At 63.2% G+C, this 115,343-nt stretch carries 107 protein-coding genes and 1 tRNA gene (1 of these 108 cut by a window edge); 62 read left to right on the top strand and 46 right to left on the bottom strand.

The genetic code is table 11. The features are described from left to right. Nucleotides 1-628 carry the 3' portion of a HesA/MoeB/ThiF family protein gene (locus HMP06_RS17750; protein WP_176498289.1) on the top strand. 137 nt of this gene lie to the left of the window's left edge, so the window shows 628 of its 765 coding nt (coding positions 138-765); its start codon lies beyond the left edge, outside the window; its stop codon occupies nt 626-628. A gap of 34 nt (nt 629-662) precedes the next feature. Further along, on the top strand, nt 663-1,784 hold the full coding sequence (gene wecB / locus HMP06_RS17745; protein WP_176498288.1) for a non-hydrolyzing UDP-N-acetylglucosamine 2-epimerase: 1,122 nt from the start codon (nt 663-665) through the stop codon (nt 1,782-1,784). Nucleotides 1,785-1,796: 12 nt separating this feature from the next. Here the strand turns inward: wecB and HMP06_RS17740 are convergent, their stop codons facing one another. After that, entirely contained in the window at nt 1,797-2,471 is a 675-nt protein-coding gene (locus HMP06_RS17740; protein WP_176498287.1) for a class I SAM-dependent methyltransferase, read from the bottom strand. Nucleotides 2,472-2,828: 357 nt separating this feature from the next. Here HMP06_RS17740 and wecC point away from each other — a divergent pair, with 357 nt between their 5' ends. After that, nucleotides 2,829-4,127, top strand: a complete 1,299-nt coding sequence (wecC, locus tag HMP06_RS17735) for a UDP-N-acetyl-D-mannosamine dehydrogenase (protein ID WP_176498286.1) — start codon at nt 2,829-2,831, stop codon at nt 4,125-4,127. A 152-nt stretch (nt 4,128-4,279) separates the two neighbouring features. Here the strand turns inward: wecC and HMP06_RS17730 are convergent, their stop codons facing one another. Continuing rightward, complete coding sequence (locus HMP06_RS17730; RefSeq protein WP_176498285.1) at nt 4,280-5,956, bottom strand: GMC family oxidoreductase; 1,677 nt, start codon at nt 5,954-5,956, stop codon at nt 4,280-4,282. Next, on the bottom strand, nt 5,943-6,866 hold the full coding sequence (locus HMP06_RS17725) for an NAD-dependent epimerase/dehydratase family protein (RefSeq protein ID WP_232089774.1): 924 nt from the start codon (nt 6,864-6,866) through the stop codon (nt 5,943-5,945). The genes HMP06_RS17730 and HMP06_RS17725 overlap by 14 nt, the downstream gene beginning before the upstream one ends. On the opposite strand from HMP06_RS17725, the gene HMP06_RS17720 reads away from it, so the two are divergent. After that, nucleotides 6,852-7,151, top strand: coding sequence for a hypothetical protein (locus HMP06_RS17720; protein ID WP_176495226.1), 300 nt, complete (start codon nt 6,852-6,854; stop codon nt 7,149-7,151). The two genes, HMP06_RS17725 and HMP06_RS17720, sit on opposite strands and share 15 nt — an antisense overlap. A gap of 70 nt (nt 7,152-7,221) precedes the next feature. Here HMP06_RS17720 and HMP06_RS17715 read toward each other — a convergent pair whose 3' ends face one another. Then, complete coding sequence (locus HMP06_RS17715; protein WP_176498283.1) at nt 7,222-8,373, bottom strand: acyltransferase family protein; 1,152 nt, start codon at nt 8,371-8,373, stop codon at nt 7,222-7,224. A gap of 114 nt (nt 8,374-8,487) precedes the next feature. On the opposite strand from HMP06_RS17715, the gene HMP06_RS17710 reads away from it, so the two are divergent. The 21 genes from HMP06_RS17710 (at nt 8,488) to HMP06_RS17610 (ending at nt 30,984) form a co-directional block, all read left to right on the top strand. Next, entirely contained in the window at nt 8,488-9,651 is a 1,164-nt protein-coding gene (locus HMP06_RS17710; RefSeq protein WP_176498282.1) for an acyltransferase family protein, read from the top strand. Beyond that, on the top strand, nt 9,648-10,646 hold the full coding sequence (locus tag HMP06_RS17705; RefSeq protein ID WP_176498281.1) for an NAD-dependent epimerase/dehydratase family protein: 999 nt from the start codon (nt 9,648-9,650) through the stop codon (nt 10,644-10,646). The genes HMP06_RS17710 and HMP06_RS17705 overlap by 4 nt, the downstream gene beginning before the upstream one ends. An 81-nt stretch (nt 10,647-10,727) precedes the next feature. Then, on the top strand, nt 10,728-11,828 hold the full coding sequence (gene gmd, locus HMP06_RS17700) for a GDP-mannose 4,6-dehydratase (RefSeq protein WP_176498280.1): 1,101 nt from the start codon (nt 10,728-10,730) through the stop codon (nt 11,826-11,828). A gap of 18 nt (nt 11,829-11,846) precedes the next feature. Then, nucleotides 11,847-12,734: an FkbM family methyltransferase gene (locus HMP06_RS17695; protein WP_176498279.1), complete on the top strand. Its 888-nt coding sequence runs from the start codon at nt 11,847-11,849 to the stop codon at nt 12,732-12,734. A 4-nt stretch (nt 12,735-12,738) separates the two neighbouring features. Then, nucleotides 12,739-13,704: a GDP-L-fucose synthase family protein gene (locus tag HMP06_RS17690; protein WP_176498278.1), complete on the top strand. Its 966-nt coding sequence runs from the start codon at nt 12,739-12,741 to the stop codon at nt 13,702-13,704. A 25-nt stretch (nt 13,705-13,729) separates the two neighbouring features. Next, nucleotides 13,730-14,686, top strand: coding sequence for a UDP-glucuronic acid decarboxylase family protein (locus HMP06_RS17685; protein WP_176498277.1), 957 nt, complete (start codon nt 13,730-13,732; stop codon nt 14,684-14,686). 14 nt (nt 14,687-14,700) lie between these two features. After that, the gene (locus HMP06_RS17680) at nt 14,701-15,483 is read left to right on the top strand and encodes a hypothetical protein (RefSeq protein ID WP_176498276.1); all 783 of its coding nucleotides are present in this window, start codon (nt 14,701-14,703) and stop codon (nt 15,481-15,483) included. Between the two features lie 31 nt (nt 15,484-15,514). Then, nucleotides 15,515-16,984, top strand: a complete 1,470-nt coding sequence (locus HMP06_RS17675) for an oligosaccharide flippase family protein (protein WP_176498275.1) — start codon at nt 15,515-15,517, stop codon at nt 16,982-16,984. Next, on the top strand, nt 16,981-18,111 hold the full coding sequence (locus HMP06_RS17670; protein WP_176498274.1) for a glycosyltransferase family 4 protein: 1,131 nt from the start codon (nt 16,981-16,983) through the stop codon (nt 18,109-18,111). The genes HMP06_RS17675 and HMP06_RS17670 overlap by 4 nt, the downstream gene beginning before the upstream one ends. Continuing rightward, complete coding sequence (locus HMP06_RS17665; RefSeq protein ID WP_176498273.1) at nt 18,108-19,184, top strand: glycosyltransferase family 4 protein; 1,077 nt, start codon at nt 18,108-18,110, stop codon at nt 19,182-19,184. The genes HMP06_RS17670 and HMP06_RS17665 overlap by 4 nt, the downstream gene beginning before the upstream one ends. After that, entirely contained in the window at nt 19,181-20,164 is a 984-nt protein-coding gene (locus HMP06_RS17660) for a GDP-mannose 4,6-dehydratase (protein ID WP_176498272.1), read from the top strand. The genes HMP06_RS17665 and HMP06_RS17660 overlap by 4 nt, the downstream gene beginning before the upstream one ends. Before the next feature lie 58 nt (nt 20,165-20,222). After that, the gene (locus tag HMP06_RS17655; protein ID WP_176498271.1) at nt 20,223-21,521 is read left to right on the top strand and encodes a hypothetical protein; all 1,299 of its coding nucleotides are present in this window, start codon (nt 20,223-20,225) and stop codon (nt 21,519-21,521) included. Nucleotides 21,522-21,540: 19 nt separating this feature from the next. Further along, the gene (locus tag HMP06_RS17650; protein WP_176498270.1) at nt 21,541-22,593 is read left to right on the top strand and encodes a glycosyltransferase; all 1,053 of its coding nucleotides are present in this window, start codon (nt 21,541-21,543) and stop codon (nt 22,591-22,593) included. 85 nt (nt 22,594-22,678) lie between these two features. Beyond that, nucleotides 22,679-23,824, top strand: coding sequence for a glycosyltransferase family 4 protein (locus HMP06_RS17645; protein WP_176498269.1), 1,146 nt, complete (start codon nt 22,679-22,681; stop codon nt 23,822-23,824). Further along, on the top strand, nt 23,814-24,920 hold the full coding sequence (locus HMP06_RS17640) for a glycosyltransferase family 4 protein (protein ID WP_176498268.1): 1,107 nt from the start codon (nt 23,814-23,816) through the stop codon (nt 24,918-24,920). The genes HMP06_RS17645 and HMP06_RS17640 overlap by 11 nt, the downstream gene beginning before the upstream one ends. After that, nucleotides 24,917-26,086, top strand: a complete 1,170-nt coding sequence (locus HMP06_RS17635; protein ID WP_176498267.1) for a glycosyltransferase family 4 protein — start codon at nt 24,917-24,919, stop codon at nt 26,084-26,086. Before HMP06_RS17640 ends, HMP06_RS17635 begins: the two co-directional genes overlap by 4 nt. A 114-nt stretch (nt 26,087-26,200) precedes the next feature. Beyond that, on the top strand, nt 26,201-26,992 hold the full coding sequence (locus HMP06_RS17630) for a glucose-1-phosphate cytidylyltransferase (RefSeq protein ID WP_176498266.1): 792 nt from the start codon (nt 26,201-26,203) through the stop codon (nt 26,990-26,992). Nucleotides 26,993-26,994: 2 nt separating this feature from the next. Next, complete coding sequence (gene rfbG / locus HMP06_RS17625) at nt 26,995-28,095, top strand: CDP-glucose 4,6-dehydratase (RefSeq protein WP_176498265.1); 1,101 nt, start codon at nt 26,995-26,997, stop codon at nt 28,093-28,095. After that, the gene (locus HMP06_RS17620; protein ID WP_176498264.1) at nt 28,092-29,252 is read left to right on the top strand and encodes a glycosyltransferase; all 1,161 of its coding nucleotides are present in this window, start codon (nt 28,092-28,094) and stop codon (nt 29,250-29,252) included. Before rfbG ends, HMP06_RS17620 begins: the two co-directional genes overlap by 4 nt. After that, nucleotides 29,249-30,160, top strand: a complete 912-nt coding sequence (locus HMP06_RS17615; RefSeq protein WP_176498263.1) for an NAD-dependent epimerase/dehydratase family protein — start codon at nt 29,249-29,251, stop codon at nt 30,158-30,160. The genes HMP06_RS17620 and HMP06_RS17615 overlap by 4 nt, the downstream gene beginning before the upstream one ends. Beyond that, the gene (locus HMP06_RS17610) at nt 30,157-30,984 is read left to right on the top strand and encodes a glycosyltransferase family 2 protein (protein ID WP_176498262.1); all 828 of its coding nucleotides are present in this window, start codon (nt 30,157-30,159) and stop codon (nt 30,982-30,984) included. The genes HMP06_RS17615 and HMP06_RS17610 overlap by 4 nt, the downstream gene beginning before the upstream one ends. Before the next feature lie 45 nt (nt 30,985-31,029). Here the strand turns inward: HMP06_RS17610 and HMP06_RS17605 are convergent, their stop codons facing one another. The 5 genes from HMP06_RS17605 to HMP06_RS17585 all read right to left on the bottom strand — a co-directional run bounded on the left by HMP06_RS17605 (nt 31,030) and on the right by HMP06_RS17585 (nt 38,137). Beyond that, nucleotides 31,030-32,448, bottom strand: coding sequence for an O-antigen ligase family protein (locus HMP06_RS17605; protein WP_176498261.1), 1,419 nt, complete (start codon nt 32,446-32,448; stop codon nt 31,030-31,032). Further along, nucleotides 32,448-33,671 carry a hypothetical protein gene (locus HMP06_RS17600; protein ID WP_176498260.1) on the bottom strand — a complete coding sequence of 408 codons (1,224 nt, stop codon included), beginning with the start codon at nt 33,669-33,671 and terminating at the stop codon, nt 32,448-32,450. The genes HMP06_RS17605 and HMP06_RS17600 overlap by 1 nt, the downstream gene beginning before the upstream one ends. Beyond that, entirely contained in the window at nt 33,668-35,920 is a 2,253-nt protein-coding gene (locus HMP06_RS17595) for a GumC family protein (protein ID WP_176498259.1), read from the bottom strand. The genes HMP06_RS17600 and HMP06_RS17595 overlap by 4 nt, the downstream gene beginning before the upstream one ends. A 51-nt stretch (nt 35,921-35,971) precedes the next feature. Beyond that, nucleotides 35,972-36,529 carry a polysaccharide biosynthesis/export family protein gene (locus HMP06_RS17590; protein ID WP_232089772.1) on the bottom strand — a complete coding sequence of 186 codons (558 nt, stop codon included), beginning with the start codon at nt 36,527-36,529 and terminating at the stop codon, nt 35,972-35,974. A gap of 339 nt (nt 36,530-36,868) precedes the next feature. Further along, nucleotides 36,869-38,137, bottom strand: coding sequence for an exopolysaccharide biosynthesis polyprenyl glycosylphosphotransferase (locus HMP06_RS17585; RefSeq protein ID WP_197940715.1), 1,269 nt, complete (start codon nt 38,135-38,137; stop codon nt 36,869-36,871). A 322-nt stretch (nt 38,138-38,459) separates the two neighbouring features. Between HMP06_RS17585 and HMP06_RS17580 the strand changes: the two genes are divergently transcribed. The 3 genes from HMP06_RS17580 to HMP06_RS17570 all read left to right on the top strand — a co-directional run bounded on the left by HMP06_RS17580 (nt 38,460) and on the right by HMP06_RS17570 (nt 41,106). Next, entirely contained in the window at nt 38,460-39,695 is a 1,236-nt protein-coding gene (locus HMP06_RS17580) for a glycosyltransferase family 4 protein (RefSeq protein WP_176498256.1), read from the top strand. A gap of 44 nt (nt 39,696-39,739) precedes the next feature. Next, nucleotides 39,740-40,495: a metallophosphoesterase gene (locus HMP06_RS17575; protein ID WP_232089770.1), complete on the top strand. Its 756-nt coding sequence runs from the start codon at nt 39,740-39,742 to the stop codon at nt 40,493-40,495. Between the two features lie 170 nt (nt 40,496-40,665). Then, a complete protein-coding gene (locus HMP06_RS17570) occupies nt 40,666-41,106 on the top strand; it encodes a hypothetical protein (RefSeq protein WP_176498254.1) in 441 nt (146 codons plus the stop codon). 229 nt (nt 41,107-41,335) lie between these two features. On the opposite strand, the gene rfbB is transcribed toward HMP06_RS17570, so the two are convergent. The 9 genes from rfbB to rpsU form a co-directional block, all read right to left on the bottom strand. Further along, nucleotides 41,336-42,406, bottom strand: coding sequence for a dTDP-glucose 4,6-dehydratase (gene rfbB, locus HMP06_RS17565; RefSeq protein ID WP_176498253.1), 1,071 nt, complete (start codon nt 42,404-42,406; stop codon nt 41,336-41,338). Continuing rightward, a complete protein-coding gene (gene rfbA, locus HMP06_RS17560) occupies nt 42,403-43,284 on the bottom strand; it encodes a glucose-1-phosphate thymidylyltransferase RfbA (protein ID WP_176498252.1) in 882 nt (293 codons plus the stop codon). Before rfbA ends, rfbB begins: the two co-directional genes overlap by 4 nt. A 77-nt stretch (nt 43,285-43,361) precedes the next feature. After that, on the bottom strand, nt 43,362-44,231 hold the full coding sequence (gene galU, locus HMP06_RS17555; RefSeq protein WP_176498251.1) for a UTP--glucose-1-phosphate uridylyltransferase GalU: 870 nt from the start codon (nt 44,229-44,231) through the stop codon (nt 43,362-43,364). Between the two features lie 79 nt (nt 44,232-44,310). Then, on the bottom strand, nt 44,311-44,712 hold the full coding sequence (locus HMP06_RS17550; protein WP_176495225.1) for a hypothetical protein: 402 nt from the start codon (nt 44,710-44,712) through the stop codon (nt 44,311-44,313). Continuing rightward, nucleotides 44,657-44,779: a DUF2474 family protein gene (locus tag HMP06_RS17545; protein WP_176498250.1), complete on the bottom strand. Its 123-nt coding sequence runs from the start codon at nt 44,777-44,779 to the stop codon at nt 44,657-44,659. The genes HMP06_RS17550 and HMP06_RS17545 overlap by 56 nt, the downstream gene beginning before the upstream one ends. Then, nucleotides 44,779-45,780 carry a cytochrome d ubiquinol oxidase subunit II gene (gene cydB, locus HMP06_RS17540; protein WP_176498249.1) on the bottom strand — a complete coding sequence of 334 codons (1,002 nt, stop codon included), beginning with the start codon at nt 45,778-45,780 and terminating at the stop codon, nt 44,779-44,781. Before cydB ends, HMP06_RS17545 begins: the two co-directional genes overlap by 1 nt. Further along, nucleotides 45,777-47,186 carry a cytochrome ubiquinol oxidase subunit I gene (locus tag HMP06_RS17535; protein WP_176498248.1) on the bottom strand — a complete coding sequence of 470 codons (1,410 nt, stop codon included), beginning with the start codon at nt 47,184-47,186 and terminating at the stop codon, nt 45,777-45,779. Before HMP06_RS17535 ends, cydB begins: the two co-directional genes overlap by 4 nt. A gap of 157 nt (nt 47,187-47,343) precedes the next feature. Next, complete coding sequence (locus HMP06_RS17530; protein ID WP_176498247.1) at nt 47,344-47,979, bottom strand: FKBP-type peptidyl-prolyl cis-trans isomerase; 636 nt, start codon at nt 47,977-47,979, stop codon at nt 47,344-47,346. 79 nt (nt 47,980-48,058) lie between these two features. After that, nucleotides 48,059-48,265 (bottom strand): 30S ribosomal protein S21, encoded by a 207-nt coding sequence (rpsU, locus tag HMP06_RS17525; protein ID WP_106640311.1) that lies wholly within the window; start codon nt 48,263-48,265, stop codon nt 48,059-48,061. Between the two features lie 154 nt (nt 48,266-48,419). Between rpsU and cysS the strand changes: the two genes are divergently transcribed. The 3 genes from cysS (at nt 48,420) to HMP06_RS17510 (ending at nt 52,427) form a co-directional block, all read left to right on the top strand. Next, entirely contained in the window at nt 48,420-49,847 is a 1,428-nt protein-coding gene (cysS, locus tag HMP06_RS17520) for a cysteine--tRNA ligase (RefSeq protein ID WP_176498246.1), read from the top strand. Next, nucleotides 49,844-50,779, top strand: a complete 936-nt coding sequence (locus HMP06_RS17515; protein WP_176498245.1) for an NAD(P)-dependent oxidoreductase — start codon at nt 49,844-49,846, stop codon at nt 50,777-50,779. Before cysS ends, HMP06_RS17515 begins: the two co-directional genes overlap by 4 nt. A 61-nt stretch (nt 50,780-50,840) precedes the next feature. After that, nucleotides 50,841-52,427: a class II 3-deoxy-7-phosphoheptulonate synthase gene (locus HMP06_RS17510; RefSeq protein ID WP_176498623.1), complete on the top strand. Its 1,587-nt coding sequence runs from the start codon at nt 50,841-50,843 to the stop codon at nt 52,425-52,427. Nucleotides 52,428-52,447: 20 nt separating this feature from the next. On the opposite strand, the gene HMP06_RS17505 is transcribed toward HMP06_RS17510, so the two are convergent. Next, the gene (locus HMP06_RS17505) at nt 52,448-52,594 is read right to left on the bottom strand and encodes a lmo0937 family membrane protein (RefSeq protein ID WP_176498244.1); all 147 of its coding nucleotides are present in this window, start codon (nt 52,592-52,594) and stop codon (nt 52,448-52,450) included. A gap of 132 nt (nt 52,595-52,726) precedes the next feature. Between HMP06_RS17505 and HMP06_RS17500 the strand changes: the two genes are divergently transcribed. The 3 genes from HMP06_RS17500 (at nt 52,727) to HMP06_RS17490 (ending at nt 55,147) form a co-directional block, all read left to right on the top strand. Then, nucleotides 52,727-52,801, top strand: a tRNA-Glu gene (locus tag HMP06_RS17500). Between the two features lie 763 nt (nt 52,802-53,564). Beyond that, a complete protein-coding gene (locus HMP06_RS17495) occupies nt 53,565-54,494 on the top strand; it encodes a hypothetical protein (protein WP_176498243.1) in 930 nt (309 codons plus the stop codon). Continuing rightward, nucleotides 54,491-55,147, top strand: a complete 657-nt coding sequence (locus HMP06_RS17490) for a response regulator (protein WP_269473390.1) — start codon at nt 54,491-54,493, stop codon at nt 55,145-55,147. The genes HMP06_RS17495 and HMP06_RS17490 overlap by 4 nt, the downstream gene beginning before the upstream one ends. On the opposite strand, the gene HMP06_RS17485 is transcribed toward HMP06_RS17490, so the two are convergent. Beyond that, a complete protein-coding gene (locus HMP06_RS17485; protein WP_176498241.1) occupies nt 55,136-56,890 on the bottom strand; it encodes a sensor histidine kinase in 1,755 nt (584 codons plus the stop codon). The genes HMP06_RS17490 and HMP06_RS17485 overlap by 12 nt on opposite strands. Nucleotides 56,891-57,186: 296 nt before the next feature. Between HMP06_RS17485 and HMP06_RS17480 the strand changes: the two genes are divergently transcribed. The 4 genes from HMP06_RS17480 to HMP06_RS17465 all read left to right on the top strand — a co-directional run bounded on the left by HMP06_RS17480 (nt 57,187) and on the right by HMP06_RS17465 (nt 61,094). Beyond that, nucleotides 57,187-58,149 (top strand): hypothetical protein, encoded by a 963-nt coding sequence (locus HMP06_RS17480; protein WP_176498240.1) that lies wholly within the window; start codon nt 57,187-57,189, stop codon nt 58,147-58,149. Between the two features lie 106 nt (nt 58,150-58,255). Then, nucleotides 58,256-59,158, top strand: a complete 903-nt coding sequence (locus tag HMP06_RS17475) for a hypothetical protein (RefSeq protein WP_176498239.1) — start codon at nt 58,256-58,258, stop codon at nt 59,156-59,158. A 46-nt stretch (nt 59,159-59,204) separates the two neighbouring features. Then, a complete protein-coding gene (locus tag HMP06_RS17470; RefSeq protein ID WP_176498238.1) occupies nt 59,205-59,762 on the top strand; it encodes a DUF3617 family protein in 558 nt (185 codons plus the stop codon). An 831-nt stretch (nt 59,763-60,593) separates the two neighbouring features. Then, nucleotides 60,594-61,094: a MucR family transcriptional regulator gene (locus HMP06_RS17465; RefSeq protein ID WP_176498237.1), complete on the top strand. Its 501-nt coding sequence runs from the start codon at nt 60,594-60,596 to the stop codon at nt 61,092-61,094. 21 nt (nt 61,095-61,115) lie between these two features. On the opposite strand, the gene HMP06_RS17460 is transcribed toward HMP06_RS17465, so the two are convergent. Together HMP06_RS17460 and HMP06_RS17455 are read right to left on the bottom strand one after the other, a co-directional pair. Then, the gene (locus HMP06_RS17460) at nt 61,116-62,015 is read right to left on the bottom strand and encodes a HEPN domain-containing protein (RefSeq protein ID WP_176498622.1); all 900 of its coding nucleotides are present in this window, start codon (nt 62,013-62,015) and stop codon (nt 61,116-61,118) included. A 64-nt stretch (nt 62,016-62,079) separates the two neighbouring features. Continuing rightward, complete coding sequence (locus HMP06_RS17455; protein WP_176498236.1) at nt 62,080-62,310, bottom strand: sigma factor-like helix-turn-helix DNA-binding protein; 231 nt, start codon at nt 62,308-62,310, stop codon at nt 62,080-62,082. A 563-nt stretch (nt 62,311-62,873) separates the two neighbouring features. On the opposite strand from HMP06_RS17455, the gene HMP06_RS17450 reads away from it, so the two are divergent. From HMP06_RS17450 to HMP06_RS17440, 3 genes are all read left to right on the top strand, one after another. Next, complete coding sequence (locus HMP06_RS17450; protein WP_332103016.1) at nt 62,874-63,716, top strand: IS110 family transposase; 843 nt, start codon at nt 62,874-62,876, stop codon at nt 63,714-63,716. 558 nt (nt 63,717-64,274) lie between these two features. Continuing rightward, entirely contained in the window at nt 64,275-64,496 is a 222-nt protein-coding gene (locus HMP06_RS17445; protein ID WP_443026519.1) for a helix-turn-helix transcriptional regulator, read from the top strand. 116 nt (nt 64,497-64,612) lie between these two features. Then, nucleotides 64,613-64,825, top strand: coding sequence for a DUF6771 family protein (locus HMP06_RS17440; protein ID WP_176498234.1), 213 nt, complete (start codon nt 64,613-64,615; stop codon nt 64,823-64,825). Between the two features lie 353 nt (nt 64,826-65,178). On the opposite strand, the gene HMP06_RS17435 is transcribed toward HMP06_RS17440, so the two are convergent. The 3 genes from HMP06_RS17435 to HMP06_RS17425 are packed head-to-tail and all read right to left on the bottom strand — an operon-like array spanning nt 65,179 to nt 66,172. Beyond that, on the bottom strand, nt 65,179-65,643 hold the full coding sequence (locus HMP06_RS17435; protein WP_176498233.1) for a hypothetical protein: 465 nt from the start codon (nt 65,641-65,643) through the stop codon (nt 65,179-65,181). A 19-nt stretch (nt 65,644-65,662) separates the two neighbouring features. Continuing rightward, nucleotides 65,663-65,974, bottom strand: a complete 312-nt coding sequence (locus tag HMP06_RS17430) for a hypothetical protein (protein WP_176498232.1) — start codon at nt 65,972-65,974, stop codon at nt 65,663-65,665. Nucleotides 65,975-65,992: 18 nt separating this feature from the next. Next, nucleotides 65,993-66,172 (bottom strand): hypothetical protein, encoded by a 180-nt coding sequence (locus tag HMP06_RS17425; protein WP_176498231.1) that lies wholly within the window; start codon nt 66,170-66,172, stop codon nt 65,993-65,995. Nucleotides 66,173-66,287: 115 nt separating this feature from the next. On the opposite strand from HMP06_RS17425, the gene HMP06_RS17420 reads away from it, so the two are divergent. Then, nucleotides 66,288-67,453 (top strand): IS3 family transposase gene (locus tag HMP06_RS17420; protein ID WP_443026480.1). Its coding sequence is split into 2 segments (ribosomal slippage): nt 66,288-66,540 and nt 66,540-67,453, totalling 1,167 coding nucleotides; the frame shifts between segments, so codons are not numbered across the junction. 15 nt (nt 67,454-67,468) lie between these two features. On the opposite strand, the gene HMP06_RS17415 is transcribed toward HMP06_RS17420, so the two are convergent. After that, nucleotides 67,469-67,645: a hypothetical protein gene (locus HMP06_RS17415; protein WP_176498230.1), complete on the bottom strand. Its 177-nt coding sequence runs from the start codon at nt 67,643-67,645 to the stop codon at nt 67,469-67,471. Between the two features lie 759 nt (nt 67,646-68,404). Here HMP06_RS17415 and HMP06_RS17410 point away from each other — a divergent pair. From HMP06_RS17410 to HMP06_RS17395, 4 genes are all read left to right on the top strand, one after another. Beyond that, the gene (locus tag HMP06_RS17410; protein WP_176498229.1) at nt 68,405-68,689 is read left to right on the top strand and encodes a hypothetical protein; all 285 of its coding nucleotides are present in this window, start codon (nt 68,405-68,407) and stop codon (nt 68,687-68,689) included. A 119-nt stretch (nt 68,690-68,808) separates the two neighbouring features. Continuing rightward, a complete protein-coding gene (locus HMP06_RS17405; RefSeq protein ID WP_176498228.1) occupies nt 68,809-69,879 on the top strand; it encodes a hypothetical protein in 1,071 nt (356 codons plus the stop codon). 101 nt (nt 69,880-69,980) lie between these two features. Continuing rightward, nucleotides 69,981-71,537: an exonuclease domain-containing protein gene (locus tag HMP06_RS17400; RefSeq protein ID WP_176498227.1), complete on the top strand. Its 1,557-nt coding sequence runs from the start codon at nt 69,981-69,983 to the stop codon at nt 71,535-71,537. Between the two features lie 379 nt (nt 71,538-71,916). Further along, nucleotides 71,917-72,441 (top strand): hypothetical protein, encoded by a 525-nt coding sequence (locus HMP06_RS17395; protein WP_176498226.1) that lies wholly within the window; start codon nt 71,917-71,919, stop codon nt 72,439-72,441. Nucleotides 72,442-72,667: 226 nt separating this feature from the next. On the opposite strand, the gene HMP06_RS17390 is transcribed toward HMP06_RS17395, so the two are convergent. From HMP06_RS17390 to HMP06_RS17385, 3 genes are all read right to left on the bottom strand, one after another. After that, the gene (locus HMP06_RS17390; protein ID WP_232089991.1) at nt 72,668-73,852 is read right to left on the bottom strand and encodes a tyrosine-type recombinase/integrase; all 1,185 of its coding nucleotides are present in this window, start codon (nt 73,850-73,852) and stop codon (nt 72,668-72,670) included. Between the two features lie 192 nt (nt 73,853-74,044). Continuing rightward, nucleotides 74,045-74,173 (bottom strand): hypothetical protein, encoded by a 129-nt coding sequence (locus HMP06_RS18015; protein WP_269473389.1) that lies wholly within the window; start codon nt 74,171-74,173, stop codon nt 74,045-74,047. 203 nt (nt 74,174-74,376) lie between these two features. Continuing rightward, the gene (locus HMP06_RS17385; RefSeq protein WP_176498225.1) at nt 74,377-75,207 is read right to left on the bottom strand and encodes an aldo/keto reductase; all 831 of its coding nucleotides are present in this window, start codon (nt 75,205-75,207) and stop codon (nt 74,377-74,379) included. Between the two features lie 88 nt (nt 75,208-75,295). Here HMP06_RS17385 and HMP06_RS17380 point away from each other — a divergent pair, with 88 nt between their 5' ends. Further along, the gene (locus tag HMP06_RS17380; RefSeq protein ID WP_232089764.1) at nt 75,296-75,607 is read left to right on the top strand and encodes a hypothetical protein; all 312 of its coding nucleotides are present in this window, start codon (nt 75,296-75,298) and stop codon (nt 75,605-75,607) included. Between the two features lie 58 nt (nt 75,608-75,665). Here the strand turns inward: HMP06_RS17380 and HMP06_RS17375 are convergent, their stop codons facing one another. Beyond that, a complete protein-coding gene (locus HMP06_RS17375) occupies nt 75,666-77,189 on the bottom strand; it encodes an acetyl-CoA acetyltransferase (RefSeq protein WP_232089763.1) in 1,524 nt (507 codons plus the stop codon). Then, a complete protein-coding gene (locus tag HMP06_RS17370; RefSeq protein ID WP_176498224.1) occupies nt 77,179-78,372 on the bottom strand; it encodes a CaiB/BaiF CoA transferase family protein in 1,194 nt (397 codons plus the stop codon). Before HMP06_RS17370 ends, HMP06_RS17375 begins: the two co-directional genes overlap by 11 nt. A 287-nt stretch (nt 78,373-78,659) precedes the next feature. Between HMP06_RS17370 and HMP06_RS17365 the strand changes: the two genes are divergently transcribed. Beyond that, nucleotides 78,660-80,150: an ArnT family glycosyltransferase gene (locus HMP06_RS17365; protein ID WP_176498223.1), complete on the top strand. Its 1,491-nt coding sequence runs from the start codon at nt 78,660-78,662 to the stop codon at nt 80,148-80,150. A 10-nt stretch (nt 80,151-80,160) separates the two neighbouring features. On the opposite strand, the gene HMP06_RS17360 is transcribed toward HMP06_RS17365, so the two are convergent. Continuing rightward, on the bottom strand, nt 80,161-81,465 hold the full coding sequence (locus HMP06_RS17360; RefSeq protein ID WP_176498222.1) for a serine hydrolase domain-containing protein: 1,305 nt from the start codon (nt 81,463-81,465) through the stop codon (nt 80,161-80,163). A 264-nt stretch (nt 81,466-81,729) separates the two neighbouring features. Here HMP06_RS17360 and HMP06_RS17355 point away from each other — a divergent pair, with 264 nt between their 5' ends. The 12 genes from HMP06_RS17355 to speD all read left to right on the top strand — a co-directional run bounded on the left by HMP06_RS17355 (nt 81,730) and on the right by speD (nt 92,862). Further along, a complete protein-coding gene (locus HMP06_RS17355) occupies nt 81,730-82,269 on the top strand; it encodes an RNA polymerase sigma factor (RefSeq protein WP_176498221.1) in 540 nt (179 codons plus the stop codon). A gap of 96 nt (nt 82,270-82,365) precedes the next feature. Next, the gene (locus HMP06_RS17350; protein ID WP_176498220.1) at nt 82,366-84,096 is read left to right on the top strand and encodes a vWA domain-containing protein; all 1,731 of its coding nucleotides are present in this window, start codon (nt 82,366-82,368) and stop codon (nt 84,094-84,096) included. Between the two features lie 139 nt (nt 84,097-84,235). Then, the gene (locus tag HMP06_RS17345) at nt 84,236-85,249 is read left to right on the top strand and encodes a tetratricopeptide repeat protein (protein WP_176498219.1); all 1,014 of its coding nucleotides are present in this window, start codon (nt 84,236-84,238) and stop codon (nt 85,247-85,249) included. A gap of 164 nt (nt 85,250-85,413) precedes the next feature. Then, a complete protein-coding gene (locus HMP06_RS17340; RefSeq protein ID WP_269473430.1) occupies nt 85,414-85,809 on the top strand; it encodes a BLUF domain-containing protein in 396 nt (131 codons plus the stop codon). Between the two features lie 213 nt (nt 85,810-86,022). Continuing rightward, the gene (locus tag HMP06_RS17335; RefSeq protein ID WP_176498217.1) at nt 86,023-86,997 is read left to right on the top strand and encodes an SPFH domain-containing protein; all 975 of its coding nucleotides are present in this window, start codon (nt 86,023-86,025) and stop codon (nt 86,995-86,997) included. A 10-nt stretch (nt 86,998-87,007) separates the two neighbouring features. Continuing rightward, nucleotides 87,008-87,676 (top strand): DUF4178 domain-containing protein, encoded by a 669-nt coding sequence (locus HMP06_RS17330; protein ID WP_176498216.1) that lies wholly within the window; start codon nt 87,008-87,010, stop codon nt 87,674-87,676. Continuing rightward, nucleotides 87,673-88,965 (top strand): DUF4178 domain-containing protein, encoded by a 1,293-nt coding sequence (locus tag HMP06_RS17325; protein ID WP_176498215.1) that lies wholly within the window; start codon nt 87,673-87,675, stop codon nt 88,963-88,965. Before HMP06_RS17330 ends, HMP06_RS17325 begins: the two co-directional genes overlap by 4 nt. Next, nucleotides 88,962-89,108, top strand: a complete 147-nt coding sequence (locus HMP06_RS17320; protein WP_176498214.1) for a hypothetical protein — start codon at nt 88,962-88,964, stop codon at nt 89,106-89,108. Before HMP06_RS17325 ends, HMP06_RS17320 begins: the two co-directional genes overlap by 4 nt. Nucleotides 89,109-89,121: 13 nt before the next feature. Further along, nucleotides 89,122-89,331, top strand: a complete 210-nt coding sequence (locus HMP06_RS17315; protein ID WP_176498213.1) for a DUF350 domain-containing protein — start codon at nt 89,122-89,124, stop codon at nt 89,329-89,331. Then, nucleotides 89,324-90,868, top strand: coding sequence for a polyamine aminopropyltransferase (locus tag HMP06_RS17310; protein ID WP_176498212.1), 1,545 nt, complete (start codon nt 89,324-89,326; stop codon nt 90,866-90,868). The genes HMP06_RS17315 and HMP06_RS17310 overlap by 8 nt, the downstream gene beginning before the upstream one ends. Then, on the top strand, nt 90,868-92,487 hold the full coding sequence (locus HMP06_RS17305; RefSeq protein ID WP_176498211.1) for a flavin monoamine oxidase family protein: 1,620 nt from the start codon (nt 90,868-90,870) through the stop codon (nt 92,485-92,487). The genes HMP06_RS17310 and HMP06_RS17305 overlap by 1 nt, the downstream gene beginning before the upstream one ends. A 9-nt stretch (nt 92,488-92,496) precedes the next feature. After that, nucleotides 92,497-92,862: an adenosylmethionine decarboxylase gene (gene speD, locus HMP06_RS17300; RefSeq protein ID WP_332103015.1), complete on the top strand. Its 366-nt coding sequence runs from the start codon at nt 92,497-92,499 to the stop codon at nt 92,860-92,862. Here speD and HMP06_RS17295 read toward each other — a convergent pair. The 4 genes from HMP06_RS17295 to HMP06_RS17280 all read right to left on the bottom strand — a co-directional run bounded on the left by HMP06_RS17295 (nt 92,832) and on the right by HMP06_RS17280 (nt 104,068). Then, nucleotides 92,832-93,776, bottom strand: coding sequence for an acetyl-CoA carboxylase carboxyltransferase subunit alpha (locus HMP06_RS17295; RefSeq protein WP_232089761.1), 945 nt, complete (start codon nt 93,774-93,776; stop codon nt 92,832-92,834). The genes speD and HMP06_RS17295 overlap by 31 nt on opposite strands. Next, entirely contained in the window at nt 93,773-97,456 is a 3,684-nt protein-coding gene (locus HMP06_RS17290; RefSeq protein WP_176498209.1) for an SDR family oxidoreductase, read from the bottom strand. Before HMP06_RS17290 ends, HMP06_RS17295 begins: the two co-directional genes overlap by 4 nt. A 123-nt stretch (nt 97,457-97,579) precedes the next feature. Further along, the gene (locus HMP06_RS17285; RefSeq protein WP_176498208.1) at nt 97,580-103,078 is read right to left on the bottom strand and encodes an AMP-binding protein; all 5,499 of its coding nucleotides are present in this window, start codon (nt 103,076-103,078) and stop codon (nt 97,580-97,582) included. A 39-nt stretch (nt 103,079-103,117) separates the two neighbouring features. Then, nucleotides 103,118-104,068, bottom strand: a complete 951-nt coding sequence (locus HMP06_RS17280; RefSeq protein ID WP_176498207.1) for a LysR family transcriptional regulator — start codon at nt 104,066-104,068, stop codon at nt 103,118-103,120. 109 nt (nt 104,069-104,177) lie between these two features. On the opposite strand from HMP06_RS17280, the gene HMP06_RS17955 reads away from it, so the two are divergent. Both HMP06_RS17955 and HMP06_RS17265 read left to right on the top strand, forming a co-directional pair. Beyond that, nucleotides 104,178-108,188 carry a putative inorganic carbon transporter subunit DabA gene (locus HMP06_RS17955; protein WP_232089759.1) on the top strand — a complete coding sequence of 1,337 codons (4,011 nt, stop codon included), beginning with the start codon at nt 104,178-104,180 and terminating at the stop codon, nt 108,186-108,188. Continuing rightward, nucleotides 108,185-108,475: a hypothetical protein gene (locus HMP06_RS17265; protein ID WP_176498206.1), complete on the top strand. Its 291-nt coding sequence runs from the start codon at nt 108,185-108,187 to the stop codon at nt 108,473-108,475. Before HMP06_RS17955 ends, HMP06_RS17265 begins: the two co-directional genes overlap by 4 nt. A 13-nt stretch (nt 108,476-108,488) precedes the next feature. On the opposite strand, the gene HMP06_RS17260 is transcribed toward HMP06_RS17265, so the two are convergent. The 10 genes from HMP06_RS17260 to HMP06_RS17215 all read right to left on the bottom strand — a co-directional run bounded on the left by HMP06_RS17260 (nt 108,489) and on the right by HMP06_RS17215 (nt 115,244). Beyond that, nucleotides 108,489-108,941, bottom strand: coding sequence for a MaoC family dehydratase (locus HMP06_RS17260; RefSeq protein WP_176498205.1), 453 nt, complete (start codon nt 108,939-108,941; stop codon nt 108,489-108,491). A gap of 16 nt (nt 108,942-108,957) precedes the next feature. Then, a complete protein-coding gene (locus HMP06_RS17255; protein ID WP_176498204.1) occupies nt 108,958-109,314 on the bottom strand; it encodes a HesB/IscA family protein in 357 nt (118 codons plus the stop codon). Beyond that, the gene (locus HMP06_RS17250) at nt 109,311-109,769 is read right to left on the bottom strand and encodes an SUF system Fe-S cluster assembly protein (RefSeq protein WP_176498203.1); all 459 of its coding nucleotides are present in this window, start codon (nt 109,767-109,769) and stop codon (nt 109,311-109,313) included. The genes HMP06_RS17255 and HMP06_RS17250 overlap by 4 nt, the downstream gene beginning before the upstream one ends. Continuing rightward, the gene (locus HMP06_RS17245; RefSeq protein WP_176498202.1) at nt 109,766-110,968 is read right to left on the bottom strand and encodes an aminotransferase class V-fold PLP-dependent enzyme; all 1,203 of its coding nucleotides are present in this window, start codon (nt 110,966-110,968) and stop codon (nt 109,766-109,768) included. Before HMP06_RS17245 ends, HMP06_RS17250 begins: the two co-directional genes overlap by 4 nt. A gap of 5 nt (nt 110,969-110,973) precedes the next feature. Then, on the bottom strand, nt 110,974-111,723 hold the full coding sequence (locus HMP06_RS17240) for a SufD family Fe-S cluster assembly protein (protein ID WP_176498201.1): 750 nt from the start codon (nt 111,721-111,723) through the stop codon (nt 110,974-110,976). Further along, entirely contained in the window at nt 111,720-112,463 is a 744-nt protein-coding gene (gene sufC, locus HMP06_RS17235) for a Fe-S cluster assembly ATPase SufC (RefSeq protein ID WP_176498200.1), read from the bottom strand. Before sufC ends, HMP06_RS17240 begins: the two co-directional genes overlap by 4 nt. Further along, complete coding sequence (locus HMP06_RS17230) at nt 112,450-112,803, bottom strand: hypothetical protein (protein ID WP_176498199.1); 354 nt, start codon at nt 112,801-112,803, stop codon at nt 112,450-112,452. The genes sufC and HMP06_RS17230 overlap by 14 nt, the downstream gene beginning before the upstream one ends. A gap of 157 nt (nt 112,804-112,960) precedes the next feature. Further along, entirely contained in the window at nt 112,961-113,350 is a 390-nt protein-coding gene (locus tag HMP06_RS17225) for a hypothetical protein (protein WP_176498198.1), read from the bottom strand. Further along, the gene (sufB, locus tag HMP06_RS17220; RefSeq protein ID WP_176498197.1) at nt 113,347-114,831 is read right to left on the bottom strand and encodes a Fe-S cluster assembly protein SufB; all 1,485 of its coding nucleotides are present in this window, start codon (nt 114,829-114,831) and stop codon (nt 113,347-113,349) included. The genes HMP06_RS17225 and sufB overlap by 4 nt, the downstream gene beginning before the upstream one ends. Next, the gene (locus tag HMP06_RS17215; protein WP_176498196.1) at nt 114,831-115,244 is read right to left on the bottom strand and encodes an SUF system Fe-S cluster assembly regulator; all 414 of its coding nucleotides are present in this window, start codon (nt 115,242-115,244) and stop codon (nt 114,831-114,833) included. The genes sufB and HMP06_RS17215 overlap by 1 nt, the downstream gene beginning before the upstream one ends. Nucleotides 115,245-115,343: the final 99 nt, after the last annotated feature.

The raw sequence follows: 115,343 nt of genomic DNA, 5'->3' as shown, positions 1-115,343 counted from the left end.
CGGCTCGCCCGCGATCCAATATCTCGCCGCGGCGGGCGTTGGGCGGCTGATCCTGATCGACGACGATACGGTCGATCTGTCGAACTTGCAGCGCCAGACCTTGTTCGCCGACGTCGACGTCGGCGCGCGGAAAGTGGCGTCAGCCGGACTGGCGGCGGCGCGAATCAACCCGCATGTCGCGTTGGAATTGCGGGCCGAACGCCTGACCACGGAGAATGCCGCCGATCTGATCGCTGGCGCAGATGTCGTCCTCGACGGAACCGACAGCTTCGCGACCCGGCTCGCGGTGGCCGACGCGGCGCACGCGGCGCGCATCCCGCTTGTATCTTCTGCGGTCGGGCAGTTCGAAGGGCAACTCGGCGTCTTCCGCGGCTGGGAAGCCGACAAGCCGTGCTATCGCTGCTTCGTCGGCAATGCCGCCGATGCCGCAGGCGACAGTTGCGCCGATCTCGGCGTGCTCGGCGCGATGACCGGGGTGATGGGTAGCCTCGCCGCGCTGGAAGCGATGCGCGTAATCATCGGCTTCGGTGACGACAGCGCAGGCAAGCTGCTATTGGTCGACGCGCTAGCGTTCCGATTCCGCACCATCGCGCTGCCGAAGGACCCGGGGTGCAAGGGGTGCGGTTAGCGCGGCCTTAACCCGGACGCGATAGGGCAAACTCATGAAAACCGCGCGCATCCTCGTCATTTTCGGCACCCGTCCGGAGGCGATCAAGCTCTTTCCCGTGGTCGCCGCATTGAAGGCCATGCCCGGCCTCGACGTGCGCACCTGCGTCACGGCGCAACATCGCGGGCTGCTCGATCAAGTGCTGAGCATCGCCGGCCTCACGCCCGATATCGATCTCGATCTGATGGAGCCGGGCCAGTCGCTCGACCGCCTCACCGCGCGGCTGCTCACGGGTCTTGGCGACGTGATGGATGCCGAACGGCCCGACCGCGTGATCGTACAAGGCGATACCGCAACTGCGATGGTCGGGGCGCTCGCGGCGTATTACCGCAAGGTGCCGGTCAGCCATGTCGAGGCGGGTCTTCGCTCGGGTGATATCTATCAACCCTGGCCCGAGGAAGTGAACCGCCGCATCGTCGCGCCGATCGCCGACCAGCATTTCGCGCCGACCGAGACGGCGGCTGAGGCGCTGCGCCGCGAAAATATCGATCCCGCCACGATCCACGTCACCGGCAACACCGTGATCGACGCGCTGCACGCGACGCGCGCGAAGCTCGCGGCCGATCCGACCCTGGCAGCGGGGCTGGACGAGATCGCGGCGCGCTTTGCGGGCAAACGAATCGTGCTCGTCACCACGCATCGGCGCGAGAATTTCGGTGGCGGCATGGACAATATCGCCCATGCGCTCGGCCGGATCGCCGCGCGCGACGATGTCGCGATCCTGTTTCCGATGCACCCCAACCCCAATGTCGTGGCCGCGATGGAGCGCGTGCTCGGCGACCGGCCCAATATCGCACGGATCGATCCGCTCGATTACCCACACTTCATCCGCGCGCTGGAACTGTGCCACATTGCGCTCACCGATTCAGGCGGGGTGCAGGAGGAGGCACCTGCCCTCGCCAAGCCCGTTCTGGTGATGCGCGAGACGACCGAGCGGCCGGAAGGGGTGGTCGCGGGGACGGCGAAGCTGATCGGCACCGATCCCGACCGGATCGTCGCCGAGGTCACTCATTTGCTCGACGATGATGCCGCCTACGCCGCGATGGCACGCGCGCACAATCCGTTCGGCGACGGGCATGCGAGTGCGCGGATTGCCAGGATCGTGGCGGGCGGCTGAGCGGCGGCGTCGCTATTTGCTCAGGAGGACCAAGCCCGGCACATGCGCGACCAACGTCGCTTGCCGCGCCAATTCCCACACCGCGCGGCGCGTGCCGGCAAAGACGATATCGTCGACATCGTGAAAGGCGATCATGCCGCCCGGACGGAGCAGTTTGAACCACGAACCGCCGTCGAACCGCACGTTCACATAATCGTGGACCGCGTCGATGAAGATGAAGCTGATCGGCGTGCCCGCGAGATCCGCCAGGCCCGCACCCGAAGGCTTGCGGAGATGGGTGATGTTCGCGACACTCGCATTGCGCGCCTGGAATTTCGCAAGATCGACATCGCTGCCGCCATAACCGATATAGGGATCGATCGCGTAAACCTGCTGATCGGGCGCCACTTCGGCCATGCGGCGCGTGGTAACGCCGCGATAAGCGCCGATCTCGACAATGGCACCCGGCAAGCGCTGCTGAACGGCGGCGAGATGCTTCGACAAGACGTCCATTTGCCGCTGATTGACGTCGGTATCGTCGATTTCGCTTTCAACGACCTGGTTCAGCGCGCCCTCGTCGGTGAGGGGCAACGCATAGCGATCGAAGCGGCTTGTCGCGACGCGGTCGCTGAGGCGCGCAAAGGCGGTAAAGGCGACCCGTCGCGGATCGACTTTGGAATGCCGTTTGATGGCGAAGGGATCGATCATTCATCAGCTCCGTGGGTAAGCAGGCGCCTCTATTATCCGTGAGCTTCCGCGATTGCCAGCTTTACGCTGCGTTGCACCACGCAATGCGCGACGTTAACGGACGTCCAGCCGGGTGGTCCGAGCGCCGGTAGCAGCTCAGATCTTTTCAATGGACACGGCGTCACACAGTATGTTGGCCGCAATCCACGCGATTGCGCGACCCATTCCGCGCCCTTGCCAATCACGATTTTCTCGGTGTTCTGCGACCCCAAGGCAAAGCGCACTTCCGTTTCCGGAATTTTCACTCTCTGCTGACACAGTGAATCCTGAACGCGGTGCTCCAGCTCCGGGGCGCGGCGACAAGGGAATGGCTCGGCGATGGTTTCGGATTCTAACCTCAAGGTCGTCGTCGTCGGCCTCGGCTATATCGGGCTGCCGACCGCCGCCATCATCGCGCGGACGGGCGCACAAGTGCTCGGCATCGACGTGTCCGAACATGTCGTCGAGACGGTCAACTCGGGCAAGGTGCATATCGAGGAGGTCGATCTCGACGGGCTCGTCTCGGGCGTGGTCGCGCGCGGAAATTTGCGGGCCGCGACGTTGATCGAGCCAGCCGACGTCTTCGTCATCGCAGTCCCCACCCCCTTCGCCGACGATCATGCGCCCAACATCGGCTATGTCCTGCGCGCCGCGACGACGATCGCGGCCGTGCTGAAGGCAGGTGACGTGGTCATCCTCGAATCGACCTCGCCGGTCGGCACGACCGAGAAGGTGCGCGATCTCCTCGCGCAACTTCGTCCCGATTTGAAAATCCCCGGCAAGACCACAGAAAGCCCAGACGTCGCCATCGCCTATTGCCCCGAGCGCGTGCTGCCTGGCCGCATCCTGGTCGAGCTGATCGACAATGATCGCGTGATCGGCGGGATCACGCCACGCTGCGCGCGCAAAGCGCTGCAATTTTACCGCCGCTTCGTGCGCGGCGCGTGCGTCACGACGACCAGCCGCGCGGCCGAAATGACCAAGCTCACCGAAAACGCTTTCCGCGACGTCAACATCGCCTTCGCCAACGAGCTCAGCCGTGTCGCCGATACGATGGAGGTCGATGTGTGGGAGGTGATCCGCCTCGCCAACCGCCACCCGCGCGTGAATATCCTGTCGCCCGGCCCCGGCGTCGGCGGGCATTGCATCGCCGTCGACCCGTGGTTCCTGGTTCATGCCGACCGCGCCAACACGCCGCTGATCCGCACCGCGCGCGAAGTGAATGACGCCAAGATCGACTATGTCGTGGAACGCGCCGAAGCGATGGTCGCAGCGCATCCGGGCCTGCGCGTCGCTTGCCTCGGCCTCGCGTTCAAGGCGAACATCGACGATTTCCGCGAAAGCCCCGCGCTGAAGGTTGCGGCTGCGCTGGCGGCACGGTTCGGTGACCGCCTCGACGTGGTCGAACCCTATACCGACATGTTGCCCGCCGCGTTCGATGGCACCGGCGCAAAACTCAGCGACATCGATACCGCGATCGAGACGTGCGGCATCATGATCGTGCTGGTCGATCACGACGTCTTCAGATCGGTGCCGGTTGACGAGCGTGCCGATAAGATCGTGTACGACACGCGCGGTATTTGGCCCGATCAGCCGCGCGCGTCTGCGAAACCGGAGCCGTTGCGTCTGGTCGGGTGACACGCGATACGATCACCCGACCGGTGGGGCGGCATTGCATAATCTGGTCGGATCCGAGCGCCAGGCAGGGCAGCCTCGCAAGGATCCCGCTTCCAGTCAAATATTCAGTGCGACCAAGGTTTTGTGCGGGCCCATGGGATGAAACGACTCGATCAGACACTTCCCTTGGGGCTTCGCTCACAAGTCCCACCTCTCGCAATTTGCTCTAAATGGGCGGCCAGGCGCGCCGCCAACGCGACAATCGTCAAGGTCGGGTTGGCGTGACCTCCGGTGGCGAATACGGACGCGCCAGCGCAGTATAGATTTTCGACTCCATGTACGCGGCAGTTCGCGTCGACGACCCCTTTAGCCGGATCGGCATCCATCCGCGTCGTGCTGATCAGGTGATATATCCCAACAAGGTCATCGGGGTCCCGCGTGAAATCATCATCGAGCCATGAAGCACCCTCGAAGCGGCCAAGATCCATGCGCTGAAACTCGTCTTTCACGGCATCTGCGAAAAACCGTGCAGTTTGCCGTTCGATTGGCAAAATGCGCCAATCGGCCGATGCAAGTCGATTGCCGAAGCGATCGCGCCGGGGTGATAGCAAAATCCTGCTTTCTGCATTGGGGATTTGCTCCAAGTACAACTCGACATATATTTCCGGATTCTTGTACCAAAAATGTCTACCGAATAGCTGACGCCGCGCGACATTTCGGACAATGTCTGGGAGCCCCGTTATCAGGCCAGCGACATCGCGTGCAGTATCCCTAAAGGGCCTGCCGCGAAGCGAATTCGCGAGGCGCTTTGCAGCCCGCCAGGGCGCATCGGAATTGGCGCGATAGATGAGCGAGCCGCTTGCGTTCACCAATCCGTGATCACGTTGCGCCGCCTCCGTCAGAGCAAACCCGACCTGATATTGAACCGGAACTCGGTCCGGCACCATGAAGCAATTGAACGCGCGCTGGATCCGGCGTGCCTGCGCCGGGCTGGCTATGATCCTGCCGATGGTGCCTCGCGGATGCTGGCCGAAATAACGCCCGACATTCGAATGGGCATTAATGCGAGCGAGAAGTGCCGGGGGCGTGAGGAGAAGCTGTCGCGCGTTCTCGATTCCGCTCGTCGCAAGTACGAAATGGTTGGCGCGGATCGTCGCACGACGATTTTGAAGCGTAGCGACATTGATCTCGGTGACGCGCGAGCCATCCTCACTCGACCGCATCGCGACCAGATTGGCATGCAGCAACACTTGAGTAGTCGCGCTTTCCTTAAGCTTCGAGCGATACGCTGCGCCGTAATCGAAGAATTTCCGATGCCAGCGCTTCAGCAGCGTCTTTCGACCCGGCTGATTTTCGGAAGAAGCGACCCGCCACACCATCCGCTGCAGCTTCCCGCCGTTAAACGGACGTGGAGCGGCACCCAATCGCCGAACCGCGACGTCATCGTCTATCCAATGTCCCGCAAAATTGGAGAGTTCCTTGGCCCGCTCATACCACGGGGAGAAGTCGGCATAGCGGAAGGGCCAGCCCGAAAGCGGTATCCAGTCGCGTACTTCGAAATCAATCGGGTCCAGTGGCGCACATCGACCGTTCCACCGAGTCGCGGCTCCGCCGTAAACGCGGTGCCGTCCCTCCATCATTCTTACACGCTCGCCTATGGTATCTCCATCATAAAGAGCGTGCGTCTCGCTCTCCTCGGTCAGCCCCCCCGATTCCACGAGGATGACCGAAATGCCACTTCGTACCAATTCGGATGCGATGGTAACCCCGGCAGGTCCTGCCCCAACGATGCAGATTTCGGCATTATAATCCACGCTGCTGCGCGGGTTTTCCAGATCAAGAAATTTCATGGTTGCCCCGAAGCTGACTTATGGCTTGACGCACCCCTGCATCCACGCCGAAACGCGATACGAATCCCAATTCGCGGGCGCGATCAGTGGCAACGTGCAAACGCGTGGCGCAACTCTCGAACGGAGAGTCCGAAAGCCCTGCAGGGAACGACCCACGAACGGCACCGATCGGGACTTTACCGGCAAGTTTTCGAATCACACGACGCGCGAACCGGCGCGTCTCCCAAGCTGTGCGTCCTATGGACCGGCGAGGCAGCGTCGCGTTTCCCACGGCAGAACTGATCGCCGCAAAATAGGCATTCCAGCTCGGAACTTCATTGCCAACGACATTGGCGATCACAAGCTCCGGCAGCTCTGACTCTACTAACGATGCGCAAAACTCGGCGAGGTCTTCGACGTGAACGAGGTTCGCATCGCCCATTCCAAACTCGCCGAGATTGCGAAGTTGACGGTGCCGCCCGTGCGTTACGAAACAGTCGAAAAACTGGGGTTCGCCACCCCCGTAAACCAGAGCAGGGCGGAGTATCGCGACCCGCAATTCGGGACCCGCTGCTTGCCGAAGAATTTCCTCGGCAGCAACTTTTTCAGCTGCGTAGCCACTGGATTGGGCAGTGAGGGGCGAATCCTCCCGCACGGCGCCACTCACCGGCCCATAGACGGCAGTCGAACTCAGGTAGACGAGTTTGCCGACGCCGCACGAGGCCGCTGCCGCCGCAACATTGCGTGCCGCTGCACGGGCATTCTCCATTCCACCGGGTGAATGGGCGCAGTTCACGACGGCAGTAACGCCGTGCATTGCTGTACGAAGACCGTCAGCATCCATCAAATCGCAGTGCACGGCCCCTTCCGGCACAGCGCGACGATAGCCCGCCATGACGCTTCCTGGGAAACGCCGATGCAAAGCAGCCACAACCCGGCGCCCGACAAAGCCGCCCGCGCCAATCACAAGTATCTGCCCGCTCACCCGTGGACCCAACAATGCCGGCCCCAGCTAAGCTGGCCAGTGCCCCGGAAAGCACGAATTGTCGAACGGTTACTGCACCTTGCCGCGCTCACGATCGGCTTCCTTCAGTATGGGTATTACCTTGATGAAATGTCAGACCCGTCACGCGCCCACAAGCAGATTCGCGCGGTCTACGCAATAGAAACGGCATTAATTTTCGGCGCTCGGGCAGCGCATTTAATAAACCGCTGAAACATACCATGGTTTGGCGATGAGGGTAATATTCTCGCAATGGTCCTAGGCATTTTCGCGGTCGAGCCAGCTACCGCGACGCAGCGCGATTGAGGAAGCTATCGGCCATGAACTCGCCAATCCGTGCAGCCAAGTTTTCAATCGCGAGGAAAAGCCAAGCGCCGATGAGGCATAGCACGAAGCTGGTCACCATCACGATCGCACAATTCACCCCGCTTAGCGCCTGCACCGCACCGAGCCGGACCACCATATAGGACATGGCGGAGATCATGACGGGGAATTGTATCAAGTAGATCGAGAAGGAAATTTTTCCGAGAAACTGCGAGAGCGGCGCGCGAAAAAATGCGATTGCGCGCTCGTTTCCTAGGATGAGGAAGACGAGGATCGGCGCGAAGAGCTGCTCGATCCGATATGGCGCGACCCCGATATAATTGAGGAAGGGGATGCAGCCGAGCACGAGGAAAATTAGCAGGATCGGCACAATTCCCCTCGAAAGAAACCCGCGCGCGACCGTCGGTCTTACACTGCGCCGCCAAGCGAACATCATCCCGATGAAGAAAAGCGTGATATATGCGGTCGCCACAGTCACCTGGAGAAACAGGCCAGAGAGAAAGAACAACCAGAGCTTGTTCTTCACCCATTGCCACGACAGCAGCACGACGATGACGAGCACTGAGCCGATCAGTTCGACCCGCATCGTCCAGAGAAAAGGGTTGAACGTCTCAGAAAGCGGGACCTCGCTATAAACCTTTACGAATACAAAGCGGACGAAGCTCTTCACCGAGATATCTTCGGTTAGGAAGGTGCCGAGCCAACCATCGCGTTTCACCAACTGCCCCGCTACCACATTAAAGGTGAGGTGCGCCTCGTACAGCACCAGCACGATCAGGCAGGAGAAGAAGATCGGCACGGTAAGGCGTGTGTAGCGCTTCAGAAGGATCGACACCGCTTGTTGGCCGTTGCGCGACCGCATGAAGCCCATCGACAACGCATCGCCCGACAGGATGAAGAATACACACACCGCGAGATTGCCATTGATAAACATCGCGACCAACGGATGGCGCAGCGCCGGGAACAGTGCACCGAAACTTTCTGGGATAAGATGGAAGAGCACAACCGACAACGCCGCCCAGCCGCGAAGCCCGTCGAGTTCGATAGCGCGCGTCGGCGTCGATACGGTTGCTGCCGCAAGTTGTTCGGATTCATTTGTCTCGCCGATCAACGCGATCGACCCTGTACTCGCGGCTCCGCTGCATCACCCATAGTGAGCATGGAAGGATGGCGGCGGAGGCGAAACTTCATCTTCCGCTCCTGGCGCGTCGGTACCGACCCGTCAATGGCTACGCCGGATGATATCGGTGATGCAGATCTAAGAGCTAGGTGCCGTACGCACGCCGCAGCCGTTGCGTCTGGTCGGTTGATCCGATTAGGCCTTTCGCCGGACGCCGCGATGTGGTTTCAGGCCCTGGTGGGGATCGCAGCGACATCGCAGCCGGAACGTCGCGTGCAATCGGTGCACGATCTGCGCGGTCTCGCCGCGCTTGCCGTGTTATTTTATCATGTCGCGGCAAGCCCATATGTGGCACCGCCCCGCGCGATCGCCCGCGTGGCAGAACTCGGTCAGTACGGCGTTACCGCGTTCTTCGTCATCTCGGGATTCGTACTCCCATATTCGCTCCGCAAATCGGCGTATCGGGTCCACGATTTCGGCGGCTTCATCGCGCGCCGCTTTGTCCGTGTAGAACCACCCTATTTCGCAACCATCGTCGCGGTTCTGTTGCTCAATTTGCTGATCGCAACGATCAAACATGCGCCCTATCGGATCGATGCGGCACAGGTCGCGCTGCACATCGCCTATCTCGCGCCGCTGTTCGACAAGCCGTGGCTTTTGAGCGTGTTTTGGACGCTGTGCGTCGAGTTCCAGTTTTATGTCCTGATCGGCCTGCTTTACCCGGTCCTGCTTAGCCGTCCGCTGTTGATGACGCTCGGCTGCGCGGGCGCGATGATTCTTGCGATGCCGGGTTGGTTTCCGGCCGAGCAACTGCCGCTCGGCCAGCGCGAAAACATCCTTTTGCATCTGCCCGTTTTCATGGTCGGTATGGTGTTGTTCCTGCAGCGCGAGCAGCTGATCACTCCGCGGAGGTTCTGGGGGTGTATTGCGCTGTCGCTTGGCGCGATCGCGCTGAAGGGGCCGGTGGCAGCGCTCGGCGCCACGGTACTTGCGCTGCTCGTCATCCTGCTGGTTCGGCGGTCGAACAGCGTGCTCGCCTATTTCGGCGATATTTCCTATTCGCTATACCTCGTCCATCTCCTGGTTATCCTGGCCGTGCTGCCCTTGTTCAAGACCATGCCGCTGGGTTGGATCGCGATGGCGGCGATCGCGCTGGTCGGATCTGTTGCGGCCGCGACCGGCCTTTGGCTGACGGTCGAACGCCCGGCGATTGCTCTTTCGAAACGCCTGAAACAGCGCGCACGCGCCACACAAGGAGCCAGCGCATGACCATCCTCGTCACCGGCGCCGCCGGCTTTATCGGTGCGGCGGTCACGCGCGCGCTGCTTGCGCGCGGCGAAACCGTGGTGGGGATCGACAATTTCAACGAGTATTACCCGGTCAGCCTCAAGGAAGCGCGCGTAGCCGCAATCGAGGCCGAAGCGGATGGGCGCTTTACGATGCACCGTGTCGATTTTGCGGATCATGCCGCGCTGGATGCGGCGCTAGGGTCAACGGAGTTCGACCGCATCGTCCATCTCGGCGCGCAAGCCGGCGTGCGGTATTCGATCGAGAATCCCCGCGCCTATATCCATTCGAATGTGGCCGGGCATCTCAACCTGCTCGAACTGGGCCGGGCGCGCGGCGCTGCGCATCTGGTCTACGCGTCCTCCTCCTCGATCTATGGCGGCGATGCGACCCTCCCCTTCAAGGTCGACGATCGCGCTGACCGGCCGCTGTCGCTCTATGCCGCGACCAAGCGCGCCGACGAGTTGATGAGCGAGACCTACGCGCATCTCTATCGCTTACCGCAGACGGGCCTGCGCTTCTTCACCGTCTATGGTCCATGGGGTCGGCCCGACATGGCGATGTGGCTGTTCACCAGCGCGATCCTGGAAGGGCGACCCATCCAGGTGTTCAATCACGGCGATATGCGCCGCGATTTCACCTATATCGACGACATCGTTGCCGGGATCATCGCCTGTCTCGATACCCCCCCCGCCGACGACGGATCGGTCAAGGCCGGGGGCAGCCCCAATCCGCACCGGCTCTACAATATCGGCAATCACAAATCCGAGCGGCTCGACCGGCTGATCGACCTGGTCGAGGCGGCGTGCGGCAAGCCCGCGATTCGCATCAACGCCCCGATGCAGGCCGGCGACATGCCGGATACGTTCGCCGATATCAGCGCGATCCAGCACGATCTGGGTTTCGCGCCGCGCGTCGGGATCGATGTCGGCGTGCCGCGCTTCGTGGAATGGTATCGGGGCTATACCAAGGCGTAGCGACGAGCCTTCGCAAACGCAGCACTGGACGGAATGTGACAGGCTGCTATGGCATCCGCGCTGCACGCCGGGGATAGCTTAATGACCAAAACCGCGTTGATTACCGGAATTACCGGGCAGGACGGGGCGTATCTGGCCGAGCTGCTGCTTGCCAAGGGCTATGAAGTCCATGGGCTTAAGCGGCGGTCGTCGTCGTTCAATACGGGTCGGATCGACCATATTTACCAGGACCCGCACGAAATCGGCGCGCGGTTGCATCTGCATTATGGCGACATGACCGATTCGATGAATCTCACCCGCCTGGTGCAGGAAACGCAGCCCGACGAGATCTACAATCTCGCGGCGATGAGCCATGTCGCGGTCAGTTTCGAGACGCCCGAATATACCGCCAATGCCGATGGCATCGGCACGCTGCGGTTGCTGGAGGCGATCCGGCTGCTCGGCATGGTCGACAAGACGCGGATCTACCAGGCTTCGACCAGCGAGTTGTACGGCCTGGTGCAGGAAGTGCCGCAGTCGGAAACGACGCCGTTCTACCCGCGCTCGCCTTATGGCGCGGCCAAGATGTACGCCTATTGGATCACGGTGAATTACCGCGAGGCGTATGGCATGCATGCCTCCAACGGTATCCTGTTCAACCATGAAAGCCCGCGCCGCGGCGAGACGTTCGTCACGCGCAAGATCACGCGTGCCGTGGCGGCGATCCATCTCGGGCTGCAGGATACGCTGTACCTCGGCAATCTCGACGCCAAGCGCGATTGGGGCCATGCGCGCGATTACGTCGAGGGCATGTGGCGGATCGTGCAGCAGCCGCAGGGCGACGATTTCGTGCTGGCGACGGGCATCACGCAGACGGTGCGCTCCTTCGTCGAACTCGCCTTTGCCGAAGTCGACATGAAGATCGACTGGAGCGGTGAAGGTGTCGATGAAGTCGGCGTTTGCGCGAACACCGGCAAGACGCTCGTCAAGGTCGATCCGCGCTATTTCCGCCCGACCGAGGTCGATCTGCTGATCGGCAATCCGGCCAAGGCCAAGCGTTTGCTCGGCTGGGAAGCGACCACCACGCTCGCCGAATTGTGCGCCGAAATGGTCCGCGAAGACCTGAAGGTGATCGCACGCGAAGCGGAACAACGCCGTCCTGACGAAGAACGCCCCTCGGCGCTGTACGCGGTCAAGAGCTGACATGGAAACGGGCGCTGCATGATGAAACAGGCGGTCAATCGCTTGCTCGATTCTGTCGTCAAGCGCCGCAGGCGGGGTGCGTTCGCGTTCTTCGCGATGGCGCGTCGCGTGATGTGGGCGTATAATAATGAGGACGTCAACATCGCCACGAATGGCGAACGCTGGGTGCTGCGCCAGCTTGGAAGGCGCGGCCTCGTCACGGTCTTTGATGTCGGCGCTAACGTCGGCGACTGGGTCCGCGAAGTCCTCGACCACTCCCCTACCGCGACAGTCTATTGCTACGAGGCGATACCGTCCACCTTCGCGCTGTTGACGGCGGCGGTGGTCGATCCGCGCGCCCACCTGCGCAACAGGGCGCTCTCGGATAAGCCTGGGACGCTCGATTTCAACGCATCGGCACTAACTGCGGTTTCTTCGGTCTACGATGTTCACAAGTTCGACAGCAGCCTGGCGATCTCAAAGGTGGCGGTGTCGGCAGTTACCGGCGATGATGAGTGCGCAGAGATTGGCATAGATCGTATTGATTTGCTCAAAATCGATACCGAGGGGCATGATCTCGCGGTGCTATCGGGCTTTTCGGGGATGCTTGCGCGCGGCGCCGTCGATATCATTCAGTTCGAATATAACGTTTTCACGCTACTCGCGCGTCGCGGGCTGTTCGATTTTTACGATCTCTTGGAGGATCGCTTCTTCCTTTGTCGGCTACTGCCCAATGGGCTTGAGCTTATGGCGTACCAGCGCGAACTGGACAATTTCGCTCAGTCGAACTGGATTTGCTTGCGCAAGGACATCGTCGATGCGGATTTGATCAAACTCCTTGGCATCCGTCTGCCCGATGGGGACCGTCGCGCGGTGACGCTACGCAGTCTCGCCGATTCCCCCGCGGTCGCGAAACTGCTGGCTTGAGTGCATGACGGCGATATTCAATCTTACCGGTAAACGCGTCTGGGTTGCGGGGCATCGCGGCATGGTCGGCCGTGCGATCGTGCGGCGGCTGGCGGGTGAAGGCTGCACCATCGTGTCACCCGAGACGCGGATCGATCTGCGCGATCAGGCGGCAACCTTCGCGTGGATGGACGGAGCCAAGATCGATCTGGTTTTTCTAGCGGCAGCGAAGGTCGGCGGGATCGCCGCGAACAACGATTTCCCCGGCGAATTCCTCTACGACAACCTCATGATCGAGGCGAACGTGATCGAGGGCGCGCGCCGCGCTGGCGTGGCCAAGCTCGTTTTCCTCGGATCGTCGTGCATTTTCCCCAAGCTCGCGGCGCAACCGATGGCCGAGAGCGCGCTGCTGACCGGTGCGCTCGAGCCGACCAACGAATGGTATGCGATCGCCAAGATCGCCGGGCTGAAGCTGTGCGCCGCGTATCGCCGGCAATATGGCTGCGACTTCATCTCGGCGCAGCCGACCAATCTCTACGGCCCGTTCGACAATTTCGATCTGGAATCGAGCCATGTCCTGCCCGCACTAATGCGCAAGGCGCATGAGGCGAAGCTGGCCGGTGCGGCCGCGATGACGGTGTGGGGCAGCGGTACGCCGCTGCGCGAATTCCTGCATGTCGACGACCTTGCCGATGCGCTCGTCTATCTCGCGCAGACCTATTCGGACGAAGACTTCGTCAATATCGGTACCGGCGACGAAGTCAGCATCGCCGATCTGGCACGGCATGTGGCGGACGCTGTCGGCTTTGCCGGCGATCTCGTCTTCGACGCGACCCGACCCGACGGTACGCCGCGCAAATTGGTCGATACGACCAAGCTGAACGGCCTCGGCTGGCGCGCGTCGATCCCGCTCAACCAGGGCATTCCGGCGGTCTATCGCTGGTTTCTCGAACATCACATCCAAGGCGCGGCGCACAGCGCCGCCGCCTGATCCGCGACCATAAGGGGAAGTTCACGTGGCACGTCTTTACGAAAGCAGGAAGCGCATCCTCGTCACCGGCGGCGCCGGTTTCGTCGGCTCGCACCTGATCGACCGCTTGCTCGAACAGGGCCATGAAGTGCTGTGCGTCGACAATTTGTTCACCGGTGCAAAACGCAACATCGAACATCTGCACAACCATTCGCGCCTGGAATTCATGCGCCACGACGTATGCTTCCCGCTCTATGTCGAGGTTGACGAGATCTACAATCTCGCCTGCCCCGCCTCGCCGGTGCATTACCAGCACGATCCGGTGCAGACGACCAAGACGAGCGTCATCGGCGCGATCAATATGCTTGGCCTCGCCAAGCGTGTGAAGGCGAAGATCTTCCAAGCCTCGACCAGCGAAGTCTATGGTGACCCTTCGGTCCACCCGCAGCCCGAGAGCTATTGGGGCAACGTCAACCCGATCGGCATCCGCTCCTGCTATGACGAGGGCAAGCGCTGCGCCGAGACGCTGTTCTTCGACTATCACCGCCAGCACGCGGTCGAGATCAAGGTCGCGCGCATCTTCAACACCTACGGCCCGCGGATGCACCCGGCGGACGGGCGCGTCGTCTCGAACTTCATCGTCCAGGCGCTGAAGGGCGATCCGATCACGATTTACGGCGAAGGCAAGCAGACGCGTAGCTTCTGCTACGTCGATGATCTGGTCGAAGGCTTCCTGCGCCTGATGGACACCGGCCCCGACGTGACGGGTCCGATCAACATCGGCAACCCGGTCGAATTCACGATGATCGAGCTGGCGCAGGAAGTGCTGGCGCTGACCGGTTCGAAATCCGAGCTGGTCTATCTGCCGCTGCCTCAGGACGACCCGACCCAGCGCAAGCCCGACATCGCCAAGGCCAAGCAGTTCCTGAACAATTGGGAGCCGAACGTGCCGCTGCGCGAAGGCCTGAAGCACACGATCGATTATTTCCGCAACGTGCGTTGAACGAGGCTTTCGCCATGTCGCCCACCCCACCCACGATCTTCCCCGCCAGTTGGCAGCCCCGGTCAGCGGCGGGCCTCGTGCGCGTCGGGCCGGACGAGGATGGCGGTTATGTGATCGGCGCGGCGGCGTTGGCGCGAACCAAGCGGCTGGTGTCGGGCGGGCTGTTCGACGACTGGCGCTTCGAAGCCGATTTCCAGGCGCGAACCGGTAGCGAAATCGATTGCTATGACGCGTCCGTCACCGCAAAATTCTGGGCGAAGCGTTACTATGCCTATGCCAAGGCGATCCCGGCTGGCCGAACGAAGCCGCGAGATTTTGCACGGTATTTGGAATTCAAGCGCTTCTTCGACGGTCGACGCAATCGCCACCACCGCGCCTTTCTGACCTATGGGACTTGGGGTACCGACTTGCATACCGCAATCGGGACCGATGCCGGTGCCAGCACATTCCTGAAGATCGATATCGAGGTCAGCGAATATCGTGTGTTGCCGGACATCATCGCACGGCAAGAGGCGGTGTCCGGTTTCGTGATCGAATTCCACGATGTCGATTTACACGTCGATCGCATCTCGCGCTTCATCGCCGACGCAGCCCCGTGGTTCTATGTCGAGCATCTGCACATCAACAATTACGGACCGCTGGCCCCCAACGGGCTGCCGACCGCGATCGAGATGAGTTTCGGGCGCGTCGATCAGCTGTTGCCCACGGACGAAGCGGTCGTGCGATCCTATCCGCTGACGGGGCTCGACGTTCCGAACAACCCGGACGCGGCGGACATCGCCTTCACCTTCGCATGATGCGACGCGATTATCATACCGCCCGGCGCTGATGTCGACCGGACGTAATTTTGCGGTGAATCTGGGCGGCAATCTGCTCGGACTGGTGCTGTTCGCGGCGCTGACCCCAGTGTATTTGCACGCGATCGGGCCGGAACGGTACGGCGTCGTCGCGGTGATCCTGTCGCTCTCGACCTATGTCGCGACGTTCAATTTCGGGATGGGCCCGGCGCTCACCTATTTCGTGTCGGGCGAATTGAAAGACGACATCGCTGCGCAATCCGAAGCGTATTGGTCGGCAATGGCGCTGAGCATGCCGATCGGCCTGATCGCGAGCGTCCTGATCTTTGGATTGCTGCCACTCGGACTCGCCGAACTGATGCACCTCAGCCCGGAAATCCGCCACGAGATGCGCGGGGCGGTGTTGCCGCTGGTCGGGATCGGCCTGTGTATCGTGTTGGCCTCGAACGCGCGCGGCGTGTGGAACGGACGACACGCGTTCCTGACGCTGGCGATCTTTGCATCGATCGACACGGTGCTCACCATCTTGTTGCCGGTGCTGACGGCAGTGTTCGTATCGAACGAGATTTCCGCCTTGCTCTATGCCACGCTGACCGCCCGTGTCGTCATCCTGCTGTCTGCGATGACGGTATCCTCCTGGCGGATGTTTCAGCACCGCTTGCCGCGCGTCTCGCTGCTCCGCGTGCGGATGATGCTCGGCTATGGCGGCTGGGTTTCGCTCGGCACTTTGATGGAAACGATCGTGTCGTCGGCCGATCGTCTGATCCTGGGCACCATCGGCGGCGCATCGCAGATCGCGCTGTACAGTATTCCCTTGTCCGTCACGTCGCGATCTATGACGATTCCGCTCAGCTTGCTGTCCGTCATCTTCCCGAAGCTGGTCGGGGCGGCCGGCGAACGCGAGCAAGCGTTGCTGTCCAAGACGATCCGCTTCATACTGTTGCTCACGCCGGGTTACGTCCTGGTCGCGGCGGTCTCCGCCCCGCTGCTGCGCTACTGGATTTCGCCGGCGTTCGCGGACACCGCGACGTGGAGTCTGCAGATCCTGACGCTGGCGCTGTGGATCGAAGCGATTTCGGCGATCTACTTCTTCCAACTCAACGCCCGCGGTAATGCCCGCACGAATTTCCTGATCGTGCTGGTGGTCAGCGCGCCCTATGTCGCGATGCTGCTGGCCGGCGCATGGTGGTTCGGGGCGGCGGGTGTTGCGTTCGCCTATCTCGTCAGAAACATTCTCCTGTTGGTAGGGCGCAGCGCTTTTGCCAGTATCCGCCGCGACGATTCGCGTGTGATCGCCATCAACGTCGCGCCCTTGCTACTGGGCGTTCTGGTGGCGCCACATCATTGGGGCGGGATGACGATGTTCTCGACCGCGGCCGCAGCCATCTCGGTGCTGCTGTCGCTGATCGCCTGCCTGTGGACACGTCCGCATGATTTGAAGGACATGGCGCTGGGAATGATCCCGGGTCGTTTCCAGCGCAGCCCGGACGCCAGCCTGTGAGCGCAGCTGTTACCAGACCAGCCGTCGCGCTCTACGTCGGCGGCTTCGAAGCGATCGGCGGGATCGAGGCGTGTTTTCAGGATCTTGCGCTCGGCTTGGCGAAGCAACCGGTCGATCTCGCGCTGTTCGCCTGGGCGACCGATCTGCCGCAATTGCGGACGATCGCGCGCAGCGGGATATCCGTATGTCGTAGCGGCCTGCGCCGCGGGTCACAGTGGCGCTTGCCCGATCGTGCGTTATTCTGGCGGCATGGCGCGGCACTGAAGGACATGGACACGATCGTGCTCGGCAAGTTTCCGCCGCCCGCGACACTACGGCGCATGCACGCGATCGGCGGGCAAAACCGGGCGCGGCGGGCCGAAATGCAGTACATAACCGCCTATCGCCCTTCGGAAATGTGGGGTGCCACCCTCCCCCGCTACATTGCCGAATGCATCGACACGATGATCGTACAGAGTCCCGATTTCACCGCCGATTTGCGCGCGATGGGCTTTGCCGGGCGGATCGTCGAAGTGCCGTACCTGCCACCGATGGCGCCAATGACCCCGGCGCATGAGCCCGCTGCGGACCGCGTTTGTCGGCTCGGTTTCCTCGGGCGTTTCGTGCCGCAAAAGAACCTGTTCTATCTGCTCGACATCATTGCGGCGCTGTCGGACTCGCAGATTGAACTGCACCTGTTCGGTGAAGGCGAGCATGATGCGCTGCTGCGCTCGGATGCCGCGGCGCGCGGCTTGCCGGTGATCTTTCACGGGGCGGTGCCGCGCGAAGACGTTCCCGGCGCGATCGATTCGTGCGACATCTTCCTCAATCCGTCGGTCAGCGAGGGGCAATGCCTCGTCGCACTCGAAGTCCTGAGCCGCGGCCGCCCGTTTCTTGCCTCCGCCGTCGGCGCGATCCCGCAGATCCTGGCGCGTGGCCGGTTTGGCGCCGTGCTGCCACTTGATAATTCGGCTGCCGCTGCTGGCGTCATCCGCCAAACAATCGCCGAATGGCGCGCAGGCGCGTGGGCTCCTGCGGCGGTTGCCGACGATTATCGCCGCGCCTATCGCACCGACGACATCCTTAAAACCTATTTTGACCTCTTTACCGGCGTAGGCCGTGCCGACGGAGCGGCAAGCGCATCATGAAGCTTTTGCTGGTCGGGTATCTGCACAGCGAAGGCGGGGTGAAGAACCACACGCTGTGGCTCGCACGCGGGCTGGCCGCGCGCGGACATGCCGTGACCGTGGCGACGCCTGGGCCGATCGGGACCGAGCCGTACGATCTGCCAGAGGAAGACACGGTGCGGATCGTCAATGTCGAAACGATCGGCCAGATTCTGCGCGGTTATCCGACCGGAACGCCTGAAGCGTTCGACTGCGCGGTGGTGGTGGGCACGGGTTGGAAATCGATGCTCGGACCGCTGCTCAACCGCCGTATCAAAAAGCGCGTGTTTTTCGAGGTGATGAGCGGCGCGCGCAATGGCCGGATCGACCCGCGGATGTTGGTGCATCACGGCTATGATGCACTCGTCGGCCAGGGGCGGCCGGTCGAGGCGTTGTTCCGGCAAAGCTTCGGCTGGAGCGGGCCGAGCGTCACGATCCCGGCGCTGTCCGATCCGCTCGAACTCGTCGCAGATCTGACGCTGCCGTCAAAGCCTGCGCCCGCGCGTGGCACGCTGAAGGCGTGCTATTTCGGGCGGCTCGCCCCGCACAAGGGGGTCGGCTGGCTAATCGAGCGATGGGACACGGCCGGGCAGGACATCGCAATGCTCGATATCTGGGGCAGCGGGCCGCAGGAACCGGAACTGCGCGCGATGATCGCGGCGCGCGGACTGCATGCGCGGATCCGCTTGTGCGGGCGCTTCCCCGGCGGGGCGGACTATGCTGAACTGCTGCAGAAATACGACATTGAAGTCCTGCCGACCTATGGTGCCGAGGGAGCACCGCTGGTCTTGCTCGAGGCGATGGCATGCGGCGTGCCGTTTGTCGCCAATGGAGTGGGCGGGATACCGGATTACGGCAATCTGGATTGCCGGATCACCAGCGGCAATCTCGCTGAGTTCCTGCCCGCGCTGCAATCGTTGGCGAACGCGCTCTACGCCGGCGAAATCGACCATGCGCGATTGCAGCGCCACTATCTCGAACATTTCTCATACAAGGCGCTGTGCGACCGGTGGGAGGCATTCCTGCTGGATCTGGCCGGGGAGAAAAGCGCATGACCAAGGCCGTCATTACCGGCATTACCGGCCAGGATGGTTCGTATCTGGCCGAACTGTTGCTGCAGAAGGGCTATGAGGTCCACGGCATCGTGCGCCGCGCAAGCCTGATCCAGCGGCCGCGGCTCGACCATCTGACTGGCGATGTCGCGGTCTATAACCAACGGCTGTTCCTGCATTATTGCGATCTAGACGACGTGACGACGCTGCGCCGGCTGTTGCTGTCGATCCAGCCGACCGAACTCTACCACCTCGCCGGACAAAGCCATGTCGGCCTCAGTTTCGAAATCCCCGAATCGACCTGCCAGTTCACCGCGATGGGCACGTTGCAAATCCTGGAAATCGTGCGCGATCTGCCGACGCCGCCGCGCTTCCTGAATGTCGGGTCGAGCGAGTTGTTCGGCAATGCGGCGCACAGCCCGCAGGATGAGGATACGCCGTTCCGCCCGATCACACCGTACGGAGTCGCCAAGGCCTTCGCGGTCGACATGGTGCGCGTCTATCGCCAAGCCTTCGGGCTCTTTTGCGTCAACGCGATTTGCTACAATCACGAATCGCCGCGGCGTGGCGAAAGCTTCGTCACGCGCAAGATCACCAAGGCCGCCGCGCGGATCGCGCGCGAGGGCGGGCCGAAACTCCAGCTCGGCGCGATATCGGCGACGCGCGACTGGGGGTATGCACCCGAATATGTCGAAGCGATGTGGCGGATGATGAACGCCGACACGCCACAGGATTTGGTGCTTGCTACCGGGGTTTCCACCTCGGTCGGGGGTTTCCTGGCGCATGCCTTTGCGCATGTCGGGCTCGATTGGCAGGACCATGTCGAAGTGGATGAGCGGTTCCTGCGCCCCGCCGATGCGGCGGCGCTGGTCGGCAATGCAAGCCGCGCCGCGACAGCGATCGGATGGCGTGCGCAAACCGACGTGGCTGCGCTTGCCCGGCTGATGGTCGATGCCGATCTGGCAGCGTTGCGTATAAACTAGCGCTCGCCGCGGTTGCGATTGTTCGCTAAGCGATGACGCTCCTGAAGATCGGTGCTGCATGTCCGTCGAATTGACCATCCTCACAGGACTCATTGCGCTTCTGGCGCTGGTCGGCGTCATTCGTCCCGCGATGTTATTCGAATATCCCGTCGCCGGATCTATGCTGATGTGGTTCTTCCTGCTGCCCCAGGCGTGGCGCATCGAATCCGTGGGTGAGCTGAACGATTTCGAGCCGTCGCTGACCTGGGGATATATGATCCTGTGCATGGTGATGACGGCTGTCGGATTTTGGGCGGGGGGCATCCGGGCGACCGTTACCGGTCGCAATGATCTTGCCGAGCTTCGCAACAAATATGATCTCAACAAACTGCTAGTTGGTGCGGTTGTACTCGTCATCGTCGGCGGTATCGCGCAGATTTTGCTGTCTCGCGAAGTAGCGACTATGCAGGTAGGCGAAGCGTTCACCGGCGCGGTCGCATTTTATGTCATGATTTCGGCGCTGCTGATTTATGGAGCCAGTCTGGGCTGGCTTTTGTATCTCTACACTCGCGACAAGAGGGCTCTTGCCCTCGCGCTAATCGGATTAGCGGTGACAGTGCCGACGATCCTGTTTGCTGCCCGACGGGAGCTTAGTTTCACCGTCGTCTCTATCATATTTCTTGGCATCTGGCTTGTAAAAAAGAAATCGATCAGTCGATTTCTTTTGATCCCCCTGGTGTTTTTGGGCGCGGTGCTGATTAACGAGGCCGGCGCTATTCGCGGATACATCGCGCGAGAGAATTCGACACTGGTTGGCGCCCTGTCGGCGGACGAGCTTAATGACACGTCGCGCAGCAAGAATAATTATGATGAAATGGCGAGTGGTATTTCAGATATTGCTATTACATCTTGGTCCGATGAATATACTTTTTTTTCCCCATACTATAACACCTTGATACAACTTTATGTCCCCGCTTTTATTCTTGGTCATGACATAAAAGACGGTCTCAAAATTAAAGAAGATAATAACGACGAAGAATACTATAACAAATATTTTGCAAATGGAGCGACCCGAACAGGATTTTCCGATTCTTTTCAGGCATTTCACTATTTCGGATGTTTGGTTTTTTTCGGTATTTCGTATTTTATGGGCCGCCTTTGGAAACGGGCAAACTCCGGAGATATCTTGTCCCAGCTTTACTATATGATATTGCTGGCATCGGGTTTAAAAGTATTCACCGAGTCAACAAGTATTTTTGTGGGTGTGTTACCACTTCTTTTTGGGTCTACTTACGTCATATTTCGTTACGCCCGGCGGCCGAAGATAGCGACGGCCGGCAATGTGACACCGCATACGCCACGACGTCGCGTTTCCTGACCATAGGCGCGTTGGCGGGATGATCGCTTTTTTTGACGTCAATACGATTTGGCGCCGCAAATTCGCCGACGCGCTTCGTCGAACGGCGGGCGAGGTTCTTCTGGTCGCTCCATCGTCCGGTGTTAGCGATTTGATCGAGAGCGATACTCTTTCGATCCGCCTGATCCGGGGGTGGGCCGGGCCGATGGCATGGCTTGCCATGCCATGGTTGATTCAACTGATCGAACGGTCGCGCGGCGGAGTGGCGACGGTCGTGGTGACGACGCCCCATTACCTGCCGCTCGCGCGCCGGGCCGCCCGCCGCAGTACGGTGGTCTACTACTGCTCCGACGATTACCGCTCCTATGCCGGGTGGAACGCGGCACGGATGGCGCGTGACGAGGCGGCGCTGTGCCGGATCGCGACGCTGTCGATCTTCGTGAGCGAAGCGCTGCGGGCCCGCGCCGTTGCTGAATATAGCCTAGATGCGGCGAAAACGCAGGTCTCGGCCAATGCCACCGAACCGCGCTTCGCGGAGCCGCAGCCCCGGCCTGACGCGATTGCCGAGCTTGCAGCACTTGCAGGGCCAGTTTTCGGCGCGGCAGGCGTGCTCAACACGCGGATCGATCTCGAATTTCTTGCGGCGGTGGCCGCCGATCCGCGCGTTGGATCGCTGGCGCTCGTCGGTCCGGTCGAAGCGGCATTGGAGGGGGATCCCACGCTCGCGCGCCTTCGCGCCGACCCCAAGATTCATTTTCTGGGCGCGAAGCCGCATGCCGAGATGCCGCAGTGGATGGCGGCCTTCGACGTCGCCGTGATCCCCTATGCCGCCACGCCGTTCAATCACTTCTGCTCGCCGATGCGGCTCTATGATCATCTCGCGATCGGCCAGCCGATCATCGCGACGCCCTATTGCGATCAGGTCGCAAAACGCGGCGATGTGCTCACCGGCGATATCGTGGCCGTACCTGGACTGATCGCGGCCGCGCTGGACACCCACGCAAAGGGCCGCACCCCGCGGATCGAAACATGGGACGACCGTATTGATGCGCTGCAGAAAAGTCCGGTTGCCGCCTTCCTCTTTCCCCAATAGAAGCGCCAAAAGGCAGGTACGCCCGACGGGCGCGCGATGTCTCCATTCTGTCGTTTCAGGCATTCGACGAAGGAAACCTAGCTCCGTGCCACGCGTCATGCTCGTTCAGCCCGGTGCCCGGCATAATTATGCGCTCGCGCGATTCCTGAACCAGCACGACATGTTGCAGCGGCTCTACACCGATTTCGCGCTCGGCATGGGCCATCCTTTCCGCGGACTTTCGCACATACCGCTTCCGGCAGGCGTCAAGGCCAAGCTGAACCGCCGCGCGACCGATGCGCTGCCGGCGCGGCTGATCCGGTCCGGCGTGAATGTCGCCCTGCCCGGCTCCGGACGGCGCACGCTCCGCCAACCCAGCGCGCGCGATGTCGCGGAAAGCGACGGCTTCTATCTGCAATATTTTGCCGAAGGCGCAGAGCTTCGCGCGCGCGCGCCGCGCAAGCCGATCATTTCCGACGTGTTCATCGTGCCCGGTGCCTATCGCGCGGTCGACCGCGAGGTCGCTGCGTTTCCCGATTGGGGCGAAGCTGCGACCGCACCCGATTTGGCCCGCCGCTACGAAACGCATTCGCTGGCGATGTTCGAACAATCCGACGTACTGTTCTGCCCGTCGCAGGCGGTGATCGATGACGTCACGAGTTATGGCGCACAGTTCGCCCGCAAATGCCGACTGGTGCCATATGGTGCCAGTTTGCATGCGAGCGTCGGCACGCCGGAGCCGGGGCGCGTGCTGTTTTGCGGATCGCTTCACTTGCGCAAGGGGGTGCACTATATCCGCGCCGCCGCGGACATGTTGCGCGCGAGCCATCCGCACATCCGCTTCGTCTTTGCCGGCAGCGGCAGCCCAGTGATGCGTGCGAAGCTGGCCGCGCCGAACATCGAACTCCTCGGCCATCTCGGCAAGACCGATCTGATGCGCGAGTTCGCGCGCGCCGATCTCTTCCTCTTCCCCTCGCTGGCGGAAGGCGCGGCCGGCACCGTGCTGGAGGCAATGGCGAGCGGCCTGCCGATCGTCGCAACGCGCGAGGGCGGGGTCGATTTCACCGACGGGGAAAGTGGGATCGTGCTGCCGCCGCGCGATCCCCAGGCAATCGCGGACGCGGTCGTGCGGATCGTCGAGGACCGGGTGTTGCGCGCTGCGCTCTCGGCCGGTTCGACGCGCGACGCTGAGGTCTATTCGATGGCAGCATGGGAGACGCGTTTCATCGCTGCGGTGTCCGATGTCTTCTGATCGCCCGATCCTGCACATCGTGCCGTCGGAGCCGTGGGGCGGGATTCAGGCGCTCGTCCCGATGCTCGCGCGGGAGCAGGTTGCGCAGGGCAGACGGGTTACGATGCTGTGCCTGGGGCGCGGTGAGCGCGTTCGTGCGATAGCCAGAGACTATGGGTTGGGCGCCGTCACGCGGAGCATCGCCGGGCCGATCGCACCACTCCGTCTGTTGATCACTCTGTTCGGCGCGCGCGGCGCGATCGTCCACACCCATTGCGAGCCGATCTGGGCGGCGAGCCTGATCGCGCTCAGCGGCTCGCAGCGCTGGATCGCGCATGCCCATGTCTATTGCGACGATGAACTCACGTGGAAAAAGCGCTTGTCGCGTCGGCTGCAGGGCTGGTTTGCCAAGCGACACATCGCGATTTCGCATTCGATCGGCCGCGCCCTGATCGCGACCGGCACGGTCCGTGCCGAGACGCTCGACGTGGTTCACAACGGCGTGGTGATTGGCCCGGAAGCGCCACCGACCAATCTGCGCTCTGCAGCGCGTTTCACGGTCGGCTTCGCGGGCCGCGTCGTCGCGGAGAAGGGTATTTTCGACTTTCTCGATCTGGTCGAATTGCTCGCGGCGGACGAGCGGCTCGTTTTTGCGGTTTATGGCGACGGGGTCGATCTGGCCGAAGCGCGCACCCGCGCCGCTGCGCGCGGCATCGATCACCGCATCGTGTTCCACGGCTATGTCGTGGATATTGCTGCGGCGTGGGATACACTCGATATCGTCGCCATCTTCTCGCATCGCGAGCCGTTCGGCCTGGTGTTTCTTGAGGCGGTGCAGCGCGGCGTACCGTCGATCAGCTACGCCAACGATTCGGGCGGCAGCGAGGTGGCGGCGACCTTGCGCAGTGCGTACCGAGTGACGCCGGGCGACATGACGGCAGCGGCCGCGATCATTCGAGACTTGGCGACCAGCCGCACCGCGCCAACCGAGGCCCTGGCGCAGGACCGTGCGACCATTGCCGCGCGCTTTGACATCGCGACGATGGCGCGCGGCGTGGAGGCGGTCTATCGTCGGGTTGAGGGGACCACAGCCCCCGAAACGACGCTGCCGCGATGACCCGCGTCGCAATCCTGTTCGACAATTTCGGGCCGTACCATATCGCGCGTATGCTCGGCGCGAGCGCGCGGCTCGATATCGTGGCGGTCGAGGCGACGCCGGGCGGGACCGAATATGCCTGGGACAAGCCCGCCGTGCCTGCCCCGCTACACTATCTGCCGCTTGCCGGATCGGGCGGGTTGCGCGACGTCATCGCGGAACTGGACGCCAAGCTTGCGCCGCTCGAGGTCGATGCAATCGCGCTGCCCGGCTGGTCGTCGCGCGCGGCCTTTGCAAGCCTGATCTGGGCACGGGAAAGGTCCATTCCGGCGATCCTGATGTCGGAGACGAACGCGTGGGATTTCGCGCGTAAACCGGTCGCGGAATGGGTCAAGCGTCGAATCGTCGCGCATTATAGCGCGGGATTGGTGACGAGCGATTCGCAAGCGCGCTATCTCGTCGATCTGGGGCTCGACAAAGCGGCGATCTTCCGCGGCTATAACGCGGTCGACAATGCCTATTTCGCGCAGGCCGCCGCCGCCACGACCATGCCCGGTGGCTTGCCCGAGGCCATCCGCGGCCGCTACTTTCTCACCTCCAACCGCTTCATCGAAAAAAAGAACCTCGCGCGGCTGCTCGATGCTTATGCCGCCTTCCGGCGCGGACGCAGCGACGATCCGGCGGATTGGCCGCTGGTGCTGCTGGGCGATGGCGAGCTTCGCGGGGCGTTGGAGGCGCAGCGCACGGCACTGGGTCTCACCGCGCATGTGTTGATGCCAGGCTTCCGCCAGATCGACGAACTGCCACAGTTTTACGGCACCGCCGGCGCCTTCGTGCACGCCTCAACCACCGAGCAATGGGGGTTGGTTGTCAACGAGGCGATGGCGAGCGGTCTGCCGGTCGCGATATCCAAGCGTTGCGGATGCGCCGAGGTGCTGGTCGAGGACGGCGTGACCGGCCTGCTGTTCGATCCGCTCGACACCGCTGCGATCACGCGCGCGCTCGATCGCTTGACCGATCGAGCGCGCGCCACGGCGCTGGCGGTCGCGGGCTGCGCGCGCGTAAACGCTTGGGGCCCGGAACGTTTTGGCACCGGGATGGCGGAGGCGGTACACTTCGGTATGGCGCATTTGCGACGTCCGACGCCGATCGACCGGATCGTGCTTGCCGGCATGGCACGGCGTTGAATCACGCCGCAGAATCGCAACGGGAAATGTCACGATAGAGTTGTAACTCGACCGCGCAGACGTTAATCGCCCAGGCTATCGCGCGGGGGCCGTACCGCCTTTGGGGGAAGCCTGTTGAAAGTCGTCATTCTGTGCGGTGGCAAGGGAACGCGTCTGGGCGAGGTCACCGGCAACGCCGTTCCGAAACCGATGGCGCTGGTCGGCGGGGATCCGATCCTGCTCCACATCATGCGCAGCTATGCCCGGCATGGTTTCAAGGAATTCGTGCTGTGCGCCGGCCATCTTAGCTGGTCGATCAAGAGCTACTTCCTCAATTATCACGCGCAACGGTGCGACGTAACGGTGCGGCTCGGCGAACAACCGGTCACGCACTATCACCCGCATCAACTGGACGGTGACGATTGGACCGTCACCATTGCCGAAACGGGGGCGGAAACCGCGACCGCAGGCCGCTTGCGCCGCATCGCGCGGCACCTCACGCCGGGCGAGCCGTTCATGCTGACTTATGGCGACGGCGTGTCGGATGTCGATCTGACCGCGCTGGCGGCCTTCCATCGGGCGCATGGCAAGCTGGTCACGATGACCGGCGTCATCCCCCCGGGGCGCTTCGGTGAGCTGCAGCTGGAAGGCAATCAGGTCGTCGATTGGGCCGAGAAGCCGAATGTCACCGATCGCTTCATCAATGGCGGCTTTATGGTGATGAACCCCGAATTTCTCGACCGCTTCATCGCCGACAAGGATGATGACGTGATGCTGGAGCGCGAACCGCTGATCGAGGCGACGGCGGCCGGCGAGCTGATGCTCTATCGCCATGACGGCTTCTGGCAGTGCATGGATACCGCACGCGATTGGACCTACCTCAACGATCTGTGGTCCGCCGGCAAGGCGCCCTGGGCGGTCGGCTGAGCGTGTTTCAGGGCTATTATCGCGGACGCAAGGTCCTGATCACCGGCCATACCGGATTCAAGGGAAGCTGGCTGTCGCTCTGGCTGGACCGGCTGGGCGCGGAGGTCACCGGCTATTCGATCGATATCCCGACCGTGCCGTCGCTGTTTGAGATCGCGCGTGTCGAGGATGTGGTCGATCACCATATCGGCGACATTCTCGACGTGGCCCACCTCAACCGCGTGGTCGCGGAGAGCGAGGCCGAGATCGTCTTCCATCTCGCCGCACAACCCTTGGTGCGGCTGTCGTACGAACGCCCGGTCGAAACGCTCGCGACGAACGTCGTCGGGACCGCCAACGTGCTGGAGGCGGTGCGCGCGACCGGCCGTGCGACCACGGTGATCGTCGTCACCTCGGACAAATGCTACGCCAATACCGGGTCGATCTGGGGCTATCGCGAGATCGATCCGATGGGCGGGCACGATCCCTACAGCATGAGCAAAGGCGCCGCCGAACTGGTGGTCGATAGCTGGCGCAGCAGCTTCTTCTCCGGGCCGGAATCGCACGTCCGCTTGGCGAGCGGACGCGCCGGAAACGTGATCGGCGGGGGCGACTGGGCCGCCGACCGGCTGATGACCGATTGCATCGCCGCACTCGTCGCGGGGCATCCGGTGGAAATCCGCAATCCGCTGGCAACCCGGCCGTGGCAACATGTGCTGGAACCGCTGAGCGGCTATCTCTGGCTCGGCGCGCGTCTGGCAACCGCAGAGGATGCGAGCGCGTTCGCAAGCGGCTGGAACTTCGGACCGACGGTGGCAAGCGTGCAGCCGGTCGAAAACGTCGTCGCGCGCGCGCTATCCGCGTGGGGCAGCGGCACCTGGGACTTGGCCGACGCGCACGACGCGCCGCACGAAGCCTTCGCGCTCGCGCTCAATTGCGACAAGGCGCACCATGTGCTGAAATGGCGCCCGGCGTGGGATTTCGACCAGTCGATCGCGCAGACCGTATCCTGGTATCGCAAGTGGGCCGATGGCGACGTCGATCTTACCAAGCTGACACGCGATACCATTGCGGCGTATGAGAGCGCCGGAACAGCACAGGACATCGCCTGGGCGACGGCATGATTCGCCCGCTGCGTATCGCGCTGTTCACGCCCGACCTGCGCCCATTGGCAGGCGGCCCACCGCGCGTTGTCCTGGGGAGCGCGCAAGCGCTGGTGGCGCGCGGCCACGCGGTCACGATCTTTACCTTGGCGGCGGGGGCGGTCGACACGCCGGGCGTGGAGATTTGCCGCTTCCCGGTCGACCGCCCCGCCCAGTTCGGCCGTAGCCGCGCGATGCAGCGCGCGGCGCGGCAACGCATTGCCGAGTTTGACGCGCTCCATGTCCACGCGGTCTGGGAAGCAGGCGCCGCCGATCTCGCCGCAGTTTTCCGCGCCGCGGGAAAGCCCGTGATCGTCTCGGCACACGGCATGCTCGATCACTGGTCGATGGCGCAATCCCGTCTCAAGAAGCTGGTCGCCTTGCGGCTGTGGACGGGACGCCTGTTATCCCAGGCCGCCGCCATCGTGTTTGCGACGGGGGAGGAAGCGGCGGAGGCCAGCGATCTTTACCCAAAGACACCACGTGCGATCATAGCGAACGGGATCGACATCGCGGCGACCTGCGCGGCCATCACGGCTGGGCGCGAAGCGGTGCGCCGCACGGTGCCTGGCCTTTCGGTCTGGCCGCGCACGATCGTCTATCTCAGCCGCCTGCATCCCAAGAAGGGCGTGGATCAGCTCGTCGAGGCGCGCCTCGCCCTGGACTCGCGCTTCGATGACGTCGGGCTGCTGATCGCCGGGATTCCGCAGGACGATGCGCTGCTGCAGACGCTGCGCAGCAGGATCGCGGGATCGTCGTTTTCGGATCGTATCACGCTGACGACGGACTTGGTCGGGCCCGTCGCGATGGGCGCGTTGGGAGCGGCGCAGTTGTTCGTTCTGCCCTCGCATCAGGAAGGCTTTTCGGTCGCCATTCTGGAGGCGATGGCGGCCGGATTACCAGTCCTCATCACCGACAAATGCCATTTGCCTGAAGTCGAGGAATGGCAGGCTGGAGCCGTCGTCCCCGACACGATCGCCGGGGTGAAGGCGGGCCTCGAACGGCTGCTGTTGCTGTCGGCGGACGCACTGGCCGCCGCTGGCCATAATGCGCGCGCCGTGGTGGAACGGCACTATGGCTGGCCGGTCATCGCCGGGCAGCTCGAGACGCTTTACGCGCAAGGGACACCACGCCCGTGACCGACGCCCCGGTCGTGCTCCTGACCGGCGGGACCGGCTTTATCGGCGGACGACTGATCCCGCACCTGCGCACCGCAGGATTTCGGGTAGAAGCGCCTTCGCGCGCGATGCTCGATCTGGAGGACGAAACGGCGGTCGCACGCTTCGTTCAGGCCCTCCAGCCCAATATTGTCGTCAATCTTGCCTCGCCCGCGATGGCCTATGTCCGGGCACAGACGCCAGACGCCGCTGCCGACGCGGCGCGGCGCGAAATCAACGTTGCCGCGTCACTCTGCGCCGCCGTGCGCCCCGCGACTCGCTTTATCCAGGCCGGCAGCATGGCCGAATACGGTTACAGCGGGCGCCATGCCGAGACGGCGCCCTGCCACCCGGTCAGTGTCTATGGTCGCGCAAAGCTGGCCGCGAGCATGGCCGTCGTGAAGGCGCGTGCCGCTAGGAATGTCGACGCGACAGTCCTGCGCATCTTTGGCGCGTATGGACCGGGGGAAAACCCCAAGCGCTTGTTCCCGCAAATTCTCGACGCGCGGCATCACGACCGTCCGATCGCACTCAGCGACGGCCGTCAGTTGCGCGACTTCGTCCATGTCGATGATGTATGCGAAACGATCGTGCGGTTGATGTCGCTGCCTACGCCGCTCAAACCGCTGTACAATGTCGGTACGGGCCAGGCCGTGAGCGTGCGCATGGCGGTGGAACGGATCGCGCAGGAAGCCGGAATTGCTCCGGCGCGATTGCATTTCGGTGCGATGCCGCGTTCTTTGGTGGACGAAGAACGTCTGGAGGCAGATGTCGACAAACTGCTGGAATCGCTCGATTGGTCTCCGCCGCAGCGGTTCCTCGCGACCGCGCCGCTGCTGCCGTCCTTCGGGCCAGCCGCGTCCCCGATCTTCGCCGGAGCATCCGCATGAGCGCCCTGCCCGTTACCGTCGTCGTCCCCACCAGGAACGAAGCAAAGAACCTGCCGCAATGCCTGTCGCGGCTCGGCGATTTCGCGCACATCTGGGTCGTGGATTCGGGTAGCACAGACGGGACGCAGGATATTGCGCGCCAACACGGCGCCCGCGTGATCGATTTCGACTGGCCTGGCGGCTACCCCAAGAAGCGCAACTGGGTTTTGCTGAACGAGGTGTTCGATACGCCATGGGTGCTGTTCCTCGACGGTGACGAACAGGTGTCGGCCGAATTCCTGCACGAACTCACAAGCGCGCTACCAGATACCGAGAACGTCGGGTTCTGGCTCAATTACACCACGCATTTCATGGGCAAGGTGCTGAAACACGGCCTGCCGCAGCGCAAGCTCGCGCTGTTCCGCGTCGACGCCGGCCTGTATGAGCGGATCGAGGATCCGGGCTGGAGCAAGCTCGACATGGAGGTGCACGAGCATCCGCAGCTCGACGGACCCGTAGGCGAAATCATCGCACGAATCGATCATCTCGATTTTCGCGGGATCGAGCATTTCATCGCGCGCCACAATAGCTACTCGACCTGGGAGGTGCATCGCCGCGCGCAACTGATGGCGGACACGGGCGGCGCCTGGGCAAGGCTGACCAAGCGGCAGAAGACGAAGTACCGCGCGCTCGACAAATGGTGGTTCGCACCCGCCTATTTCCTCGGCACCTATATCGCCAAACGCGGGTTTATGGATGGCGCAGCCGGGCTGCACTATGCGCTGATGAAGTTCGCCTACTTCCACGACATCAAGCTCAAGATCGACGAGCGCGCTGCACAATAGCCCGCGCCGGTCGTCCGGCGCGGGGGCACGACATTGCGATCCGACTTAGGCCGAGAGGTGGCGGCCCGGTTGCGCCGCCGCCGGTGCTTCGTCTGCCGCCCGGCCTGCCGGATCGCGCGCGAGCAACGCCAAGCATAGCCCGAACAGCGCCGCGATAGTGCCGGTCCGCAGCGGGTAATCGGCCAGGCTGTGCAGCAATATGATCAGCGCGGCGATCGAGGCACCCTGCGCGAGCGGGTCGCGCTGGCGATCGATCAACCAAACTGCCCCGACGCGAACCGCAAACCAGATCAGGAAAGCGCCAAGCACGAGCAAGCCGGGAATGCCGGCTTCGAGCACAAACTCGAGCAGATCGTTATGCGCATGATTGGCGAACACCGCGCTCACGCGTTCGGGATTTTCGAACAGGTGAAACACTTGCGGGAAGCTGCCGAAACCCGCGCCCGCCGTTCCGAAATCGCCGATCGCCTGCGCGGTCGACCGCCACATCGCGGTGCGGCTCAGGTCGCTTGAGCTGATGTCGGTTGTCGTCAGATCGCCGATGCCGCTGTTGAAGGCGACCACTGCCGCCACGATCACCACCACCACGACGCCGCCCAGAAAGCCAAGGCGCAAGCCACGCGGCAGCCCAGACAGCACGATCGCTGCGCTGCCTGACAGTGCAAGCAGCGCCAGCGCGACGCCAGCAACTGATTTGGTCATGGTCACACCAAGCAGACCCAGCAGTACCACGGCGAGCAGCACCGCCGCCGCGAACACGCGAGACGCGCCTCCTGCCCCGTCCGACGCACTACGCCAGCGCGCCACCAGACCCGCCGCAAGCGGCAAAGTGAGACACATCAGAGTGGCGAAATGATTCGAGTTAGCGAAGAATCCGACCGCGCTGCCGCCATTGGTAAATTCGTAGAAGTACAAATGCTCATTGCCCGCCACTTGTGCGACGCCGAGCAGGACCGACAGCACCATCAGCACGATCAACGCCAGCACCGCGGCGCGCGCAACCGGACGTTTGAAGGCGCCGAGCATGACGATGATCGCCACCGGCGCAAGCAGCGACAAGCCGGATTGCACGGTCTTCTCGGGCGCGAGCGACAGCGGCATCCACGGCAACGGCAAGCCGAGTGCCGTGAACCCCTCAACGACAATGCGCCGCCCCGGCAAGGCGCTCCACACCGCCGGTGGCAGGGGTATAAGCTGGACAACGATCAGCGCGCCAAACAACCCCGCCAGGATGAGCAAATGGCGTTCGCCCGTGGCGCGTGGGGTCGGGTTGGCCCGGGCGAAGGTCGCCGCGATCGCGATCACGGCAGCAATTTGCAACACCGCATTCGATGGGACGCCGCCAACGCTCGATCCGCCGAGCGTTACTGCGATCAGCAAGAAACCAGCGACCGCAAGCGCCTGCCACACGGCAGTGCCGCGCAAGTCGAGCGAAGGAAGCATCGAGGGGGCGTGATCGCGCATTATTTCACCGCCTCGATTGCAACCGACCGGATCGCACCGGACAAATGCTTGGCAAAATCAGCGGAATTGACCTTGAGCGAAAGGGTCTGCGCGTCACACCCCGCTGCGATCTGGAAGGGTGCCCCCGCGACACGCTTCGATACGCCATCGAGCGGCACGGCAAGCGCATTCAAGGTCGGATTACCGCCCACGCAAGCCAGGGTCCAGGACAGCGCTGCTGTACCGTTCTCATTCGAAACCGGCTCGAACTTGCCTTGTGTCACCAAGCGATACCGCCCCGGCGGCAAGAGAATCATCTGCTTCGCCAGAACCGATCCATCGCTGCCCGAATAATCGACCGTCAGGCCGGTTGCGGGAACAACCGCCGTTGTACCCCCGGCACCGTCTACAAATTCCCACGTAAACGGCGGCAAGGCGGCCGCCCCGGTGAAACCGCCGTCGAAAATATAACCCACCGCATTTTGCGATGCGGCGGGCAGCCATTGCACCCAGGCAAGATAGGCGCGCTCATAAGCGCGCTGGGTCACCATCTGCGCTATGAAGGCGCGGCGATCGTCGGGGGTCCCGGGTGGCGGCGCAACGTTCGTCACCGGCGCACGCTTTCCAACCGATTCGAGCATTTCGAACACGATCGTGCGATCGACGGCGGAGGCGCTCAAGGTCGTAAGATACAGATCGCGCCACGGCGCGCCGCGCGCGATCTCAGCCTTGATTTCCTTGCGCGCCGCCGGGTCCGCACTGATTTGCGCGATGGCCGTCCAGATCGGGGTCGAATCCGTGGTCAGCACCGCGAGCCGGATCAGCGCGCGCGTCGCCGCGCCCACATCATTGGCTTTCGCGCGGTCGGTAACGCGCCATGCCCAGGCGGGCCGGAGCCGCGGGTCGCGCTGCAGCGCCATCGCATTCAGCGCGCGTGCGCTCATCACGGCATCCGCCGGTCGCGTCGCGGCGGCGATGTAGTAGGGCAAGGCGGCCAGTGGCTGCCGCGTTGCCGCGTGGTTGGCGAAGTCGATATCCGCTGCCGAGGGACGGCGATGCGCCACCGCGATCGTGTCGGCGATGGTGGCAAGCCGGGGTTCGGCCGGTCCCACGCCGATCGTGCGGCCCAGCGACGATGCTGCGGGACGCGCCTGCTCGGTCGAAATCGTTATGATTCCTACGAACACGATTGCACCGGCGAGCGCGGCAGACCGTCGCACCCAAGAGCTGGTCGTGGCCGTCATTCTTTCTCGATCGAAATCTGGCGCCGCGCACCGGCTTCCGCACTTTTGATCTGCTTCTGGCCGTAGCTATAGCCATAGCCATAGCCATAGCCGTACCCGTAGCTCGCGCCCTTCAGATCGAACTTGGTGATAACGCCGCCAACGATGCGGGCCCCCGCCTGTTCGAGCCGCGCGAGCGCGCGCAGTGCGGCTGGGCGGCGGATCCGGCCGGCCTGCACCACAAAGATCGATGCATCGACGACCGACGCCAGGATCGGCGCATCGGCCAGCCCCATCACCGGCGGCGAATCGAAGATGACGATGTCGAACATCCCCTCAGCCTCCGCAAGCACCTCCCGCAGCCGCATGCCGCCGAGCAATTCGACCGGGTTGGGCGGAATCGGGCCGCTTGGCACCAGGAAAAGGTTGGGGATCGAGGTCTGGGTAATGTGATTCCGCAGATCGTCGGTCGAGGCGAGCAGCGACGACAAACCGACCCCTTCCGAACCGCTCGGCACCGAGAAGGACGGCTTGCGCATATCCGCGTCGATCAGAAGAACGGACTCGCCAAGTCGGGCGAAGCCCCGCGCGATCGCGAAGCAGCTGCTTGATTTACCCTCGGCCGCTTGCGAACTGGTCACCAACAGCGATTTGGGCGCACCACCCGCCGTCGTGAACTTGATGGCAGTACGCGTCGAGAGATACGCTTCCGACTGGGCCGAACTCGGATCGTCGAGCGCCTCCAGCATGGTCACGCCCTTGGCGACCGATGGGACGACACCAAGCAACGTCAGGTGCAGACGATTGCGGACGTCATCCGGGTTTTTGATCGTGTCGTCGATGAACTCGATCGCAAACGCGACACCGGCACCGATCATCAAGCCGATCAGCAAGGAGATCAGAAGGTTGTTGCGCAGGTTCGGCGCAAACGGGCCACCTGGTACCAATGCGCGATCGACAATCGAAACCTGGCTTGCTCCGACGCCGCCGGCGACACTCACCTGTTTAAAGCGCTGCAACAGACCGTCATAGAGCGAGCGGTTGGTATCGACCTCGCGCGACAGGATATTATACTGAATCTGACGGTTACGCAGATTAAGCACGCCCGAAGTCAATTGCGAGACTCGCGCACGCAGTTGCTGCTCGCGACCGAGGGCGGCGCGGTACTCGCCAGCGTAATTGTTGCTGACCGATCCGGAGATCTCCCCTTGGGCGCGTGCGATCTGCTGATCGAGTTCGCGCATACGGGTCTTCAATGCGACCATCTCGGGATAATCGGGCTTAAAAGTGCCGAGCTTCTCTTGGAAATCGACCTGGAGCTTAGCGCGATCTGCCTTAAGATTGCCGACTGCTGAACTGTTGATCGCGGCGGATTGCCCGGCCGACGGACCCTCGCTGCGATACTTCTGCTCGGCCGCGATTCGTTCGGCCTGCGCCGTCGCCAGTGCCCCGTTTAGGGAGGTCAACGTACTGCCTTCGAGCGATTCCCCGCCGTCCTTGCCACCGCCTTGATCGGCGCCGCCGCCTACCATGACGATTTTCTCACGACCGGCATATTCGACCAGATCCCGTTCCGACTTTTCGAGCGCGGCCTTGGTCTGGGTCAAGCGCTGCTCGAGAAACTTGCGGGCAAAGGCAGAGGATTCATATTTGCGTTCGAGATTCGACGCGATGTAATTGTCCGCCACAGCATTGGCTACAGTCGCCGCCAGCGCTGCATCGCGGTTCTCATAGGTAATATTAATGAGCCGACTGCCCGTCACGACATCGATCCGTAAGCCACCGGCGATGGCCCCAGTCGCTGCTGCGATCTGTGCGGTCGGGTTCGTCGCGTTGGGGGCGAACTTGGCGCGCGACGCACCGTCCAGGCTGCGTGCGACGCGCTCAGCGAGATCGCGGCTGCGCAACAACCCGATCTGGGTGCCCATGAACTGCGGGTCGCGCATCACCTGCGATTCCGCACCAGTGCCGTCTTTGCCCGGCCCAAGATTGATTTCCTGCAGCGCCAACTCGACCTGCGCGGTCGCGCGATAGCGCTTGCTGGTTAGCATCGTCGACACGATCCCGATGATAAGCGCGGCACCGACGATCGCCGCGATCAACCAACGCCATTTACCGAGAACGCGCAGCGCTTCGCGCGTCGTGATCTGGTTCGTACTTTCTGCGCCTGCCTCGGCCGCACCGAACAGGTTGCTGGCGGCAGCATGCTGCAGGCCGCGCGACTGACCGCCCGCCCCTGCAGCCACGATCTCGTTGGTTTCCTTATTCATCAGCTATGGTCGCCTAACAAAATCATATCGGGGCAGCACTGTGTGCGATCGTCAGAACGGACGGAAAAGCGAGATCAGCGGAATCGTCTGCAAAACGTTCTTCAACGCCGCTTTCGACGTGGAACCATCGACCACGATGATATCGTTGCCGAAAATCTCTGGATCAGCGGCTTTGCCGCGACGAATATCGGTTAGGTCAAATGCCGCCGCCTGACGCTGTCCGTTGATCGTGCGGAACACCGCGACTTTGCGCGAATTCGCATCCGCCGATGTGCCCTTTGCAAGTGCGATCGCCTGAAGCAGGGTCGTCGATCCGGGGATCGCGTAGATGCCGGGTCCATTCACCGACCCATCAACGGTAATACGCTGGCTTGAGGAAGCCTTCAGTGCCACGCGAACTTCCGGATTTTGAAGGTATTTGGCGCTTAGACGGCCCGCGATCTCCCTTGCCAACTGATCAGTGGTCTTGCCGATTGCCGGAACCTTGCCGATCAACGGCATCGTGATGTCACCCGTCGGATCGATCACCGCATCACCGGACAGATCGGGCACACGCATCACGGCAATCGCCAGGGTATCCCCGGGGCCGGTGCGATACGCATTTTCCACCGAGATCGCCGCGATCGGATCGGGGGCGTCGAATTTCGCGACACCGTAAGGGATGGTGCCGCCACGCTTATCGGCACAGCCGCCGAGCATTAGCATCGCTGCAAGGCACAGCGTCGCAACCGCCAAGACGGTGCGAGATGCCGAGGCGATCGGCACGGACGGCGATCGGTTCGCAGCTTCGGCATGAGCGGTCAAAGTGGTCTCCATAAATCAAGTGGCAGCATGGCCCTTTGCCCAGCGCGGGCTTTAGCATTCGAAGCGTCGAAATCAACCCGACACCCTATCAAACGCCACGCAAAGGATATGGGCGTGCGCTGGCAATCGCTTAGCTAGTATAATCTACTTCGCGCCCGATCCTGTAATAACGGTTCGAACAGTTCTAAATAATATAAGAGCATCAAGCCACGCCGAATGATATTTTATGTAATAGAAATCGTAACAAAGCTTGTAATGCACGTCATGTATTTCAGCGACGTGTCCCTGATTTACTTGCGCCCATCCCGTTATTCCAGGTTTTACGACATGGCGATAGCTGTAGAACGAAATTTCACTTTGATACCATCCCGATAGAGCCATCGCCTCCGGACGCGGCCCGATCCAGCTCATCTCCCCGCGCAGGATATTGAGAATTTGCGGAATTTCGTCGATTCGCGTGCGCCGAAGGATGCGCCCGACGCGCGTGATGCGATTGTCGTCGCTTTGCGTGATCGCCGCGCGGCGCGCGTCGTCATGCGTCCCGGGCGCTGTAACCGGGCGCATCGTGCGGAATTTGTAGACCTGAAAGGGCTTTCCGCGAAATCCCATCCGGACTTGCCGAAACAGCACCGGTCCGGGCGAATCGAGCCGGATCGCCAGGGCAATCAACAGCAGGAAAGGCGAAAATAATGGTAAGGCGATCAGTGCGACGAGAAGATCGATCCCCTGTTTGACCTTGCCGTACCCGTCATTGGGATTGAGCGATCCCAGGCTGTTTTCCGAGATATGCTCGATTTCCACTTGCCCGGTAATCGATTCCAGCAGTTGCTTGGAATGGTAGACCGGCACGCCCGCAAGGGCTGCCTGCGCCAGCAGCCGTTCCCACTCGTCGCCAATCTCTGCCCGTAGATCGACCACGATCCCCGACCCCGGCACCTCGGGCAAAATGGGTTCCTGGAGATAGGCCCAGTCGACATGCTGGATACCGTGCAGCCGCGACATGTCGCCGCACGGCACGACGTGGAACAGATACGCCGTGTGCCGCTGGCTCAAATAGCAGATCACGAAGAAGGTCATCACGGCGAGCGCGAGACTCGTGACGACCACCGAAACAATATATTCGAGCCTAAAAACAAGCAGAACGGCAGTCACGATGCCATAGGACGTGAAGAACGATGGCAGGACATATTCGTAGGAACGCACGCCGGGGAAATTACACAAGCGCCGGAACAGTGCGACGCCCAGAAACAGCCCGACGATCGACGCGATCAGCGAATTGCGGCTATTACCATATTCCAGGATCGTGCGGCCGAAATACGACAAATCGCGCGAATCGAAAATGCCGCGCACTACCGATGGAAGCACGACCGCAATCAGCAAACCGACCAAGATCTGATAGCGATAGCGTTGCACGGCCGCACGCCGCTGCCCATCCCTGCTTCGCAAACGCGCTTGCAGCATTGCGAAATCCCCTAAATCGTCCGCAATCGCGATTCATCAATACCGCGCAGGACCAACGCGGTCCAGCCGCCTTGGGGCGACGCTGCACTGCAAAATGCACGCGGCAGATTGCACGCGCTCGAACCGAGTTCAAGCAAAACAAGAAGATCGTAGGGACGCCGCGAGGGTCGTGACGCCAAACCGCGGCTCCGACCAGGTAAGTAAGGAGTTGATCGGATTGATCGCATCGTGCTTTGGCCGCGCCAGTGCCGCTTTGACGAGAACGCCCGCCGCGATGCCCGCCCCGATCATCTTCCTCAACCGCTTCTACGCCCCCGATCATTCGGCGACGGCGCAAATCCTGACCGATCTCGCGGTCGATCTGGCGGCGCAGGGGCATGACGTCACCGTGATCACGAGCCGCGCCCTGTACGGGCAGGACCACGGCCTGTTGCCGCGACAGGAAACGATCGCCGGCGTGAAGATATACCGCGTTACAACGCCAGCGAGCCGCCGCGGCATGGCGGGGCGAATCGCGGCATATCTGTTCTATCTGCTGTTCGCGCCCATCGTCGCCGCGCGGATCGCCAGGCGCGGCACCGTTCTGGTCGTAAAAACCGATCCGCCCTTGCTGTCGGTACCGCTCGCGCTCGTGGCACGAGTCCGCGGGGCTATGCTGATCCCATGGTTGCAGGATCTCTACCCCGAAGTGGCTGTCGCCTACGGCATCGGCATCGCAAAAGGTCCGATCGGGCGCTTGCTGACGGGCTTGCGCGACATGTCGCTCCGTCGGGCGACGCGGATCGTCGCGATCGGCGATCTGATGGCTGATCGGATCGTGCGCGCCGGCATCGCCCGGGATCGCATTGCCGTCATTCCGAACTGGTCGAACGACGCAGACATCGTCCCCCTCACCGGCCATTCGCCGGAGCTGCGGGCGGGCTGGAATATTGCGCGCGGCGCGTTCGTGCTCGCTTACTCTGGCAATCTCGGTCGCGCGCATGAATACGATACGCTGCTTGGCGCGGCGACGGCGCTGCGCGAACGGGCCGACATCGTGTTTCTGTTCGTTGGCGGCGGGCACATGTCGGACCAACTCGCCGCGCGGGTCGACGCGCTTGGGCTGACGAACTTTCGATTCGCACCGTATCAGCCGCGCGAAAAACTGTCCGAGTCACTCGCGACGGGAAATGCGCATTGGATTTCGCTTCGTCCCGAGTTCGAAGGCCTGATCGTGCCCAGCAAGGTTTTCGGGGTCTGCGCCGCCGGGCGCGCCGTCGTCGCGGTGTGCATGCCGGACGGCGAGCTCCCGCGGCTGATCGTTCCCGCAGGCGCGGGTGTCGCTGTCGCGCCCGGCGATGCTGCGGCGCTTGCGGACGCGATCGTGGCTCTGGCCGACGACCGGACCCGGACTGCGGCGATGGGACGCGCCGCGCGCGCGCTACTCGATGGCGGCTACACGCGCACGCACGCGCTCACCCGCTGGCTATTCTTGCTCGAAGCCGTTAGCGGCGATATCGCACAGCGATAGGCGCAGATGCGCCCGGCGGAATGTCGGATCATTTGGAAACGACCGTGGGACTGTTCAGAAAAACCCCGAAACCCGCCCCGCCCCCCAGCGGCCCGCCTGGTACCCGCGCCTACGCGATCGGCGACGTGCATGGCCGGCTCGATCTTCTCCGCGATTTGCTAGACCAGATCGACGCCGACAGTCAGGCCCGCCCCTGTCAACGCGAATTCATCGTGTTTCTCGGCGACCTGATCGACCGCGGACCCGATTCGCGTGGCGTACTTCAACTATTACAAACGATTCGCCTGAATCTGCCCAATCCCGTGTTCGTGATGGGCAATCATGAGGAGATGTTGCTGCGCGTGCTAGGCGACGATCCTGAGCGCGTTTGGGACTGGATGAGTTTTGGCGGATACGAATTCGCGCAAAGTTACGGCGTCGAAGTGGGCCGCCTGGCCACGCTTCCGGCGGCAGCGGCGGCAGCCGAAATTCGGGCGGCGATGCCTCCGACCGATCTCGCCTTCGTCGAGTCCTTCGTCGATAGCTTTCGCTTCGGCGACTATCTTTTCGTGCACGCCGGCATCCGCCCAGGCACGCCGCTGGAACAGCAGAAAATCTCGGATTTGCGCTGGATTCGCGAAGATTTCCTCGACAGTTCGGCCTGCCATCCCTTCGTCGTGGTGCACGGCCACACGATTAGCGATGGCCCGGATGAGCGCCCTAATCGCATTGGAATCGATACCGGGGCCTATGCCAGCGGCGTGCTCACAGCGTTATGCCTGGAGGGGACCGATCGCAAATATCTCACCGCCGTTGGCTAGAGGATTTTCGCTTGTCCTACGCCTTGGGTGCAACCCAAATCGTCCTGTGGCGTTTCGGCATCTCACTCATGTTTTTTGTGCGAGCGCGAACGATTTGAGGGTAGACAAAATGACTGCTCGTGGGTATTCCGATCACCGAGCACCGCCAAACGGGTTCAAGGGAGACTGAGATGAAATTTTCGCGGGTAACCGCCGCCATTGTGATGGCGAGCCTTTCGGCACCGCTGTTTGCGGCTTCCGAGCAATCCGTCGGCACGCTGACCGCAGTGTCGCAGGGCACTGTTGTTGCACGTGACGGCAAGCTTCTTCCAGCACGCGCTGGCCAGTCGCTGTTCGTTGGCGATCGGGTTATCACCCGTGGTTCTTCGGCGAAGGTCGCAATGCAGGGCTGCAACGTAGCCCTGAAGCCAACGTCAATCCTGTCGGTCGGTACCGCTGGTTGCGCTGCACCGCAGTCGTTCGCGGCAACGCAGGACGATACGTCCGGTGCCGGCGAAGGCACCGGTGGTAGCTCGACGGGCTACATCATCGGTGGTTTGGCGCTTGTTGCTGTTGCCGGTGGCATTGTCGCCGCAACGAGCAACACCAGCACGAAGGCAGTTAGCCCCTAGTCTTAGGGTCTTTGCCAAGAGAATTTGGGGGTCGAGTGAAAGCTCGGCCCCTTTTCTTTTCGTGGGTGGTCTCCTCCGCTGCGGTGGTTATGGAGGCGAAGACGCCATTGCATGGACCATAGCGTCCATCTGTAAATTGCAGACGCACTAGCGCTCTTGAGCTTAAGCGCAGCTTCCGCCGCCCATCATTTTTTGATCTCGCCCGAATGTAGCGGCGATCGTCGGTGGGTTAGCCGACCAGCGGTACGCTCTGTGCGAACGACGCGCTTTCCGCCAAATACCAATCGATCGTCCTGGTCAGCCCCTCGGCAAACGCGATCTCCGCGCGCCAGCCCAGATCGCGCTCGATTCGGCTAGGGTCGATCGCGTAACGGCGATCATGGCCCGGCCGGTCGGTCACCAACTGGATCAGCGAGCGGCGGCGCTTCCCGTTCGCAAGGGGAGCCTTCGCATCGAGCAGATCGCAGATCATCGCAACCACCGCGATGTTGCTATGCTCGGCGCGGCCGCCAATAACATAGGTCTCGCCCACGGCCCCACGCATCATCACGGCATCGAGCGCACGTGCATGATCCTCTACATGCAGCCAGTCCCGAACATTCTCCCCCGTCCCATACACCGGCAAACTGAGCCCTGCCGACGCCCGCGTGATCGTCAGCGGAATCAACTTTTCGGGAAATTGATGCGGCCCGTAATTATTGCTGCAATTCGACAGCACAACCGGCAGACCGAAGGTGTGGTGCCACGCGCGCACGAGATGGTCTGACGCAGCCTTCGACGCCGAATAGGGCGATGACGGGCGATATGGCGAGTCCTCGTCGAATTTGGAGCAATCGAACGGCAAGTCGCCAAACACCTCGTCAGTAGAGATATGATGAAAGCGGAAGCGGTCCTTTGCAGCGCCCTCAAGCCCGCGCCAGTGATTGAGTGCAACTTCGAGCAGGTGGAAGGTGCCGGTTATGTTGGTCTCGACGAACACCGCCGGGCCATCGATCGAGCGATCAACATGGCTCTCCGCAGCGAGGTGCATTACCGCATCGACGCGCTCCTCCGCCAATAAGCGGGTCACCAGCACGCGATCGGCAATATCCCCCTGGACGAAGCGATAGTGTGGCGATGCGGCAACATCGGCGAGTGCTGAAAGCGAGCCGGCATAGGTCAGCTTGTCGAGGTTGATGACACGCGTGCGCCCCCCCCGAACGAGATGCCGGCACACCGCCGAACCTATGAAGCCCGCCCCCCCGGTGACCAGCACACAGCGTTCGGGCGTTGCCGCGGCGAGTGATACGACGGCGCTCATGCCGCCGCCTTGGCGCAGGAGCGCAGATACCGCGCATAGTCGGTCTTGCCCATCGAATCAGCCCGCGCGGTCACTTGCCCCGCATCGAGCCAGCCGAGATCGAGCGCGATTTCCTCAGGGCATGCGATCTTGATGCCCTGTCGCCGCTCGATCGTCCGTACGAACGACGAGGCGTCGTGAAGCGAATCGTGCGTGCCCGTGTCGAGCCATGCGTAACCGCGACCCAACCGCCCGACCGACAGGGCATCGCGCGCCATATAGGCCTTGAGCACGTCGACGATCTCGACTTCGCCGCGTGCAGAGGGCGTGAGGCCCCGCGCGATCTCGACCACGCCGGCATCGCAAAAATACAGGCCGGTCACCGCCCAGTTCGACTGCGGTTCGGCCGGCTTTTCCTCAATTCCCGTGGCGCGCCCGCTGACCGGATCAAACGATACCACCCCATAGCGTTCGGGGTCGTCGACCTGATAGGCAAAGACGGTTGCCCCGCCCTGCTCCGCCGCGAGCGCGGCCGCGCGGCACTTCGCGCCCAGTCCATCTCCATGATAGATATTGTCTCCCAGGATCAGCGCGCACGCCTCCCCGTCGAGGAAATCCGCGCCCAGCAAGAAAGCTTGCGGCAGGCCGCCGGGTTCTGGCTGTTCGCAATAGGACAAGGCTATACCGAACGCAGAACCGTCACCAAGCAGCAAGCGGAACATCGGCAAATCACGCGGCGTGGAAATGATCAGGATCTCGCGGATCCCGGCCAGCATCAGGACCGACAACGGATAATAGATCATCGGCTTGTCGAACACCGGCAGCAATTGCTTCGACAGCGCCAGCGTCGCCGGATACAGCCGCGTTCCCGCGCCACCGGCCAGAATAATACCCTTCATGCGTTTTCGCACCCGTTTTCGTGAACGGGTCACTCTAACGCGAATTGGTTAAGGCTCTCTGGTACGCCGAATCTCGACTATTTCAGCAGATTGACCGCAAACGCGCGTACGGTTTCGCCGATATCGTCGCGTCCCACCGCGACGGCGAGGTTGGCGGTGACGTAGCCCGCTTTATCGCCGCAATCGTAGCGCTTGCCGTCGAAAGTCAGCCCGTGGAACGGCTGATCACCGATCATCCGCGCCATTGCGTCCGTCAACTGAATCTCGCCGCCCGCGCCCTTGCCTTGATTCTCGAGCACGCGCATAACTTCGGGCTGCAAAATATAGCGACCGATCACCGAAAGGTTCGACGGTGCAGAACCCTTTGCCGGCTTTTCGACCAGCCCCTTCACTTGCGTGAGAGCGCCGTCGCGCGTGCCAGGCGTGATAACCCCGTACATATGCGTCTGATCCTCAGGCACTTCCTGCGCGCAGATCATATTGCCGCCGACCTTCATATAGGCATCGACCATTTGGCGCAGGCAGCCCGGTTTTCCGACCATGAAGTCGTCGGCGAGCAGTACCGCGAACGGCTCATCGCCGACGATGTCGCGGGCGCACCAGACCGCGTGACCCAGGCCCATCGGCTCCTGCTGCCGCACATAGGCGACCGCGCCGGGCGCGAGCCGGGTCTGGTCGAGCACTTCAAGCGACTTGCCGCGTGCTGCCATCGTCGCCTCGAGTTCATAGGCAATGTCGAAATGATCCTCGATCGCCGATTTACCGCGTCCGGTAACGAAGATCATCTGTTCGATCCCCGCTTCGATCGCTTCGTCGACCGCGTATTGGATCAAGGGGCGATCCACCACGGGCAACATTTCCTTGGGCATCGCCTTCGTCGCGGGGAGAAAACGGGTTCCCAAGCCACCAACGGGAAAAACGGCCTTGCGCAGCGGCTTGATATGCATGGGAACCCTTAGACCCTGATGATTCGCGTGACGACCCGCGTTACCGCGCACACGCGCGCATGGAAAGGCGCGGCTATTCTTAGCGTTTATCCAAGAACCGCCGGAACAGCGGCCACGTCGCGGCGATGACGACCGGCCACAGCATCGTCAGCACGAAATCATGGATGCTGTCGGGAAATGCAGTTTCATTATTCGGCCGTATACCAAGCGAGCGCATGTCGTAGATTTCGTTGATCGCCTCGATCACCGCCACCGTGAGCAGCGGGCGCCAGTTCCACGGTGGCCGCCGCAACAGCAATGCGACGAGAATAAGAATCGCCATGCCAGCGTGGACATGCAGCGCATCGTCGCTGATGTGCAACTGCTCGCCCATCTGCCGCTTGAAAATGCCCCAATCCACGGCGTCCACCTTTACGTCGGAAAGATCAGGCGCGTAACCACAGTTTAATGGCATATGCCACCACGCTGAGCGCAAGGACACTGATCACCCAAATGCCCGCCATCCAGGCGAGCCGCTTCCATAGCGGTGCGACGCGGCTCTCGATCATCAATGATACCCCTCGCCAACCTTGCCGCGGAACACCCAATAACCCCACGCGGTGTAGCCGATGATCAGCGGCAGCATGATGCCGACGCCGATCAGCATGAAGACTTGAGAGGATTCGGGCGCAGCGGCCTGCCAGATCGTTACGCTGGCGGGCACGATATAGGGATACATGCTGATCCCCAGCCCGATGAAACACAGGCCGAACACGGCGATCGTGAGCACGAACGGCAGAATCTGCGCACCGCGGCCGAGCGACCGCCAGAACAGCAAGGCGATCGCAGCAACCAGGATCGGCACCGGCGCGGTGAGCAAGATGCCCGGCATCCGGAACCATCGGCTGTAATAATCATGGTTGAGGAACGGCGTGGCGAGGCTCACCGCCGCCACGGCCACCAAAGTCGCCACACCCAGCCAGCGTGCGAAGCCGAGCGCCTGTTCGGCGGTCCGTCCTTCGGTCTTGGCAATCAGCCAGGTCGCGCCGAGCAACGCATAACCTACCACCACGCTGACCCCGGTCAGCACGCTGAACGGTGTCAGCCAGTCGAGCCATGCGCCCCCGTAAGCACGCCCGGAGACCTTCACACCCTGTAGTAACGCGCCCAGGATCACGCCTTGGGCGAAGGCGGCAGTGAACGATCCAACGGTAAAGGCGATATCCCACCAGCGACGATGGCTGGGGTCGCGCCAGCGATATTCGAACGCCACGCCGCGGAAGACTAAGCCCAGCAGCATCGCGATGATCGGCGGATACATCGCCGGCATCAGGATCGCGTAGGCCAGCGGGAACGCCGCGAACAGCCCGCCGCCGCCCAGTACCAGCCATGTCTCGTTTCCGTCCCACACCGGCGCGATCGCGTTCATCGCCGCGTCGCGATCGGCGCCGACCTTGAACGCTGGGAACAGGATGCCGATCCCGAGATCGAAGCCGTCCAGCACGACATAACCGAACACCGCGAAAGCAATGATGAAGGCCCATACCGTGGCGAGATCCGCATTGATCATGCCGCATGTCCTTCCGGCTGGTGCGCAGGCGACGGCGTCGTTCCCGCCGTGCGGATCGGTGCGTCGCTGATCTCGCTCTCGCCCGTCTCGACACCCTTCCCGATCAAGCGCAAGATGTACCAAGTGCCGACGCCGAACACCGCGAAATAGACCAGCACGAAGGCGACCAGCGAGGCGCCGACTGCAGGTGCGGCGAGTGGCGAGGCACTGTCGACCGTGCGGAGCAAACCGTAAACCGTGTAAGGCTGACGCCCGGTCTCGGTCGTGATCCACCCGGCGATGACCGCGATGAACCCGGCCGGGCCCATCAGCACGCCCGCGCGGTGCAGCCACTTCCAGTCGTACAATTTGCCGCGCCACCGCGCGAACAGGCTCCACAGGCCAAGTCCGAAGATCGCGAAGCCAAGGCCCACCATCACGCGGAACGACCAGAACAGGATCGCGACGGGCGGCTGCTTGTCCTGCGGGATCGTGTCGAGCCCGGCGAGCGGCGCGTTGAGATCGTGCTTAAGGATCAGCGAGGATGCCTTTGGAATCTCGATCGCATAATCGATCCGCTTCTTTTCCGAATTGGGAATGCCGAACAGGATCAGCGGCGCGCCCTTGGGATGGCTGTCATAATGACCCTCCATCGCCATCACCTTGGCCGGTTGATATTCGAGCGTGTTGAGTCCGTGCGCATCGCCGGCCATGATCTGGATCGGCGCGACGATCGCCGCCATCCACATCGCCATGCTGAAAATCTTCCGCGCATGCGGCTCGCTCGGATTCTTCAGCAAATGCCAAGCCCCGGTCGCGCCAACCACCAGTGAGGTGGTCAGGTAGGCGGCAATCACGGTGTGGAGGAAGCGATACGGGAAGCTTGGGTTGAAGATCACCTTGAGCCATGATCCGGCCATTACGAACTGGCCTTGCGCGTTGATCGCATAACCTTGCGGCGTGTGCATCCAGCTGTTCGCCGACAGGATCCAGAAGGCCGAGATCGCGGTACCCACCGCAACCATGCAGGTGGCGGTAAAATGCAGCCGCTTGCCGACCTTCTTCATCCCGAACAGCATCACGCCGAGGAAGCCGGCCTCAAGGAAAAAGGCGGTCAGCACTTCATAGGCCATAAGCGGCCCCAGGATCGGCCCGGTCTTGTCCGAGAACACCGCCCAGTTGGTGCCGAACTGATATGACATCACGATGCCAGACACGACGCCCATCGCAAAGGCGACGGCGAAGATCTTTACCCAGAAGCGGAAGATGTCGAGATAGAGCTGCTTGCCCGTGCGCAGCCACAACCCTTCAAGCACCGCAAGATAGCTCGCGAGGCCGATCGAGAAGGACGGAAAGATGAAGTGAAAACTGACCGTGAAGGCGAATTGCGCACGGGCGAGAATAATCGGGTCAATGCCGTCGAACATGTCGTAGCTACCTCTCGCGCACCCCTTGCTCTCGCCTTACGCGAGCGGCAAGTGCGCAACGCGCATGCGACACTGTGGTCTCCACATGCAGGAACGTACGAACCTTATATAGGATGCGCGGTCTGGTTCGCCGACGCAATCACCGAAGCGACTTGGCTCAGCGCGCGCCGGGTTGTCCCTCTGCGCCGGGCGGCAGCGCACCAGGCGGCAAACCACCCGCACCACCACCGCGTTGCTGCTGCATCAACTGCTGCTGTTGCTGGATCTGGCGATAGGTCGACTCGGGGATGAATTCGAGCAGTTCGAGATCGAACACCAGCGTCGAATGCGGCGGGATTACGCCCTGGTCCTTCTCACCATACGCGAGGCTCGGCTTGATCCAGACGCGATATTTCGCGCCCTTCGACATCAGTTTCAATGCTTCGGAAAAGCCCGCGATCACGCCCTGTCGACCCGTCTCCGGGTTGCTGGCGACGACCGGGATCGGGGTAGGCTGCGGCGATTTGTCGAACACCGTGCCGTCGACCAGCCGACCTTCATAATTGATCAGGCCGATGTCCTCATCGGTCGGGTGCGGACCCTTACCGGGCGTAAGCACAAGATATTGCAGTCCCGACGGCGTGGTTACCACGCCCTTGGCGCGGGCATTCTTCGCTAGGAACGCCGTCGTCGGATCGATCGGCGTTTGCATCGCAAGCGCCGCGGCCCCCGCCACCGCCAAGGCGATGAAGAGCCACAGATACACCAAAATGCTCCGCTTGACGGGCTTCAGCGGGACAGCGGTGATCGACATGGTGGCTCCCGGGCGGGGGTCGAAGTCTATTTACGTCAGAACGAACGGCCGGCGCGCACTGGCCGGCCGAAGGGGATTCTTACCGAACCCCGTCGCGCTCCATGCGCTTGCGCTCCAGCTTGCGGGCGCGGCGGACAGCGGCGGCGCGCTCACGCGCGCGCTTCTCGCTCGGCTTTTCATAATGCCGGCGCAGCTTCATCTCACGATAGACGCCTTCGCGCTGCAGCTTCTTCTTAAGCGCGCGCAGCGCCTGGTCGACATTGTTGTCGCGTACGATGATTTGCATAAACCCGAAGTGCTCCGAATCGATAGATAAGCGCCGCCGCAAACATTGAGTCTGCGTCGCAAGGCGTGCGCCCTACACGCGGCACTCACAAGTTTCAAGGCATGGATCACCTTATTACGTGACTTTGGCCCAACCGCCTCTGTAAGCGAGCGTCATGACTGGCACCCCCCTCACCTTCTATAACAGCCTCACGCGCGCGACCGAGCCGTTCGTGCCGATCGATCTGGCACTCGTGCGAATCTACACCTGCGGGCCGACGGTTTATAACTATCAGCACATCGGCAACATGCGCGCCTTCCTGTTCGCCGATACACTCGGCCGCGTGCTGCGCTGGAAGGGGTATCCGACCAAGCACATCATCAACATCACCGATGTCGGGCATTTGACCAGCGACGCCGATGCGGGCGACGACAAGATGGAAAAGGCCGCCGCGGCGCAGGCAAAATCGATCTGGGAGATCGCCGCGCATTATACGGCGGCGTTCAAGGACGATGTCGCGCGGCTCAACATCGATCCGCCGGCTGAATGGACGGTGGCTACCGACCACATTCCGCAGATGATTGCGTTCGCGCAGGCGATCGAAAAGGACTGCTATCTGATCGAAGGCGGGCTGTATTTCGATACGACCCGTGTGCCCGATTACGGCAGCCTCGCGCGCGCCGTTTCGGATGCGGGCGAAAGCCGGATCGATCCCGTCTCGGGCAAACGCCATCCGCAGGATTTCGCGATCTGGCGGCGCTCACCTCCCGGGGAGCAGCGCCAGATGGAATGGGATTCACCCTGGGGCAAGGGCGCCCCCGGCTGGCACCTCGAATGCTCGGTGATGAGTCGCCAGCATCTCGGCCATCCCTTCGACATCCACACCGGCGGGATCGACCACCGCGAAATCCACCATCCCAACGAGATTGCGCAGAACCAGGCGTTTTGCGGTTGCGACGATACGGGCGCACGGATCTGGATGCACAACAACTTCCTGGTCGATCGCGGATCGAAAATGTCGAAATCGACCGGTGAGTTCCTGCGGCTCCAGACGCTGGTCGATGCCGGCTTTCATCCGCTGGCATATCGGATGATGTGCCTGCAGGCGCATTACCGCAGCGAGCTGGAATTCACCTGGGAGAATCTGGCGGCGGCGTTCACACGGCTCAAGCGCCTGGTGATCGCGCGCGACGCGTTGCGGTCGCGCGACGATTACCTGCTTAAGGGCGATGCCGAACCGTATCTCGCGCAATTAGAGGCGGCGGTTGGCGACGATCTCGCTACGCCGCGCGCGCTGACCGTGCTCGACGACCTGCTCGCCGACAAACGCCTGTCGCCCGCAACGCGGCTGCGCGCCCTTGGCGATTTCGACGCCGTGCTGGGCCTTAAGCTCGAGACGCTGAACCGCGCCGGTCTTCGGCTGCGGCCCGCCACGGCGACGCTCGACGAAGATGAAATCGAGGCCCACCTCGCCGCCCGCCGCGACGCACGCGTGGCGAAGGATTTCGCGGCCTCCGACGCGATACGCGATACGCTCGCCGCGGCCGGGGTCGAAGTGATGGACGGCGATTCGCTTAGTTGGGATTGGAAACTGACCGTATGAAAGCCGTCCTCCCCGCGTTCGTCCGAGGCCTGATCGAGGCGCATTTGCCCGACGATCTAGAGATCGCCTGGGTCACGACCCGTGAAGAGGCAACGGCAGCGATGGTCGATGCCGATATCGGCTGGGTCGATCTCTTCCCGCACGGTCTAACCCCGGAAGCCGTGGCGGCGGCGACATCGCTGAAATGGCTGTTCACCGCTATCGCCGGAATCGATTCGCTCGACATGGCGAAACTCACGCGCGACGGGACGATCGTCACCAACGGTAGCGGGATCAACGCCGTCGCGGTTGCCGAATATGCCGTGATGAGCGTGCTGGTGGCGGCGAAGCGCTATGACGAGGTGGTGCGGATCGCTGATCGACGTGCCTGGCCCGACTACGCCCCCGGCCGGATCGAACTGTTCGAAACCAGCGCGCTGATCGTCGGCTATGGTGCGATCGGACGTTTGATCGGCGAGCGGCTGGCCGCATTCGGCGTCGCGGTCACCGGTGTGACGCGATCGGGCCGCGACGGCACGCTGACCCCGGATGCGTGGAAGGCCAAACTCGGCGCATTCGACTGGGTGATCCTTGCCGCCCCCTCGACCGATGCGACGCAGGCGATGATCGGCGAGCGCGAACTCGCGGCGATGAAGCCCGGCGCGTGGCTGTTCAACCTTGGCCGCGGCGACATGGTCGATCAGGACGCGCTGATCGCCGCGCTCACGGCGCAACGCATCGGCGGCGCCTGCCTCGACACCGTCACGCCCGAGCCGCTGCCACCGGAAGACCCGCTGTGGGCCGCGCCCAACCTCATCCACACGATGCACCTGTCGGGTCGCAGCCAGACCAAGATGTTCCAGCGCGCCGCCGCGTTGTTCCTGCGCAACCTCGACGCCTTCCGCGATGGACGGCCAATGGAAAATGTCGTGGATCTGACCGCCGGGTACTGAATTACCCCGTCTGGGAAATTTCCGCTTGCCCGACTTACCCACGCTGGGTAATGCGCTGGGCATGACGACGATGGCAGGCATCAAGATCCGGCGCTTCCGCGAGGACCGTGCGCTCACCCGCGCCGCGTTCGGTGCCTGGTATGGCGCGCCCGGCTCGACCGTTCAGGGTTGGGAGGAGGACGGCAAACGCGCAAGCGGCCCGGCCGTCAATCAAATCGCGGCCAACGGCATCGCCACCCACGCCGATTGGTATATTTCGATTCGCACGGAGAATGACATGAGTGCTTGGGCCCCCGATAGCTGGACGCGTGCCGACGCGCGGCAGATGCCGACCTATCCGGACGCCGCTGCGCTCGACGCGGCGACCGATACGCTCGCCAGCTTCCCCCCGCTCGTCTTCGCCGGCGAAGCACGCAATCTGACCGCCGACCTCGCCCGTGTGGCGGAGGGCAAGGCGTTCCTGCTGCAAGGCGGCGATTGCGCCGAGAGCTTCGCCGAGCATAGCGCCAACAACATTCGCGATACCTTTCGCGTCATCCTGCAAATGGCGGTCGTGCTGACGTTCGCGTCGAAACTGCCGACGGTGAAGCTCGGTCGCATGGCGGGGCAATTCGCCAAGCCGCGGTCGGCCGATACCGAGACTCAAGGTGACGTTACGCTGCCCGCGTACCGCGGCGACATCGTCAACGATATCGACTTCACGGCGGACGGGCGCCAGCCCGATCCACAGCGGATGATCCGCGCCTATAGCCAGTCCGCGGCGACGCTGAACCTGCTGCGCGCCTTCGCGGGCGGCGGTTACGCAAATCTCGCGCAAGTCCATCGTTGGACGCACGATTACATGGGCCGCAGCCCGTGGGCGAAGAAATATGCTGAAACTGCCGACCGAATCGGTGAGGCGCTCGAATTCATGGCCGCCTGCGGGATCAGCCCGGAAACCGTACCGCAATTGGCCCAAACGAGCTTCTATACCAGCCATGAAGCACTGCTGCTCCGCTACGAACAGGCACTCACGCGGCAGGATTCGCTGACCGGCGACTGGTACGACACGTCGGCGCATTTCCTGTGGATTGGCGACCGCACACGCTTCGAGGGCAGCGCGCATGTCGAATATTTGCGTGGTATCGGCAACCCGATCGGCATGAAATGCGGGCCAAGCCTGGAGCCGGACGCGCTGCTGCGCTTGCTCGACACGCTCAATCCCAACCGCGTGCCTGGCCGCATGACGCTCATCACCCGCTACGGTCACGACAAGATCGAGGCGGGCCTACCCAAGCTGGTCCGCGCCGTGCTGCGCGAGGGGCATCCCGTCGTCTGGAGTTGCGACCCAATGCACGGCAATGTCGTCAAGGCGGCGAACGGCTACAAGACGCGCCCGTTCGACCGAATCCTGGCGGAAGTACGCGGCTTCTTCGCGGTGCATCGCGCCGAGGGGTCGATCGCAGGCGGCATCCACGCCGAAATGACGGGCCAGAACGTGACCGAATGCACCGGCGGCGCGGTGGATGTCACCGAGCAATCGCTGGCCGACCGCTACCACACCCATTGCGATCCGCGTCTGAACGCGGGGCAATCGCTGGAGCTTGCATTCCTGTTGGCGGAGATGCTCAACGTCGAAATGGCCGAACGGCGGCGCGCGGCGGCCTGAACCGCCGCGCACCGTTGACGCTAGACCACACGGCGCCCCTGCAGCAGCCGCACCACCACGACGATCAGCGCAATGACCAACAGCAAGTGGATCAACCCACCGCCGATATTAACCGCAAAACCCAATGCCCACAGCACGAGCAAAACAACGACAATGGTCCAAAGCATCTAAAATTCCCAAGATTTCGGCGATCCGCCCGTTCGGACCGTGACTGGGATAAAAACGCCGGTATGCGGCGCGAGTTCCGCTGCGCCTTGACGCCCCCCCTGCCGATGCGTATTGCCGCCGCTTCAACGCATGGCCCCTTCGTCTAGCGGTTAGGACGACGCCCTCTCACGGCGTAAGCACGAGTTCGATTCTCGTAGGGGTCACCAGCGTCAAGCCAGAATCGTCAGTATTCTCCGCTTTTTCACGCGGTGGTTGAAACGGCGCCCACATTTGGTCCCACACGATTTGCGGGCTTTTATGGGCCGCTTTGATGCATTGTGAGAAATTAAACGGGTTGCGCAATCAACGACTACGGCGATGGTTTGAGATGTTGCTCCTGCCGCCCGGCAGCTTTGCGGCAGAATGACCCAAGAAGCCGCGTTTATGGCCGTTTAAGCCCATCCCGAATGCGGTCGCTCGTTCAAGTGCCGCTAGATGGCCGAATGTGGGCCGCAAGCGGGCCGACTACTTTCAGGCGGCTCTCTAGGATAAGCGGCCCCTCCGATTGGCTTTGCAATTGCGGTGTCCCCTGTCCCCTTGGCGACTGGACCCGACGGCTGTAACGGTAGCGAAATAACGGAAGCCGTACGAGCGGCTGAAATAGCGGGCCGCCTTGGAAGGTCGTCGTGTCGCGCAATGAGGGGGCTCGAGTTGCGTTTAGCTATGAGCAGCAAGTTGAGGTCGCCGGCGGCTGTGGCATTTGTCGGCACGCTAGGTGCGCTTTGTGCATGGTTCGCGCTTGTCCACATCAGCGGGTATAGGCCGAACGCTTCGGCAGATTTCGATCGAGTTACACGCTCTATAACACCAGGGCTCGATATAGTTGATCGCACGACGTGCCAACGATGGCAGCGTCGAATAGTTCTCGTAAATGGCGTCGAGGACGGATTCGCCAGAGGAGGAAATGAGCCGGCGCGCATCGATCCGCGATTGCTCGGCACTGGTCTGTTCAAAGACCTTGCAGCGGGCAAAAATCGCGTAATGGGGCTCAGGAATTATGACGAACCCGGGGCCGACAAATACTTCACAGACTGGTTCCAGATGCCAAGCGGCATCGAGACTGCGCAGTTGGTGCTACGAACGCGCGGCGAGCCGGGAGCGGGCAACGATAATGTCCGATTAGGGGATTTAGTCGACAATCCTGATAACCAAGCTCGCTTCGGTACGATCGAATTTGGCCGACGGCTGAAAGACATCGAAAATCGTAAAACGCTGCCGGACGGCAGCATTTTGCTGACGATGAATTTGGCGCAATTACCCATGAGCATGCCGCCCGGATCGAGCGAACGGTTTGTGGATTGGGCGAACTCTCCCGCCCGGCCCGACCACGTAGAAGTAGCCATCGGCGACGACACCAGCATCGATTTCATGGCGCTGGTTCTTTGCATGGCACCCGACGACATACGTGGGGTCACCTTTCGCGAATTTCACAATAAAAGCATCGGCGAGGACCTGTCCTGGCTTCGCTGCAACGGAGATTTCAGTCAGCCGGGTTGCGACCCTTATAGTGGCGATATGAGTTGCGCTGCGGCGTTGCCGCTGGGATGCTTCAAGCCTGGCTCTAAAGCCCCTGACATTGCTCGATTGAAAAAATTAGGGCTGCAGTTGGATTCGTTCAACGGCGGCGAGGTTCGAATGACCACGCCGCTGGCGGGGACCGACTTTCCAACGCTAGCAACGGCCAACGCCCGTTGCAGTGCGGAATTCGGCGCAGGGTGGCGCGTCTTGAGCTATCATGAAGGCGGCGGAGGTGGCGTGATATCTTACAGCCGCATCCCGTCCAAATCCCGGATGTGGATCGATATCGTCGACCAACCGCACGCAAATTGCTGGGATCGAAACAGAGTGCGCAAGCGATGACTGTCGTCCCGACGTCAATCGCCGTCGGCGTTTTGGAAGACGACCCAGCGACGCGCGAATATTTGACGCTGTTGATCGAAGAGACCGATGGCTTTCACGTCGCGTTCGCCTGCGAGCGTATCGTCGACGCGCGGCGAGCGATAGAAACGACGCTCGCAGACATCTGTCTGGTCGATATCAAACTGCCCGATGGCAACGGGTTGGACTTTATCCGACATTTCGCGGACGCGACCGGGGGGCGGTCGCTGATCCTCACCGTATTGGGTGACAAGGCCAGCGTCTTGCTCGCCTTCGAGTTTGGCGCCAGCGGCTATTTGCTGAAAGACACCCCGCCTGACCAGATCATCCGCGACATCCATGCCCTGCATGCAGGCGGCAATCCAATCAGTCCGCAGATTGCGACCCATTTGCTCGGGATGCTCAGTCGACCGGATGCTAAAGCGACTGAAGTCGCCAACATCCTCACGCCCCGCGAGCGCGACGTCCTTCTGATGTTTTCGCGCGGCCTATCGTATCGTGAAACCGGGTCAGCCCTCGATATATCGCAGCATACTATCGCCGACCATGTGAAGGCGATCTATTCCAAGATGAGCGTGCATTCGCGCAACGAAGCGGTGTTCGAGGCGGTCCAAAACGGCTGGCTAGACCTGTGACGATTCTTGCGATTGAACTGGCACGATCAGTTCGATCCGGCTGCCGCCCATTCCCGGAACGCTGATCACATCGAACTTCGCCCCAAGCCTGGCCGCGCGCTGAGCCATATTCCCTAGACCTCTACCATGTGACACAGCGGTCGCCTCAAATCCGCGACCATCGTCCTCGAAAAGGATCGCCAGAAGCCCCGCATTGGGCGGAAGCTCGATTGTGACGGTAACGTGATTGGCGTGCGCATGGCGGACACAGTTGGTGAGCGCCTCCTGCAGGATACGGTACACGTTCAAGATGGCCCGCGGGTCCAATATGATCCGTGAGCAGTCTCCGCTCTGATTCCATATCAGCCCAATCCCCACCGCATCGAACTGCTGCCGAGCCCTGGTGTGAAACGTCGCAAGGGCCTGGGCCAGGTCGGTGCCGACATGGTCCAGTGAATCGGCCACCAGTCGCAAATCAACCAGCCCCGCCGCGACCTCGCTTTCGACGTCGGCGATTGCGATCTTGCGCATTCGAAGACGCATCAGCAGCGCTTGCATCTGCCCTCCGATGCCGTCGTGCATGTCGCGCACGAACCGTTGCCGTTCTTCGGCAACCGCTCGTGACCGGATTTCCTCGCGTAACGCTTCCTCCGCGCTCTTCGCGATCTTCGTCTGTTCGGCCGCAGTCGAACGAGCGGCCGCAAGGTCGCGGCGAAGCGCCATCACGTCCGATCCGAGCAGCAGCGGCAGGCCGATCGCGAGCAACGGGAGTTGGCCCAGGTTCGCAACGCCGATCAGCCACTTCGCGCCAGACGGCAAGATCGACCCGAACGCCAACATTGCAGCCGCAATTGTCGAAAGCAGCGCAGCCATCAGCAGACCGTCGAAGACGCCTCCAGACTTGCTTTCAAAACGATGCCGCAGCCCGAGGGCGATCAGCAAGCCAACGATCGAGCTCAAAATCCCGACAATAATCCAGAGCGGCGGGACACTGATTGCGCCATATGCCAGCGTCAGCAGCGAAACGGGCGCTAGCGCCAGGTGCAGCCTAATCCTTCGCCGCAACACGATCGCCAGCACGGAACTCAGCAAGCCCAGTACCGCGCACGCCAGGCCCGTCCGCTGGACGACCGTCCGCCACATATCCATGCGATTTGCGTCGAGTTGGAGTGTGTCGAAATCCCCTAGGTAAAAGTAGCGCATGCCGACATGGCGATCATCGCTCGAAACCACGATATCGACGCGATTGAATGCGCCCTTCAGGTAGTGGGAAGGAATGCGGACCAACACGCGACGATCCCCTGTGCCAGGTCCAGCAAAGTTCAGCAGGTCAGCGTCGCCTGCTGGAACGTTATTGACGTAAAGTCGGGCGTCGGCCCCGAGGAACGGAACGTAGACGCCGAGATTTTGGCCGGACGGCAGGTTCACGGGAGCCGAATAGTCATACTGTCTGGCCATGCTGACTGGCCAATCGAATTGCTGTGCGAAGGGCAGCACCCGGGTCGCCGTGACCGGCAGCCGGGGCAGGCCCAGATCTCCCGGCTCGACTAGCACTATCCCGTAAGTATCGGACTGGGGCGAGGTCGGCAGCGGCGGTTTGAACAACAGCGCCGCAATGAGGGTTGCAACGGCGACACAGGCGCACACTGCCAATCGACGGATCATCTCCGGCGTCACCGCGCTGCTAAAAAATACGAGCGCGCTGCTGACAGCAGCAGCGCTGGATTGGTTTCGTGTTCCAGCGCCGTGATGGATCGGCCGCATCGCACGCAGTTCAGGAAACGAGGCTGCAAATGGCCGATCATTTTAGGTATTCGCTGTCCTCGTTCGATCGGTCGCCGCTGCTGCGTTCGCTCCCGCTGCAGCGTAGCGCGCCACGATAGCACAGGCCACCCGACCGCCCCCCCATGATCGTGGGATAGCGCGGCGATTGCTCGACACGGTAGCCATCATGCCCAGCAAGAAGCGGGGCGGCTCTAGTTGATCCGCCACTCAGCCGAAGGCTTGAGACAGGCAGCACGGCAGATTTTCTGCGTTGCTTTTTGAAGAGGGAAATCGTGATGTTGAAATCGATATTATGCGCATCGGCCGCCACAACCCTGGCGATTTGCGCAACATCTGCAAAGGCAGATCAAAATGTCGGCGCCTTCAATGCGCAGCTCAAGTGCAAAGATGGCACGTCCTTTGGCTACAATACGGGAAATGCTGCCAGCGGCGTTCAGGCAATTTCGAAATGCAATGCAGGCCATGGGGGGCCGGACAACAAGCCGGTATTGGTCAGGCCGGATGCCTCCAGCAATGTGCAGATCGATCCCCGGGCGCCGGGAATGATGGCTACCGAAAACAGTGGCGGCGAAGGAGAGGAATTGACCGCCCCAGGCAGGCCGCCGCGCCCGCCGGTTCCGCTGGGCCCCTATCTTCCTTCGTGGGAAATCGCCGGACAATTCAACCCAACGAACAACATCAACGCAGCGACCAATCCGTTCGAGGTCTGGACCTATGGCTATACGGCGAACCCGGATTGTAGTGGGCCCGTCGTTCCTTTCCGGTTCAAGAAGTATGCAGGCGATATCGCCGGTCGCGCTGCCGCGCTCTGGTCGATGGGGCCGAACCCAGACAGCAATACGGGCGATCTGCCGATGGTCAGCCAGAGCGAAGGCGCGACCCAGCTAAGCCCGCTGCGGTATTCCCCCCAGGGCTTGGCCATGCACCCCGGACCGGCCAACCAATGTGCCGTGGTGCGCTTTACCGCCCCGGCGGCAGGCAAGTATCACATCGTCGGACGGTTCTGGGCCGAGAACATCACCGCAGGCGGTACGAACACGCTGACGAGCTTGTCGTTCAACGGCGGACCGCCGGTAAACGCGCTTAGCGTGACAGCGCCCAGCGGACCGGCACAAAGCAATCCGTTCGACGTGGTGCGGCAGCTTCAGGCGGGCAACACGATCGATTTCCGCGTCGGCGCTAATGGCAGCTTCTACAACGATACGACCGGCCTGAACGGGTACATTCAGCTGAACTGACCGCCTGTTTTATACAATCGCAGGCGAGGCGGACACAACCCAGCCTGGCCTATGGGCCACACCCATCCGGCTGTAGCGCAGCAAGCGTTCCAACGAGGAGCATCCCGTGAATCGCACACGATTCAAAAGCAGACCTTCGCCAATCATCGCCGCCGCTGCATTGGCCGCGCTGGGGCTTTCCAACCTTTCCCCCGTGCAGATCGCGGCGACCGGCGCTGTGCTCGGCTTTGGCGTGATGGCCACACCGGCTCTGGCGGCTGCGAACATTCCGGGGGTTGGTCTTGTCGTCAAAAAGAAGCCCGGCAATGCACCGATTGTCGCCCCCTCTGACAACAACGGCATTGTCCGCTTCGCCGGGCTGGAGCCGGGCGAGTATGAGGTCAGCCTGATCGACGGATCGCGTCCCGTCGCCGTCAAGGTCGGGGCCGACGGCATATTGACTGCGCGGGCACAGGCGTCGGACGACGGTAAGGACCGCTGGGCAGAAACGATCCTGGGGGGCGGCGGCAAGCCCAAGGATTTGTGCCGACCGCTGACCGAAATGTGTCCCTATCTTTTCGTCGCCCTGAAGCAGACGGTGTCGTTCGACGTGAAGGCGCTGTTTGGCAGCGACGGCCTGCTAGTTGCCGTGCCGGGCCGCGGGCCGGTTCGTGCCGATCCGGTCGCGCCAAAGATGCGGTTTATCGACGTGAACGCTAGCAGCTCCGCCGACATCGCCCGTCTTGCCCCCACCACCACGCCCGATGCGGCGCAGCTCATCGTCGCGGAGCGGACGAAGGGCGGCGCGTTCAAGGACCCGATCGATTTTGCCCATAGGGTGTGCCCGAAGGTCAGCGTTGATTTCGATCTTACCCCTACGCGCATTGGCCCCGCGCAGATTATCGCAAAATCGGGCGACCCAAAGACAAACGGCTTCAAATGCGCTCCGCCGCGCGCTGGGGAAGTGCCGACGCTGGAGCTTTATGGCCGCAAGCACAATTATGTCGGCCACGTCACCTTGCTGCGCTGATGCCAAAATTCGGTTTCCCGTTATCTTGCAAAAGAAAGACGCAGCTATGATCACGCCTTTCCGATTGGCGGCGCTCACCGTCTGCATAGCGGTGCTGCATGGGTGCGGCCCTGCGCAAAAGAGCCTGTCCGCCGCACCCGAGATCTTGCTCAAGCGTCAACCGGGAAGCTGGACGTTCGAGAGCGAAATTCTGGCTTTCGACGCGACCGGGATGTCCGGCGACATCGCCGAAATGGCCAAAGCCGGAAAGGCCGCGGTCGGCACGAAGAATGGCAGCGGGCCGGCGTGCCTCGAAGCAAAAACCGTCTCCGATGACAGTTTCAAAAAGCGATTGCAGGAAGCGATCCAGTTCGGGCCCGAATGGAAGGTGCAGCGTTCCTCGTTCGAGGATGGCAAGGTCGATTTCAAGGCGACGATGCGCAGCGTCGACCAAGGGGATGGCGAAATGACCATCGTCGGCACGATCAGCCCGACGCTCACCGATCTCACCCTGGTGACGACCAGCAACCGTCCAGGCGGGGGAACGGGCAGCCTCAGGACCACGATTCACACGCGCAACGCGCGGGTTGGGGCGTGCACCGCGGGCGAGGATACGCTTGGCTAAAGTTTAGGTGGTATCAGGCGAGCTTCGCCGAGCCAAATCTGGATCGCTTGAACGCCGGGTAGCAGGTCAGCTTCCGAAGGGCTGCTTTCGGGGTCTGCGGGTTGGGGAATCAATAGCAGGATTCGGGCGCATAACTGCCAGCCGCCTCGCCCTGAACGAACGGCCGCTTACCGCCTTCGCTCGCCCAAAAGCCGCCAGTCCGTTCTCCCCCCAAAATGACCTCGTACGCAGACGGTCCGCTCGCCACCCGTCGTACTCATCGAGACAAACGGAACGAATGGCGGCTTCCGGGATATTTGCTCCAGCCGGTGGATGGTCGAGATCGAAGCGCTGAGCAGTCACTGGCGGCGAAGTAGTCCAGCGCGTATTCGGCAACGGTGCCAGCGCCTCGCGCATTGAAAAACCTCACTAATTTCGCTTATTGGCTGGCAGAGGACGCGGGGGGCCAGCCGTATTTTCCTACTAAAAACATCCACATGCACCCAGCCTGCTGGCGGTGCTTTTATCTCGCCCTCTTAATTGCCCCCCGATTTCCAGGAATTTTCGCGTTCGCCAACCGGCCCGACAATGCAATCATCGTCACCGCGTCTGCCCTAGGAACAAGATTAATTCCATGGCTCTGGTGTATCGACCTGGCGGTCGTTGGATGTTGAGGGTGGACCAAAAGCTGACGTTGGCAGGTGAAACGGTACGGGCCGTCGCTTTTAATCGGTACGACATGTTTGCCTGAGTAATCCCAGAACTCGACACGCTCAAAACATCCATTATGGATCATGTGGCGTCGAGGTATACCACGATAAGATGATCGCCCGGCAATGAGCGGAGATTTTAATGTCTGACGAACCCACTTTGAACGCCGTCGAACTCGCGACTGAACTTACGATCGCCTGGCTCGGCAATCAGAACAATCGCGTCTCAGCGGAGGACGTGCCGGCGTTTCTTCGCGCGATGCACGCCACCGTGATCGAACTCTCTGGGCAAGCCTCGGCGCTCATTGAAACTCCAGATGCATCAGGTTCGGAAGGCTACACACCCGCAGTCTCGGCGCGCAAATCGCTAGCCTCGAAAGACCACATCATTTCGATGATCGATGGAAGACCGTACCGGACCTTGCGCCGTCACCTGTCTGGCCACGGGCTGACGCCTGAACAGTATCGCGAGCGCTACAATCTGCGACCCGACTACCCAATGGTGGCCGAAAGCTATTCCGAGCAGCGGCGCGCAATGGCGCTCAAAATCGGCCTCGGCAGCAAGGGGCGCGCGGCGAAAGCTGCGGCAAGCGCGCTAGCGGAAAAGCCGAAGCGCGGCCCACGCACTGCAAAGTCTGGCTAAGGGTGCTGGCGCCGCGTGGCTTCAGTGGCGCGGCGCAAGGCGACGGTCACAAACAGCTTTGACCAGCTGCTGCAGCGCCGCGACCCGCTCGCCGAGCCAGCGCAGTTCGCCGTCGCTGATTTCATAATGTTTCGAGTAGCGGGCGTTCACGTAGGCCTGCCGCAAAAGCTCGAAGCAGCGTCGGCTGAACTTATCGCTGCGGGGCCACGCCTCGATCAACTCAGGCGCGATTTCCTCGGCATGCGAACGAAGGAAATTTAGCTTGTGCGATTTTGGACTGTAGAGGGTCAGCACGAGCAGCGCGCAATGATAGAAGCGCTCGGCGCTCTGATGGAGCACGAATGCGGCCTCGTTTCGGTCGCCCGCTGCGCGCGCCCCCTCCCCCATCCGCAGAAATGCCTCGGCGCTCGGAAACCACTTCTCAAAGTGCTTCTCCGCCTCCGCCCTCGCCTCTTCCGACGGCAAGTCGCGGGACTGCGCGAACGGGAACCCCTCGGCCTCGCACAACGCGATCCCCTGGCTTACGATATCGACGAAGAACGGTCGACCCTTCTCAAGCTGGGCGTTCACGTCGGTCAGCGAATGGACGATGAAGTTGACCGGCGCACTAAGCGCTTTGGTGATGGTCGTATCGCGCATCAGCCGGTCCTCGGCGGCCGACCAATATTCGAATTCGGTCAGGCGCTCGTCATTGACGACGATCAGGATGTCATAATCGGACTGATAGCCGCCAACCGGATCATCGACCCAGTCGCCGCGCGCGAACGAGCCGTAGAGCACGATTTTGAAGATGCGCCGCGCCTTCTTCCAGTCCTTGGTGCCGATCGCGTGCGCGGCCTCGAACTCCTCGCACAATACGCGCGCGACATGGGCAAGCTCGCGCTGCCGAGAGGCGGGAAGATGATCGAGGGACGTGCGCAACATTGCTGCGGAACCTGCGGCATTCGCGGATGCGAAGGCAAGGCCTATCGCGTCCGCGAATGGATCAGTCGGCCTCGCTCGCTTCAACGAGATGGACCAAGGCGCTGGCCATGCGACGCTCCACCTCCGCCACGTCGATCTCCAAGCGCTCGGCGATCTCGCGATAGCCAAGGCTATCCAGCCGATGCAGCAAGAAGACCTCCCGCGTGACGGAATCCATCCGCCACAGCTTTCGCTCCAGCCGGGCCACTTCGGGCCTCACACGAGGGAGCCGACGCCAGAACCTCCACCTCATCTTTCTTCCTCCTTCCTAAAACGCACACGGCCCCGGAAAAGGGGGTGGGCGGCAAGGAGCGAACCGGCAGTCCCGCCGACGGAGGCGGGCCGCACCCGCAGGGCCGCAGCGAAGCGGAGGGCCCGGCGCAGCCGGGTTGCGGCACGCCGCGGCGGGACTAGAGGGTAGCGACGCCCACCCCCTTGGCCGCGGCCGCAACCAGCGCCAGCGCGCGAAGCGCGATGTCAGCTAACCGGATCGGAGATCCGGACTGCGTCAACGATCGTCACCCGCAGGGACGAGACGCGAAGCGGCTCGGCGCCGCACAGCGGCGTAGAGCGTGGCCGTGCGAAGCACGGGTCGCCATCGGAACGAATATTTGGGGCGCATCCCGAGTGGATTGCTTCGTGAAAATCGAGAGGCTCAAGTGATTGCACGGCACCGCATCTATGGGGCGGCTCACCGCTTTGCGAATTCAGACTCGGTGCAAATTAGACATTATCCATTCGTCGGCGGACCCCGAAACCTCGTTGCAGGCGCTCCGCGACCTGGCACCCAAATTAGGGCCGCCGACGCAAACATAAATGAGGTGCGCGATGACCTCGAAGTTTTGGGTTGGACTCGATGTCGGCGAAGTTAGCACAGCAGTGTGCGTGCTAGATCATACCGGGCTGCCCGTACTTGAATGTCCGTCGGGATCGACAGCTGACGACATCGCTAAATCCCTCGCCATGTTTCCACTCACCAACATTGCGGCGGTCGCGTTGGAGACAGGCGCCTCGCCGACGCTGCCCCCTCGCCTCGCCAAGTTGGGCTTTCCCGTCTCCGTTTTTGACTCGCGTAAAACGAGCAAAGTGCTCGCGGTTCGATGTCATAAGACGGACATCAACGACGCGCGCGGCATAGCGGAGATCGCACGGTTAGGGGGTGTACCCCGTTTGGCCGTACACGTTCGCGGACAGGAGGCTCAGCAAATTAGAACCGAGCTTGCCCTTCGACACCGCCTAGTCTGGCTGCTCGCCGCAAACCGGAACTGCCTTCGTGCGATGTTGCGCAACTATGGCAGCACCATCAAGCAGCTAGGCGTTGGCCTCGCTATGGGTACCAAAGTTGAGGCTGAGATTAAGGCCTTGGGGCAAACCGGCATGTCTGAGGCGGCGCGCACGCTACGTCCCCTGATTGAGCTGTGCGCACAGTTGCACCTGAGCATCCGACAGGCGGACAAGGATCTGAAAAGACGGGCCGAGGGTAACCCCATCACTAGCCGCTTCCTCAAAATTCCCGGTGTTGGCCCGATCTGTGCGCTGTCATTCTATTCGGCGATCGACGAACCCTCGCGCTTCCACCGGCCTGCGGACGTTGGCCCCTATCTGGGCATGGTGCCAACATTGAAACAGTCCGGGAAGGTTCTTCGCATCCAGTATTAGCCGGGCGGGTGATCGGCTTACGAGGACGCATCTGGTGATTTCCGCTGGCGTAATGTTGTCGCGGGCCGCTCAACGCTGTGCGCTGAGTGACTGGGGCAGCGAGTTGGCGAAGCGGGCAGGCTACGGGCGAGCCCGGATGGCGGTAGGCCGAAAATTAGCGATAGTCATGCTGACGATGTGGCAGACTAATAGTGAGTTCGAGCCATATCCCGTCAGACGTTAGCGTTCCGCCAAGCGGCGGTGGGCTTCGACTCCGAACAAGAAATCGTAGCCAGACTACGTCCCCTTACTGGAGCGAAGCCCGAAAAATTGGTACTATGTCGTCAGTCCGCCGGGTGGTCGGTTCGAATGTCCAAGGGTTAGCCCCAAAGGTTCCGACGCGTTTTCCCAAGACGTTCTCAACACCCGGCGAGCCGTTTGAACCTCGCCGGACGTGGTCTGGCGCAATACAGGTAACATTCCGACTACTCCACAGCTTGTTTCTTTATCCTTTAGTTGGATCGAAGGCCTTTGGCCTTGCTCCCTTTGATGGCTTGCCCGAGCCTCATCTGCCAGCGAATGCAGGAGCGAGCCATGTCGGACTTTGTTGACAGAATTCTCCGACTACCGACCGTACTCGATCGTACGGGCCTCAGCCGATCGACATTGTACCGGAAAATCAAGGATGGAAGCTTTCCCAAGCAGATCGCGATCAGCACGCGCTGTGCGGGATGGCGCGAGTCGGCTGTAACAGCGTGGCTTCGAAACCCGATTCACTACACCTGCCCGGACGAAACCTGATTTCGCTAACGGCCCGCCGATCACATGCCGTTCTCAAGGGCCGAGCTCCGACGCCATATGCGACGCGGCGCCGAACATATCTTGCCATTCGTTCCGCATATGTTCCACACGCCGATATGGCACAGCATCTCTCCGATTCGCCCAACGATCTCGAAAACCTGGCGCGCGAGGGCCTGATGCTCAGTCCGGGATGGGCGCGTGTCGGCCTCACCTTTGGCGACGAACGCTTGCGCGAACAGGCGTTGAACGAACTTGCGGCGAGCATCGCGAAGCGCATCGCCAACCCACCCGTCGAAGCCGATCCCGACCAGTTGCCGCTTGCGCTGTAATGGCATGGGCGCGACCATACGGCTGCTCAAGCTAGGGAATTTCATTCACCAGAATGCCAATGTGCAGCTGACTGCCGCGCGTGCGACCACCGGGGCGTGGTGTTAGCGCAACGCGCGCAGCGCTGGTTTTGCTGCCACGGCCGGAACGATCACGTCGATGTCATGAGCCGACACTTCCGCTGCAACGTCGGCCACGGACGGCCGGAGCGGATCCGCGCGGTACACCCCCTTACGACCCCTGACCTTTCCCGAATGGACGGCGCTCGAACGCGCCTGGGGGAATTGGTAAAGCACCTGCGCAACGGTTAGACCTTCCTCAATTTCGAGCGAGCAAGACTGCGCAATGAAAGCGGCTAACGGACCTTCCACTCGTAAGAATACGTGCCGCACAAGCCGGGACTGTCTTTGTCTTCTGGCTTTGTCGCGGAAGACCACACCGCCATGTTGACCGCACCGCCAACGCCATTCTGATAGCTCTGCCAGAGCACTACAAACCGTGCCTTCACCCCGGCCCCGCAAAGAGTGTTGCGATGTCTGAGCACGCCCGGATCGCTCGATAGCTCATAGATGCTCGCAGTGCTCTTTTCACCAGACTCATCCCACATGCGCCAAACCTTGCCGACAAGGCGCGCCGCCACGACTTTATTATCAAAAGTGATCGTTTTTGGACGGACGCGAACCGGTCCAGTGATGGCCTGTGCCGTGCGGCCGAGCGGAACCAGTGGATACGGGTCTTGCCACGCGTAATGTTCAAGAGCCGACTGAGATAGGGCAATCGACGGCACGGTTGCCGCGAGCAAGGCATTCAATATCTTCACTTTTCGATCTCCCAATGCCCTAGCGGTTTTGCCCGAACGCGCCCCGCGCCGATCCACCATTGGGTGTGTTTTGCATCTGCACCACTTGCTCAGCGCCACCGAGAAACAGTTCAACATTTAGGGGATGGGCGTGAACCTCCCGATAGAACTCTGAATCGAGTTCGCATTCGGCATCGAGCGCTTCGCTAATGCCGTTGATCCTTTCCGACGCGATAGGATCGACAATTTCGATGACGCGAAGGATTTGGGCTTTCGCCCGCGCGATCAGCGGTCGGTCAATGATTTGCCGCCGCGAAACTACGCCAACCCTTACTCCCGCGCCGATCTCCATTATCGCAAGCTCACGCACCTAATTGCCGACGTATGAACCTCCCGTCCCGTAGTGAGCGACCGCCGCATCTCGAAGGTCGCAAAGCTCTTGGTGAACTACCAACTCTTCCGGGGTGAGGCTGGCGCGCGGGTCGTATTGCTGGCGCTCGTCGGATGATGTTTTTGCAGCACGGGCGTAAAGCAGGATGATGAAGTTCATAAGCGCCGCCTCGCTTGACTCGCGAAAATCGGCGGGTTGATCCATCTTGTGACGTGACCCCCGTTTTTTCCTCCAGTTGGAGCTAGAGTCCGACCCCGGAAGAAGGGACGGACAGATGAAGCGGAAGCAGTTTTCGGAAGAGCAGATCATCGGCATCCTGAAAGAGGCCGAGGCTGGCGCGGTGGTGACGGATCTGTGCCGGCGCTACGGGATGTCCAGCGCGACCTATTATGCGTGGAAGGCCAAGTTCGGCGGTCTGGAGGTGTCCGATGCGAAGCGGTTGCGGGCGCTCGAGGAGGAGAACGCCCGTCTCAAGCGGTTGCTGGCGGACACGATGCTCGACAACGCGGGTCTGAAGGACCTGCTATCAAAAAAATGGTAACGCCTGCCGCGAAGCGGGAAGCGGTCGCGCATCTCCAGACGGCGCTGGGGATGAGCGAGCGGCGGGCGTGTGCTGTCGTCGGGGCGGATCGCAAAAGCATGCGGTATCGCTCGTGCCGGGCGGATGATGGCGACCTGCGGTCGCGTCTGCGCGAGTTGGCGCAGCAGCGCCGGCGGTTCGGCTATCGGCGGCTGCATATCCTGCTGCGGCGCGACGGCATGACGATCAACCGCAAGAAGACCCAGCGGCTCTACCGCGAGGAAGGTCTGACGGTGCGACGCCGAAAGGGCCGCAAGCGCGCCGTCGGTGCGCGGGCACCGGCACCCGTGTTGGCGCTGCCCAACCAGCGCTGGAGCCTGGACTTCGTCCACGACCAGATGGCCACGGGGCGGCGGTTCCGCATCCTCAACATCGTCGACGACGTGACGCGCGAGTGTTTGCGAGCGGTGCTCGACACGTCGATCTCGGGCAAGCGGGTGGTGCGCGAGCTGGGTGATCTGATCGCCGAGCGCGGTGCGCCCAGGATGATCGTCAGCGACAACGGGACCGAACTGACCTCGAACGCGGTTCTCGCGTGGTCGGGCGATGCTTGCGTCGAGTGGCACTATATCGCCCCGGGAAAGCCGACGCAGAACGGGTTCGTCGAGAGCTTCAACGGTCGCATGCGCGACGAGCTGCTCAACGAGACGCTGTTCTTCACGGTCCGCCAGGCGCGCTCGATCCTCGCGCGCTGGGTCGATGACTACAACACCGAGCGGCCACATTCCTCGCTCGGCTACGCCACACCGGCGGCCTTTGCCGCCGACCTCGAAAAGCAACGGGCGGGTTTAAACCCGCCCGTTGCTTCGCCCGCGCTCCTGCGCGACAACAACGGTCGGTCTCTGGCTGCCGCTGGATGAAAGACGGGGGTCACGTCACTTGTTATCGAGCGAAAAAAGCAGCCCGTCACACGCCTCAACGGCCATTTTGAGATCGACGGCTATCGACTGAAGCCCAACCGCATTCTTAATTTTCCACGCAAGGTTGAGCTTCCGCTTCTCAGCGATGAGCTTCTCAGCAAATGCGGAAAGGTTGAACGTCGGATTGGCCATCGAACCGAAAAAGTATTCCCAAAGCGGCTTGCATGGGCGAACGGTGCCGGTGTCCCAAGAGCCTTCTCACGAGCCGGGTGTTGCCACCCCACCGGCACCGTAAAAATACAGCCCTTTCAACCGGTAGCAACGTCAATCAGCTTCGACACGGAGCGGCATCGCAAGTGGGGAGAAATCGACCTTGTGACCTTCGTGAAGAGTTATGGCCCGCAACCGGCGTCGCAATAAGTGGTTCGACTCCCGCCTCGTTCTCAAAGCGGACAGACTGCTTGCGCCCAATCCCAGTCGTTCGGGCCAGAATATTGGGCTCCTGAAATTTGCCGTTCGTTCGTCGCTTGTCTTACTTCGACGAATAGTGACGTTTGGGACTTTCCCGCCGTTTCCGAAACACCTGCTGAACGTTGGCACTTGGAAGGAGCAGACGTTCGAAGCTTTCTTATCAACGTGGGCGCAGCCCGACCTCAAAGGCGACTTTCAGACACTCTTTCGTGATCGTGGAAAGGGAACCCTAGCTCCTCAGTGACTCAACAGCGGATCCCTCCGGCAAACCCGAGGCCCTTCATCAGCGCCGGAATGATGGCATCTGAGGCCAATGCCGGCGCCCGCAGGTTTGCTCTCGGGTCAGCCCCGCCTGCCAGATCCCCAGTGGCTTACCCTGAATTCTGAAACGATCCACATACCTCGTATGTTTGTTTATTTTCATATTGACACGCCTTATTAATTGGCTTTATATCACAACCATCAAGCCAGGAGGCCATCATGCAGACATTTTCAGCGATCCCCAAGTGCTACCATTTCAGCTCCCACGCCATCATCCGCATGCAACAGCGCTCGATCCCTGGCTATGTCGTGGATCTGCTGCTCTCGCTGACCGAGTGCATGTGGGCTGGCGGCGACTGCTACAAGCACAGCTTCGATGCCGACAGCTGGGCCGAGGCCACCCGCATCTTGGGGCCGGGGGCCGCGCAACTCGGTCGCTACCGCAACGCCTATGTCATCGTCGCCGACAACGGCACCATCGTTACCGCTGCACGCCAGCACTAATCTTTCCAGGGAGACCCGCCATTCCCAGCTTTTTCACTCAGATCCTGCGCACCAACCCGATCACCGGAGCGATCGAACGCCCCTGGCGTCAGCGCGACCGCGACCCGAGCCAGAACGGCATGTTTGTGCTGGCCGACGCGGCTCATGGCGCCCAGCGTCACCACAAGGACAATGCCGTCCTCGTTTCCAGCTACAGCGAAGCGCTCGAGCTTGTACACAGAGGCTACCCCATCCGCATGTCGGATGGCCGCTCACCAGCCAGTCTGGTGTCTCCCGCTTCGCTGCAGTTCGTCGATGCCCCGGTCGACCACTTTGACGACCTATGGACCTACACCATGCCCGCCCCCCCCTTCACGCTCCAGGCAATGATGGAAGATCTACGCGAACACCTCGTCTCACAAGCGGCAGACCTTGAACGGATCGCCGGCATCGCAGCGGCGACGGCTTTTCTCGGCTTTGAGGTCGAAGACTTTTCGGATTACAATCACAAAAAGATTGGCGAGAAGCTTAATCTTGACGCTTTCAACATCACCCGTATCGCCCGACGCGCCTATGAAAGCGCGTTTCGCCCTTGGCCTTGCGAAGCGCTCGACCTCGATGAAGCAGACGAACTTGAGCAGATCCTGCGTGGCTCTATGGTGCGTTTTTCCCGCCGCTATGGCTCACCGCTCGACCGGGAGGGAAGCTCGCTCAACCGGACAGTTCTGGCCGCCTACAACCGCTGGCGCATCGCCGATGGGTGCTTTTACGTAGATGACAATGTCGAGCTCGGGACCACCGAGGCAATTGGTGCCCTGACCGGCATGCCAGTCACTGCGGTGCGCAATGCAATGAGCCGGGACGGGCTGAGTTTGGTCAAGTCAAAGATCGACAATGATGCGCTGCTCGATTGGATCACCAGCCGCCGGAATTTCGCCCCCTTGCGCCAGAGCGAGACTTCTTCCGAAATATGGGCTTGGGTGATGATCCACGAGTTCAAATCTCACCCCTTGGACGAGGCGTTGGCGAACATCCGCTCGCGAGCGACCAAACCCTCGCCGGATCTCGACGCTGCCGAACAAGTGATCATTGCTCGGCGGGCTGCCCGGCAATTGCCGAGTTGGGCCGAACTGCGTCGCTATGCCGCCGCGCTCCGCGCCGCCCCCGACCGTCTCATCCTCAATCTCACCGACATCTGGAGCCCGGACTGATCCACCCGCCGGCGCCACACACCATCGGCGCCGGTCCTGGCACCCTCACACGCATCTTGGCGTGACACACGCCATGCGCCACGCCGCATTCAAGGACGATCATGGAATTCTCAGCCCAAGACCTGCTGGATCAACTGCTTGCCGCCCCGCACCGCCACACCAAGGACGCCCCTCGAGATGGGCGCGGGCTCTATGGCCTCGTCGACCATCTCGGCCATCTGCGCTACATCGGCTCGACCAAATCCCTTGGGCAATCCTTATACAGCCGCATCCACGCCAAGCACCGGACCGGCTCGGAACACCTCAGCCACTACTTCTCCACCATGTACAACACGGGCAGAATGTGGCGCCAGCGGCTTGACCCGGCCACCCAGGCCGATGGGGGCATCGCCAAGAAGTTGCGCAACACCTTCATCGCCCGGCATTGCCGCGCGGTCTGGGTTGTCTTGCCCGACAGCGCCGACATTGTTGGCCTCGAAGCCGAGGTGATCCGCATTGCGCCGGCAGAGGCCACCGCGTGGAACGCGCGCAAGACCGCCGTATATGACGAGCCGGTCGATCTGGTCGACGAGACCATCCGCCATCTGGGTTGGGGGGATCGGGAAAAGGCTGCGCTGGAACGCCAGCGACAGTGCTTGAATGCCGCCAGCGGCCGAATGCCGGTCGCGCAAACTGCGCTGGCTGCTGTAAGCGGCCAAGGCCCCAATGTGCTGCGCTTCCCCCAAGGCCCGTTCCGGTTTGTCGCGCTCGATGTCGAAACCGCCAACAACGACCGGGGAAGCATCTGCCAGATCGGTGTCGCCTGCGTGCGTCCCGACAATACGATTGTCACCTGGAAGGCCCATGTCGACCCGCAGGTGCAGGAATGGCGCTTCACTTATCTGCATGGGATCAGCGCGAAAACGGTCGCGGGCGCCCCGCTGTTTGCCGAGGTGATGAAGGTGTTGCGCGGGGCGCTGGCAGGGCTGACAGTGTATCAGCATTCCGGCTTCGATTGCAGCGCGATCACCGCAGCTTGCCAGAAGGCCAGGCTGTCGTCGCCGGATTGGGCTTGGCGCGACAGCGTGCAGGTCGCGCGCAAGGCTTGGCCGGAACTGGAAGGCAACGGCGGCCATGGCCTTGCCAATCTGAAAACGGTCCTGTCGCTGAGCTTTGACCACCACGATGCTGGCGAGGACGCGCGGGCTGCGGCACAGGTTGTGCTGCTGGCCGAGCAGGTTGGTCAGGTGATACCCGTAAGCGCGCCACCCAAGATGGCAGTGCCTGCCCCGGTTCGCGCAGCCGTGATTTCCGCACCAACAATAGCAGCGGCGCCAGCGGTGGCGCAAGCGAGGGCCGGAGCACTTGTCCTCGGCGAGGTGGAGCTCACACAAGGCAATATCGACAATTCGCATATTTACCTGCGCGGATTTTTCGATCGCTTCCCTGCCGATGCCATCGGCGGGTCCAATAAGGGCGCTATCGCGCCACGACAGGTGGCGGTCGACTATGGCGGCGGTGCTCCGACGATGACGGACCTCGATGGTTCGAAAAAGTTTTTCCGGGACCGGTCTTTGGCCCGCGCGTTTTTCGCACGCCATGACGCGCGGGTCGGTGACTTTGCCGTGGTAGAGCAGCTCGGGCTCTACCATTATCGCGTGAGCCTGCGTAGATCCTAACGCGCCAACATTGCCCTCGGCAATCAGGGGCTAGAAGCCAGCGGATATGGGCGACAAATGCGAAACCGCAAGCACTTTCCGAATGTCACCTAAGTAACTGTAACTATTTAGAAAGTTGGTCAGAGCGACAGGATTCGAACCTGCGACCCTCACACCCCCAGTGTGCAGCGCGGATAAAAAAGGAAATCCGGCAGCGGAAGGGGACTTCAGGCATTCGGAGCCCGAAAGTTGCCGGTCTGCTTTCCACCACCTGACGCCGTTCGGATCATTTCCGCCGCGTCGGTCCGCCCGAAAGCCAACCGGAAGGTTTCGGGCAGGAAAGCGGCCCGACCGTTGCCGCCCACTTGCGGACATTCAAACCGTCATCCATCCTACCTCGATGGATCGCAGAAGCCTTCTCGCTTTGGCAGCAACTTTGCCAGCTTTATTCTCGACGCCCGCTAATGCCTGTTCGTATGCGCTCAAGTCGCCACGTGCTGCGGGCCTAGAAAACCAGCAGGTGCAGAGGTTATTTGAAGCATGGTGGCAGCGTGACAAAGAAAGGTTTCGTGAGTTATTTAACATGCGCCTGATGGCCGATGGTTCTCCTATGGAACGCGATCTTGCGAACGAGCTGGCGCGTCTTGACCCACTACCAGTGAGCACATTCGAAATTTTCGACGTAATGTTCCTTGACGAGCGTAAAAACCGAAAGGTCGCCCTGCTGGTGAACACAGATGCAGGAATCTTCGCTGCTTGCTCCGAAGCGGATTACGAAGTAAATATCGGCGCGGATTGCTCAGGAACGCCGAACCTTCATCTTTTTCTGATCAAGATGTCAGGTCTAAATCCGCGATCTGTCATCCATCTTTCGACCGTTGCCACGCCGGAGCCGAGTAAGTTCAGCGTCTGGACTGGCGGCTGACGGCTACGTCCGCTTTCCACCAGGCCAAGCCGTGCGACAGCGGCGGTGCGATCCTTAGCGGCGAAGAAAAGCCGCCGGTCGGCTTTCGGGATCACCGCTGAGCTCCCGGAATGGCAATGTCTGGGTCGGAAGCGGTCGAATTGCACTGGCTGAACCAGAGGTTGGCTTTCTGCTTGGTCATGGCCAGAACCGGTCAGACGGGATCGGCCCACAAGCCGCGACAGCCTCAAGCTCCCAGAAAGTGTGCCCACTCGCTCATAAGCACGCGTCGCCGGTCGAAGAAATCGGTGCGCCGATAAGCCGCTTCGACCGCATTTGCGATCTGGTGCGCCAGCGCCTTGTCGGCGACCTCCTTCGAAACGTCGGTGCATTCGGCTACCCAGTCGGTGAAGGTGCTACGGAAGCCGTGCACCGTCGCGTCCGTGATCTTCATGTCGCGCAGAACTTTGAGCATCGTCATGTCGCTGATCGGCTTGTCGCGACGCGAACTGAACAACAGGCGCTCCGGCTTCACCGCTCCGTGCAGTTCAAGGTGGCGTTGGCGCAAGGCTCTTAGAAGCTTAACAGCCGCAGGTGCCAGTGGCACGACATGCGCTTCCTTCATCTTCATGCGGGATGCCGGGATCGACCATGTCGCCTTGTCGAGGTCGAACTCGCCCCAAACTGCCTTGCGGGTCTCGTTGGATCGCACCGCGGTCAGGATCGTGAGCTGCAGCGCATCGCGACCCAAGGTCGAAGGCAGCGCCAGCAGGGCCTTCATGAACGCGGGCGCATCTTCATGCGGCATCGCCGCGCGATGGGTCACCTGATGCGTCTGCCGCGGGAGGCCGCGTGTAACGGATCTAAGCGAAACCTCCTCCGGCACGAACCCTTTGATGTGCGCGTAGTCCAGCACCGTACCGATCCTTTGCAGCACTCGCTTTGCGGTGTCCGGGACCGTAAGCCAGATCGGCTCCAACACGGTGAGGACCGCTGCGCTGTCGATCGCGGTCACGGCTCTGCCACCGATGAGCGGAAAGACGTGCCGCTCGAAGCTCGATATCCAGGAAACGTGACGCTGGTCCTTCCAACCACCTTTCATAGTGTCGTAGCAATCGCGCGTGACTTTCTCGAAGGTCGGTGCAGACCTTTGCCCTGCCCTACGCCGCGATTCAGGCTCCTCGCCCGCGCGAACGGCCTTGCGCAAGTTCGCGGCGAGGATGCGTGCATCCGCAAGAGGAACGTCTTGCGCAGGTCCAAGGCCGAAATCGCGACGTCGCCCGGCGTGTTGCATCCGCAGCACCCAGGACCGCGCTCCGCTATCGCGAACGAGGAGGTAGAGACCGTGCATATCGGCATGTCTGCCGGGGCCTGCATGTTTGACCTTGAGAGTCGTCAACGCCATCTGAAACTCCACAATGAAGTCCCACATCAAGTCCCACACTTTGATCCGGATTTAGCGGAAAACTGTGGGACGCACTGGCCCGACTGTTTTCAGGTATTCGCAACAAGATCAAGTAGCTGGGACGTAATGATCGTTCCTAGAATTTCAGAACGGTATCCGTAGGGGTCACCATCACCAAGCGGAAAATGGCGAAGATGAATATGCGCTGCGTTTAATCGATCAGAGCCGGTATTGCGCCATTTCATGGCCGAACAGCGCGATCCGCGCGTCGCGCGAGAGCTTTTCGAGCACCGGCCCATGAAACCGCCGATGAATTTCGTCCGCCACGAAGCACAGCGCCGCATTCATCGCATTATCCGTGTGGCCGGCGCATCAATCCGATTGGTTTCTCGCAACAGACTAGGAACGCATCTTCTAGATTTGCCCCCCCCCCCCCCCGCGTCCGTTGCGAACTGCTCCAGGCCCGGAGTTCGGGATCGCTCTTGCCCAGACACTCGTTGATAGGTCGGCGATAAGCGAGCGGCCCAAGCGCCAGGGCGGATTGCGAGTTGCTACAGCATCTCCAACGGGACCGGCTCGGTCGGTCGCGGGAACGCCAGGTCAAGACGGGCCATCGTCTCGGGCGCAAGGATCAGATCCGCCGCGGCGCGGTTTTCTTGCACGTGAGCGCTGCTACCTGCCTTTGGGATGACCATCACGCCATCCCGCGCCAGCAGCCACGCAAGAGCGAGTTGCGCGGGCGTCGCTCCAAGATCAAAAGCGACGTCGGCGAGCGCGCGTTCGTGGGGGAGCCGACCCTGCTCGACAGGGCTGTACGCCATGGTCGGCAGGCCGTGGTCAGCGAGCCAAGGCAATAGGTCGTACTCCGGTCCGCGCCGGGTCAGATTGTAGAGAATCTGATCGGTTGCGCAGGCACCGCCGCCTGCGGCGAACAGCTCGGCCATGGCGTCGATGCCGAGGTTGCTGACGCCCCAACGCAGGATCTTGCCAGCGTCAACCAGCCGCTCCATCGCCTCGACCGTCTCGGCAAAAGGGACGCTGCCGCGCCAGTGGAGGAGGTAAAGATCGACCCGGTCGGTGCGAAGACGCGCTAGGCTCGCATCGCAGGCGCGGGGTAAACGCTCACGAGACGCATTGTGCGGATACGCTTTGCTGACGAGAAACACTTGGTCGCGGACCTCGGCAATCGCCTCGCCGACCAGCCGCTCGCATGCGCCGTTGGCGTACATTTCTGCGGTGTCGACGAGGGTCATGCCGAGCGCGATCCCGGCACGGAGCGCCGCAATCTCTTCCGCGCGGCGGTCGGCGCGCTCGGCCATCATCCAAGTGCCCTGGCCAAGCGCGGGCACCTCGATGCCGTCGGGAAAGCGGATCATCTTCATCAACGTCTAACGCACAACCGGCGAACCCGATGCGTTTCCGTGCGTTCTCGTTCACGACCCCGACCACCGTCGGCGGCACGGGAGTATGATGATGGGAACGACGCTCAACGCAAATTTCGCGACGCGCCGCGAGGCCGAGATGACCGTCGAACGACTGGTCCAGGAACATAAGATCGAACGCACCGACATCTTCATTGCCACCGCCGGCAGCGAAAATACCGCCGGCGAGGAGCAAGCGGGGTCCGATACCGAGGCCGGCGAACCGAGCCCAGAGAAGCGGGATGACGCGCCTCTAAACGGCGCGGTGACCGTGTCGGTCGAAATCGACGATGCGGCCAAGGTCGCCAAAGTTCGCGAGGCGTTCGGCGAATTCGAGGCGGACGACGTGCGCGAAGTCTGACGGCGCGCGGGGAGTGTAGCGCCGGGCGCACGAGAATTAGACGCGGTGCGCCCGGAATTTAAGCGACCGTCGGCATCCAAATCAGCAATCCGTCGTCGCCGCGGCGGGCGATCCCTGAGGTGCCGACGGGTTCCACCCGCCCATCGCTCAGGAACTGGATCGTCGCCATATCTTCTGCGGAAACTGCTGCAAGAAACCGGTCGCCTGCCGGGTTACGCGCAACGACGACGCCTGCGCTCGCGGCACCGGTCCGCGCATACATGACGGTGTAACTCTCGATCGTGCCCGGACCGGCATAGCTCTCGTTCACGGTCGGCACCGGCCCACGCGCCGCGTCTGCGCGGCTTTGACAGTCAAAATCATGGGGGAAACGCACCGCCGACAGCGGCGTGCTCGCCAAGACGATGCTGTGGTTGTGCGTCGCAAAGCCACCATTGCCGAACAACAGAGCGTTGCGGCCGTCACCACTGCGCAGCCGCAAGACCATCGCCGCAACGGCATGGCTCATGTAATTGCCGATCGGCCCACCGCCAAAGGTCAGCCCGCCGACCACGCTGACGGGCCGGTCTTGCGGCCATCCGATGATCCGGCGTGCCATCTTCGGAACGCACGGAAAGCAGGAATAGAGTTCGACCAAGTCGATGTCTTCGATGGCAAGCCCGTTAGCGCTCAGCGCCCCTTCCAGCGAAATCCGCATACCCTGCGACGCTTCGTAATTTTCGCGCGCCAGCACGTCATCGGATTCATGCGCCGCGGCACCGTGGCCGACATAGACCAGCCGGTTCTCGGGCACACCGCGCGCGCGCGCCTCGGCCAGGCTGGTGACGATGAAGCCCGCCCCCTGGTTGACCGAACTGTTGGCGACCATCAGCTTGGTGTAGGGAAAGGCGATCGGGCGGTTGTCGGCAGTCGGCTGGATAATGTCCGCTGCGGCGCGCTCGGCGCGTAGCCAGGCGTGGGGATTGTCCGCCGCGACCCGCGACATCGCCGCCCACATCTCGCCCGTTTCCGCCTGCCCCTCGGCCAAAGTTTGGCCCCATGCGGCCCGCGCCGCATTCTCATACAGGGGATAGACGTCCACCGGTGCGGTGAGGCCATAGCGTTGCCGATAGTCGGGCGCGCGCCCGCGATGCCGCACCCGCATCGCATTATGGTCGCCCTCGTTACCGCCTGCCGCAGCCGCTGCGCGACGGGCCGCGGTACGAAGCGCCTCGGCACCGACCACCGCGGCCACGGTCGCTTCACCGCTGCCGATCCGATTGGCCGCTTCGTTGAGCAGCCGGATCGGGCTGTCCCCCATCGGCATGGCGGTCTGGAAACGATGCGCCGGTGCAATGCCGAGCTGCACGGCAAGGGCGTCGACGACGGGATTGAGCGCGCGAAACGAGATCTGATCGACCACCGCCAGCGAATCGAGCGCCGCCAACCACCCGCCGCCGCCATCTGCATCGGCGCTGCGCAGCGCCTCTGCCATCAAGGCGACCGGATCGAGCGCCGCGAACGGATCGGGGGTGCGGTCATTGATCTGACCGACCCCCACGATCACCGGAATCCGTGCCGGTTCGATGGGACTATCCGCCAAGCTGAACAACGCCCGCTGACGCCATCACTGCAATCTCATCGGCGCTGAATCCGGCCTCGGTCAGGATTTCCGCACTATGCTCGCCCGCTTGCGGCGCGCGCAGCATGGGGTCGCGCGGCGTGCCGCTCAACCGGATTGGCGCGCCGACAACGGGGGCCGGCGTGGGGATGCCGGGATAGGCCATCGGCTCCGCCAAGCCCGCTGCCACGGTCTGCGGATGTGACAGGACTTGCGATGGGGCGAGCACCGGACCGGCCGGTATCCGGGCCTCGCCCAGCGCCGCCATCGCTTCCTCGGTGGTGCGCGCTTCGCACCACTGCGCCATGCGCGCGCTCAATGGCTTGCCATTGTCGCCGCGCGCCATATCGTTGGCGTAGCGCGGATCGCCGACCAGCTCGGGCGCCCCGACCAAAACCGCCCAGCGCGCAAAGATCGCGTCGCTGACGACTTGCGTCACGATCCAGCCGTCGCGCGTGCGAAACACATCGGTCGGCCCGGATCCGTAACTGCGGTTACCGATCGGCTGCCGCTCGACCCCGTTCAAGGCATGGTCGATGCTGAGCGCGTTGGTGAATGTGACGGCGGTGCCCAAAAGCGAACCCGACACTTGCTGCCCCTGCCCCGTCTTGTCGCGCTCGCGCAGCGCGACCATCGCCCCGAATGCGCAGTGCAAAGCGGTGCCGAAATCGACGTAATTGACCTGTGCACGAAACGGCTGGTCGGGCGTGCCTGTCAGATACACCGCCCCGGACATCGCTTGACCCACCGCGTCAAAGCCGACCCAGCCCGCCATCGGGCCATCCTCACCGAAGGCCGACGCGGTGACCAGGATGATGTCGGGCTTGATCGCGCTGAGGGATTTCAAGTCCAGCCCGGCTTTTTCCAAGGCATTGGCGGGCATGTTGGCGACGACGATGTCGGCCTGAGCGACCAGGCGGTGCATGATCGCGCGGCCCGTCTCGGTTCCAAGGGCCAGAGCAAGCGATCGCTTGTTGCGGTTCATCTGCAAAAACGATCCACCCGCGCCGTCTTCGGCCACGGGGACCGTGAAGCGATCCTCGTTGCCGCCAATCCGTTCGATCCGGATGACGTCGGCCCCGTAGTCCGCGAGCAAAGCGGCACAATATGGTCCCGCGATATAGCGCCCGAAATCGAGCACACGGATCCCGTTCAATGGTAGCATGGCCGGTTTTGTCCCTCTCCAATGACCCGTCATCTGCCCTCCGCCACGGCAAGGCAAGTCCAAGCGGCAGTGCCGGATCGACGTTCCGGTACTGTGCGAAAGCGATTTTCGGGAAGCGGCGGCCAATGCGGCGGCGCGTAGCGCGTCGGGGCGCGTGCCGCTGCTGCGGTGCCATCATTCCGCGGGCCTGACATCAGACCTTATCACCTCTTTCAGTTTTGGCTGATAGGATTGAGCCGATGTCAGCGTCGTTGTCATTCTCCCGTCGTGGCGACGGTGTCTCCCGAGTGACCGGCGGGCGGGCGCATTCGAAGACGCCAGTCGCGATCTTGATCGCGATATTGCTGGTGTCCGCCGCATTTCTGTTTTTCGACCGGACGGCGATGCCGATCCAATTGTGGGACGAATCGCGCAACATCGTGAATGCGCTGGAGATGCGCGCACGCGGGTTTTCGCTGGTCACCAGCTATGACGGCGCGCCCGATCTGTGGAATACCAAGCCGCCGCTGCTGATCTGGCTGATGGCGGGGAGCGTCGCGCTGTTCGGGCCGCAGAGCTGGGCGCTGCGGCTGCCGAGCATGATCGCGGCGCTGGGGACGATCGCCTTGCTGTTCTGGTTCGTGCGCCGCACGACCGGGTCGGTTGCCACTGCGGCGCTGGCGGCCGCGTTGCTGGTGTTGAGTCCGGCGTTCTTTGGCGAGCATAGCGCGCGGACGGCGGACTATGATGCGCTGCTGCTGTTCTTCATCACCGCCTATCTGTGCCTGCTGTTCGCGGCGCTGGAGACTGATCGGCCAGCGCGCGCGCTGCTCGGGCTGATCGGTGTCGCGATCTGCTGCGCCTTTCTGACCAAGAGTATCGCGGCGCTGGTCCCCGGCGTTGGGGTCGTAGTGTATGTTGCCGTCACTGGGCGATGGCGGCGCCTGTTCGCGACGCGGGGCTATCTGGTGACGGGGCTGGGGGTGGCCGGGACGCTGCTGCTTTTCCTCGCTGTGCGCGAATGGCAGGGTCCAGGCTATCTGCACGCGGCGTTGTTCAATGACGTGAACGGTCGTTTCGGGTCTTCGCTGGTGCTGGCGAAGCCGCGTTGGTTCTATTTCGAATTGCTGCGCGCCGGCTTCTTTGCGGCGGGGCCGCTCCTGCTCCTCTCACCGATCGCGCTGCTCGCAGCGCGCGGTCGGGTCCGGCAGGTTTTGCTTTTCGCGCTTTGCATCGTCGCCGCGACGCTGGCCGTCTTCACCTGCGCCGCGTCGAAGCTCGACCATTATATCCTGCCCGCCGTCCCCTTCATGGCGATCGCCGCAGCCCTTACCTGTCAGCTTGCCATCGCCCAGGCACGCGCCGCGCTCGGTGGCGAAGCGCGCTACGCCCGGCCGGTAGCGGCGGCGTTGCTTATCGTGGCGATCGTGCCGGTGGCGACGGGTGTCGCCGCGGCGGTGGCGCGGCGTTACTATGTGGCGGGCGTGGCCGAGGGCGCGAGATCGGGCCACTATGGCACATTGTTCGACCGGATCGTGCCGCTGGCGGATCGACCGATCCTGGTTATCGACCCGGGCTTTGTCGCGGACGAGCCGAACTATACCCCGGTCCTGCTCGCGTATCGCGAAATATGGGCGGCGCGCGGGGTCGCCGTCGCCCATTCGACGAACCTTGCGGACACCGAGCGCACGCGGCGGCGCATCCTCGCCAGTTGCGATGCCGCTGCAGTGCCACGGGTCGCAGCACGTGGCCGCGACATCGGCGGCGTCTCGGGGTGCGCGGCGGTCGCGCTTAACTGAACGCCGTCGGTTAGCGCCGCCGCGCGTCCTTGGCCCGGTCTGCCGCATCGCCCGAGCCGCCCTCGGCATCTTCCGCTGTCTTATCGACTTCAAGCCAGTCGGTGCGCGGCAAGCCATAGAGCATGTCGAAGAATTCGAGCTGCAGACGCGCCGCCTTGCTCTGGTTGCTGTTCCACAACATCACGATGCCGCTCTGTTCGGCGGGGTCGAACAGGATCAGCGAGCCATAGCCATCGACCGCGCCGCGATGCCCGACCAAGGCATGTCCGGCATAGTTCAGGCTGCGCCAGCCCAGGCCATAAGATGCGTCCTTCAGCGCCCGGTCCATCGCCCCGCGCCGCCCGTGCGGCGGGGTGCGCACGCGCGGGCGGTGCATCGTGTCGAGCATCTCCGCCGACAGGACGCGTGGCGCGCGGCCCATCTGCGCCAGCATCCAGCGCGTGAGATCGCGGATCGACGAATTGACACCGCCCGCCGCCGGAACGCGGTAATAGGCCTGCTGCACCGCCACCGGCACGCGCCCCTTATGATGCGGCCGCGCCCAGCGCGCAGCATGTTCCAGGCCGGCCGAGCCGATGCTGGCGTTGGTCATGCCGAGCGGCCCGAACAGCCGCGCCTGCGCGACGCTGGCATAGCCCTGCCCGGCAACACGCTCGACGATCTCCGATGCGGTGTCATACGCGATGTTCTGATAGGAATAGCAGGTGCCCGGCGCGCAAAATGGCGCGAGCGTGCCCAGCGTGGCGCGAAGCTGCTTGGGGTCCTCCCCCGCCTCCAGCCGCTCGTCCCACGCGTTGCGCGCCAGGCCGACGCGGTGCGACAGCACATCCGCGACGGTGACCCGGCTGGCATCGCCCGGCAGCGTCAACGTCGTGCGCATCGTCGAGATGGGCGCATCGAGCGAAAGCTTGCCGTCGGCGGCCAGCCCGACGACCAGCGCCGACGCGACGCTTTTCGAGAGCGAGGCCCAGCGGAACACGGTGTCGGGCGTGACCGCCTCATTCGACCCCGCGACGGTCGCCCCGAAACCACGCAGAAAGCGGACGCGCCCATGTTCGACCGTGCCGATCGCCAGCCCGACCATGTCACGATCCTGCATCAGGCTGGCGATGCGCTGTTGCAGCCGCCCATAATCGACCTTCGAGGGTCGCACATCGCGTTCGGGCGCAGCGATCAGCGCGGATACGGCCTGGGTGGTGTGGGGCGGCCGGGGCGACCCGAGACCGACATACGCCGCCGCCGCGACCGCGATCAGAATCAGCCCCACCGCCAGCCATTCCACCCGCCGCATCATCGTCACTCCGTACACGCGCATCCCGATCGCCAGCGCCGCACCTTGCGGTCGCTTGCTCCCCGGCAGCCCGATCTGTCCTGCAGAGAAGGAAACGCGCTGTCAGCCCTGTATTTTAGGACGGTTGCGCCGAAACGCGCGGGCGATCGGCCGGATTGCGGGCGATGCGCGCGGTGGTGTCGCGTAGGCAAATGGGGCAGAGAGCGCGACATGGCGGGGAAAGCGGCGTTGCATCGGTCACGACGAATCTGTGGTGGCCGCGGCGTGACGGCGCGCGGCGGCTGAGCGATGGCTCCGCGCCCCTTCGATGCCGAATCCGACATCACGCTGGTCGCGGCTGCGGTGGCTGGCGACCGCGATGCCTTCGCCGCGCTGCTCGAACGCCATTATGACCGCATCCACGGCCTTGCCTGGCACATCACCGGATCGCGCAGCGACGCCGAGGATGTCGCGCAGGACGTGTGCTGCGCACTGGTCGAACGGATCGGCAGCTTTCGCGGCGAGGCCAAGTTCACCACTTGGCTGTGCGGGATCGTCTACAACGCCTGTCGCGACCTGAAGCGCCGTCGCCGCTCCTTTCTGGGGCTGGGCGAGCGGCTGTCGGTGCTCGCGGGGCTGACCAAGGGGCCGGATGGCCGCGATCTGCATGATGCGATGTGGGTGCGCAGCGCGGTCGCGAAACTGCCGGCCGTGTACCGCGATGCAGTGGTGCTGGTGGCTGGGCAACAGCTCACCCACGGCGAGGCGGCGGTGATCCTGGGGGTGGCGGAATCGACGGTATCGTGGCGGATGCATGAGGCGCGACGGCGCCTGGGCGAAGGCGACTGAACTTTTTTTCGCAAAGGCCCCCAAGGATCTCCCGCGCTGCCGCGTCCAAGGTTCAAGCGGACGAACGACGCCCGCTTTGAAGCCGAGGAGACAATCATGCGTTCGCTTTCACCGATCCTGGTCGCGGGGGTCGCCATTGCGTTGGTCGCCGGATGCGCCAGCACCAACCCCGATACTATCGCCACGCCCGTACCACCCGAGGCGCAAGGCAAAACCACCCCCGCGGAAATCGCGGCAAACGATGTGGTTGTCACCGGATCGCGCGTGCGGGGCCGCGCCGAGCTCGCCGTGATGCCAGCGCCGCCGCCGCCGCCCGCGCCCGTCGTCGGGATGCTCAGCGCACCGATGGCGCGCGCCTACGACGTCGTCGGCCCGCCACCGTACCGCGATGTCGGCCGCGACCGCTTCACCACCACCAAGGAAAACCCGTTCAAACTGGTGCGCGAGGAACCCGTCTCGACGCTGTCGCTCGATGTCGACACCGCCTCCTATGCCTTCGTGCGCGCCTCGCTCAACGGCAATGTCCTGCCTCAGCCCGCCGCCGTGCGGACCGAGGAAATGGTTAATTATTTCCCGTACGATTACGCGCCTGCCCGCAGCGCAACCGAGCCGTTCAGCACGCATATCGCGACTTTCCCAAACCCCTGGGCGGCGGGCCATCTGCTGGTCCGCATCGCGGTGAAGGGCTATGAGCTGCCGCGCGCCACGCGCCCGCGCGCCAATCTCGTGTTCCTGATCGATACGTCGGGATCGATGAATGCGCCGAACAAGCTTCCCCTGGTCAAACAATCGCTCGGCCTGCTGCTCGATCAGCTCGGACCGCAGGACCGCGTCGCGATCGTGGCCTATGCCGGAAGCGCCGGGACCGTGCTCGCGCCCACCGCGGCGAGCGACAAGGCCGCGATCCTCGCCGCGCTCGATCGGCTCGGCGCGGGCGGCAGCACCGCGGGGGCCGAGGGAATCCGCCAGGCCTATGCGCTGGCCGAGGCCAATTTCGATCCCAAGGGCGTCAACCGCGTACTGCTGGCGACCGATGGCGATTTCAACGTCGGCATCACCAATCAGGACGAGCTGAAAGGCTATATCGAGCGCGAACGCGACAAGGGCGTGTTCCTGTCGGTGCTCGGCTTCGGCATGGGCAATTACAATGATGCGCTGATGCAAACGCTGGCCCAGAACGGCAATGGCGCGGCGGCCTATATCGACACGCTGAACGAAGCGCGGAAGACGCTGGTCGAGGAAGCGAGCTCGACACTGTTCCCAATCGCCAAGGACGTGAAGGTGCATGTCGAATTCAACCCCGCCGCCGTCTCCGAATATCGCCTGATCGGTTATGAAACGCGCCTGCTCAACCGCGACGATTTCAACAATGACAAGGTCGATGCGGGCGATGTGGGATCGGGCCAGACGGTGACCGCGCTTTATGACGTAATCCCGAAGGGCGCGCCGGGCATGGTCGACGCTTTGCGCTATGGCACAGCCGCACAGCAGCGTGTCGCGCCGGGCACCGGCGAGCTCGGCTTCGTCAAGATCCGCTACAAATTGCCCAAGGCCGACACCAGCCGCCTGATCACCGCGCCGATCGGCGCTGCCACGCGGGTCGCGCGGTTCGAGGATGCGCCGCGCGACGCGCGTTTCGCGACCGCCGTGGCGGGCTTTGCCGAGCTGCTGCGCGGAGGCGAATATGTCGGGTCGCTCGGCTATGAGGATGTCCTGCGCGTCGCGCTTGCCGCGCGGGGCGAAGACCCGTTCGGGTATCGCGCCGAGTTCATCCAGCTCGTGCGTGCCGCGAAATCGGCGCGCGCGATGGCGGCGCTGGAGCGTTGAGGTGGTGGGCGGCGTCGCACGACCACGACGCCGCCCCTTGCCCGTCCGCAATCGCGCTTTCGACGCGCGCGCGATTGCCGCTATAGAGGATGCGATGTCCGCGATAGCCCTCTTTCCTGCCGCAGCCCGGGCCGCTTGAATGGACGACATCGCCCGCCAGCTTCCCGATCCGCCACCACCGCGCCCCGCGGCCCGCACCGCGACGATCGCGGCGGCGCTGGCGAATTTCGACGGGGCGGAGGCTCCCGCCAAAGCTGCGCCGACGCGTGCGCCGACGCGTGCGCCGCGCTGGCAAATCAGCCGCGGCCCGGCTGCTGCGTTTGCTTCAGTGGTGCTGGTCGCGCTGATTGGCATTCCGCTCGCTTTCCTGAAACCGAACGATCGCGTCGCCGGTCCGCCCGAGCAGGTTAGGTTCGAGGCGCAGCCCGCACCGATGCGCGATCGTCCGCCGGTAGAGGCTGCCCCGCCGCCTGCCGAACTCGCTTCGGTCGAAGCCCAATCGAAACGCCGCCTCGCAACGCCGCCAGCGCCCGTCGTGGCGGATACCGCAGCGGACGTGCCGCCCCCGGCACCGATAGTCTCCGCCCCGGTGCTGGAGCCGATGGCAGCCCCCCCACCCCCGCCTCCCCCCGCACCAGCACCGCCCGCCCCCTCAAGCTTCGCATCGGCCCCGCGAGCGAAAACCGCTCCGGCCGCGCTCGCCGCGCGCGTCGCAATGGCCGAAAACGCCGGGGAGGACATCGTCGTAACCGGATCGCACATCCGGGCGGCTCCACGCGGCGACTGGAACGCCTGCACCGTCGATGACCCGGCGCAGAGCCTGCGGGGTTGCGGCGCAGCACTGTCCAACGGTCTTGCAAAGGCGTGGCAAGGCGATGGGGACGCGGCGATCGCGGCGTTCGACGGGGCAATCGCGCGCGAACCGAAACTCGGCGCGGCCTATCTCAATCGTGGGCTGGCGCATTGGCGCTCGGGCAATCTGGCGCGCGCTACGGCCGATCTCGATCTCGCGGTCCGCTACGCCCCCTCGGCGCGCAGCTATTACAACCGCGCGCGCGTCCGCCGCGCCAATGGCAATGTCCGCGGCGCCCAGGCCGACGAAGCCCGCGCGCTCGAACGCGATCCCGACTATGCGGCGGTAGTCGAAAACTAATCCACACGGCCAAGCCGCTTTGTTCGTGCCGATTCTCCGATTTGTCGCCATTTTTGCCGGAACAGCAGAGCGGGCTGAATTCCACGTGGTGTGCGATAAGCACTTTCATTTTTTCGCTGCCGCCCTACGCGGCCATTTGGCGTGGCGGGGGTGGCGCAGGGGAAGTGGGGTGTCGGTTGCAATTGTGGAAACTATCTTACGTGAGCATCGCCACAGCACCGGGTGCGATGTTGGAGGCAGACGTTCGAACGATTTGCGCGCTGGCCCAACCGCATAATTTGCGCGCCAACATCACGGGAATTCTAACCTATCAGAAGGGGCGCTTTGCCCAGCTGCTGGAGGGTCCAAAAACCGAGTTGCAGGCACTTATGGCGCGGATTGCCGTCGACTCGCGGCACCATAGCGTGAAATTGATCGTGGATGGTCCGACGCATATCCGACGCTACGCAGACTGGTCGATGGCCTATCTCGATCCGAAGGAGTTTATGCGAAACCAGATTGACGACCTCTTGGAGCAGACGGCGATCGTTGCCGAAGCGGTGTCAAGCAGCCTGCACTGACGAAGAGCGGCCGCCGCGTTGACCGCCGGGCTTCGATTGACGAACTAACCGCGAGGGTCGATCGTGAGATCAGGACGCGGACGAACGACATTCCGCCGGCTGTGCCGCCCAACGCGCCCATAGACGGCGGTGCGTCGATGATGCGCGGCCTGACCGATTTCGCTTCGTGCGGCCCAGAAACCTCCTTATACTTGCGACAGTGGGAGGATCATCATGGGTATCTTGGATTTTCTGTCGAAGCAGTTCGTCGATGTCATCGATTGGGTGGAGCAGCCCGGCGATCTCGCGATCCGCTATCCGCTGGCAGACCGCGAGATTCAAAACGGCGCGCAACTGACGGTCCGTGAGGGGCAAAAGGCGTTCTTTTACGATCAGGGCCGCATCGCCGATGTGTTCGATGCCGGGCTCCACACGCTCGACACCGCCAATCTGCCGCTGCTCACCGCGCTGCAGAATTGGGACAAGGCGTTCCAGTCGCCGTTCAAATCGGACCTATATTTCTTCACGACGAAGGAACAGGCCGGGCTGAAATGGGGCACGCCGCAGCCGATCACGGTGCGCGACAAGGAATTCGGGCCGCTGCGCATCCGCGCCTTTGGCAGCTATTCGTTCCGGATCGATAACGTGCCGGTGTTCGCCGCCAAGCTGATGGGGACGCTAGAGAAGCTGACCGTTGCCGATGTCGAACCGCAACTGCGCGGCGCGATCACCACCGCGCTCGCCACCGGCTTGGGCGGCGGACAGACTGCGTTCGTCGATCTCGCAGGCGACCAGGCCGCGATGTCGGCACGGATGCTCGATGCCGTGAAGCCCGCGTTCGAGGCTTGGGGCCTGACGCCGTGCAGCTTCTTCGTCGAAAGCCTGTCGCTGCCCGAAGCGGTGCAGGAATATCTCGACAAGGGCAGTTCGATGCGCGTGATCGGCGATCTCGATAAGTATGTCCGCTTCCAGACCGCCGAGGCTATTCCGATCGCCGCAGCGCAATCGGGCGGTGTCGCCGGGATCGGCGCGGGCGCGGCGGCGGGCCTCGCGATTGGGCAGAGCATGATGGGGGCTGGCGGTGCTGCGGCCCCTGCCGAAGACCCGTATGAGATGATCCAGAAGCTCCACGGCCTGCTTACCGTCGGCGCGATCACGCAGGAAGAATTCGACGCGAAGAAGACGGCATTGCTGGCGAAGATCGGCTGACCGCCAGCCAATGATCGACGCCACTTGCCCGAATTGCGGGGCGGCGGTGCATTTTCGCACCCCCGCTTTGCCGGTGAAGATCTGCGACTATTGTCGCACCACGTTGGTGCGCAGTGGCGAAGTGCTGCAGGCGATGGGCAAGGTTGCGGAGGTACCCGAGGACGTCAGTCCGCTGCAGATCGGCACGCGCGGCAGGGATGGCATGGGGTTCGAACTAATCGGGCGCATCCGGATGCGCTGGTCGGGTGGCGGCTGGAACGAATGGCTCGCGCTGTTCGACGACGGATCGACCGGCTGGCTGAGCGAATCAATGGGCCACTTTATGCTGTTGCGTGCCGTCGCGGATGGCGGGATGCGCACCGGGGCAGTGCGATCGGTGCGCGATGACCAGCCTGTGGTGATCGGGGCCGAGGCGACCATTGCCAGCGTGAAATACCGCGTGAACGACGTGAAGGATGCCACCTTCGTCGGCAGCGAAGGCGAGCTCCCGTTCAGCACACCCGCCGACACGCCGATCCGCAGCGTCGACCTGATGGCGCCGGGCGGCGAATGCGCCAGTATCCAGAAGGATCGCGGTGAAGTGTCGGTCTATGCCGGACGCTATGTCACGCTCGCCGAAATCTCGGCGACCAATCTGCGCGCCTTCGACGGCTGGCCACTGCCGTCGTTCGCGGCATGACCGTACCCCTTAACACCGTCCGCGCGCTGACCTGCCCCAATTGCGGCGGGACGATCGCGTTGCGTGCCGCGGGCAACACCGTCAGCATCATCTGCGAACATTGCGGCACGACGCTGGACGCGACCAGCCCCGATCTCGCCCCGATCGCGCAAGCCACCACCGCGATGCAGCGGCCGGAAATTGCGCTGGGGACGCGCGGCACATTGCGCGGCGTGCAGTGGGAGGTTGTCGGCTATCTCGAACGCACCGATCATTACGTTAACTGGTCGGAATATCTGCTGTTCAACCCGTATCAGGGCTATGCCTTTCTGGTCGATGACGAGCGGCGCTTCAGCCTGGGCGTGTTGCTGACCCAGCTGCCGGGCTATACTGGCGGGTCGATCACGGTGGACGATGTCGGTTACACCCGCTTCGGGTCGCGCTACGATGCGTGGGTGACGTTCGTCGTCGGCGAATTCTACTGGCGCGTCGCGGTGCAGGAACAGGTGCAGATCACCGATTTCGTTCGCCCCGGCACGATGCTCAGCTGCGAGGAAAATGCCGAGGAGCGGACCTGGACCCAGCTCACCTTGCTCGATTTCGGCGAGGCGGAGGCGGCATTGAGCATCCCCAAACGCCGCAAATCCTATGGCGGCACCCCCGCCCCGCATGAGCCATCGCCCTACGGCAATCTGATGAAGGAGGCGCTGATCATCGGCGTCGTTGCGGCGTTCACGCTGATCGTCATCATGTTCATGGGCGGCGGCAGGACCGAACTCGCCAGCGCGACGCTTGATGTCGCGCTCAACGGCACGCAGGCGACCCGGGTGATCGGGCCGATCGACTTGCCGGGTCGCACGACTGCGATCCGCATCGCCGCGCGCGCTGACGGAATCGACAATAGCTGGATCGAGCTCGACTATAGCCTGGTCAATCGCGCCACGCAGGAAAGCTTCGATGCCTATGCCACCGCCGAGCGGTATCACGGCGTGACGGACGGCGAATCGTGGCGCGAGGGCGATGCCACGCCGGGGGTGCAACTCTCGAGCATCCCGGCGGGCCAATATGATCTGGTGGTCGAGGCGACAGGGCATGTCTGGTCGAGCACGACGGTCACCACGCCGGATTCGGGCTGGGGCGAGACCCCCGCTGTGCCGGTGACGATCGATGTCGCGCGCGGCGGCATCTTCATCGGCAATCTGCTCCTGACCTTGTTCGCCTTGCTATGCTGGCCGGTGATCCTCGTATTGCGGCATATCGGCTTCGAAACACGCCGCCTCGCACCGGTAGCGGAGGAAGATGACGAATGACCCGGATATCGATGCTCTATGCCGTTTTCGTGCTCGGGGTGATCGCGCTTTTCACATCTGCGGCGCGCGACGGCTTCTCGCCCTTTGCCGATGGCGGGCGGCGCGGCATCATCCACACCGCCGTTGGCCCCAACCACAAATAAGGAACCAGGCATCATGCTGTCGACCACCGTCCTGCTCGCCACCTTACTCTATGCCGGCGTCGGCCTTGCGATCTTCGTGCTCGGCTTCTGGTTGTGGGATCGGCTGACGCCGGTCGATCTGTGGGGCGAGATTTGCAAGAACCAGAATGTCGCGCTCGGCAATCTGGCGGCGGGCGTCGCCATCGCGATCGCGATCATCATCGGTTCGGCCATTCATGGCTGATCCGCGCCCGGCGGACGGCGCGGATCAGAATTTGGCGACATCGAAATTGGGCGGGGCGCTGCTCGTGTCCGCCTTCGTCGTCGCGACGTGCGGGCTGATCTACGAGCTGCTGGCGGGGACGCTCGCCAGCTATCTGCTCGGCGACAGTGTCACGCAATTCTCGATCGTGATCGGCACCTATCTTTTCGCGATGGGGATCGGTTCGTGGTGTTCGCGTTATGTCACGACCGGCGAGCTTGCGGTGTTCGTCCGCGTCGAGATTCTGATCGCGGCGATCGGCGGAACCTCGGCCGCGGTGCTGTTCCTGCTGTTCGACCGCGTCGCCGATTTCCACATTCCGCTGTATGGTCTCGTGCTGGTGATCGGCACGCTGGTCGGCCTCGAAATTCCGCTGTTGATGCGCATCCTGAAGGACCGGCTCGAATTTGGCGATCTGGTATCGAAGGTGCTGACTTTCGATTATGTCGGTGCGCTGGCCGCGTCGTTGCTGTTCCCATTGCTGCTGGTGCCGCAATTGGGGCTGATCCGCACCGGCTTCCTGTTCGGGCTGGCCAATGTCGGGGTGGCGATCTGGCTGATGCTGATCCTTCCCGCGCGGCGGCATTTGCGCGGCGAATTGGTCGCCGCGATCGTCGTTGCGGTCGCGCTCGCGGCCGGGTTCATCGGCTCCGAGCGATTGCAGCGTGCGGCGGAGGTTGCGGTGTACGGCGCGCCGATCCTGTTTGCCGAATCGACGCCGTATCAGCGCGTCGTGCTGACCAAGCAGGGCGCGGATTTGCGGCTGTATTTGAACGGCAATCTGCAATTTTCCTCGCGCGACGAATATCGCTATCACGAGGCGCTGGTGCATCCGGTGCTGTCGCGCAGCGTGGCGCACCCCCGTGTGCTCGTACTGGGCGGCGGCGACGGACTGGCGGTGCGCGAGATCCTGAAATATCCGGTCGCCTCGGTCACGTTGGTCGATCTCGACCCGGCGATGACCAAGCTGTTCCGGAGCAGCGACATGCTGGCCGCGCTCAACCGCCGAGCGCTGCGGTCGCCCAAGGTCAGCGTCATCAACGCCGATGCCTTCGCTTGGCTGCGCACCAATACGCGGCGCTTCGACGCGGTGATCGTCGATTTCCCCGATCCGACCAATTTCTCGGTCGGCAAGCTCTATACCGTGACCTTCTATAAGGAACTCGCCCGCGCGCTGATGCCCGGCGCGGTGATCAGCGTGCAAAGCACCTCGCCGCTGGTCGCGCCGCGCGCGTACTGGACGGTCGCGACGACGCTAGAGGCGGCTGGCTTCACCACGCGCGGCTATCATGTCTATGTCCCGAGCTTCGGCGAATGGGGTTTCGTGCTGGCCTCCAACCGCGCGATCCCGCCGCCGGGGCGGCTGCCCGCCGGTTTGCGCTTTCTTGATCGAACGACCGAGCAACTCGCCTTCGCCTTCCCACCCGACATGGCGCGCCGAGCGGTGCCGGTGAACCGGCTCGACAATCAGGCTTTGGTCCGCGAGTTCGAGGCCGAGTGGGGCGTGTTCGAAAGCTGATGCCGGTATCGCGTCGCACCTTGATTGCCGGATCGGTCGCGGGGGCGGCGGCGCTGGGCGCTGGCGTTGCCTGGCATCGGGGTGATCCGGCGATGCCTGGCACGCTGGGCGGGGCCGATTTCAAGCGTGGGCACAAATTGCGCAAGGGTGGCAAATTCCCTGCGCCCTCGTCGGAAGCGCGCACGGGCATCGCGATCCTTGGCGGCGGGATCGCGGGCCTGTCGGCAGCATGGGCACTAGCCGAAGCGGGCTATCGCGATTTTCGCTTGTTCGAGCTCGAGGATCGCGCCGGGGGCAATGCCAAGTCGGGGCGCAACGCCGTCTCGGCCTACCCCCTCGGCGCGCATTATCTGCCGATCCCCAATGCCGAGACCAAGGGCGTCATCCGCTTGCTCGAACGGCTTGGCATCGTCACCGGCTGGGAGGGCGGCAAACCGGTGTACGATCCGTATCAGCTTGTGTCCGATCCCGACGAGCGCTTGCTGCATCTCGGAAAGTGGCAGGCGGGGCTGGTCCCGACGGTCGGCCTTACGCCGCAAGACACCGCAGATCTGAACGCCTTCTTTGCGGCGATGGGGGCCTACCGGGACCGGCTCGACAACGGCCAACCCGCCTTCGCGATTCCGATGGCGCTCAGTTCGGACGCTGCCGATTTGCGCGCGCTTGATCGGTTGAGCTTTGCGGCATGGCTCGACGAGAAGGGCTGGCATTCTTCCGTGCTGCGCGGGCATGTCCGTTATGCGTGCCGCGACGATTATGGGACCGAGCCCGAGCATGTCTCCGCCTGGGCCGGGATTCATTATTTCGCGGGGCGGCGCGAGCATGCCGCCAATACCGATGAAGACACCGTGCTGACCTGGCCCGAGGGGAATGGCCACCTCGCCGGACGGATGGCGGCGCGGTTGAAGGACCACATTTCGTGCGGGCAGATCGTCCATAAAGTCGCACGGGCCGGTGATGGCGTGACAATAGACGCTTTCGATGCAGCGCGCGGCATTTCGCACCGCGTCCATGCCAAGGCGGCGGTGCTCGCGATGCCGCATTTCGTCGCCGCGCGCGTCGCGCCCAAGGGCAGCGTGGATGCCACCCGCTTCGGCTATGCGCCGTGGATCGTCGCGAACGTGACGGTCGATCGCGCGCCGGGCGGGCAAGGCGTGGCGCTGGCGTGGGACAATGTGTCGTGGACCAGCAAGTCGCTCGGTTATGTCGTCGCGACGCATCAGTCGCTCGACGCGGTCCCGGGCGCGAGCGTGCTCACCTGGTATATGCCGCTGTCGGACATGGCCCCGGCGGCGGCGCGGCGCTTGATGCTCGATCGCCCGCTGGCCGAATGGCAGGAGATCGTGGCGCGCGACCTGATCGAGACCAATCCCGATCTGGCGGGCGCGATCCGGCGGATCGACGTGTGGCGCTGGGGCCATGCGATGATCCGGCCGGTGCCGGGCTTCTTCTTCGGGGGCGCGCGCGAGGCCGCCGCGCGGCCGCAACCGCCTCTCTTCTTCGCGCATTCCGATCTGAGCGGGCTGTCGCTGTTCGAGGAAGCGCATTACCGGGGCACGACAGCCGCGCAGGACGCGATGGCGCTGCTCGGCATTCCCCATGCCGATCTGCTGGCGTAGGGGATCATCGTGGATTTTACCGGCACGCACCTCCTGCTAGATCTGTTCGGCTGCACCGGGCTGGACGATATCGCCTGCGTCGAACGGACCTTGCGCGATTCGGTCAATGCGGCGGGGGCGACCTTGCTCAACCTGCACGTCCACGGCTTTGGCGAGGGGCATGGCGTCACGGGCGTCGCGCTGCTGGCGGAATCGCACATCTCGATCCACACTTGGCCCGAGCGCGACTATGCCGCCGCCGATATTTTCCTGTGCGGGCCGACGAACGACGTGAAGGCAGCCGCCGCCGCGCTCGCCGCCGGGTTCCACGCTACGAAGACCGAGGAACGCTGGATCAGTCGCGGCTATGGCGCGGCGGGCGCGCGGCCGAGCTGAAGGAAGAAGTTCCGCCGCTCGGTACGCAGTTCGGCCGCGCTGAGGGTCTTCAGGGCGTCGAGTTCGGCACGCAGCGCCAGCGAGAGCCGCTTGATCGCGCCGGGATGGTCACGGTGCGCGCCGCCTTTGGGTTCGTAGACGATGCGGTGGATCACGCCGAGCCGCAGCAAATCCGCCGCGGTGATCTTCATCGCTTCGGCGGCATCGGGCGCGCGGTCCGCCCCGCGCCACAGGATCGACGCGCACCCCTCGGGCGAGATGACCGAATAGACCGCATGTTCGAACATCAGCACGCGGTTCGCCGCCGCGAGCGCAACCGCCCCGCCCGAGCCGCCTTCGCCGACGATCACCGCGATCAGCGGCACGCCGAGCGACAGGCAGCGTTCGGTACTGCGCGCAATCGCCTCGGCCTGCCCGCGCGCCTCCGCATCGATGCCGGGAAAGGCGCCGGGCGTATCCACCAGTGTGATAACGGGAAGGCCGAAGCGGTCAGCCAGATCCATCAACCGGATCGCTTTGCGATACCCCTCTGGCCGCGCCATCGCGAAATTGTGGTGCAGGCGCGAGGTCGTATCCTCGCCCTTTACGTGACCGATGACGAGGACCGATCGTCCCTCGAACTTCGCCAGGCCGCCGATGATCGCCTTGTCGTCGCCGAACGCGCGGTCGCCCGCCAGCGGCATGAAATCCTCGAACAACCCCTCGACGAAGTGGTGGAAGTGCGGGCGATCGGGATGCCGCGCGACTTGCGTGCGCTGCCACGGCGTGAGCCGCGCGTAGAGATCGACGAGCTGCCGCTCGGCGCGCTCGTCGAGCATTGCGGCGTCGCCTTCGCTCCCCCCGGCGCGCCGCAGCGCGGCTGCGCTGGCGGCGAGCGCCTCGATCGGCTTTTCGAACCCGAGATAGTGCATCACACCGTCATCGACATGCCGCGATAGATCCGCGCACGATAGCGCGAATCCTCGGCATCGGGGAGCGGCGCGCCGAGCAACAGCACAGCCCGCGCAAAGCGTTTCACCTCTTCAAGATGCTCGTCGAGATCGCGTGGCTCCTCCGATTGCACGCGGCGCGTTAGGTTGATCTGGTTGACCGGCACATCATGCACCAACCGCTCATTCTCCACCGCGAGCGTCGCGGTGAAGGCGTGCAGCGTCGTCTTGATGAAATTGGCGAGCGCGAAGGCCGGGCTCTTGTCGCCCATCGGCACGTCGGGCGAGGCGAGCACAAGCTGGCAATCGTCGTACAGCGAGGCTTTGCGCGAAACGCGGAAGTGGTTCGTAAGGTTGTTGGCGACCAACAGCCGGAATGCGTCCGGGTCGAGCGGGTCGTCGCGTTCGAACAGCTTTTGCGGCAGCGCCTCGAACGGGGTGGAGAGGACGGTGGTGGGCCGGCCCCATTGCACCATCGCTGCGTCCATCGCGCCCTCGACGGCGTCGCCGCACACGATCGATTCGACCGTTTCGCCGGGCACATCGGAGAGCGCGGCCTTCAGCGCCGCGAAGCCTTCCGCCGTCCGCGTGATGAGGACGACGCGGGCGACTTGCGCTTCGGTGATGAAGGCACGCGCGGTCTCGGCGATGTAATCGACCAGATGCTCGCCAATGATCCACACCGTCTTGCCGCGCATCTGATCGAGCCGTTCCTGCTTGGGGCTGCCGAACAGTTCGCGCTCGGTGGTCGAACGTTCGACCGACAGGCCGCCCGAGGGCATGAAGGTCTCACCCGACACCGCGCGATCTGCGAGGAAAAACACCGTTGCCTGTGCGACATCGCCCTCGGTCGGCATCTTGCCGAGATACAGTTTGGACAGCACCCCGCTGCCGACCTTTTTTGCCTCGACTGCGATCTTTTCGGCGGGCAGGAACGGCGCATCCTCGGGCGGGGTGCGCAGGAGCCAGTTGCCGTTCGCTTCCGCCGTATCGGGCCGGTCGCGCCAGCCCGGCGCATCGAGGAAATAGCCACCCTGCCGCAGCCTCGAAACGAGCGCGGCCGCGATCGGCGCGGTCAGCAGATATTGGTCCCACGTACACACGCCATCGCCCTCACGCGCGCAGGCCAGCGCCAGATCGCGGATTTCGCGCGGGACATTGGTGTCGTGCGACATCCGCACCGTGTCGTTGCGCGCCAGCCGCGTCAGCAACGCCTCGACCCGCACCCCGCGCCGCAGCGCCTTGACCGCGGCGGCGTGGATCGCGTTGAGGCGCTTGTTTTCCAGGATCAGCTTGCCGCGCCGGTCGAACAGGCCGGGCTTGCCACCCGTGCCCGCGAGACGATCGCCATCGACCGGGCCGGGCGCAATCGCGTTGAATTGCACCTCCGGCCCAAGGTAACGCGACATCGCCTCGACCATCGCGCGCTGGCCCGATTTCGAGACGGCGTAATCGGCGCGGTTGGGATAGGCGACCGCGAGATACTTCTCACCGCCGAAATAGGAGGAGACGTTGAGCACATAGCCCGACCCCTGCGCCTTCATCAGCGGCACGACGTGGTGCATCACGAAGAAGTTCGAGATTAAATTCGCATCGAGCGTGTAGTTCCAGGCATCGACACTCATATCGACGACCATGTCCTCGGCCCCCGCGACGCCGGCATTGTTGATCAGATAATCGATCCGCCCGAACGCCTTCAGCGTCGCATCGACCGCGCCCTTCAACGATGCGAAAATGCTGACATCGACATTGCCAAGCGTCTGCACGCGCCGTTCGACCCCGGAAAAGCCGATATCCTCAAGCTCGCTGACGATCCGCGCGCGCGCCACGGCAAGCTCGCTTTCGCGCCGTGCGACGATCATCACCTTGGCACCCGCAAGCGCGAGCAAGCGGGCCACTTGGCCACCGATACCGGCAGAGCCACCGGTGATCAGCGCAACCTTGCCCATGTGCAGCCCGGTGATGTTCTCGCTGAACCCGGGCATCGCCTTGCGCGATCCGGTCGCCTCACCGATACTGCTCGGGACGTAGAGCGTCACCTCGCGGATTTTGCTTTCTTTCAGCAGGATGCGTGCGGCATGCCCTGCGGTGAAGCGGGTATTCTCTGCCTCACTATTGCCGAAGCGGACGATCTGATTGCCCCATTCGGCCTGCCGCCGCCGCCCGTGCGCGACGTCAATGTCGGATTCATCGCGCCAGATGCGGATCAATTGCTCGGTCGCGGCGCGCAGCATCTGGGCATAGACATCGCCCTTGCCGTCGCTCGGATTGGTGAGAAACACGAAGCGCGGTTCCTGCAGCAGGGTATCGTTGCGCTTCCAATAGCGGCTGAGCGTGCGGGCGAGCGCGATGTTGCCCGCGAGTTCGACATCCATGAAGCGCGCGACATCCTCATCGCTCGCATCGACCAGATCGCCGACCAATTCGCCCGGCCCGAGCACCGGCATGAACACCGCGCCGGTGATCGCGGTAAACTCCTGCGTGTAGGCATGGAGCGCCGCCTCCATCGCGGCGGGTTCGGTGCGGTTGAAGCGGATGATCGTCAGCCGGTCGTCGGCCCCTTCGGCCTTGGCGCGGGCCTGCGCGATCGCGACATCGGCTTGGCGCGTCAGGCCGAGCAGCACGCGCGCACCGCACGCGATCTGGATGTTAGCGATCTCCAGCGCCTCCTGCCAGCCGTCGCCCGCCGCGATCAGTACGGCCAGCCCCGCCCCGTCCATCGATCGCATCGTCGGGCGCGACAGATAGGTCGAGCGCGCTTCCTTGCGCACCGTCATGCCGTGCGTGACCTCGAAATCATGGCCGTTATAGGCGGCGGACTCGTCGCTGCCGAGGAACACACACGTCTGCGCGATGTCGGTCGGCGTCGGGAAGGTCTTGGTCTTGGCATTGCCGCCGGTCGAGCGTTCGAGCGACATCATGTCGAAAAACTGGGTGGCGGTGGTGCCAGCATCGTCGCCGCGCATCGTATCCATCGTCGCGAAGACGCTGCGGATCCGCTCGCTTTCGATCGGGCCGGGGAAGACGAGGTTGACGCGAATACCGCGCGGACCGAGTTCGAGCGACAGTTCGCGCGAGAAGGCGTTCATCGCCGCCTTGGGCACGACGTATGCGGTGCGCGCGTAATACGGCGTGCGCGAGAAGATCGTCGAGATGTTGATGATCGATCCGCCCTCCCCCATCGCGGTCGCCGCCGCGCGCGACACGTTCCACGCGACGCCGAAGATGTTGCGGATCGCATCGCCGACGGTTTCGCCGTCGCTCGATCCCGATTTTTGCAGCGCGGCGAGTTCGTCGGCGTCGATCGGCAATTGCTCGATCGGCTGCTTGGGGCCTGCGGAGCCAGCATTGTTGACGAGGATTTCGATCCGGCCGAAGCGCTTGACGACATCGGCGACGGCATCTCGCACCGACTGCGGATCGCCGCCATCGAGCGCCACGGTTGCGAGGCGTGCGGCATCGACGCCGGTTTCGGCGCGGATCGCCTCCGCCGCGGCGTCGGTGCGCTCCGGCGTGCGCCCGGTCATCACCACCGTCGCGCCCTCGGCGAGATAATGCCGAACGATATAGCCGCCGATATTGCCGGCCGCCCCCGTCACAACGGCGATCTTGCCCGCCAGCCGGCCCTCGCCGGTCGCAACGATAACGGTGTTCGCCTTCGCCATGTCACTCTCCACGTGTCGTGCGATATTGGTTCGCACCTTGGTGTTCAGAGCCTGGGGAGGGCGTGTTCTGATCTTATCGAGGATTTCGGCAACGGCAACGGGGGTTGGCCATCCCCGGCAGAATTATGCGTCGGGTGGATTCGCCTCCGTCGCCGCCCAGGCCTCGAGCAAGGCATCGCGGCTGCGCAGGCCGAGTTCGGGCAGCGCATGGTTGACGACATAGGTCGCGCCCGAATGGCGGTTTTCCCACATCGCCTGATGCGCCTCCGGCAAGCCATCCCACGGCACGACGTGCGGTTCGGTCACTTCGAGTAGCCCCGCCGCGATCATGTCGTTCATGCGCGACACTTCGTATGCGTTGCACAAATGCGTGCCGAGAATCGACGCGGTCGGCATCAGGATCTTGCGCTGCCGCGTCCACACTTGCGGGGCGTAGAAAGTGAAGCGCTGGCCCGCCAGATCCTCGGCGAAGATCACGCGGCCCGTGAATGGCTTCACCAGCGAGGTGGAGACGCCGAGCGTATCCTGCGCAGCGCGTTCGATCACCAGATCGGGGCTGCCGCGCGGATTGTCGGGCGAGCGCAGGATCTTGCCGATCGCCGAACCGAACGGCTTCATCACGCGATCCTGATAATCGCGCACTGCCGCCTTGAAGACTTCGATATCGCCCTTGGCATCGGGCAGTTGCGGCATGGTGTCGGGCCAGAGGAAATTGGCGCCCTCCTTCCGCCGGATCGATTCGAGGCTGACGATCCCCTCGATCGCATCCTCCAGCCCAAGCGATTGCAGGAATTCGCGCTGGCCGTCGGTCGTGGTGGCGACGACGCTGCGCGCGTTGAAGCGCCGCGCTGCCTCGATCATTTCGAGGCCGGTTTCGTCGAGCAAGGCGGACGAGCGCGGGCCGTAATAAATCAGCACCGCCTCGCCACCGCGCAGGGCCGCCTTGCGCAACATTTCCTCGGGGCTGGCCGTGCCGGGTTTGCCCATGAAGCTGAAATGATAGCCCGACGATGCGCCGTAAAACGCCAGCGTGCCGCCCTCCGCCAGCAATTGGAAGCTGCGCGGGAAAGCGGTTTCGCCGGCATGGCTGACGACATAATCCGCGCGCTTGCCGCCGTTGAGCGCTTCATACTCGGCGATCAGCGGTGCGCCTGCCACCTCCCATGCACGCGCCGCTTCGGGGTCTTCGGGCACGATCGTGTAGAGGTCGGCGAAGCGCGGGTCCTTGCGATCGATCGCGCCGACTGCGCCTTGCTGCTCCGTGATGAACGCGGCGCGTTCGGGAGAAGAGACGAGGCCGGTCACTTGCAGGCCGGTCCGCACCGAAGAGCGTAGTGCATCGAGCCCGGTCCCGGTCGCCGCGCCTTCGACGAACAAGGTCCGCCCCGGCGCGATTTGCAGCGTCGTGAACAGGCAGCGCGAGATCGTGCCGAGGTTGAGGACGTAACTACCCGCTTGCTCCAGAGTCAGGTCGGGCGGGATCGCGTGCATTTGCGGCGCTTGCACCGTCAGGAATTGCGCGTGGCTGCCGGTTTCGGTCTCGTAACCCTGAATCGAGAAATCGGCGTACATCGGATCGTTGCCGACATTCGGGCTGAGCAGATCGTTGGTGCCCGAATAGACGGTGACGAGATCGCCGACCTTCACCCGCCCCTCGGCGCGCGTCTCGCTGCCGAGAGCCGCCACCAAAGCGATGCCGCCGGAGCCGGTGATCTGGACGTCTTGCTCGTGGCTGTCGAAGGGTGACACGGGAATGCCGGTCAGCGCCCAGATGTCGTTGAAATTGACCTCGCTGGTCAGCATGTAGAGCAGCGCCTCGTTGGGCGCGGGCTCGGGCACCTTGACGATCAGCTCACGCTCGTGGCTGGCGGGCGGGCCGAAGCGCGGGGCACCGGTTTCGGCATTGCGGGCGATGCCGAAGGCGTATTGCCATTCCGGGATAGCCGTGACGCCGGGGTAGAAGGGCGCGCCGACCGGGAGCAATTTTCCAGCCGCTTCGAGTGCCCCGCCGCGCGGCTCATGTTCCTCATCAAGCCAGACGCCGTTCGCGCGAACGGGGAGCGGCGGGCTGACCTTGTCAATAAATTGGCGGATGCCTGTCTTGCCACCCTCAGGATCGACAATGGCCTCGGCAAATAACTCTGCCTCGCGCGCCAGACCTGCGGACATTCCGTGTTCGAGGCCGGTGCGAACGGCGTCAAGAATACGACGGCCAGCCGCTGCACGGCCTGACCATTCGAGCTGTCGCAATATCCGTTGGACATGATCGCCCTCGCTTAATGCCTGATCGAGGCTGAACGGCGATGGACGATCCCACCGCTCGACCGCCTCGCGACGCTCGGCAAATGCCTTCCCCAGAGTGCTTGCCGCGCCCTCCCGCACGAAGTCTCGGACGAGCGCATGGGCCGTGCTCAAAGCGTCGTTGCTTCCGCTGACCCGACAATCGATCAAGCCAATGTCTAGAGCATCCTCGGCATCAATGGATCGCCCGCCGAGAATGAGTTCGAGCGCTTCGATCAAGCCGTCGCCAAACGCGACCCGGTCGCCCAGCAGCCGCGGCAACCGCTGCGTGCCGCCATAGCCGGGCAACAACCGCAGCCGAATCTCCGGCTGCCCGAAACGCGCGGTCGGCTCGGCGATGCGGTAATGGCAGGCAAGCGCGAACTCCATCCCGCCGCCCAGCGCCACGCCCTGCACCGCGGCGATGCACGGCTTGCCCATCGTCTCGATCTTGCGAAAGGCGAGCTGCGCGTTGTTGGGGAGCACCATCGCTTCGTCGAAGGTGTGGATTTCCTCGAGCATCTGGCGGATGTCGGCACCCGCGACGAACGAGGCGGTGCCCTGTCCGGTGAACACCACCGCGACGACATCGTCCTTGCGCGATAGCTGATCAACCACGACCACCAGCTCGTCGATCGCGCGTTCGTTGAGCGCATTGACGGGCGGGTTGGTGACGGTGACGGTCGCGACGCGCTTGCCCGGAGCGACGGTATTGTACTGGACGAGGAAGTAGCGATTGCGCTCGAACAGCGATTGCTCCTCGCTCAAGCGCTGTTTGCGCTGCCAATCGTCGATCGCAGTCTTGAGCTCGGTCAGCGCCTCGGGGTTGCGCAGTGTCGTCACGTCGCCGACATCGCCGCCCTCGACTAAAGCGCGGACCATCCGGCGCATGTACTTGCCGCTGCGCGTTTCGGGGAATTGCGAGACTTCGATGAAATCGGCCGGCACCGCGACCGCACCCTTCTCGCTGCGCACCAGTTCGAACAGGCGGCGCTTGTCGTCGAGCGTCAGTTTGCGCCCCGCCACCGGCACGACGAAGGCGAGCGGGGTCAGCCCTTTCTCGCGGTGCGGCGCGCCGATCACGAGCACGTTGCCGACCGGCGAATCCGGATCGAGCGCCTTGTCGCGCAGCACCGCGCCCTCGATCTCCTCGGTCCCCATGCGGTGGCCCGAGACGTTGATCACATCGTCGCTGCGCCCGTGGAGCGAGAAAGAGCCATCGTCATGCGCGATCGCGAAATCGCCTTGGGTATAGGCCCAGCTGCCGCGCCAGCGCTTCCAATAGCCGTCGATCCAGCGATCGGCATCTCCGCGCCATGCGGGCGCTACGCTGCCATTTTCGACGCGGAAATTGCCGACATCGCCCCAGATCGTGCGCGCGAGGTACGGATAGGGCGCGGCGATGACGATCTCGCCTTTCTCGCCCATTTCGGCGCGACGCCACGGCACGCCCTCGCCACCGTCGCGCGCGAACGGGGTGTCGCCACCGCTCGCATCGGCATCCTCGACCCACACATCCCCGACGATCCACGGCAGCGGATAGGCGTGGGCATCGGGTTTCAACGGAAAATCGTGATTGCCGTAAAAATGCGTCCAGGCGATCCCGCCATGCTCGGTAGCCCAATAGCTGTTGATGTATTGCGGGACGACATGCTGCATTCCGAACGCCTGCACCGATGGCGAGGTCGGCTCGGCGCAGAAGGTAGCGACGCGCAAGGCCCCCATGTCATAGCGTTCGAGCTCGGCAAGGTTCGACGGGTCCGACATCACCGATTTGAGGAAGGTGACGCCCGCCTTGAAGATGGTGACCCCGTGCCGCTCGATCATCGAGGCGAAGCGTCCGGCGTGCGGGAAGACCGGCGACCCTTCCGACACGACGCTGGTCACCCGCGTCATCAGCGGCGCGCAGATCAAATAGCTTTGTCCGGTGATCCAGCCCGGATCGGCGACGACGAACAATGTGTCGCCGGGCCGCGCATCGAATGCCACCGCCATCGTTTCGGCCAGCCCGGCGGCATAGCCGTGCGCGTGGACGATGCCCTTCGGCTTTCCGGTCGAGCCCGAGGTATAGATGAAGAACATCGGGTAATCGGCATCGACCGGTAGCGGCTTGGACGCGGCCCAGATCGCGCGCACGAAATCCGCATCCGGCAGCGCCAGCAGCTCGGCCTGTGTCGTCACCGCAAAGCCCGCCTCGCGCGCCTTCGCCAGCAGCGTTTCCAGCGCGGCATCGGTCAGTTCGTGGCTCCAGCGGTCGCGCTCCTCGCGCCAGATCACGTCGGGTTGCGCGGTGTGCCGCACGACGACCACCGTCTCGACGCGTGGCGGGAGCGTGACAAGGCTGGAGGCAATCGCGATCCGCACGCGCGCGGCGTCGGCACTGCTGATGCGGCCTTCGCTGCCAAGCGTGATGAGCGCCCGCCCCACACCGCGCATCACGTCCGAGCGCTCGACCGACACTTCGCCCGCGAGCGTCGCCCTGACGGTGGCGAGGATCGTCTCGGTTTCGGCGGGCGCCAGTTCGAGATCGGTCTCTGCCAGGATCGCGAGCGCGGTCGCCACGGGCACATAATTGTCGAGCGCCGGGTCGGTATAGGCGTTCTTGAACGCGGCGACCTGCGCGTTGCGATAGCTGCCATCCGAAGTGACGATGACGCGCGCACCGGCATCGCAGATGCGGTCTGACAGCGTCTTGTCGCTGAACCCGCCGAATACGGCGGTATAGACGATGCCGAGCCGTTTCGCCGCCTCGGTCCAGTAAATCTGTGGCACGATGCTCGGCATGTTGAGCGCGATGCGGTCGCCCGCTTTCAGCCCCAGCGCCTCCAGCGCCAGCGCGCATTTCGCGGTTTCCAGCAGCAATTGCTTACGCGAGACGCCAAAGCAATCGACCGGCGCCCCCTGACTGCCCAGCGCCGACATGTCCCAGCGGTCGCCCTCAAAGATGAGCGCGGTTTCGTCGCCGTGGCCGCTCAGCACGTGGCGATCAACTTCGCTGAAACAGGCATTGGTGCGCCCGCCGACGAACCAGCGCCAATGCGGCGGCTCCGATCCGTCGAACGCTTGCGTCCACGGCGCGAAATCGGCGGGGAGATCGGGCGTTACCGCATCACCGGTCGCCGCATCCCAGCCCGACCAACGGCCGTCTTCGCCGCGGGCCAGCCAAGCACCCGCCGCACCCACATCGCCGACGAACCAATGCATCGTCCGCGCCGCGATCTCGCCGTGAAACGCGCCGGGATCGGCCAGAACGGCCGCGCGCATCGCCTCCCAATCGCTGCGGGTACGGACGGGATTGTGCTGGGGAGTCACTGTCGCGGCGATCGTTGACGCTCCCACCATCCCGAATCATCCCCTCTGTTATTTTGAGGGTATTGAGCCTCAATATCGGGCGATTGGCAACTCCGCCGCAGGCGGTGCGGGATCGCCAGCATTCCGTAGCGGCGATTCGGTTGCAGCCGAGCGTTCGAGCAGTTCGGCCAAGAGCCGGTTCGGGAAACGGCGCTTCTGGATGATCGCGTAGAAGCTCTCGGTCAGGTGCGGAATGCGGCAATGCTCGACCAGCACCCCGGCTTCAAGTTCGTCGAAAACGACGATCGGCGGCACCAGCGTCACGCCCTCCCGTTCGCGCGCGAGCAGACGTAACATTGCCATGTCATCGACCTCCGCCAGAATGATCGGCCTGATGCCGGCAACATCGAGCAAATGATCGAACCGGACGCGGATATCACTATCGAGGCTCGGCAGCAGGATCGGCTCGTGCCGCAAATCTTCCGGGAAACGAAACGGGCGCTGACCGGCGCGCGGGCGACCAACCAGACTGACCGGCTGCTGGTCGAGCAGATGATTGCGGAATGACGCACGGGCATCGCGCTGCGCTGCGCTGTTCGACAAAACGACGTCGATGCTGTGCGCTTCGAGTTGCGCCAGCAAATCGCGGATCGTGCCCGACCGCACGATCAGCTCGACATCGGCGCGCCCGACCAGTGGGCGTAGAAACTGGAGCTGGAAGTTGCGCGACAGCGTGGTGAGCGCGCCGACGCGCAGGATCTGGCGATTCGCCAGCGGGCGGCCGTCGAGTGTGCTCAGCATTTCATCGCCCGCCTGAAACACGGTGTCGGCATAATCGAGCGCAATCTGCCCAGCCTCGGTCAGCACCAGCCGCTTGCCGACGCGGTCGAACAGCGCATGGCCGATCTGGTGTTCGAGTTTCTGGATCTGCACAGACAGCGCCGATTGCGACAGGTTGAGCCGTTCCGCCGCACGCGTCAGGCTCGCCTCATGCGCAACCGCCCAGAAATAGCGCAGATGGTTGAAATTCAGCGTCTTCATATCGTTCTATAAAACAGAACGAAATCGCAAAGACAATGAATTATATCTGATCAAATCGGCAGCGTAATGGCGGCTCCCATGCGCAATACTGCGCCTCGGGGAAGTGCCGATGCCGTTCAATCTTCTGCCCTTTGCCGCGCCGCTCGCGTTGCTGCTGAGCGCCGGCGTCGCGTTCGTCGCGCCGCCCCGCAGCGCGGGCAGTGTCGCGCGGCTGGCGGAGGCGGCGGCGCTGCTGACGCTTTTGGTCGCCGGAATCTTGGCGGTAGTCCTGGTCTGGCACGGCCCGGTCGACAGTCGCGTGATCGGGCTGGCGGGTGCCGGATTCGCCACGCGCATCGATGCGGTAAGCGTGACGCTCGCCTTGCTGGTGTCGTTCGTCGGGTGGATCGTGGTGCGCTATTCGGCCACCTATCTCGACGGCGAACCGCGCCAAGCGGCCTTCACCGGCTGGCTGTGCATGACGCTGGCGGCGGTGCTGCTGCTGGTGCTGTCGGGCGATTTGATCGAACTGGTCGTGGCCTGGATCGCGACGAGCATGGGGCTGCACCGGCTGCTTATATTCTATCCCGATCGCGTGGCGGCACAGCGCGCGGCGCGCAAGAAGTTCGTGACCGCGCGGGCGGCGGATGTTGCGCTGGTCGGTGCGGCGGTGCTGCTCGCGATTGCGTATCACACCACCGGCATCGCCGCGATCCTGAGCGCAGCGCGCGCCGGTGAAGGCGGCACCCAGGCGGTCGCCGCGGCCGGGCTGCTGGCGATCGCGGCGCTGCTGAAATCGGCGCAATTTCCGCTGCACGGCTGGCTGACCGAAGTGATGGAAGCGCCGACCCCGGTTTCGGCGCTGCTGCACGCGGGCGTCATCAATGCCGGGGGGTTCATTCTGATCCGCTTCGCCGACGTGATGCTGCTGGCCCCCGGCGTGCTGGCGGTGCTGGTGATGATCGGCGGGTTCACGGCTTTGTTCGGCGGGTTGGTGATGCTGACGCAACCGGCAGTGAAGACCTCGCTGGCCTGGTCGACGGTCGCGCAAATGGGCTTCATGATCATGCAGTGTGGGCTGGCGCTGTTCCCGCTCGCGCTGCTGCATATCGTCGCGCACTCGCTCTATAAGGCGCACTCGTTCCTTGCCTCGGGCGGCGCGGTCGAGCGGATCGCGCTGGCGCGGCGACCGGGGCCGGTGGCGATCCCCGATGCGAGAGCGGTCGGCCGGGCTTTTCTCGTCGCGCTCGGCATCTATGGCGCGATCGGCGCTGGGTTCGGGTTTCACCAGCAATCGCCGGAAGGCATCGCGCTCGGCGCGATCCTGATCTTCGGGATCGCCTATCTCTTCGCGCAAGGGTTTGCCGATGCCGCCCCACGCGCGCTGACGCGCCGCGTGGCGGTCTACGCCGTGGCGGCGTCGGTCGGCTATTTCGCGCTGCACGGCCTTGCGCAATGGCTCACCGCCGACACGCTGCCCGCGACCCCGATGCCGGGGCCGCTCGAATGGGCGCTGATCGTGCTCGCGGTGCTGAGTTTCGCTATAGTGGCCGTCGCGCAGGCGATGTTCCCGCTCTGGGCGTATCACCCTGCAGCTGCCGGCCTGCGGGTCCATTTGTCCAACGGTCTTTACGCCAACGCCCTGTTCGACCGCTTGCTCGGCGGCTGGGCGCTGCGTCCACGGCGCGCGACGCGCAAGGAGATGATTCCGATGCCGAGCCAGTTCGGGCCGCAGCCCGCCGACCCCGTTGCGCTGTCAACGGCCGCCGAAGCCGCCGCATGTGCCATCCCCCCCGTCTGGCCGCTAGCGTCGAGCGTCGCCGTAAACCCCTATTTCGGGCAGACCGAACAGACGCTTGCGCAGACCGCCGCGCTCTTGGCGCGTGTGGCGGGCGCCCCCGTCACGATGCCGCGCGGTTGGTACAGCGCCCGCATCGCAGACGGCACGGTGAGCGATGACGATCTGGTGGCCGCGCTGTCGGGCGCAACTGGCTCGCACCGGCCCGGCTCCGTCGCCGCGCTCAAGGCCGCGGCCAATCAGCCGTCCGCGCCGATCAAGGCAGTGCCGACGATTGCCGACCTGGCGGCAGAGGCATCGGGAATCGACTGGCCCGGCATCATCGCCGAGCGCTTCGGCGCTTGGGCGGCGGCCTATTTCGACGAGGGTCAGGCGCTGTGGGCGGCACCCAAGGGACGCAGCGCCTATGCCGCTTGGCAGGCGGTCGCGACGCATGATCTGACCCCGGAAATTGCCGGTCTGTCCGACTTTGCAAGCTTCGTCGCCGAAGCGCCCGAAACCGCGAGCGATGCGATGACGCGGACCGCGGCGCAGTTGGGTTTGCCGCAAGCGGCGGCGCAAACCTATTTCCACAGCCTGCTGATCACGCTCGGCGGGTGGGCGCAATATGCCCGCTACAAACGCTGGCAGGCGCAGCTCGCGGGGGCGGACGACGCCACGATCACGGATTTCCTGTCGATCCGGCTGTTGTGGGAGGAAGCCCTGTTCGATCACTATGCGCCACGGATCGGTGCGCAATGGGACGCCGTCGTCGCAGCGCACGCGCAACCGGTCGCGCCCACGGCGGATGAGATCGTCGATGCTATCTTGCAGGAAGCGTGCGAGCGCGCGGCGCAGCGCGACCTCGGGCGGACCCTGGCCGCGGCGCATCCCGTCGCCGACCCGACGCCCGTCATCCTGCAGGCGGCGTTCTGCATCGACGTCCGATCCGAAGTGTATCGGCGGGCGCTCGAAACGGTGCATCCTGGCGTGCAAACTCTGGGGTTTGCGGGCTTCTTCGGGCTGACCGCGTCGCATCGTCGCTTTGCCTCCGACGTGGCCGAGCATCGCTTGCCGGTTTTGCTCAACCCCGGCCTTACCTCACGTTCGGGCGATGCGGCGGACGTCGGCGCGGACACGATCGCGCGGTACAAGGCGCGCGCGACGCGGGCGTGGGGCCGCTTCAAGCTGGCGGCGGTGTCCTCCTTCGCCTTTGTTGAGGCGGCCGGGCCGGTCTATATCGCCAAGCTGCTGCGCGATGCGTTCGCGCTGCATGCCAACGCCGTGCCCAACGACCCCGCGCCCCAGGCAGAACCGCCACTCGATCTGGAGACGCGCGTCGGCATGGCAGCGTCGATCCTGCGCGCCATGTCGCTCACCCGCGATTTCGCGCCACTGGTGCTGCTAGTCGGGCATGGCGCCAACGTGGTCAACAATCCGCATGCGAGTGGCCTGCACTGCGGCGCGTGTGGCGGCTATTCGGGCGAGGTCAATGCCCGGCTGCTCGCCGGGTTGCTCAACGATCCGGCAATCCGCGACGGGCTGCGCGCGCTGGACATCGTGATCCCGGCCGGCACGCTGTTCCTTGCCGCACTCCACGACACGACCACCGACACCGTGTTCATTTACGCCGGGGACCATCCCTCGCCCGAACACCGCGCTGCCGTGGTGCGCGCGCGCGGTTTCCTGGCGGATGCCGGCGCCTTGACGCGCGGCGAGCGGGCGCTGCGCTTGCCGCGGGCGCTGGCCGAAAGCAGCATCGCCAGACGCAGCCGCGATTGGGCCGAAACCCGCCCCGAATGGGCGCTCGCCGGGTGCAAGGCGTTCATCGCTGCGCCGCGCACGCGCACGGTCGGCAAATCGCTGCAAGGTCGGGCCTTCCTCCACGATTACAACTGGCGCGACGATGCGGGCTTTGGCGTGCTCGAACTGATCATGACCGCGCCGGTCGTCGTGGCGAGTTGGATCAGCTTGCAATATTACGGATCGAGCGTCGCGCCCGACCTGTTCGGCGGCGGCAACAAGCTGTTACACAATGTCGTCGGTGGAATCGGCGTGGTCGAGGGCAATGGCGGCACGCTGCGTGCGGGGCTACCGTGGCAATCGGTGCATGACGGCGTGGGTTTGGCGCACGAACCGCTGCGGCTGAGCGTGTGTATCGAGGCTCCGCGCGAGGCGATGTCCGTGATCCTCGAGCGGCATCCGGGCGTGCGCGCGCTGTTCGACAATCGCTGGCTCCATCTTTTTGCGCTCGACGCGGCTGGACAGATGGCGTGGCGATATTGCGGGGGTCTGGCGTGGGAACCGGTCGCCGCCGAGGAGCCGGTCGCCGCTCCGACGCGGCATCCGGCGGTCCAGGCATGAAGACGAGCCGTCAAGTGGTGGACCTTCGACCGGAACCCGAGCTCCTGCTCGCGGCGGCGGAGGACAGGATCACGTGGGTGCTCGAGCACCCGCAGATGAGCGATTGGCTCAAACAGGCGTTGCGATCGGCAGACGAGGCCGACCCGGTCGTGCTGCAAAACGATCTTGAGATGATCCGGCATCTGCTGCTGCCGCGCTGTCAGGCGCAGATCGATCTCGCAGTGGCGAAGGCATCAATCGCGACCGTGCCCTGCGTTCCCGCGCGGCCTTCAGGGACGAACCGCTAGGATCGCGGCCGGCTCAGGCCGGCTTCTTCCGCTGCAGCCCGCTGCGCTTGCACGTGGCGACCAGTTCGCCGCGCTGATTATAGGCGCGGTGGACGAACGTGACGATTCCAGCATTGGGCCGCGATTTGGACTCGCGCAGATCGGCGACTTCGGTCTGGATGTGCAGCGTATCACCGATAAACACGGGCGCGGGAAAGCGCACCTCGTCCCAGCCCAGATTGGCGATCGCGGTGCCCAGCGTCGTGTCACCGACAGACACGCCGACCATCAAACCCAGAGTGAAAGTTGAATTGACGATGATCCGGCCATAATCGCTGTCCTTCATCGCGTCGGCATCGAGGTGCAGCGCCGCCGGATTATGCGTCAGCGTCGAGAAGAGCAGATTGTCGGTCTCGGTCACCGTCCGGCGGATCGCATGGTCGAAGGTCTGTCCGACCGTCAATTCGTCGAACCAAAGTCCCGCCATGTCCCTACATCCTCAATCAGACCGTGAAGCTCTCGCCGCACCCGCATTCCCCCTTGGCATTAGGGTTGACGAAAACAAAGCCCGCCGCGAAATCATCCTCGACCCAGTTCATCGTGCTGCCGATGAGATAGAGGATGGATCCGCCATCGACGAACAGCGTGCCGCCGGGGGTATCGATGCGTTCGTCGAAGGGTTTGGCTTCGCTCACATAATCGACCGAGTAAGCCAGGCCCGAGCAGCCGCGCCGCGGCGTCGAGAGCTTGACGCCGATCGCGTCGGCGGGGGCCTTCGCCATCAGATCGGCAATCCGCGCCTCCGCCGAGGACGTGAGGAGGAGCGCGGCCGGGCGGGTGCGGGTTTTCAGGTCGCTCATAGCATTCCCAGCTCCAATTTGGCGTCGTCGGTCATCTTGGCCGGGTCCCACGCGGGTTCCCACACCAGATTGACCTCGGACGATCCAATCCCCGGCACCGCGCCGACGCGCAGTTCGACTTCGGTCGGCATCGTTTCTGCAACCGGGCAATTCGGTGTGGTCAACGTCATCGTGACGACGGCATGGCCGTCCGTCGTCACATCGACGCCGTAGATGAGACCGAGATCGTAGATATTCACCGGGATTTCGGGATCGTAAATCTCCTTCAGCGCCGCGACGACAGCTTCGTAAAGCTCGCCACCCGGCTCGCCCGCAGGGGCAGCGGCGGGCTTTTGCGTCAGGAACCCTTCCAGATAGTCGCGCTTGCGCTCGGGCGCCTCCGCCAAATCCTCGACGCGCGCGCGCGGCGGCTGCTCGACCGCGCTCACTTCCTCGATTTCGATCCGGTCGCTCATCCGAAAATCCTCGTTACTCTTTCAATGCCGCGTACCAGCGCATCCACATCGGCGGCGCTGTTATAGACCCCGAAGCTCGCCCGCGCGGTCGCATCGACGCCGAGATATTCCATCAAGGGCTGCGCGCAGTGATGCCCTGCGCGCACCGCGACCTGTGCCTCATCCAAGATGGTGCCGATGTCGTGCGGATGCACCCCTGCGATGCTGAAACTGACGATTCCGGCAGAATCTTCAGGGCCATAGAGCGTCACGGAGTTGATCCGCGAAAGCGCCGCGCGGGTCATTTCAACCAGCGCGGTCTCATGCGCATGGATGCGATCCAGCCCGATGCGCTCGACATAGTCGATCCCGGCGGCGAGCCCGAGCGCGCCGACGATATGCGGCGTGCCAGCCTCGAACCGGCCCGGCGGCGGAGCGTAGGTCGTCCCCGCAAAGCTGACCTTGTCGATCATCGCGCCGCCGCCCTGCCACGGCGGCATCGCGTCGAGCAATTCGGCGCGCGCCCACAGCACGCCGATTCCAGTCGGGCCGTAGAGTTTATGCCCCGATAGCACGTAGAAATCGCAATCAAGCGCCGCCATGTCGAGTGCCATGCGCGGCGCCGCCTGGCAGCCGTCGAGCAGGATCTTGGCACCGACCGAATGCGCAATGTCGGCGGCGCGGCGCGCATCGAGCACCGAACCAAGCACATTCGAGACATGCGCCAGCGCGACGAGCTTGTGAGCGGGCGTGATCATCGCCGCCATCGCGTCGAGATCGATCCGGTGATCGGGCGTCAGCGGGATGACGTCGATCTGCGCGCCAACGCGCTCGGCCACCATCTGCCACGGCACGATGTTGCTGTGATGCTCGAGCTGGCTCAACAGAATGCGGTCGCCCGGCTTGAGCTGCTCACCCGCCCAGCATTGCGCGACGAGATTGATCCCCTCGGTCGCACCGCGCACGAAGACGATCTCGTCGGTGTCTGCGCCGATAAAGCCCGCAACCGTCCGCCGCGCTGCCTCATAAGCGAGCGTCATGTCGGCGGAGCGTTGGTACACGCCGCGGTGCACCGTCGCGTAGCTGGTGTCATAGGCGCGGGTGATCGCGTCGATCACGACTTGCGGCTTCTGCGCCGTGGCCGCGGTGTCGAGATACGCCCAGCCTGCCGGGATCGCCGGAAAATCGGCGAGGTGGTCGAGCGCACGGGTTTGCGTCATCAGGTTCACAACATCCGCTCCAAAGCCGCTTGCGCCGCCGCCTCGACGCGCGCGCGCTCGGCTTCGTCGGCAATCCCTTCGAACACCGATCCGATGAACGCGCGCAGCAGCATCGCCTTGGCCTCGGCCGGCGCGATGCCGCGCGAGGCGAGGTAGAACAGGGCGTTGGCATCCAGCTCGCCGACCGTCGCGCCGTGCGCGCACTTCACGTCATCGGCGAAGATTTCGAGCTCCGGCTTGGCATTGGCGGTGGCGGTGCGGCTGAGCAGCATCGCTTTCACCGATTGCGACGCATCAGTCTTCTGCGCATGCCGCGCGACCGCGACCTTGCCGAGATACGACCCCGTCGCGCGCCCGCCGAGCACCGAGCGCACGACCTGATTGGAGGTCGAGTTCGGCTCGATATGGTTGAGCGTCGTGACGATCTCGAGCGTCTGCTCACCGCCGCCCAGCATCGCCGCGCCAAGCTCGAAATGCGAACCCGCATGGCACGTCACGTCGATCGTCACGCGGCCGAGCTCCCCGCCGGTGTTGAGCACGTGGAAGGTCGCGGACGCACCCTCGCGCAGGATCACGCGGTAATCGCGGATCGCCACGGCGTCGGTGGCGGCATCCTGCACTATGACGCGCGCAACGGATTCACCGGCAGCGACCTCGATCACTTCGGCCGCCGGCACCGGCCAGACCGAGGCGACCGCCTCCAGATCGGAGTAGCGCCACGCTTCATCGCGCCGCGTCGGGACGGCAAAACTCACGCCGCCACCCCGGCATAGCCTTCGCGCTCAAGCTCCAGCGCAAGCTCCGGCCCGCCCGAGCGGACGATCCGGCCGCCGGCCAGCACATGCACGAAATCGGGCGCGACGTAATCGAGCAGCCGCTGATAGTGGGTGATCAGGATCACCGCCTTGTCGGGCTTGCGCATGATGCGGTTGATGCCGTCGCCGACGACGCGGAGCGCATCGATGTCGAGACCGGAATCGGTTTCATCAAGGATCGCCAGGCTCGGGTCGATGATGCCCATCTGCACCATCTCGTTGCGCTTCTTCTCGCCGCCCGAAAAGCCGACGTTTACCGGACGCTTGAGCATTTCCTGGTCCATGCTCAACGCATCGGCCTGCGCGCGCGCGAGTTTGAGGAACTCCGCGCCCGACAGCGGCTTCTCGTCGCGGTGGCGGCGCTGTGCGTTGAGCGATTCGCGCAGAAACTGCACGTTGGAGACGCCGGGGATTTCGACCGGGTATTGGAAGCCGAGGAACAGGCCAGCGGCGGCACGTTCGTGCGGGGCCATTTCGAGCAGGTCTAAAGTCCCAAAAGTTACGCTACCGGCGGTAACCTCATACCCGGGGCGCCCGCCAAGCACATAGCCCAGCGTCGACTTGCCAGCGCCGTTCGGCCCCATGATCGCATGCACCTCGCCCGCGTTGACGGTGAGCGAAAGGCCCTTGAGGATTTCCTTGCCGTCGATTTCGGCGTGGAGGTTTTCAATCTTCAGCATTTGATACCACTTTAAAATTTGGATGCCCGTCAAACCTCGACACAAAGGCCTCGAAGTCTAAATCAGCTTTACGAAGCGCCGTTAGGTTCCGCAGTGCGCCATGGATGCCTGTAAAAACGTAGTGTTCGACCGAACCAATGATGGCGTCGATTTCGGCCGGAAAATCCGCGCCAACGAACCAGCGCTCAATCGGATAATGTATCTCGTTCAGTCGCCGCATGTTGCAGCCATTATCAAGATGGAAGGTCTTCGCACCCGGTTCGATAATGTCAGGCCAACGATCGATGACAAGCTCGTACGCTTCGCGGAGAAGGGGACGTTGAACCTCAGTGACGCTCACCCCACGCTCCCCTCAAGCGAAATCCCCACCAACTTCTGCGCCTCGGCTGCGTCACCCCGGCCTTGTGCCGGGGTCCACCGCGCCACGAGCGATAGTGCTTGCGGCTCCGTGGATGCCGGAACAAGTCCGGCATGACGGAGGCTGGCGACGGCCATCCTCACGACGCCTTCCCCGAGCATTGCCGCAGATATTGCGTGCGGAAATAGGCCATCATGTCCTGCTCGGCCTGATCGAGCGCGCGCTGGTCGGCGAGGGCCTGGGCGCGGTCGTCGAGGCTTTCGGCGACGAGCGTCAGGCCCTGCTCGGTATCGACCTTGGCTTCCTTCGCATGCAACACGCGCCGCCGCTCGGCGAGTTCGACGCGCGCCACCGCAATCGCGCGCTGTTCCTGATAGGAGGCCAGCAGGAAATCGCTGTGCCGCGTGGTTGCCGCCGCGACCGTGTTGGTCACCGCCGTGCGGTCACACTTGGCGATCGACGCGACTGGGCCCTCGAAATCCATCGCTTCCGACGTCGGCATCGCGATCAGGGCAAGGGCTGCGATCAACCGACCGACCCCTCGAGGCTGATCCCCAGCAACTTCTGCGCCTCGACCGCGAATTCCATCGGGAGTTGCTGCAGCACTTCCTTGGCAAAACCGTTGACGATCAGCGCCACCGCGCTCTCCGAATCGAGCCCGCGCTGCATGGCGTAGAACATCTGATCGTCGCTAATCTTAGAGGTGGTCGCCTCATGCTCGATCTGCGCCGACGGGTTGCGCACCTCGATATAGGGCACGGTATGCGCGCCGCACTGGTCGCCGAGCAGCAGCGAATCGCACTGCGTGAAGTTGCGCACGCCCTCCGCACCCGGCGCGACGCGCACGAGGCCGCGATAGGTGTTGTCGCTGCGCCCGGCCGAAATCCCCTTCGACACGATCGTCGACCGGGACCCCTTGCCGTTGTGGATCATCTTGGTGCCGGTGTCGGCTTGCTGGCGGTTGTTGGTGACCGCGACCGAATAGAATTCGCCGACGCTGTTCTCGCCGTTGAGGATGCAGGACGGATATTTCCAGGTGATCGCGCTGCCGGTTTCGACTTGCGTCCAGGAAACCTTGGAGTTCTTGCCCTGGCAGAGCGCGCGCTTGGTAACGAAATTGTAGATCCCGCCCTTGCCGTTCTCGTCGCCCGGATACCAATTCTGCACGGTCGAATATTTGATCTCGGCATCGTCCAAAGCGACCAGTTCGACCACGGCGGCGTGGAGCTGGTTCTCGTCGCGCATCGGCGCGGTGCAGCCTTCGAGGTACGACACGTACGACCCCTTGTCGGCGACGATCAGCGTGCGTTCGAACTGTCCGGTATTCTCGGCGTTGATGCGGAAATAGGTGCTCAAATCCATCGGGCAGCGCACGCCCTCCGGAATGTAGACGAAGGTCCCGTCGCTGAAGACCGCGCAATTGAGTGCTGCGAAGTAATTGTCATGCTGCGGCACGACCTTGCCGAGCCATTTGCGGACGAGATCGGGATATTCCTTGATCGCCTCGCTGATGCTGCGGAAAATGACGCCCGCGCGTTCGAGTTCGGCGCGAAAGGTGGTGGCGACCGAGACGCTGTCAAACACCGCATCCACCGCGACGCGGCGCTTGGGGGTGCCGTCTTCGTTCAGCTCTTCGACGCCCGCCAGCATCTTCTGCTCGGCGATCGGGATGCCGAGCTTTTCGTACACACGCAGGATTTCGGGATCGACCTCGTCGAGCGAACCAAGCTTCGGCTTGGCCTTGGGCTCGGCGTAATAATAGGCGTCCTGATAATCGATCGGGTCCATCTGGAGCTTGGCCCAATCGGGCGTCTCCATCGTCAGCCACAGCCGATACGCCTTCAGCCGCCAGTCGAGCATCCATTCCGGCTCGCCCTTTTTGGCGGAGATGAAGCGGACGGTGTCTTCGCTCAGCCCTTTTGGAGCAAACTCCTGTTCGATGTTCGAATGGAAGCCCCATTCATACGACTTGTTCGCGGCCTCATAGGCTTCGGCGTTCTTGGTGGCCATTATGCAGGGATCCTAGACAGGCTGGCGAGCGAAACGCCGTCGAGCGCACCGCGCACCGCGCCATTCACAACGTTCCAATGCGGCTTCACCCGGCAGTCGCCCTCGAGCGCGCAATCGTGGCGGCCTTCGTCGACGCAGGTGGTGAGCGCGATCGGCCCTTCGACCGCTTCGATGATGTCCGCGAGCGAGATCGCGGCGGCCGGGCGCGACAGGCGAAAGCCGCCGCCGGTGCCGCGCGTGCTTTCGATCAAGCCACCGGCCGACAAGCGGCTGACCAGCTTCTGCACCGTGGGGAGCGGCAGACCGGTTTCCTCCGCCAGCGTCGTTGCATTCAGCCTGGCCACGCCACCGCAATGCCGCGCAGCGGCGGACATCATCACGACGGCATAGTCGGCAAGGCTGGAAAGACGCATGAAATCCAATCGGAACGAATTGCTCCGATTGCAAATGGGCTTCCCAACGAGTCGGGTCAAGCCCTGCCGCGCGCGCCGGGGTCGCGATGAAAGCAAAAA

This window comes from Sphingomonas sp. HMP6 (assembly GCF_013374095.1).
Classification (GTDB): domain Bacteria; phylum Pseudomonadota; class Alphaproteobacteria; order Sphingomonadales; family Sphingomonadaceae; genus Sphingomonas.
The sequence above is the reverse complement of the archived record's forward strand: the minus strand, read 5'-3'. Positions and strand labels throughout refer to the sequence as shown.

Coding starts and splice junctions, on each gene's coding strand:
- HMP06_RS17650 (WP_176498270.1), top strand. CDS start 21,541: ATGATCGCTTTTTTTGACGTCAATACGATTTGGCGCCGCAAATTCGCC.
- rpsU (WP_106640311.1), bottom strand. CDS start 48,265: ATGCAAATCATCGTACGCGACAACAATGTCGACCAGGCGCTGCGCGCG.
- HMP06_RS17510 (WP_176498623.1), top strand. CDS start 50,841: ATGACGACGATGGCAGGCATCAAGATCCGGCGCTTCCGCGAGGACCGT.
- HMP06_RS17290 (WP_176498209.1), bottom strand. CDS start 97,456: ATGGCGAAGGCGAACACCGTTATCGTTGCGACCGGCGAGGGCCGGCTG.
- HMP06_RS17215 (WP_176498196.1), bottom strand. CDS start 115,244: ATGCGTCTTTCCAGCCTTGCCGACTATGCCGTCGTGATGATGTCCGCC.
- HMP06_RS17535 (WP_176498248.1), bottom strand. CDS start 47,186: ATGTTCGACGGCATTGACCCGATTATTCTCGCCCGTGCGCAATTCGCC.
- HMP06_RS17505 (WP_176498244.1), bottom strand. CDS start 52,594: ATGCTTTGGACCATTGTCGTTGTTTTGCTCGTGCTGTGGGCATTGGGT.
- cysS (WP_176498246.1), top strand. CDS start 48,420: ATGACTGGCACCCCCCTCACCTTCTATAACAGCCTCACGCGCGCGACC.
- HMP06_RS17390 (WP_232089991.1), bottom strand. CDS start 73,852: ATGTGGGACTTCATTGTGGAGTTTCAGATGGCGTTGACGACTCTCAAG.
- HMP06_RS17605 (WP_176498261.1), bottom strand. CDS start 32,448: ATGCGCGATCACGCCCCCTCGATGCTTCCTTCGCTCGACTTGCGCGGC.
- rfbB (WP_176498253.1), bottom strand. CDS start 42,406: ATGAGCGCCGTCGTATCACTCGCCGCGGCAACGCCCGAACGCTGTGTG.
- HMP06_RS17395 (WP_176498226.1), top strand. CDS start 71,917: ATGGATCGCAGAAGCCTTCTCGCTTTGGCAGCAACTTTGCCAGCTTTA.
- HMP06_RS17690 (WP_176498278.1), top strand. CDS start 12,739: ATGACGGCGATATTCAATCTTACCGGTAAACGCGTCTGGGTTGCGGGG.
- cydB (WP_176498249.1), bottom strand. CDS start 45,780: ATGATCAATGCGGATCTCGCCACGGTATGGGCCTTCATCATTGCTTTC.
- HMP06_RS17330 (WP_176498216.1), top strand. CDS start 87,008: ATGATCGACGCCACTTGCCCGAATTGCGGGGCGGCGGTGCATTTTCGC.
- HMP06_RS17515 (WP_176498245.1), top strand. CDS start 49,844: ATGAAAGCCGTCCTCCCCGCGTTCGTCCGAGGCCTGATCGAGGCGCAT.
- HMP06_RS17400 (WP_176498227.1), top strand. CDS start 69,981: ATGGAATTCTCAGCCCAAGACCTGCTGGATCAACTGCTTGCCGCCCCG.
- HMP06_RS17315 (WP_176498213.1), top strand. CDS start 89,122: ATGCTGTCGACCACCGTCCTGCTCGCCACCTTACTCTATGCCGGCGTC.
- HMP06_RS17955 (WP_232089759.1), top strand. CDS start 104,178: ATGCCGTTCAATCTTCTGCCCTTTGCCGCGCCGCTCGCGTTGCTGCTG.
- HMP06_RS17370 (WP_176498224.1), bottom strand. CDS start 78,372: ATGCTACCATTGAACGGGATCCGTGTGCTCGATTTCGGGCGCTATATC.
- HMP06_RS17410 (WP_176498229.1), top strand. CDS start 68,405: ATGCAGACATTTTCAGCGATCCCCAAGTGCTACCATTTCAGCTCCCAC.
- HMP06_RS17250 (WP_176498203.1), bottom strand. CDS start 109,769: ATGAGCGACCGGATCGAAATCGAGGAAGTGAGCGCGGTCGAGCAGCCG.
- HMP06_RS17260 (WP_176498205.1), bottom strand. CDS start 108,941: ATGGCGGGACTTTGGTTCGACGAATTGACGGTCGGACAGACCTTCGAC.
- HMP06_RS17405 (WP_176498228.1), top strand. CDS start 68,809: ATGTTTGTGCTGGCCGACGCGGCTCATGGCGCCCAGCGTCACCACAAG.
- HMP06_RS17255 (WP_176498204.1), bottom strand. CDS start 109,314: ATGAGCGACCTGAAAACCCGCACCCGCCCGGCCGCGCTCCTCCTCACG.
- HMP06_RS17610 (WP_176498262.1), top strand. CDS start 30,157: ATGAGCGCCCTGCCCGTTACCGTCGTCGTCCCCACCAGGAACGAAGCA.
- HMP06_RS17470 (WP_176498238.1), top strand. CDS start 59,205: ATGATCACGCCTTTCCGATTGGCGGCGCTCACCGTCTGCATAGCGGTG.
- HMP06_RS17325 (WP_176498215.1), top strand. CDS start 87,673: ATGACCGTACCCCTTAACACCGTCCGCGCGCTGACCTGCCCCAATTGC.
- HMP06_RS17385 (WP_176498225.1), bottom strand. CDS start 75,207: ATGAAGATGATCCGCTTTCCCGACGGCATCGAGGTGCCCGCGCTTGGC.
- HMP06_RS17705 (WP_176498281.1), top strand. CDS start 9,648: ATGACCATCCTCGTCACCGGCGCCGCCGGCTTTATCGGTGCGGCGGTC.
- HMP06_RS17445 (WP_443026519.1), top strand. CDS start 64,275: ATGCAGGAGCGAGCCATGTCGGACTTTGTTGACAGAATTCTCCGACTA.
- HMP06_RS17740 (WP_176498287.1), bottom strand. CDS start 2,471: ATGATCGATCCCTTCGCCATCAAACGGCATTCCAAAGTCGATCCGCGA.
- HMP06_RS17355 (WP_176498221.1), top strand. CDS start 81,730: ATGGCTCCGCGCCCCTTCGATGCCGAATCCGACATCACGCTGGTCGCG.
- HMP06_RS17730 (WP_176498285.1), bottom strand. CDS start 5,956: ATGAAATTTCTTGATCTGGAAAACCCGCGCAGCAGCGTGGATTATAAT.
- HMP06_RS17450 (WP_332103016.1), top strand. CDS start 62,874: ATGAGGTGCGCGATGACCTCGAAGTTTTGGGTTGGACTCGATGTCGGC.
- sufC (WP_176498200.1), bottom strand. CDS start 112,463: ATGCTGAAGATTGAAAACCTCCACGCCGAAATCGACGGCAAGGAAATC.
- wecB (WP_176498288.1), top strand. CDS start 663: ATGAAAACCGCGCGCATCCTCGTCATTTTCGGCACCCGTCCGGAGGCG.
- HMP06_RS17530 (WP_176498247.1), bottom strand. CDS start 47,979: ATGTCGATCACCGCTGTCCCGCTGAAGCCCGTCAAGCGGAGCATTTTG.
- HMP06_RS17245 (WP_176498202.1), bottom strand. CDS start 110,968: ATGACGCAAACCCGTGCGCTCGACCACCTCGCCGATTTTCCGGCGATC.
- HMP06_RS17310 (WP_176498212.1), top strand. CDS start 89,324: ATGGCTGATCCGCGCCCGGCGGACGGCGCGGATCAGAATTTGGCGACA.
- HMP06_RS17675 (WP_176498275.1), top strand. CDS start 15,515: ATGTCGACCGGACGTAATTTTGCGGTGAATCTGGGCGGCAATCTGCTC.
- HMP06_RS17265 (WP_176498206.1), top strand. CDS start 108,185: ATGAAGACGAGCCGTCAAGTGGTGGACCTTCGACCGGAACCCGAGCTC.
- rfbA (WP_176498252.1), bottom strand. CDS start 43,284: ATGAAGGGTATTATTCTGGCCGGTGGCGCGGGAACGCGGCTGTATCCG.
- HMP06_RS17335 (WP_176498217.1), top strand. CDS start 86,023: ATGGGTATCTTGGATTTTCTGTCGAAGCAGTTCGTCGATGTCATCGAT.
- HMP06_RS17305 (WP_176498211.1), top strand. CDS start 90,868: ATGCCGGTATCGCGTCGCACCTTGATTGCCGGATCGGTCGCGGGGGCG.
- HMP06_RS17580 (WP_176498256.1), top strand. CDS start 38,460: ATGCCCGCCCCGATCATCTTCCTCAACCGCTTCTACGCCCCCGATCAT.
- HMP06_RS18015 (WP_269473389.1), bottom strand. CDS start 74,173: ATGAATGCGGCGCTGTGCTTCGTGGCGGACGAAATTCATCGGCGGTTT.
- HMP06_RS17490 (WP_269473390.1), top strand. CDS start 54,491: ATGACTGTCGTCCCGACGTCAATCGCCGTCGGCGTTTTGGAAGACGAC.
- sufB (WP_176498197.1), bottom strand. CDS start 114,831: ATGGCCACCAAGAACGCCGAAGCCTATGAGGCCGCGAACAAGTCGTAT.
- HMP06_RS17440 (WP_176498234.1), top strand. CDS start 64,613: ATGGCACAGCATCTCTCCGATTCGCCCAACGATCTCGAAAACCTGGCG.
- HMP06_RS17360 (WP_176498222.1), bottom strand. CDS start 81,465: ATGCGCGTGTACGGAGTGACGATGATGCGGCGGGTGGAATGGCTGGCG.
- HMP06_RS17485 (WP_176498241.1), bottom strand. CDS start 56,890: ATGCGGCCGATCCATCACGGCGCTGGAACACGAAACCAATCCAGCGCT.
- HMP06_RS17660 (WP_176498272.1), top strand. CDS start 19,181: ATGACCAAGGCCGTCATTACCGGCATTACCGGCCAGGATGGTTCGTAT.
- gmd (WP_176498280.1), top strand. CDS start 10,728: ATGACCAAAACCGCGTTGATTACCGGAATTACCGGGCAGGACGGGGCG.
- HMP06_RS17280 (WP_176498207.1), bottom strand. CDS start 104,068: ATGAAGACGCTGAATTTCAACCATCTGCGCTATTTCTGGGCGGTTGCG.
- HMP06_RS17655 (WP_176498271.1), top strand. CDS start 20,223: ATGTCCGTCGAATTGACCATCCTCACAGGACTCATTGCGCTTCTGGCG.
- HMP06_RS17465 (WP_176498237.1), top strand. CDS start 60,594: ATGTCTGACGAACCCACTTTGAACGCCGTCGAACTCGCGACTGAACTT.
- HMP06_RS17285 (WP_176498208.1), bottom strand. CDS start 103,078: ATGGTGGGAGCGTCAACGATCGCCGCGACAGTGACTCCCCAGCACAAT.
- HMP06_RS17710 (WP_176498282.1), top strand. CDS start 8,488: ATGGCTACGCCGGATGATATCGGTGATGCAGATCTAAGAGCTAGGTGC.
- HMP06_RS17570 (WP_176498254.1), top strand. CDS start 40,666: ATGAAATTTTCGCGGGTAACCGCCGCCATTGTGATGGCGAGCCTTTCG.
- HMP06_RS17415 (WP_176498230.1), bottom strand. CDS start 67,645: ATGGCCAATCCGACGTTCAACCTTTCCGCATTTGCTGAGAAGCTCATC.
- HMP06_RS17545 (WP_176498250.1), bottom strand. CDS start 44,779: ATGATCGAGAGCCGCGTCGCACCGCTATGGAAGCGGCTCGCCTGGATG.
- HMP06_RS17620 (WP_176498264.1), top strand. CDS start 28,092: ATGATTCGCCCGCTGCGTATCGCGCTGTTCACGCCCGACCTGCGCCCA.
- HMP06_RS17430 (WP_176498232.1), bottom strand. CDS start 65,974: ATGGAGATCGGCGCGGGAGTAAGGGTTGGCGTAGTTTCGCGGCGGCAA.
- HMP06_RS17695 (WP_176498279.1), top strand. CDS start 11,847: ATGATGAAACAGGCGGTCAATCGCTTGCTCGATTCTGTCGTCAAGCGC.
- HMP06_RS17425 (WP_176498231.1), bottom strand. CDS start 66,172: ATGAACTTCATCATCCTGCTTTACGCCCGTGCTGCAAAAACATCATCC.
- galU (WP_176498251.1), bottom strand. CDS start 44,231: ATGCATATCAAGCCGCTGCGCAAGGCCGTTTTTCCCGTTGGTGGCTTG.
- HMP06_RS17665 (WP_176498273.1), top strand. CDS start 18,108: ATGAAGCTTTTGCTGGTCGGGTATCTGCACAGCGAAGGCGGGGTGAAG.
- HMP06_RS17320 (WP_176498214.1), top strand. CDS start 88,962: ATGACCCGGATATCGATGCTCTATGCCGTTTTCGTGCTCGGGGTGATC.
- HMP06_RS17480 (WP_176498240.1), top strand. CDS start 57,187: ATGTTGAAATCGATATTATGCGCATCGGCCGCCACAACCCTGGCGATT.
- HMP06_RS17600 (WP_176498260.1), bottom strand. CDS start 33,671: ATGACGGCCACGACCAGCTCTTGGGTGCGACGGTCTGCCGCGCTCGCC.
- HMP06_RS17350 (WP_176498220.1), top strand. CDS start 82,366: ATGCGTTCGCTTTCACCGATCCTGGTCGCGGGGGTCGCCATTGCGTTG.
- HMP06_RS17380 (WP_232089764.1), top strand. CDS start 75,296: ATGATGGGAACGACGCTCAACGCAAATTTCGCGACGCGCCGCGAGGCC.
- HMP06_RS17635 (WP_176498267.1), top strand. CDS start 24,917: ATGACCCGCGTCGCAATCCTGTTCGACAATTTCGGGCCGTACCATATC.
- HMP06_RS17680 (WP_176498276.1), top strand. CDS start 14,701: ATGTCGCCCACCCCACCCACGATCTTCCCCGCCAGTTGGCAGCCCCGG.
- HMP06_RS17455 (WP_176498236.1), bottom strand. CDS start 62,310: ATGAGGTGGAGGTTCTGGCGTCGGCTCCCTCGTGTGAGGCCCGAAGTG.
- wecC (WP_176498286.1), top strand. CDS start 2,829: ATGGTTTCGGATTCTAACCTCAAGGTCGTCGTCGTCGGCCTCGGCTAT.
- HMP06_RS17720 (WP_176495226.1), top strand. CDS start 6,852: ATGCAAAGCAGCCACAACCCGGCGCCCGACAAAGCCGCCCGCGCCAAT.
- HMP06_RS17345 (WP_176498219.1), top strand. CDS start 84,236: ATGGACGACATCGCCCGCCAGCTTCCCGATCCGCCACCACCGCGCCCC.
- HMP06_RS17595 (WP_176498259.1), bottom strand. CDS start 35,920: ATGAATAAGGAAACCAACGAGATCGTGGCTGCAGGGGCGGGCGGTCAG.
- HMP06_RS17640 (WP_176498268.1), top strand. CDS start 23,814: ATGTCTTCTGATCGCCCGATCCTGCACATCGTGCCGTCGGAGCCGTGG.